Source organism: Pontibacter mucosus (genome assembly GCF_003054055.1).
Lineage (GTDB): Bacteria > Bacteroidota > Bacteroidia > Cytophagales > Hymenobacteraceae > Pontibacter > Pontibacter mucosus.
In genome coordinates this window covers 57,672-171,255 of sequence record NZ_QBKI01000009.1, presented here as the reverse complement: position 1 = coordinate 171,255, position 113,584 = coordinate 57,672, and the positions used below count along the sequence as shown (strand labels likewise).

Genomic DNA, 113,584 nt, shown 5'->3' with positions numbered 1-113,584 from the left:
GATGGCGTGCGCCTCGTCGTCTACGATATAACAGGTTATCATATGGTATTGATTTGAAGGTGAACCGTGTAGTTGCGCTCGTCCTCGTGTATGCCCAGGCAGTGCCCGTCAGGGCCGTAGGTGTTCAGGAGCCTGGTCCGGGCGTTTTCAAGGCCCAGGCGGTGGCCGCTCCGGACATAGGAGGTCCTTTTCTTATTGCGGGTGCAGAAGGAGAGGGTGCCTGCCTCCTGGCGCAGGGTAATGCGGGCCGGGTGGTCCGGGTCTGTCAGGTCCCCGTGGCGGAACATGTTCTCCACGAGGGTGAGCAGGAGCAAGGGGGGCAGGCGGAGTCCCTGCAGCTGGCCTTCTGCCTGCAGGTGCAGGTGGAGGGGATGCTGAAAGCGGAGCTGGTTCAGGGCGATGTACTGCCGGATGTGGTCCAGCTCCCGGGTGAGCTCCGTTTTGCCGTCCTCGTGAACGGTGGCCAGCGCGTGGCGCATGACCTGGGAGAGGAGCAGGATGCCCTCCGAAGCCTTGGGGGAGACGTCCATGACCTGGTTGTAGAGAAAGTTCAGGGTATTGAAGAGAAAGTGGGGGTTGATCTGCGCCTGGAGGTAGGCGTTCTGGGATTTGACCAGATCCTTTTCCAGCTCGGCTTTCTCTTTCTGGATCCGGTACCGCTCCACCTGCAGCCGGCTGATGGTTTTGGTGTTCTCAATCGTGCGCCGCACGAGCCAGTAGGGGGTGCTCAGCATAAAGAAATAAATGCCGCGCCAGAGGTAGCTGAGGATAAACTTCTGCTGGAAAAGCAGGGGCTTGGGCACAGGCCGGAATAGGTTATAGAAGAGCTCCAGTCCGTATTGCAGGATGATGTAAAGCCCCAGTTCCAGGGGCAGGAGCAAAAGCAGGAGCCAGGGGCTGCCCCGCTTGGCGAAGCAGTAGGGGAGTACCACATGCGCATTGACATAGAAGAGGAGAATGTTGAGCAGGTAGAAGCCCAGGTACTCCCACCAATAGACCCGCTGCAGGGTGGAGGTGAAGAAAATGATGGAGACTTCGTAAGCGATAAAGATTGCCCAGGCGAGACCATGTGTCCCTACCCGGCGGAGAGGGATGTGTGCCATCGTTAAGTTTGTTGTCGTGGTAAGGGTGTTGTTCGCTTTCTTTTCTCAATATAGTACTTTTTTTATCTATATAAAACAAGCGTTCATCTAATTTATTTCAGGATAGGTGCAAAAGGATATAGGTTTGCTCCTAAAAAAGCGGCATGAAGAAGAGAAACGAAAAGCTGAAACTGGTAAGCAAGCGCCTGTTCTCCTTCAGAAAAGAAGGCTGGCAGGGAGGGGATCCCTCCTCCACGGATCCCACGACCACCACGGTGACCATCACCACCTCAACCATCATCATGTCGGAGCGGGGCATGAACAGAGCCTCCGTTCCTAAAGGCAGCAGGCACGGCTATGCAGGTAAAGCGATTGGTGGAGTCCCTGGCCGGAGATTCCGTTCCTGAGGAGCTCAAAGAAAAGGGGCTGCTGGAAAAGCTGGAAGCCAGCCTGGCGGGGATGGTGGCTGAGAGCCGCTATGCCCGCCAGCAGCTCCTGCTCAGCGCCGGGCAGGTTCCCGAGTACCTGTACTATGTGGACCGGGGTATGGTGCGCGGCTACTATTACGATGACTCTTCCGGCCGCGCCATTACCCTGTTTTTATGGCGGGAGGATTCCTGGGCCGTGCCCGTCACCTCCTTCTTTCTGCGGCAGCCCTCAGATGTATACCTGGAAGTAAATCCGGAGAGCGCGCTGCTGTCCCTTTCCTACCGGCAGGTCACGGAGCTGGTGAGGCAGGTGCCGGGCGTAGAGCCCCTGCTCCGGGGGCTGCTTTTGCACTACTGCGCCTTTCACCAGAAAAGAACAAAGGATTTGCTCACGCGCTCCGCCTGGGAGCGCTACCAGGACCTGCAGCAGACCCATCCCCGGATCGGGCAGCACGCCTCCCGGGAGGTGATCGCCTCTTACCTGGGCGTGACACCGCAGTCGCTCAGCCGGCTGATCCGGGAAAACAGGCGTGCTTAGCTTTTCACTCCTTGAACCTATGTTCCGTCTTTTCGGAACATACCTTTCCGCTCTTCCTAACATAAGGTAACAGGTGATGCGCAGCCAGTCGGCTACCTTTACAGCATACGCTTAAGGGGTAGCCATGTGGGGGAGAACTCCCTGTCGTGTCATCCCTGATTTCCTTCAAGCAGGTTTCAAGAAAGGAAGCGCCATGAAGAAAACAACGGCACATCTGATGGGAGTAAGGCTGGCCCTGATCACGCTGTGGGTCTATGCGGCCGTGAGCAAATGGCAGGAGCCGGAGGTCTTCGCCGCGCAGCTCCTGCTCCAGCCCTTGCCCGAATGGCTGACGGTTCATCTGGTGTGGGCGCTGCCCGGTATAGAGCTGGTGGCGGCAACTTGCCTGGTGGTCCGGCGCTATCTGCTGGCGGGGCTCTGGCTTTCGCTGGGTCTCCTGCTGCTCTTTACCGGTTATGTGGGCCTGGCCGTGTTTGGCTTTTGGGAAGCGTTGCCCTGCGCCTGCGGCGGGGTGCTGAGCGAGCTGAGCTGGCGGGAGCACCTGGTATTTAACCTGCTGTTCACTGTCCTGGCGGTATATGGTTTATTTCTGTTTGTGAAGATAAAGCGAGGGGGCGGGTTCGGGAGAGCGCCTTCTTCAGGTGGGGCGGCCTACCCAAGTGACCGCAGATAAGTATTTGTTAAACCTTTTTCATTTTTCAAGCATGAAAAGACTTAAAGTAAATTTCCTCGCACTGGCCGCTGTATTGGTGGCCGCCGGCACCATGGCCTTCAGCGCGCCTGCCGCGCTCGACTCCGGCTGGTACCTGGTGGAAGGCGACGCCATCGGCAGCCCTGCAGCAGGGCCAAGTGGTGATTGCAAAACCACTAATACGATAGAGTTGTGCATGGTGCAGCTGCAGCTGAATGCCAACGAGCCGATCCCGGAGACGGTGTCTGAGGCAGAGGCCAACGGGCAGGTGATCAGAAAGGCACACCGGCAGTTCTAATACGATGCTCGGCGAGTAGGGACAGGTACCGGGGGGAATAACCCCTTCGGTACCTGTCTTTTTTATGGACAGGTGGGAGAAAGGGGAAAAGGCGCCCCGGCAAAACCTGGACGCCTTTCATTTAACCAAAACTCACCTTAAACACTTAGTTGGTACAGGCGGTGGGGAAGGGAGAGGAGCATGGCGCTCCCCTCCCCGAGCAACACAAACAGGAAACACACAGGGTATGGTAGAAAGGAAATCCCAGATGAAAGCCCATGAGTTCAGGGTGCTTCCCTTTTTGTAGTTGAGGGTGTATTCAGGCCGCAGCGCAGCCAGGCCTCATAGACCCGTTCATCCGGGGTGTACCCGATCGGCTGGTTGAGCAGCTGCCGGTCCGGACTCAGGAGCACGTAGAGGGGCTGGGTCACCTGCCCGAAGTTGAGGGCCTGGAAAGCAGACCATTTCTCGCCCACCGTGCGCACCTCCCGCAAGGTGCCCCCCAGATCGGTATAAGTGAAGCGCTCAATGAGGGGCAAGGACTGGCGGTCGTCCACGTAGAGTGATACCAGGATCACCTCCTCCCGGAGCAGCCTGGATACGGCCGGCGCTGTCCAAACCTGCTCTTCCATTTTACGGCAGTTCACGCAGGCATGACCGGTGAAGTCCAGCAGGAGGGGCTTTTGCTCCTCTCTGGCCAGTCGCATGGCCGTCTCCAGGTCGTTCACCACCTTAGGTTGAACAGGGTTCTCAGCGTTAATTTGGGATTCTGCCCGGCTATAGAGGCTGTAGCCCCAGGGCGGAGGGAAGCCGCTCACCAGGCGCAGGCTGCCCTGGGGTGAGTTGGCCAGTCCCGAAGCCAGGTAAAGCCCAAAAATTAAGGTCAGCAGCCCCGCCACCTGCCGTCCCCGGCCGATGGCCTGGCCGCGTGGCTCATCGGGAAATCGCAGGATGCCGAGCAGGTACAGCCCCAGCCCCACGGCCAGCAGGAGCCAGAGGCCGATGAAGACCTCCCGTTTGAGCAGCCCCCACTGGGCCACCAAGTCCGCGTTGCTCAGGAATTTGAGCGCCAGGGCCAGCTCGACGAAAGCCAGCGCCCGCTTCATGGTGCGCAGCCAGCCCCCGCTGCGGGGGAGGTGCTGAAGCCAGTGCGGGAAGAAGGCCAGCAGGGCAAAGGGCAGGGCCAGGGCCAGCCCAAAGCCTCCCATGCCCGCTGTGAGTTGCCAGGCCCCGCCGGCTGCTGTGAGGGAGCCAACGAGCAGCGTGCCCAGGATAGGGCCGGTGCAGGAAAAGGACACGAGCACCAGGGTGAGGGCCAGAAAGAAGATGCCTCCCACGCTGCCCAGACCTGCTTGGGCATCTGCCCTGTTGGTCAGCCTTCCCGGTAAAGTCAGTTCGAACACACCGAAAAAAGAAAGGGCAAAGCCTACAAAAACGGCAAAAAAGAGCAGGTTGACCCAGACATTGGTCGAGAGGCTGTTGAGCAATCCGGGGTTTACGCTGTCGAGCAGGTGGAACGGCAGGCTGCAGGCCAGGTAGATGCCAAGGATGCCCAGACCGAACAGGCCTCCGTGGCGCAGGGCCTGGCGCCTGCTGCCTGCCCCCTTGCTGAAGTAGGTAACCGTCAGCGGCACCATGGGAAATACGCAGGGCGTGAGCAGGGCCAGCAGCCCTCCCAGGAAGCCCAGCAGGAAAACAGTGGGGAGGGAACCGTCATGGGCGGCTTCCGTTCCGCAGGCGGCGGCACGAGCCAGATCCAAGGATGCCAGCTTCAAGCTGCCGGAGAGGTTGGCGCTAAGCTCCTCTCCCCCGGGCAGGGAGACACGCAACTCTTCCCGCAGAGGAAGGAATGCCTCCCGGCTGGCGGCAAAGCCGGTGAGGGTGAGCGTAAGGGAGGCCGGTACAGGGCCCTGGACGCAGAGGCGCTGCTCCAGGGCGATGGTGTCCCGGTAGACCGGCACCCATTTGTTATCAAAGTGCGCCTCCTGTTGACGGGTAGGCGTGAGCAGGGGTACCGGGTCCTCCAGCGTCAGAAAGGGATCATCCGCTTCCAAACGCAGGCCATCCAGCCCCAGTTCCGGGTCCGCTGCCGCATATACGTGCCAGCCCGGTTGGAGGCTTCCCTGCAGAGTTAAGGTGTAAGTGTTGTCCGCCTCCAGCCTGGCCGAGATCTGCCAGCGCACCGGGCTTTGGGCAGAGGCGGTGACCAGGCTGAGGCAGCAAAGCAGCGTCAGCGCTATCAACCGGCGCAGGAGCGGGAACCGTGGTGTCGCCATCCAACTTCTCATCTTTCCAACGGTATAGTGAACGCGACGGTCTGCGGCGGGAGGCAGCGCGTGTCGTCACAGGCCATGAACTCCACGATGCCTGACAGGGCGGTGGTGACGTTGCTGCGCAGACGCACCTGCTGCTCAAAGGTGACCGTGTGGCGGTAGTAATACACTTCCACGCCAAAAGTACTGTCCTGCTTCCGGTGGCGCGTGCCTATCTCCCTGATGCTGCCCTGCGGCAAGATCAGGGGATTGGGGTGAAAGGCAATGGTCGTGGGGAGTGGCCCACCTTCCGGGGTATCCTGCGAGTAGATGGACCAGGGGCGCTCCATGGTTGCGGTCAGCAGCACCTTATAGGTTTGAGGCGACACCTGCTCGGCCTGGAAGGTCCACGTGACGGGCGGCAGGTCCTGTGCCTGGCCGCCCCACGGAAGGAGCAGCCAGCACAGGAGGAAGAAACTACATTTTATAGAAGACATAATCGTTGGGTTAAGATTAACGGGGATTCTGGGGCAGACCGCTGGCCTGTACAACGTTGTCGGGGATGGGCCACACGTAGCGCGGGTCGTTGGGCGGCAGCTCGTAGCGCCTGCCCTCGATTACGCGTACCAGGGTTTTGGCAAAGCGCGGATCTTTGTTGAGGCGGCGCAGGTCCTGCCAGCGCACTCCCCGGAAGAGCAGCTCCTTCCGGCGCTCCTCCAGGATGCGTCCGAGCACGTCCGGGGTATTGTCGGTGGTAAGAGGGGCAAAGGAGCCTGCCACATAGCGGCGCTCCAGCAACCGGTTGAGGGTGTGCAGGGCCTCTTCGGGCTGATCCAGCCGGGCCAGGCACTCGGCTTTGGTCAGGTACAGCTCCCCGGTGGTGAGGGCCGTGGATAAATGGGCGGCTCCCTCAAAGGACCCTTTGAAGGTGAGCTTGTCCCCTTCGTAATAAAAGAAGGCCTTGCGGCGCAGATCCAGCGTGTCGTAGGTCCGGTACAGCAGGGAGTCTACCTGTACCCGCCCGGCATAGAGGATTTCCAGGGCGAACTGACTGCTGTAAAAGACGATTTCCGGGTTTCCCTCTCCATCGGGGGGGAAGGGAAAGGGGGCGCTGGTGTCCAGTGCGTTGTAATCGATTAAATCACCGGAAAGCTGCAGGGCACCCTCCGTGGCGTCCAGGGCCTGCGCAAAGTCCCCTAATTGCAGGTAGGCGCGGGCCAGCACCTGGCGGGCAGCTGCCTTGCCGGGGCGGTGCGGCACGATGGGGTGGTCGGGCAGGAGGGCTTCGGCGGCTTGGAGATCCTCGAGTATCTGGCGGTAGGTTTCTGCGACGGACTGGCGCGTTGGCACAGCCTCCACGTCAGGCGAGAGGCGGAGCGGAATACCCGGGTCCTGCGCTGCGGTGGCCGCATCGTAGGGCTTGGCAAAGAGCTGCGCGAGCTGGAAGAAGGCCCAGCCGCGGTGGAAGAGGGCCATCCCCCTGGCCTGGTTCCAGGCCTCCTGCTGCGCGGGAGGCGGCTGAAGTTTGCTGAGTCCCTCCAGCGCGGTGTTGGCGTAGAGGATGCGCCGGTAGGCGTAATCCCAGTCGTTCACCGGACGGCCTTCGTAAACCTCCCGGGCCCAGAGGTAACCGTTCTTCTCCTCCGGCCGGGGCAGCAGCTGCCAGGTAGCCGAGGAGACATAATAGTCATCGGAGCCGAATTCCGCGAGGGCATGGGAGGTGCCTGTGTACATGACGGCCCCATGGTCCAGCAGGGCCTGCAGGTCTTCCAGGGTGGAGGGCACCACCAGGGTCTTGTCAGGTTTGAGTTCGAGGAACTCCTTTTCGCAGGAAGGCAGCACCGCCAGCGATAGGAGGCAGAGGGCCCAGACATATAAGTAGATAGGTTTCATAGAACAAAAGTTTAAAAGGTTAACTGCAGGCCGGCAGACAGGCTGCGTGACGGCGGATAGGTGGTGTTTATATAATCCGGGTCCAGGCCATAGCCATTGACCCGCCAGAGAATGCCCAGGTCCCGGGCGTAGAGAAAGAGTTTGAGCTGTTGGAAGGGCAGGGCCTTGTCCTGTCGCCCGGCGAAGGTGTAGGCCAGGTTCACGTCCTGCAGCCGCACATGGTCTCCCTTCTCCACCAGCGCCTCGCTGTAGGTATGGTAGCTCTCCCGGCTATAGTTGAGGGAGGCTGGCAGTGACGGTACCTGGGTGCGGTCCTCATCCCCGGGCTGCTGCCAGCGGTCGCGGTAGTCAATGTGTGCCACTCCACTGTTGAACAGAAGGCTGTAGTCGATGCTGCTGCGGCGGAAGAAGTAGCCTGCCTTCCAGGTGAGGTTGGCGCTGAGTGAAAAGCCTTTCCAGGTGAAGGTATTGCGCAAGCCTCCGAACCACCGGGGCACGGCGCTGCCGTGGTAGACAAGGTCCTCCGGTGTCAGGCTTTGCTGATAAGCGCTGTAGTTGGTGCCCAGCTGCCCTTCCACTGGCACGAGCGGGTCTCCCGAGGCGGGAGAGAGCCCATGCCAGGGGTAGCTGTACACGGTTTCTATGGGCCTGCCCACGACAGGGGGCGGGCTGGCAAAGAAATAGGTGTTGGTGCTGACGGCAGGGCGCTGCCTTTCCTCATAGCCGGTGACCTGGCTCCGCACCTGGCTTAGCAGCATGTGCGTCTGCCATCCGAGGGCGCCGGTGAGGTTGTCAGACCGTAGCGCCAGGTCCCAGCCGGTGGTGCGCACGTCGGCATAGTTGACACGGTTTCGCACAAAACCGTCTTGTCCGGAGATGATGCCGGAGGTGGGGTCGATGAACCTGTCGCCCAGTAGGTCTGAGCCCTGCTTGCGGTAATATTCCAGGCTGCCGGACAGGCGGTCACGGAAGAAGCCGAAGTCCAGCCCGGCATTGAGCGTGGCGGTCTTCTCCCATCGGAGCTGGGGGTTGCCCGCGCTGCGCAGGATGGCAAAGGGCAGGCGGCTCAGGAGATCTGCCGAGACATAGCTCACGGTAGGAAAGGCAGTGACGCCCTTTTCGGTATTACCGGCCAGTCCGTAAGTGGCGCGCAGCTTCAGCAGGGAGAGCCAGTCCAGGTGCAGGAAGCTTTCCTCGCTCACCAGCCAGCTCAGGCCGGCGGACCACAGTGGCACGCCCTTTTGGTTGGTCTTTACCCCATAGAGGTTGGAGGCATCCCAGCGGCTGCTGGCCGACAAGGTATAGCGGCCACGTAAGACATAGGAGGCATTGGCGTAGTAAGAGACATAGCGGTCGGTGTATTCGGTGCGCCTGGCATCCGGAGAGGGGATACGGGCCGAAGAGGTGGGGCGGGTCCTGTAAAAAGAGAGGTAATCCAAGGCCGTCTGCCCCTGTGCCACCTCAGGGTTATAGCCGTAAAGAATGGCGTGAGGGTTGCTGAACTGGCGGTTCTGCCGCACTTCGGCGCCACCAAGCGCACTCAGGTATCCCTGCTTGCCCAAGGCATGGGCATAGTCCAGCTGCAGGCGTCCGGAGTGCGTTGCCTGGCTGTTGCCCCACTCCGATAGAATGCCTCCCACGGGAATGATGCGGGTACCATCCGCCTGGGTGTAGCGGTTGATAAGATTACGGGCATAATAGGTATCCACGCTGTTGAGGTCCGTGGTGCGGTTACCCAGCTGCTTGTATTGGTAGAGGGCGCGCGCTTTCAGGCTGGGCAGCAGCTCATAAGCCAGACTGCCGTTCAGACGCGTTTCGGTAGCCGTGCTGGTTTTGTCGCGCAACCGGAGCTCGTCCAGGGGGCGGAACTGCCAGTCCAGCAGACCCATTTCTGCTGCCTGGGAGGTATAGGCGTTGCGATAGTCCCGCACGATGGGCAGGGCGTTGCCCTGCGCGTCGGCCAGCTGCGCATAAGGGTAGATGTTGGTCCAGCCGGCCGTGCTCAGCCCACTGATGCCCAGCCCGTTCTCTTCTGCCTCACGCCCGGTGTAGGTAAGTCCCGCGCTGAGCTCCAGGTTGGGCAGGGGACGCAGGGTGTTCTGGCTAGTGAGGGTCACGCGGCGGTCCTCGTTGCCGATGAGGCTGGAAAGTCCCCGGTCATAGCCGGCGGAGAGGTAATAGCGGTAGGTGTTCCCGCCTCCGTTGAGGTTCAGGGCATACTGCTGGTGCAGGCCCGGCCGGTAGAGGTGCTGGAGGGCCTCGTCGCGCACATCCACCTGGCGCATGGCGTTGATGCGGGCGCCTGCCTCCTCGGCCGACAGCAGGCCTTCCCGCTCCTGAATCCAGGTCTCCACAGCCGGGGAAAGCGTTCTGCGGTCGTTCTCCGGGTAAAAGCCCTTCTCAAAGAGCAGGCGCTCGATGTCGAGGAAGTCATTGGCCGGCAGGAAGCTGCGGCTGTAGTGCAGGTCCGGTTTGTCGGTTCGCTGCACACTCGTTTGGAAGGATACCTGGGTTTTTTGCCCGTAGCCCCCGCGCCGGGTGGTGATGACAATTACTCCGTTCCCGGCACGAGCACCCCAGATGGAAGCGGCCGCCGCGTCTTTGAGGACGGTCACGCTCTCCACGTCGTTGGGGTTGATATTGGCGATGTCCCCTTCGTAAGGGAAGTTGTCCACTATGATCAGCGGCGCTTTGTTGGCGTAGAGGGTGCTCAGGCCCCTTATCCGCAGCGCGGGTTTGCTGTCGGTGCGCTCGCCGTACATGCCGCGGCGGTCAAATGCCAGGCTGTTGGTGACACCCTCGAGGCGGCTGACCAGGTCTGGGCTGGTACTGCGGTTCAACAGCTCGCGGTCCACCTGGGTAAAGGAGCCTGTAGCCCGCTCCTGCGGGATGTCCTGGTAGCCGGTGGAGACGACGGTGACCTCTTTCAGGCCGGTGCTGCGCTCGATGAGTGTGAGCTGCAGGGGAGCGGCAGGAAGGGAGGCCAGCGGAAGCTGTCGGGACTCAAAACCCAGCAGGGTGACCAGCAGCGTATCGGGTAGGCTGGCGACGGGCAGCGAGAAGCTGCCGGCGGCGTCGGTGGTGGTGCCGGCACGGCCGCTTTTGAGCAGGACGGCGACCCCTTCGAGCGGGGTGGCATCCCTGCCTGCACGCACCGTGCCTTCCAGGCGCTGCTGCGCATACAGGCAGGCAGGGGCCAGGAGGAGGATAAGCAATGATAAACTTCGTTTCATCAGGTTTTAAGGTTTATAGATGTAGAAATAGTTTTCCTTTGGTCAGGAGGCATCGGGCCCACCCAAGTGAGGGCAGGGCTACCTGGAGGCGGGCTGTTGCTTTAGCTCAGAAATGACCAGCATGTCGAGTTTGCGGCGGGCCGGGCGCAGGTCCAGGCCGTAGGCTTGCAGGGCTGCCCGTAGCTGTTCCAGGTTGCTCAGGGGCCTGGGCAGGCGGATGTCGATGTTGCCCGTGTAACCGGTCTCGTCCACGATGGGCAGGGGCTGCCGCATGTATTCGTACTGCAGGCGGCTCAGCAAATGAGCAAAGGGGCTGTTCTGCAGGGCAAACGTCTCGTCGTCAGAAACTCGTTGCCGGGGAGTGCCCTTCGTGGCCAGCAGGTCTTTCCGGGAGGTGCGCACCAGCACCAGGCAGTCCACCTTGCGGCGCTGCAGGGAGCCATGAATCCCCAGGTACTGTCCGAAGAGGCGGTTCAGGTCCTCGCGCATGATACCGTTGAGCACTTCCCGTGGCTGTTCCTGCGGGAGGATGAGGCTGTAGCAGTATTGGTTCTCCTCCATCCAGCGCAGGAAAGGAGCATCGGTGGCATAGTCTCCGGTCAGTGTCTCGAAATTTTCCCCTGTCAGGCGCTGGCGAAGGGAGTCGGAAACTTCGAGCAGCAGGCGGTTTTCCTGGTCATGGAAGCGAAAGACATCGCTGTAGGCCACTAAGTAGAGTGCCGGGAGTGGCAGGTTGTAAGCCAGGATGCGGTCCTTCCGGCGAGCGTCACCGCCGATATCGGCGGGCAGGCGGGTGGAGAGGACCGATTGGTAGAGCAGCTGCTCGCCTGCCCCGCCGTTGCCGTTGATGAAGATCGGCTTGTCCTTTTCCAGTTGGACTTCCTGTTTGGCCTTGAACTGAAAGCTCTTGCCGGAGAGGGCCGTGCGGATGTTGGCGGCGGTGGCGTACTCGCCTCCTGTGATGGCCAGCACCCGTCCATCCCGGATCCACACCTGGTGGGGGATGGCCTGGTGTGGAAAGAGGCGGCGCAGCACGGTGTCGGAGGTGATGGTGGGCAGGCGCCAGCCACGCTTCTGCCAGAAGGGGGCGACTTTGCTCAAAGGCTCGTCCGTGACAGGCAAGACGACCAGGGCCTCCCCGAACTGCTGCTGCAGAGAGTCAAGTTTGTGGAGGGATTGGATGCAGGGGGCGCACCAGGTAGCCCAGAAGTCGAGCAGTAGGAGCTTGCCCTGGTAATCGGAGAGCTTTGCCTCTGTATAGGGGGCCTGGTAGATATTGGTCAGGTGCACCTCCGGCACCGGGTCTCCGGTGGTCAGTCCGGCAGGGGGTGGGGAAGCCTGGGCTATGGCTTTGCCCGGATCGAGAAACAGTTGCGCGAGCCATAGCAGGGAAATGCCCAGCAGGGCCATGGCAGGCCTGGGTATAGAAATGATTAGCATAGTATATAATTAATTAGGTTGCGGTATAGGGGTGATGCGGCAGGCGGGGCTACCAGTCTTCTTCCGGCGGTGCGACCAACAGCATCCAGTTTGGGCTCAGGTACTGACTCAGCTCCTCCAGCGCCAGGGCCAGGGAGGGCGGCGTGTCAGGCTCTTCTGTCAGCCGGTACAGGGCGGAGAGTACAGTTTTCAGCTGCTCGTAGAAGGCAATCAGTTTGGTGGTACGGACGGTGGTCAGGCCGTCATAGTTTGCCTTCAGGGCCAGGATAAACCAGCGCCGTATCTCCAGCTGCACCGCCTCCTCTGGATAGCGGGAGCAGAAGGATTGTATGATTTCGGCGGGTGCTGGCGAGCAAGAGTTTTCATTTGCGTTTGTCATAGGTGTTTTTTGGTTTAGTCGGGCAATAGGGTTCCTCTCAGCCCTTGGGAAAGAGCTGCAGGAGGTAAGGGAATCAAAGTGACATCCGTCCTAATTTTACCGTATGTCTGGTGTTAGGGCGGCAGCGGGAGAAGTGGTTCAGTTACTCCGGGGGTGATATGAGGAGGACCCAGGACTGGCAATCAAAAGGAGTGCAGCCTACGGGAAGTAGGGGTACCGAAAGGGAGAACGGCGGTTTTTGAGAGGGTAGGTAAGGTACCGAACGTAGAGCCTGAAGAGTAATTTGAGCGTTTTCATAGGAATAAAGGGGTTTGGTGGCGCGGATATGAATAATGAAACAGCAACAGGATGGCAGGTTTCTGACAATGCGCTTTACACCTGCCGGAGAGAGCCAGCTCAGGGGATTGGCTCCAAGGTGGAACAGGCTCATGGGCAGCCATGAGGCAGGGAAGTGCAGAAAAGAAAGTAAGGTGCCTTTGTTCATACTGTTTAAGACCTGCCTTCTGAGGAGGCTTCTTTCATTTGTAGCTGTTGATGCCCCGGCTGTCCTCTCAGCCAGGGACGGAAGTACAGGGATAAATATTCAGAAAGTATTATGCCTGAAAACTGTATATTAGCATCGGGTACAGCCTGATACTAGCACGAAGATGCGGAGTTAAGGACTTGTATGAAATGTGGTACGCTTGTATTAAACAACTGAGAGCGAGTGAAATACAAGTAGAATTAAATTGGATAATTCAAATATTAATCGTATATTGTTCTTATGGAAACAGCAGCCAGAAGACGACCGATTCACCTGGGCGACCACGTGAGAAGAATGCGGACCGCTTTGGGAGTGAAGCAATCCGCACTAGCCAGCGAACTGGGCACTACCCAGCAGAACATTTCCCGCATCGAGCAGGAAGAGGAGGTGGATGAAGTGACACTGGAGCGGATTGGTAAAGCGCTTGGCGTTTCCGCTGAGGCAATCAAGAATTTTGATGAGGAGGCAGCTTTTAATATAGTTTCAAACACGTTTACTAGCCAGGATAGCTCTACAATAAATGCCATAAATATTCAGCCGACTTTCAATCCTGTTGATAAGGTAGTTGAGCTTTATGAACGTCTTTTACAAGTTGAGCGAGAGAAGGTGGAGTTGTTGGAGCGGATGCTAAAGGAGCAGAAGTAACGTATATAATAAATATGTTTAATTCTTGTGTAAGAGCCACTGAACGTAATTCAGTGGCTTTTTTTACAATATACCTCCTCATAACCTGAGCAGGTATCTTTATAGGATTGTCTGATCCACCTGATACCATTTTCTATCAGCTGTACTCCTCTTTCCAGATAAAGCACGATTACGCAAAATAAATATAAATGCGTTTGATAATGAGAGTCTTATTATAGTTTGTCAGTATTTTATAACAATTTTTAATCTAAAAAAATCATATTCGTATTTGCATATATTAATGATAGTTAATATTATTGTTTTAAGGTTTATGCGTCGCATGACCTAGATTAGTTATAATTAGAGTTGATGGTATGGGAAAGGCTTTTGTATGTCCTGCTTGTAGATCTAAAATAGCAATCAAGCATGCTTTTTTGTTAAATAACAATTCCTCAGTGCGTTGTAAATCTTGTGGGAGAGCGTTAACTCCTAAGAAGATGAGCACAATATACTTTGCTGTAGGCTTTATTGGAACAGTAGCGGCTGCCCAGTTTTCATTGTTTAATGATAGAAACCTGGTCAAAGCACTTTTGATTGGTTTAGCTGTTGGTGTTGTACTATATCTTGCATCAGTTATTTATGTATATAATAAAGTTGAATTTGAGTAATTGAATTTAGTTATATTTTTTCACCCTTAATTTTTTCTAATATGAAAACAAAATTATTTACTGCGTTTGCTCTAGTAGCATCATGCTTCAGCTTTTCTATGTTAACAAACAACAGCTCTACCGTTCAAAGCGGTAAAGCCTGGGTTGCCATTACGTACGCGATGGCTGAAAGCGGTGCTTCCAATGAAGCTACTGCTGCTATAGGCGTATTTGGAGTAGCTCACGCCGCTATGGAAGGAGCCATATGGGGCACTGTAGCTGGTCCTGCCGGAGTAGCAGCAGGTGTAGTTGCTGGTCTGTAAAAACTCAAAGAGACTGCTATCCTTTTGAAAGCAGTCTCTTATATTCATATGGCGCTGTTGAAGAAAGCATTCCTATGCTCCTTTATCATTTGGTTGATAGGTTTCATACTAGGAGTGCATTATAAAATTGACTTTACCTCTCTTAACAACTACGGTGAAGGAGTTTCACTCTTTACCCAGAAGGAACCCCTTAGTCTTAGCTTAGATATCCTGCGAAATAACCTATATGTACTAATATTTAACCTTACCGGCGTAGTCGTATTAGGTATAAGCACCGCAATTAACTTAGTATTTAATGGTTTCTTTTTAGGGCAAATGATTAGTGCTGGAATTTCTAATCTCAGTCTAGGAAAAACCATTCTTATTGTGTTGCCTCACTCGCTTGAGCTATTAGGACTGTGGTTAGGCGGCTGTGTAGGTTTTGCCGGGGCTAAGATGTTAATACAATACTTTGTCACCAAAGATGCCATAAGAGAGGATAATCTGTTTCTGCTAGGAAAAGTGTTTATGGTAGCTGTGCTTCTAACTGTTCTTGCAGCATTTACTGAAGTGTATGTAAGTATGAGAATTATATGAATGAAAACAATGTGATTACCATATCCAGAAGAATCAATCAAGATTCTGTATTAACCTTAATAGTTCTGGCGTCAATAGGTATCGTCATAGGTATTTCGAAGTATTCCTTAAATACAGTATTCTTTGGGTCGAAGATTGATTCAACCTTTCTGCAGCTATTTGCTAGTTTCGATGGTATTATTGGCTTTTTCATCCCATTCCTGATCGCGGCTTTCTTTTGTATAAATGGTTATCTGTGTTTGATCTTTGTAGAGGGGAAAGGTTCAATACAACCTTTGTTTAGCAAATTTTGGATTGGTTTTCTTCCCTTACTTTTAACATCCTTTATTACAGCCTGGGCGCTACTAGATTTGACTTACTATGATATAGAAGAAATCATGCGCTTACAGGAGAAGGGAAGTTTTGAAGTATTGAGCTTGTTAACGCTTAACGACCTGAAATATCTAAACTATTTAGCAATATTACTGCTATATGGTTATGTAGCTTTCACCTTTAGATATAATTATAAGTTGTCTATCTTAAAAAGTGTTGCTTGCACATTGATCCCAACATTATTGATGTACATTTTCTCATTCTTGTTTTAAAGTATACAGTCATATTTTAGGAAGGCCGCGTGACTACTAGTAGCGCGGCCTTTTTTTGCGTTAAACGTTCAACTCGAATGCCTATATCCAAGCCTATGTGGTGGGTGGGGCTTCATGTTCAAGAGCTTATGGGTACCCTGGCCAGGTAAATGCTTTGAGGGGAGACTGTCGGAAACGGAATTCAATAAACAAAAGATAAGGGTAGAGCTACATGCTGATTTCTATGCCGGTATATAGGCGTATCATACCCTAAAAGCAACTGGATTTCTAGACTCTAGAGACCTGGAAGAGGCTCTGAATGCAGCCAGTGCCATCGGCGATGATCGGTTTCAAAAGCAAGCTACCGGTAGAGAAGTGCTAGATTCCTTCACCCATAGCACCTCTGCGCAACTGGTCCGCTGGTATATAAAAGGCTTCGAATCAGGCGATGTGTCGCAGGGCAATACCTTTAACGCCAGTGAGCTGTAGAGAAAGAGCGTTATACAATGGCAAAATAAAACGCCTCTCCATTTCCTGAGAGTTTTTTACATATGTTCCTTCTGCCAGTGCGAGCATGTTTTCAATAATATATCAAAACTCAAGAAGGGCCATCTCTACCATTGGCGGGTACGGACGCCGCTTAACCTGTCAGTCCATTAAGAAACAAAGCTAATAGTGAGGCTTTAGCCGGAAGACTACGTGCAATTGTATACTTTTGCACAAAATTCCACGCCTAGGACACATGACAAAGCCGCGCCTTGCCCTGCTGATTGGTATTATCTGCATTTCCATTTTCCCGGTGCTGGTAAAGCTCAACCTGACGCCGGGGCTTATCTCGGCCTTTTACCGGATGGCTATTGCGGCCGTGCTGCTTTTGCCCTTTGTGCTGCTGACCGGGCGACTCCGCATGCCGCCTGCCCCGGTATTGCTGCTGGCCCTGCTGTCAGGCGTTTTTTTCGCTTCGGATGTGGCCGTCTGGAACATTGCCATCCAGCAGTCCACGGCTACGCAGGCCACGCTGCTCACCAACCTGGCACCGGTGTGGGTGGGTGTGGGTTCCTTCCTGTTTCTGGAGTGCAAGCCCTCGCGCAACTTCTGGATCGGGACGGTGATTGCCCTGCTGGGAATGGTGGTGCTGGTGGGGTTTGAGTTTTTCCTGGAGCTGCGCTTCGATATGGCCTTCATGCTTGGCGTACTGTCGGGAGTGTTCTACGCGGTATATATCCTGCTGAGCAAGCATGTGCTGGAACGCATGCCGGTCCTTTCGTTCATGACGGACAACTTACTTTCCTCCACAGTTTTCTTGGGCGTAGTGTCCTACCTGCTCGATGAGCCTTTCAGTGGCTTTTCGGTTATGGGCTGGCTGGTGCTGCTGGTGCAGGGGGTAGTCTGCCAGCTGGTGGCCTGGCTGCTCTTGAGCTACGCCACGCAGCACATGCGCGCCACCCGGGTCTCGCTGAGCCTGCTGAGCCAGGCACTGCTGGCCTCTTTCCTGGCCTGGCTGTTGCTGGACGAGCAGATCACGCTGCGGATGATAGTCGGCGGGGTGATACTCTTGCTGGGCATTGGGGTCACCTTTTATGCCAGGGACATTTCGCTGCGGCAAATCCTGGGCAGGAGCAGACAGGTATAGCTGGATGGCACAGCCTTTGCCCTGGCTGGCCTGTGCTGCATTAGAAGCTCGAAACAAATTTATATACTATGAAGAAATACCTTTTCCTTGCCTCGTTTTTTACCCTGGCCCTGAGCGGGTGCAACACGGGCAAGCATGCGAACAATGGGGCTGCTGACGGCGCCGCCCAAACCGGGCAAACCTCGCACACGGCCCAACAGGAGAATACAATTACCGAGAAGCGCTGGAAGCTGGTGGAGCTGGGAGGGCAGCCCGTTACCCTGGCTGAAAACCAGCAAACCGAGGCCCACTTCGTGCTCCACACAGCGGGCAGCAAGGTAAGCGGAAACGGGGGCTGCAACGTCATCAACGGCACTTACACCCTCTCCGAAGGAAACCGCATCCGCTTCTCCAAGATGGCCACAACCATGATGTACTGCCCGGGGGTGGAGCAGGAGGGGGAGTTTCTGGAGGTGTTTGAGCTGGCCGACAACTACACTCTGCACGGCGACACACTGACGCTGAATGTGGGCCGCCGTGCCCCGCTGGCTGTGTTCCATGCCGTGTATCTGCGTTAATAGCCCTTGCCATACCATTCCCCTGAACAGGTAATAACATCTTGTGCCTGGAGGGGCATGGTGTGGCAGCTGGGAATTGCTTGATACACAGGTTAGCTAGTGACATATTCTGCGCCGAAGCGAGGTGCAAATGCTCAACCTGTAGTGCCTGGCTAAGGAGCGCTGTACCTGCGCTATGCCGGTGTTCAAATGCCGATACTTTTTTGTAATACTGTAGGAGGGGGAGTAGGGGATCTGTACAAACAGTTTCGGAGCCACCTGCTATGGCCTTTAGTCACGGCACCAGATATTATTAGTATTCTCAATAAAGCCATACCGTATCCCTGCAAGCTTAACCTCCTTCTCCAGGTATCGCCGGAACTTTTCAGCGCAGGCCGCTCTTTTTCAGCCTGGTAAAATAAACAAAATTGCTGTCGCGGTCTGAAACCATGTGCTAATACTATCTTTAGTTACATAAATTTGGATATAGCAAGATGAAATACCCGGAATCTTGATGTTTTTCGTTTGTGCATAGCACAAAACCATAGCTTAGCGTACCTAGAAGCCTGATAACAAAAGAGGCGCTAAGCCAAATTACCATAGCGCCACTTCTAGTTGCTTCTGTTCTTATATAAACAGTTTTCTCTGCTCAAACCAAATAAAGTCCCTGTTCAGGTCGAGGTGTGGAACCAACAGGAGCAATTGTTGGAGTATTTCTTGTCCTCTAAGAGACCTGCCTGAGAGCGCTGGCCTTTAATAGGTCAGCCTGGCTTACGCGGCGTTTGGGATCGGCTCCGTACCGGTTGGTGCCATGGTCTCCGTCACCAAATAGCATCCAGAGCCCATAAAAGGGGATAAGCTGAAAGAAGCCTGAGTTACCGCGGTCATGGCATCGCTTGGCGCCGGCAGCAAGGCTGATCCAGCTCAAGAGAAGCATGGGAACAAAAAGGATAATAAGCATACCGGTCGCTACCGACTCACCTGCGAAAAGTGAAGCACTAAAAATCAAAAAGAGGACGCCCCCCACAAACGAGACAAGGACTTGGGTGACGGCATACTCGGTCCTGCGGATTCTGCCGCTGAAAGAGAAGATGTTTGACATAGGCGTTTGTTTTTATAGGTGAAGATGTGGAGGTATAAGGTAAATAATATATAGCAATTATACTAAACATTGATTATATAATTTGAAAGCTGGTTTTACAAGGCATGTTCAAGGGTGGATAAGAAAAAGGGCAGATAGGGGAGGGGCTGCATAGGATAGGAGGCTATTAGCCTGGAGCTGCCTCTACGCCTTTTAAATCAAGTCTTGAAAGAAGGGAGATAAACTCTTTTAAACAGCAAAGGCTCCCTGTGGAGGAGCCTTTGCTGTTATTTTCTGAAAAGAAGGTTTAAGAATTAAACGACTTTTCAACTTTTAGCCATTCTCTTTAACGGACCAGAGCATTATAGGGTTACAAAAATTTTCAAAAGCTCTAAGTTTTATGCCGAGAAGGGAATAGTTAGTTCTTTTCTTGCTTCATAGGTTGCCCCTGGTCTGATGGCGCTCGTTTTACTCTATCAGGCAGTACAGATGAACATGCTTGTCTGATGGTTAGTATGTGACTTGGGGCAGGCTTGCCAATTTGTTAGCGGGTATTTCAGTCAATCCCTTCGAAAATGTATTCAGAACGTAGAATATTTTAGAGCAGGAGCTGCTCAGCGATGAGGTTCGGTTCCTATTGTTTATAAAGTGCCTATCCAAACTCTAACTATTTGAAAATACCATGCAACCTTCCAAGTTTCAAATTAAATTCTGGGATGCGGTAAAAGCCGCACTGGAGTACAAAGCCATTACGAATAAGCAGGCGCGGGAATTACGCAGAAACTTCTGGCTTCACAACATCGAGTAAGCAGGCGCGGGAATTACGCAGAAACTTCTGGCTTCACAACATCGAGCAGCATCAGAACCTTTATGTTAAGCTGATGGAGGATACTATTTCGAAGATGAAGTTGGTACACTTGAAACAAAGATTGAGGGACAGGCAGTCTCTTATGATGGCAACCGCTTTGGGAGTGTCCGCCCTAGCCGGTGAGATGGGGACCACGCAGGGGACAACTCCCGCACAAGGCAGGAAGAGGAAGTGGATAAAATTACGTTGGAGTGGATTGCTAAAGTATTAGATGTCACGGCAGATGCAATTTAAATCATACCTAAAGTTAGGAAGTGAGCCACCCGATAGCCCGTTCTTCATCTGTGAAAAATTGGAATACAAATTTGTCTGATAGGCCTTGGGTTATGATATTTACTCTATCCTGGAAGTGCATCGAATCAAGCATTAGTAAACTTTGAGGAGCTTCGATGCGGGCATATCTGGTAATAGAGGACTCGATTAGCGCCGGTAGAACATTATCGGATATCCACCCGGCATCGTGTAAGGTAGTATAGTACATGGCCCTTGCGTTTCCAAGCCAGTATCTGGGCTTGAACTGCATTACTATACCTAGCAGGGTCAGGTACTTTTCATGGAGATCTTCTCCTTCCAGGTGCCGTTTCCACAGTACAGACAGAAGCGACCGCTTCTCATACAACTCAACGCGGTAATCTTGGTCTTCAACTACAAGGGTACATCTATCATCATGCATTTCGGCGGGTTTTAGACTGCACAAATAGTTTACTATTAATGTACCGAAACTCTCTCACAAATCAAAGGAGCCCTTCCCGAAGGGCCGTCTTTCCAGTTTGTTCAGTTCCTGTAATTTGTCCCTGATGTCCCCGGTGTTGTTATGCCCTTCGAACCGGTTCGGCCAGCTCAGCACCTCCTCCTGTCTCTTCTTTCACTCTTCCTGCAGCAACTGCTCCGCAATCCTGGTCAAAGACCGGTTCTCGTTACTGCTGCCCGCAAGGGCAGGAGGTAAAGCTGTTGCAGTCATGTCGCCGTTGGCAATGCATGCGTCCCCCTTCCCCATTTTCGCTGAGGCCTTTCTCCAGCCTGTTAAGAACCTGCGAAGCAGTGAGGCAGCAACCCCACAAGGATAGCCAGGAAGCCACGATGAATTGCTAGCCCCCCTTCATAGTCCTGCTATTTGTAAGCCAGTATAGGGCCTCTTCTTTCGTTAGAAAGGTTTTAATTGTATAGTGCATGTCCTCTTTTGTTTCGAGTTCATAGAGAAACCGTTGCAAAACCTCTTCTAAGGCAGCATCAGGACATTGGAGACGGGCCAGGTGCTGTGTCTCTGTCTTTTTGAGCGCGGTTGCTAGTTGTTTATTCAACACAATGTATCCCTCCGTGTTACCGCTTACCTCGGTGCACTCTAGGAGAACATGCTGTATATGGTAAATCCTAATGGCATCTGACAGTTCGGCGACGCAGTGAAGCAACTCTTGTTGGGAGAAATGACTTAGGTTAGGAACGCTGACCTGGATAATGTCGGTCGCTGGATTATACTCGGTCGTGAATAAGAGGTCATTGTTGAGTATCATGGCGTTGCTGAAAAAAAATGACGGTCTAGGTTATCATCATGAAATTCTAAAGGGTGAAACCGGTGAGTTCATGGTCTCAAAAGGGCAGTGCAGGGGCGAAGGCATACACTAATGTAAGCATTAAAATTTTTTTTAGGAATTATTGACTGATTTATTTGAAGATTGGTAGCTGTATCCTACTTCAATTACCACCTCTGTTTATTTTTACCTAGTAGCTACTTGAGAGGTAGGAAGTAAAACAGGGGGAACTTGCCGTCTTGCGAATAGCTTTCTTATGTGCCAAGGATGGCATTCAAGGGATCCTGCGGTTTTGAAGGAGCTTGTGTAGTGAAAAAGCCACGGTGGTTACACCCCCTTTAGTTTATTATAGAAGCTCTCAGTAATCGGTATCACCTGCCCCCGAGCCAAATCCCTCTCTTCCCAATATGGTTAATTTTCTCGATGGCTACCATATAAGGGCTTTGCGTCCGGACAAACGTAGAAGGAGGGGGTAAATCTTCCAGGCTGGCAAAGCTCATAAGGGTCATGGTCTTTTCTTAAGCCGTTTGTGTCCGTAAGTAATCTCTGATGGTAAAGCCAGTAACTTCTTATCCGATGCCGTCACTACTGATTACCCTCAATTACCCTTTAGCTGTAACTATGCAGAAGCCCATTCGCGTATAATGAGAGAGATTGCCTGCCGTAGCGCGCTGTAGATGGTGTCATACCTCACCGCTCGGGCGGGCAGTGAAAACAGGGAGTGGCTATTCCTTTTAGGGTGCTGAGTATAGCCCTCCCTGTTTTACGCCTCCCTTTCCGATTGCGTGGCCAACGGCAGGTTAAATTCATTATATTATGACGGTGAAAAGACATCCACGGAAATTGGCAGTGCTAAAAGCCACGGCGGGCAGCAGCAGCATTTACCTGCACCGGGAGGCAGGTGCGGCTGCCGTAAACAGCGGCTGCATGCGGGGCAACGACAGCTATGGCAAAAACGGGAGTGCATCCGTAGGCCTCATCCCGTATCCACAAGAGAAGCCAGTGAGGGAACAGTCTTATAGTGACTTCATTAACTTTAACTACGGACCACAGTCGCAGCGGCACTACGGCCATACGGAGGAACGCTGATGCAGCCGTTCACCTCCGTGCTTTTCATACTTGCAGGCATGATTTACTTTGCTTGCTAAAGGTTCAAAGTTGTTCTCATAGACTTATGCTTAGGGTTGACCCTTGTGCAGCGCCAGTAACATTTACTGGCGCTGTATGCTATAAAGGCCTGTGCTTTCCACTTCTCGGTGCTACAAATTTGAGCCAGCATATAACACTCATGCGTACACGTATTTTGGCAAAATGAACATATGATGTGTTATGGAAGATAAAGTTGAACTAACAACAATGGTCCAGGTACTGACACGGCTACGGAAAGAGGGGTATACCCTCGATTTCAGGGTAGCAGAGGAAGGCGTGCTGCGCACCATAGATGGCAAGCAGCAGTTTAGGCCCGAGCAGGTGCAAATCGTTAATTTCTACCGCTTTGAAGGCGAAAGCTACCCTGGCGACATGGCCATACTTTATGTGCTGGAGACAGACACCGGAGCCAAAGGCACCATCTCGGACGCTTATGGTACGTATGCTGACGAAACTGTGGAAGCCTTTATGAGGCAGGTGAGAGACCTAGGCAAGGACCTTAATAAACATAGCCGTTAAGACGGCAGCTCAATTAGTTAATGTACCCAACAGGTATAAAGTCCACATGTTCGTGTAAAAAAGCGAGTTGCAAATGGCTAAACGTAACGTATCAGAAAACCATAAAACCAAGAGCGAGGCCCCGGTGCCGAAAGGGCGCTTACTGGCAATAGGAGGAAAAGAGAGCAAGGGGGGAAGAGAGGAGCTAAAGCCGGAGCAGGCAACCAATGTCGATTTTGAGAGCGAGGAAATTCTCAAATACTTCGTAGACGCCTTAAAGGGCAGCAGCCCTACCATAGCGGTGCTGCCAACGGCCTCCAACTTGCCAGAGGAATTAGGGAAAGAGTATACCAGGCTTTTCAAGGAGCTGGGGGTAGACAACGTGGAGGTGCTCGATATCCGTACCCGCGAGGACGCGCGCGACCCCAAAAATTGCGAAGTCATAGAGAAGGCGGCCGGTATCTATTTTACCGGCGGCGACCAGCTGCGGCTGACCTCCATCCTGGGGGGCACCAGGCTGCTGCAACTCATGAAAGAGCGCTATACTTACGAGGAAATCATCATAGCTGGCACCAGCGCGGGCGCTACGGCCCTGTCCACCCCCATGATCTACGAGGCCGATACTCACGGGGGCTTTCTGAAGGGCGATGTCCGCGTCACCACCGGGCTGGAGTTCCTCAAGAACGTGGCTATTGACACGCATTTCATTGAACGCGGGCGCCTGGTGCGCATGGCCCAGTGCATTGTCACCAACCCCGGCTGTATCGGCCTGGGGCTGGAGGAGGATACGGCGGTCTGCGTTTCGGAGGGGCGCGAGCTGCAGGTGTTGGGCAGCGGCCTGGTCACCATCATAGACGGCATGGGTATGTCCGAGACAAACATCTACGACATCGGGACCGGAGAGCCCTTCTCAGCGCGTAACCTGTGCGTGCACCTGCTCAGCCCGGGTGAGAAGTATGTACTGCCCATCTGGGAGGAGCTGCACGTGTAGTCTCTCCCTCTCCGGCAATGGAACAGGGTTTGATGCGGAAAGAGCGGGATCGGATGTGTTCAGGTTCTACAAAAATTTCCACAGGGAAATCGGGGGCTGGGGAATTGAGCTTTTCCTTGTAAAGACCTACCTGGAGGAGATGGGTGGCCGTGTTACTGTTGAGAGCCAGGAAAACGTCGGTACCAGGTTTAGGTAATACTTACCATAACGAACGCTTATGGGAGCATTCCTGATAGAGGATGACTACGTAAGCATTGCCTCACCGTAAAGTTTTAATGGCTGGAGCATTCCCCACTGACATCCATTCCTTTGAGTCAGCCGAGGATGCCTTGCGCCTGGTAGAGCAGGATATCCCAGGGAACGTGCCTGACGTTACCTTTCTGGACCTGAACATGCCCCTGATGAGCGGGTGGTAATTCCTCGATTCCCCCCATGTATGAAGGACAACTCAAAGGAAGGTGTCGCATCTATGTTCTTACCTCATCGCTTGACCTGTCTGAGATAGAGCATTCCAAAGCCTACGGGTTGGTTTACGGTTTCATTCACAAACCAATGGATAGCAAAGATGTGCAGGTAATTGCTGCTGAGATTGATGAGCGGGAGTAGTCAAGGGTACCTTCCTAGCATCTTATTTATGGTGTAAACATTATAAATTCTCAGAAGGAAACTCCCGCAAAACATTTATAACTTTCGGATGCAGCCCCTGCGTTCCATATAAACTTTAAAGTCAAGCTTACCTGTAGCTACTGCTGTGGAAAGTAAACAATGATGGTGGATGGTAGTCCGATGTACTTCCTCATCAGCGTCAAAGCTTCACCAGCAAGGAAAAAGCGATGAAGTGCTTGAAAAAATAATGCGCTGGTGCTGTTGCCTTGTTCTATTCCTTGGGAAGCTCTATGTGGAATGTGGTCTCAACCTCCTCCTCACTTTCAAACCATATTTTGCCGTTGTGCCACTCCACGATGGTCTTGATGATGGACATGCCCAGTCCTGTGGAAGGCTCACCTTTTAGCCCCTCACGCCTTGCTGGTGAGAACCTGTCAAATAGATTTTCATGAAAACGTCTGGGGATACCGATGCCGTTGTCCTGCACCGTAATCAGCACGGACGCCTCTTTTTCACTGATGTCAACCCGTATCTTCCCGTTATCATGGGTAAACTTGATGGCGTTGGAGATGAGGTTATTGATGACTTGCTGGAATTTGTTGTGATCAATGTACATGTACAGCTTATCGGTGGAATAAGAGAACTCAAACTTCTTTTTAACGAGGGCTTCCCCCTCCCTGTACTGCTCCATCACCTCCCTTACCTTCTCCACCAGATTGACACGCCTCTTGACAACGCCCGTGTTGGAGGCAGAGAGGAACTCCTGATGCACAAAGTCCCGAATCAGGCGGATGCTCTTTCCGCTGCTCTCGCTAATCATCCTTATCACCTCGTCGACCTCTTTGTTCCCATACCCCTTCGTGACGTCGGACAATAGATTAGACAAGCCCTGTATGTTAGTGATGGGTCCTGACAGGTCATGGGAGAGTATTTCCAGGATGGAATTCTTCTTGGAAGCGAATTTTTGCAGGTTGGCGAAGTTTTCCTTCTCCACTGTGATATCCTCCACGATGCCAGCTACCATCTGCCTGCCCTGCCTGTCTCGAGCAAGCTTTGCGTTCAGCAACATCCAGGCGACAGAACTGCCGGGGAGCAGGACACGGAACTCAATGTCATGCTTTATGATGCCACCCAGCAGTTCATCGTACTCCTTCATGAGATATTCCTTGTCGTCAGGGTGTAATGTCTCTAGTATCATTGCAGGGTTGGCGATGATGCTTTCCACTGTCCTCTTCCAGAGAGAGGGGAAGGCAGGGTTCAGGTGGGTAAAAGAGGCTGACTCTAAGTCGTAGGTGAAGAGAACTTTCCTCGTTTGCCACATCAACTCACAATAAATCTCGCAGTTATCTGATTCGCCCATGTTTACTTGTACCACTGTTTAGGACTAGTTAAGACGTAAGCGACACAGCCTTGTTGCAAAGTGCCGCGTAATTTCCAGTTGAAAACACTGTAAGCACAAGAGCCTCAGGGTGCAGGCAGGCTATACGTTCAAACACAGTTCCTCCGGCAGCAAAATCAGTCATTATCGCCAGTTGCCTGTAATGACGTGCAATAGATTGTACAATCTGTAACATGTCACCTCCACAGATTTATGATTTCTTTGAAGAGGATATTGCATGGTTGATGACCAATGAAATCTGTTTCAAAACCATGCTTTCGCTTAGGGGAGTCTAAGGTAATGCTATTTCTGCGCCTGGTCTTAGAACCTTATACCTGTTTTGCCGATACCTATGAGTATCTAAACCAAAAACAGATAAAACTATGGCAGCTGAGCACATTACACAGGCACTGTGGAGCGCAACCACTGGATTTAAAACTTACCCGCAGCTACCGGGCGATCTTGAAGTTGATGTGGCGATTGTGGGAGGGGGTATAACAGGGATTACAACGGCATATGCCCTAGCGAGGGCCGGGAAAAGAGTGGCCGTGTTAGAGGCCCTGAAGGTGGGCGCCGGAACGACAGGCTCCTCAACCGGCAACCTATATGCTCCCATAGACGAGCGCCTGTACTCAGTGGAGTCAAAGCACGATGAACAGGCGCTGCAGGCTGTGGTCGCCTCACGAAGCGCTGCCATTGACTTCATAGAGCAGCGTGTGCAGGAACATAACATAGATTGCGAGTTCAACCGCGTGCCATGGTACCTGTTCTCAGAGCCGGGCAACGACCTGATGGATCAGGTGGAACGCGAATACAAAGCAGCCCGGAAGGCGGGTTTACCAGTAAGCGATCAGGCCCCTAGAGGTTTTCCTTTTCAGGTAGAAGCCATTGCCAATATGGCAAACCAGGCTCAGTTTAACCCGCTTAAGTATATTCAGGGCCTTGCGGCTGCCATTGAAGGAGAGAGCTGCCGCATATTTGAAGGTACGAAGGTAACGGACGTGGAAGACGGGGAGCCTTGTGTGGTACATACGGAGCAAGGCAGGGTGACGGCAACCTACGTAGTGATGGCCACACATTCGCCGAAGGGCATTTATGCCGTGCATACAGCCATGGAGCCAAACAGAGAGTATGCCATGGCCGTGCGCCTAAAGGGCGCTCTACCGGCTGGTGGGGTATACTGGCACGTGCAACAGATGCAGCATTATTCCATCAGGCCATACAGTAACTCCCAGGGGAACTTTCTGCTCGTACTGGGGGAGGGACATAAAGTAGGACATAAGGAGCACAACGAAGAAGCCTTTCTGAAGCTGGAAAAGTACCTGACAGAGCGCTTTGACGTCGATCACATTGTATACAATTGGGCAGCTCAGAACTATAAGCCTGCAGACGCCTTGCCCTACATTGGCACGAGCCCAATGCAGAGCTACACCTATATAGCCACCGGCTTTGCGGCTGATGGCTTAACCTGGGGTACGGTAGCCGCTATGATCATTCGCGATGCCATCACAGGGAATGAAAATCCATGGGCTGAATACTTTGACCCGAAGCGTTTTACGCCTGTTGCCTCTGCCCCAAAATTCGCGATGGAGAATATAGATGTGGCTTTTCAGCTGGCCAAAGATTACCTTTTCTATGGGCAGGTAGATGAGCTGAAGGATATTAAAGCCGGCGAAGGCAAAACCCTTGAAGTCGATGGAGAAAAAGTTGCCGCCTACCGGGACGAAGCAGGAAAGCTACACGTGGTATCTTCTGTTTGCACGCACATGGGTTGTATTTTGCACTTCAACAGCGCCGAAAAGAGCTGGGACTGCCCTTGCCACGGCAGCCGTTTCTCCGTAGAAGGTGCCGTGTTAGAAGGACCGGCCTATCAAGACTTAGCTAAGCCTGGCATGCCTGAGGATACAGGAAAAGAGTAAACAGTGGAAGGATGAACGTTAGCGGGAATAGTGCTTATAGTAGGGGGAAAAATATGTGCAGTCTAGTTAGCGTGTTTAGTAGGGTAGTAGCATTCCCGCTTTCACCATCAGGTGCAGCAATTTTTAAGAGGGAAAGCGATAGGGAAATCGCCTTTTCCCTTCATAGGGAAGTATGGAAAGGCAGTGCTGAAGTAAAAAACAATTGCATAAGCATTAGCGAAGCATTTTCAGTTTGTTCCCCTCGGACAGCAGTTTGTTTACTTCTACCAAGTAGTCATTTAGCCTTTCTCTGTCTACAGCATTCGAAATGGTTTTATCCGCGTCACTAATCACAGCAAAGGCATGCTTGCGAATTGTTTTTTCCTTTTCGGCATCAGGCTGCTGACATAGTAAGCTGTGAATGCACTTAAGAAGACGGAGGTTTAGCTGAAAGTCTTCTTTGCCATAGGTTCTGATTGGGCTCAGGTAACGGTGCATGAGCTCATCAAGGCTCACCGTAAAGTCTATCACCTGTACCTGATTGTTTTCATCCAACAGACAGTTTTTATCTTCTGTTTTAAGGCGGCGTATGAACAATAGCGTAAGGAAGTCTATTGCTTTCATGGCTGTACCAGGGTCATTGATTCCGGGGCTCAGAGCCTTGACTGCAATTTCAGAGATCTGTTTAACACCTTGCTCAAAGTCTTCCATCACTACTTCTTCTTGTTTCAGGGTAAAGCACCTTTGTAACTTTTCTTCCAGATCTTCACGCTGCACGATGTCTTTGGTCGACCTGAGAAGGGGGAGGCCCTCTACAACAAAAGAACCTTCCTCCACCAGTATTTTCAGCTGCATCTTGTTTTCCTTTGCCAGGCTTTGCAGCGCTGTCAGGTTAATATTCTCCAGATAGCCGCTCGTGGTATTCTTTAAAGCAAATGAGAACTCATCATCATTAGACTTTGAAGGTGCAAGAGACTTCGCAGGCATCTTATTTTCCTGGTTTAAAGCAGAGATGGACTTATGGTACAGGCTGTTGAGGATGTTGTCGACCTGGATAGCTCTTGAAATTGAGTGGATGAAATACACGAAGAGTGCCAGGCAAATTAAACCGAAAGCAAGCGCCAGCAGGATGGCAATAACCGGCACTTTAGAGGTGTTTGCTACAGGTTGGTAATTGAGTAGCACTAATAAAGTGTATATGATTGTGCCAATATAAAAGCCAAGCACAACCTGGTGCGACCTGGCAGTGGTGAGGCCTGGTATAACCCTTGGAGTTAAATTATTGGAGGCCTGGCTTAACACGATCATGACCATAGAGAAGCTAAAGACCGTTAGGGAAATAGTGCCCGTTGCCAACGTGCTAAGTATTACCTGGGCTTTTTGGCTATTCCTTACAAGCTCAAACGGCAGCCTTTTTTCCAGTGCCATACTAAGAGGTGTCGACTCAAAATAATGAACCCCGAATGCCAGAAGAAAGAAGCCTGTCGAAATTATTGATGGGAGAAAGGCAATGCTGTTAACTACTGTTGTATGCTTTCTGTAGGAAGAGGTAGTTAGTTTAGTCATATACCCTCTGGGTTCTTTTTATGTGTTCAATCTTCGTAAGACGGCTCTAGCAACAGTGTAGTTGCATGAACTAGTACAGGGTTCAGCCCCGGCTGCACTCACACCCGAGTGCAGGGATAAATGCATGGAAGATCTCTTTTGATTCATAAATGCCTTTGTTCTTTTGCTTTCAAGGTGTTATCTCTACCCATACTTGCTGTAGGGATGCCCCGTAGATTCAAGCATTCATTTATCATATCACAGGGCTCCTAGCCAGGAAGGGAAACTCCCCGGAAGCTACCATGGACAGCTTCCAGGGAGGTATAAATGCCAAAGTAGCTCCAGCAGTGGTGGTGCCTTGTATGTTAATTCTACTTTGCAGGATATATCGCTACACCCTTTTTCCCAGTGCTTGTCTTCCAGCCGCGGTGCATGCGCTCGCTGTTGAACACCAGCGCTATGTTCCCCTGCTGGTCAACACCGATCACCCCTACATCACCTTCACTGGGAGCTGTGCGCTCCAGCACAACCGTTTCACAAGCTTTCTGAAGGGAAAGGCCTTTATACTCCATCAACGCGGATATATCGTAGGCGATAATGTTCTTTATCAGAAGCTCGCCGTCTCCTGTGCCCGAGATAGCGCAGGTGTCGTTTTTGGCGTAGCAGCCTACCCCAATGATGCAGCTGTCACCGATCCTGCCCATCTTCTTGTTCTCAGTGCCGCCCGTGGAGGTTGCCGCGGCAAGGTTCCCTTCCCGGTCGAGGGCAACTGCCCCTACTGTGCCGTGCATGCGGGCATTGAGCTGGTCCATTCCGATGTGATCGCTGCTGGTAAACTCCTCCTCCCGCTTTTTAGAAAAAAGATCGAACTGATGCTCGGTGATAAAGTAAGAAGAGGGCTCCAGCCTTATGTCGATTTTCTTTGCGTACTCGAGTGCTCCCATGTCGCCCAGGAAGCGGTACTTGGTGTTTATCATGACGGCCTTCGCCAGGGAGATAGGGTTGCGGATGTTCCGCACCAACGTGACGGCTCCTGACGCCTGGTCGTTGCCCCGCATGATTGCCGCATCCATCTCCACCTCTCCGTTGGCATTGAGGGCGGCGCCTCTCCCGGCATTGAACAGCGGGTTGTTCTCCAGGGAGATCACGGCTGCCTCCACGGCGTCAACTGCTGAGCCTCCGTTCTCCAGTACCTTGTAGCCTTCATCCACTGCCTGCCGGATGCCTTCTTCGTAGCCCTTCTTGTTTGTATGAATATGGTCTGAGTCAGGGCCGGCGCCGCCGTGTACTACAATTGCAAGTGGTTTCTTCTTAGCCATAGCTGTATCGTTACTTTTTGTCTTTAGCCTGTCCGGCAGCAACAGGCCTTTTTTATTTCTATAATGCTTATCCTAAATGCTTTGACTATTGCCTTCTTGAGGTTTTGCCATACCTCAGCCTCGCCGTTTAGTTAGGATTTCTGTTCACCGACTTGTATCTCGGATCAAGCATAACCCCTACACTCATAGCAGGAGTAAAGATACGCTGGAGCAGTACAGCGCAAGCCCAGCCCTGGAAGCCACGTGCCGTGCCAGCTGCAAAGCTTCCTTGGTGCGGGTCAATGGACTTGCCTTTCACAGGTACCAAATTCCATTCTTTCAAGATGGTGACTTGCTTATGAATACCCCCCTTTTTGGTAATGTTACTAGTGTTGAGGACTCCTGTTTCCTCTCCGGCTTTTAAGTATGGGAGTTGAACAATTTGCATTATTTTACCCGTTACGACTGCTGAATTAAGTAGTTGGTATTTCCGAACTAAATCAGGTAGTTCTCCCGGCTCAGTGCATACTTATACCAAAGGCTTCCTCTGTTTTAAGTAAATGGAGGTTCAAGCTAAAGTAGTTTTAATAGGAGCGGAGAAGTATCATGCAACGCTTCCTTTACTGGATTCTATAGCACTATCACCAGCACAAAGGCGTCAACCATCAATTAAATTTTGCCAGTACTTCAATAATCTGCCACACTTGACCGACAGTGAAAACATTATGGTGTACTTGCAGCTGAAGCCTATTTCCCTTGAAAGAGCCTCGGGTTTGCTTAGCTAGGAGGAAAAGCCGTTGTGGAGGCAGTGTTGCTATGTGAAGTTCACTGGCCGTACCTGGTCATCCTGAACCGCGTGTTTTTCATGTACAGGTATGTGGGACCAGACATTAAAGTATCCGCCGTAGTGTCTTATAGGACTTAGTAGCTGTTAATGCTTGCCTCCAGTGATTTAGGGCTGCATGCTCCCCTGAATTTGCAACCACCCAGCCGCAACAAAGTATACCTCCCTTACTTTGAATGCACGTATGACAAACCTAACCCAACTGCATATTGGAACATCCGGCTGGAGCTACCGCTGGCAGGAAGTGCTGTACCCCCCGGAGCTCAAACCGGCCGAATACCTCAGCCACTATGCCACCCGCTTCAACGCAACCGAAATCAACAGCAGCTTTTACCATTTCACGATGGCCAAGACCATTGAGAAGTGGCTTTCGCAGACGCCGGCGCACTTTAAGTTCGCCCCCAAGCTGCACCAGGAAATCACCCACAAAAAAAAGTTTAAGGATATTGAAGAGCCGCTGCAGAAATTCATGTCGCGCTACCTGCTGATGGGGGAGCGGCTGGGGCCTGTACTGGTGCAGATTGCTGCCAGTTTCCGCTTCGACAGGCTGGTGGCAACCGACTTCTTCCAGACGTTGCGCAGGCTTTATCCCGAGCAGGTTTTTGCCCTGGAGGCGCGGCATGTCTCCTGGTTTACGGAGGAGGCCCTGGATTTGCTCCGGCAGTACGACATCACCACCGTCATTGCCAGTGCCGGCAGGCGCTTCCCGGGTACGGAGGCAACCACTACCAACACGGCTTACCTGCGCCTGCACGGCGATGAGAAGATGTACTCCTCGGCTTACGCGGATGAGAAACTGGAGCGCTATGCCTACATGGTGAAAGACTGGCTGGAAGATGGAAAACAAGTATGGGTTTTCTTTAACAACACCATACAGGGCCATGCCGTGACAGATGCGGATAAGCTACGTAAGCTGGTGGAAGAGCTGTAGAACAGAAATGCGATGTTTACCCTGCTGCGTTGCGATGCTATAAAGGTCTGGAGATGACAGTTTGAATCAGCTTTGTGAAATCTTTGAATATGAAGTCCTTTGCTTTATTTGGTGCCGCCAAAGCAGGCGCTGGAACAGAAGGAAATACTGCATTTCTCGGTATTTGTCTGGAGTAGAGACCAGATGGCGACAGCTTACGTGCAGGTGGGCTTATGAAAACCAAAGCCTGCCTGCTACAGGTACCAAACACTCTCAAGCTGATGTCTTTTATTGGCAAGTAATGCTCGCTAGTTGTGTCCGGTAAGTATAGGGGCACTGTACCCTGGTGTGTTGTACCTTCGTAAAAAAGAAAACTTACATTGAAGTTTACCATGTGCGGACGCTACAGTATCATCACTAAAAAGAAGGAGTCGAAGGGCTCCGTACGGGCTGCCAAGTTACTGGAGAAGGCCCAGGCCGACAACCGCTTCAACGCGGCGCCCTCTCAGCTCTTGCCCGTTATCACCAACCAGGACCCCGAGCACGTGCAGTTCTTCTCCTGGGGGCTGGTGCCGCACTGGGCAAAGGAGAAAGCGTACAAGCACAAGTCTATCAACGCCAGGGCCGAGACGATCACCGAAAAACCCACCTTCCGTCAACTGGTTAACCAGAAGCGTTGCCTGGTGCCGGCCGACAGCTTCTACGAGTGGCGCACCACGCCCACCGGTAAGCAGCCTTACCGTATCCTCCTAAAAGATGAGGGAATCTTTTGCTTTGCCGGCCTCTGGGACGAGTGGGCGGACCCGGACACGGGTGAGGTCTTTGACACCTTCACCATCATCACCACGGAGGCCAATGAGCTGATGCGCCCCCTCCACGACCGCATGCCGGTGCTCCTGCACCCGGAAGAGGAGGCGGAGTGGCTCTCCGGCGAGCAGGCCAACGAGCACCTGCTCTCTCTATTGAAGCCTTACCCGAGCGAGGAGATGAAAGCTTACCCGGTGTCCACACTAGTTAATTCCCCTGCCAATGACTCGCCTGAGGTCCTAGAGCCTATGGCCGAGCAAGGTGATCTATTTAGCTAATCCATATAGTATTACTAAATATTTTAGCATTATATATAACCGTTCCGTAAATTGGTGCCGTAAAAGAAGGCACTATGACAGACGCGAGCATTATTCCACTGCACCCTATCCCATGGCCCCAGGCGCTGTGCCTGGACCTGGGGAGCCCCCTCAACCTCCCGCTGGTGGGGGCCACCGTGCGGGCGGGCTTCCCCAGCCCGGCCGACGACTACATCGCCGGGCGCATCGACCTGAACGCCTACGTCTCCTCCAACCCCACCTCGACCTTCCTGGTGAAGGTGGAGGGCGACAGCATGATAGGGGCCCACATCACCCCCGGGGACCTGGCCGTGGTCGACAAGTCCCGCAAGGCCCGGAGCGGGGACATCGTGCTGGCCTATGTGAACGGCGAGTTCACCATCAAGCGCTACGAGCTGAAGAAGGACGGGGCCTGGCTGCTGCCGGAGAACACGAGCTATGCGCCCATCCATGTGACCGAGGCAGAGGCGGGGCGCATCTGGGGGGTGGTGGTTGGAACGGTCAGGACCTTCGCATGACCTCGCTCTTCGCCCTGGTGGACTGCAACAACTTCTATGCCTCCTGCGAGCGCGTCTTCAATCCTTCTCTGGAGGGCAAGCCGGTGGTGGTGCTCTCCAACAACGACGGCTGCGTGATCGCCCGCTCCGGCGAGGCCAAGGCGCTGGGCATCGGGATGGGCACGCCTTACTTCGAACTGCGAGACCTGATCAAGAGGGAAGGGGTAGCGGTGTTCAGCAGCAACTACGAGCTTTACGGCGACATGTCGGCCCGCGTGGTGGAGACCCTCTCGCAGTTCAGCCCCCATGTGGAGGTATACTCCATCGACGAGAGCTTCCTGGACCTGGGTGATTTCTACAAAGTAGACCTGCAGGCTTACGCCCGGGAAATCCGCCAGACCGTGCGGCAGTGGCTGGGCATGCCGGTGGCCGTGGGGGTGGCCCCCACCAAGACGCTGGCCAAGGTGGCCAACCGGATCGCCAAGAAATCCCCCAAGGCAGACGGCGTGCTGGTGCTCACCGACGAGCGACACATCGAGGCGGCGCTGCGCAGGACCGGGGCGGGGGACGTGTGGGGCATCGGGCACCGCTACGCCCGAAAGCTGGCCGGCTACGGCGTGCACACCGCCTGGGACCTACGGAACGTCACGGACGCCTTTGCCAAGAAGCACCTGACGGTAGTGGGACTCCGCACCGTCAGGGAGCTGCGCGGGGAGCCGTGCATCGACCTGGAGCTGGTGCCGCCCGCCAAGCAGAACATCTGCACCTCGCGCTCCTTCGGGGAGGCGGTCACGGAGCTGGATGAGGTGGCCGAGGCCCTGGCGACCCACGTGGTGCGCTGCGCCACCAAGCTGCGCAAACAGGGCAGCAAGGCAACGGCGATGACCGTATTCCTGATGACCAGCCGCTTTGCCGGTGAGGGGGAATGCTACTCCAACAGCCGCACCCTTACCTTCGATGCGCCAACCGACTCGGAGCCCGAGCTTATCGGAAAAGCACTCAAGGCACTGCGGCAGATCTTCCGCCCCGGCTTCCGCTACCGCAAGACAGGCGTGCTGCTGCTGGACCTAGTACCGGCCAACAGCATGCAGCTGAGCCTGCTGGACACGGTGGACCGGGAGAAGCACGCCCTTTTAATGCACACCCTCGACACTTTACGGGAGCGCTACGGCCACTACGCCGTCAAGTACGCGGCCCAGGGCACGGGCGAGGGCAGCTGGCAGCTACGGCAGGAGAACCTCTCGCCCTGCTACACCACCCGTCTGGAGGGCCTGATCCGGGCCAGGTGAAGAAAAGGAAGGTGGCTGCATGCGGAAATGAAGCTGTACACGTTAACTTGCTGCATCCGTAGCAGGACAATCTGTACCCGAAGCCGGGTACCTTCACAATAACATGACCAAACCAAACAGATGACCAAACATTTCTACCGCTACCTTTTGCTGCTCTTCATCGTCCTTGTGGGCTGCAAGGGCTCGGAGATAGCGCCACGCCAGCCGCTGACCCTGGAGCAGCAGCAGCTGCTGCTGGGGAATCCGAGCGGGGCCACAGCGGACGCCGGCACGCCCGACAATTACCTGATCACCAGGCCGCAGTACGCCCTCTCCTACAGCAGGGACCGGGGCACGCCCAACTGGGTGAGCTGGCATGTGAGCCAGGACTGGCTTGGGGCCTCCGACCGCCAGAACGACTTCCGCGCGGATGCGGCCCTGCCGGAGGGCTGGTACCGCGTCACAGCCTCCAGCTACCGAGGCAGCGGCTTTGACCGTGGGCACAACGCTCCATCGGCTGACAGGACCCGCACGGCCGAGGACAACTCGGCCACCTTTCTGATGACCAACATGATTCCCCAGGCCCCCAGCAGCAACCAGGGGCCATGGGCTGACCTGGAGGACTATACCCGCAGGCTGGTCTCAGAGGGCATGGAGGTGTACGTGGTGATGGGCAGCTACGGCAAGGGCGGGACCGGCTCGGCCGGAACTGCCGGCACCATTGACAATGGCCGCGTCACGGTGCCTGCCCGTATCTGGAAGGTACTCGTCGTATTGCCTGCGGGAGAGGGCGACCTGGAGCGTATCAGCACCACGACGCGCGTTATTGCCGTGGACACGCCCAACAGCGAGGCGGTGCAGCCGGACTGGGGCGCCTACCGCACCACCGTCGATGCCATCGAGCAGGCCACCGGCTATGACCTGCTGTCGGCCCTGCCGGAACGGACACAGCAGGTACTCGAGAGCCGAGTGGACACAGGCCCTACACGATAAACAATTTATAGTCCCATAAACCATGAGCCATAACGAGAACACAGATGCCGCATTGAAGGAGCTTCGCCGTCTTTCGGAGGGGCTGCTGTACGTGAGCGAGACGGACGCCCCGCTGGAGGCCGTGCATTTTCCCGCCTCCTTCGGCGCTGCCCCCACGGCAAGGGAAGTCGCGGCCTGGGCAGGGAAGGAGGGTACGGTAGAGAACATGGAGCTGGGAACCTTCTTCCGCCCGATGATTACCAATACGGAGACAACGGAAGACCGGGAGACAGCCGCCCGCTTCCAGTCGCTGCAGGCCTACCTGGAGCAGCACCTGGACGAAGTGAAGGTGTACCGAATCGGGCGCCGCCGCATCACAGCACTCGTCTTGGGCAGAGCTGATACCGGGGATTGGATAGGGGTGAAGACGGAGGTGGTGGAGACGTAGCAGCACTGCTGCTACCCGTTCAAGTTTGCGGAGGCGGCGCAGCACGGCATGCTGCCTTGTGTGCCCAACTCTTACATCCAGTAGCGCAGCTGGCTTTTCCTGCTCTGTTCCTCATTGGCGTCACAATCTTCTCTGAAGGGGTAAATTACCAATCCAAAAAGCCGCTCTGCAGGATGTGGAGCGGCTTTTCATGCAGTAGGGTAAAAGGAAATACGATCGAACCAAAACTACCAGGATTCAAGGGCAAGTGCTACGTTACATGCGAGCAGATTAATTCTATCACATCAGTTTGCTACGCTACAGAATTATCTGTGCACGTTTCTAAAACTACGTGCACAGATAGCTACCTGCTTAACCTAATTACTTCAAAAGATAAATTCCCTTGCGGTTCAGGCCAGCGAGAAGCTTTCCTTCCGGTGTAGTGGAGACGACGTAGATGCCCTCGCTCTGCGGCAGCCCCCCTGAGACCAGCTCCCAACTCTTGCCGCCGTTGGCTGTGCGATAAACCTGCCCGTCCCCTGTTCCCGCGTACAGGTAGCCACTTTCATCAACATACAGAGATTTTAAAATGGTGCTGGGCACGTGGCCGGCAAACTTCTACATTAACTACCTGATTGCCGTCGCCCTTGCGCAGCAGGGAAGGGACCAGGCGGCACAGCCTTACCTTGCAAAAGCCATTGCCGGAGACCCGGCGCAGGAGCAGTATTATCTGAGGGAGCAAGAGGCGATAAAGCAGCAGAAATCCACAGCTTCAGCAGTGCCTGTGAGCGCTTCTGAGGCCGAGGCCAGAACCGATGCTCCTGCTCTCCCGTTGCGCCTACGATTAAACGGGTTTAACAAATGGGAAGTCTTTATGCAGGTAAGCGTTCTGGTCGTGCTCCAGGGCCCCTTCCGGAAGCCATTGCCACCAGTCCCCCAGATCTCTTTGAATGATGTTTTTGTAAAAGGAGGGTAGTACTGTTGTCTCCCCCTCAAAGTATTTCCTGAACGCCACGTCTTCCACCAGATTCTGGCGCACCTGCCGGTAAAATCGCAGGCGTCCGTACCCCTCCGAAGAAACAGCCCGCATCAGGTTCATCCATTTGGCAGAAGGATTAGGTGTGGCCATGAAGCGTCGGTAAATTGCTTTCTCGGAGAAGGTGTAGGCTGTCAGGTCTATCACCTTGTCATAGAACTCCACCCACCCGTAGTTGCGGGGCTTCACGTTCATGGCCAGGTGGTTGTTAAGAAAATGAAAGGGGAAGGGCAAGACCCTGCCCGCCCGCTGGTACTCCAGGTTGAGGGGGGCCGCCTGCCCAAAGGCGCTTAGCAGGGAGTAGCCGGGAAATGCCGCAGGAGACAAGTCCACAAAGCGCTTGGTGAGCTCGAAGGGCTCGGTCCCCTCATCGCTGTCCAGCCCCAGCACAAAGTTGGTCTGCACGTAGGGTACGTAGCGGAACATCATGTTCACATGCTCCGAGATACGGGCCACCTTCTCTTCCCCCACCTTGCGGGAAGTTCTGGACTTGTTCCCCAACTCGTACCAGGACTCAATGCCAGGAAGCAGGGCATCAAACCCGTTGCGCTGCAGCACCCTCAGGTGTTCCTCGGTGAGGATGGACAGGCTGCTTTCGGCAAAAAAGCGGAAGCTCCCCGGGGGGGCTGCGGAGGCAATGGCCTCCATGTTGGCATCAAAGCGCACGCCGAAGTTTGGGTCATGCCAGCCGACGGTAGGTTTGCGGAACCTTGTGAGAAGAAACTGGAGATCCTCCCTTACCACGTCAAAGTTCATGGGTTGATAGTCTACTGTGGCATCTATGCAGAAAGAACAAGTATAGGGGCAGCCGACGCTCCCGATCATGGGCACCACCTGAAGAAAGGGTGCCTTTCTTAAAGTAGGTTCGATAAACTTCCACCGCTCCTTCACCCCTGGCAGGTGCGCGGGCTGCCGCGCTGCGGAAAGGCACCTGCCTTCGGGCCGCTGCGGGCTGCAGTCCTGGAGCACTTCCACGATGGTGGATTTGTGGGTGAAGCCCAGCACGTAATCAAAGTACTTCACCGCATCATCCGGGTAACAGCGGGCGTGGGGGCCACCCAGGACCGTCACCGCGCCCAGGCTGCGGAAGTAATGGCTGAGGGCGTAGGCCAGCAAAGCCGCCTGGGTAAAGGAGCAGATAAAGACCATGTCAACCCCTTTGGGCAGCTCCTTCCGCAGGTTTTCCCGGCCGGTGTAACAGACCAGCACCACCTCATGGCCTTCCTGCTCACACCAGGTGGCTACCACCTGCGGCATGATGCTCGCCAGGTTTGCATGCATGACCCTGGCCCACAGGGTATCGGTAGGACCTTTACTCACCAGGTCAACTACCCCAATTCTTAATCTTGCCATATATCAGGATATAGGTTGCAGGCCAAGCGCATACGCACCCTTCACTAGCATTTGTACTTTACATATATTTAGATCTTAGTTACTTAATTTGGAAGCAAATGGTTATCACTACTGTGATAGCAAGCGGCGGCACCCCTTAGAAAGGAGTGCCGCCGCATTTGTTCAGACAGCCTTGCTCCACAGCACACCGCTCTGAGCGGTAAACAAGGTTCCCGCGCTATAATTTTGCTAGCCGGGCTCCTTCTCTTATTCCCTCATCCGAGATGGTATAGGTATAGGGAGAGACCCCAGCTAGAATATGAATGTGCCCGCTTTGGACCAGTTCATCTACCAAGAGTTGCAGGTGGTTGCCGCCGGGCGATGCCCCGAGGTTCTCTTCCTTAGCAAAATCTCCAATGGTGAGTGTCTCATGCTTGATCAAGGCGTTCAAGACGATGGTCCGGTTCAATGTAGCCATGTTGGTTGGGTTTAAGCTTGTGCTTGAATTCTTCTTAGTTGATGCGTTTTTGAGGTGAGCTTGCGTTGTGGACAGGTCCGATGTTGAGCCGCATAACCTCCCGCTCAAACCAGTTTCACTATTGGCTTGGCATAAGGAAGTATAGGAGCGGGCTAATGGCACTTTGAGTTACATGCACTTAGCTCTGCTGTAGCCTACCCAACTACCAGAATCTCATTTTACACGAGCTCACGCTCAAAGTATACAAGTTCTTTTTCTTGAGGATGTTCCAGGTTGGTGCAGTAGTAGATGCGCTTCACGTAGCGCCTGACCTTCAGTTTCAGGCCGGGGTTTACTTTGGCGTACACGATAGATCCCTCCGGATATTTATTTTCCATGGCAGTGTAAGTAAGTTATGGTTAGGGGATTAATTGCTGTCTGACTTCGCAGAAGCCTTGGCAGCTTTTTTGGCTTGCTTGTCAGCGTCGGTACGGTTCCGCTGTGCTCTTGCCTCCATTTTGGCGGCGCGCTTAGCGTGCTTGGCCGCATAGGCAGCCTCCTTTTCAATTCGTTTGGCCTCCTTGGCATCCGCCTTAGCTTCCCTTGCATCAGCCTTTGTGTCCTTTCTCAGGTCGGAGGCGTCTTCCATACGCTGCTTGTCAGCTTCTGCTACCCGCCGCTCGGTTTTCTTTTCCTGCCTGTCTTGCGAGGTCTGGGCGAAAGTATAGGTGGAGGCCAAAGCCAGCAGTCCGGTGAGCAGGGTAATGAGTAGGGTCTTGTTTTTCATGGTAGCAGGAAAAGGTATGTTCTGTTATCCTGCTTAGGTATACGGCTGGGCATGCGAACCAACTGAAAATACCTGATAATAAAGCACTTATATTCTTCAAAGGCGCACCAGACCCTCTCATGGCACATTTATGGGGATTGCTTTATTCTTCTAAAGAATGAGATGGGCAGCAAGCCAATTGAAAATAAAACAAAGTCACTGATTATTAAACCATTATCACTCATACGCTTGTTATACAGCCATACCCCTCACCCGGCCGATGGCCAGAACCGACCAGCCACTTGGCTGTCCCGCTTTTATTCGTCCCGCTGTTAAAACTTTAACCATGAGAAAAGACAATGATACCTACCGGGACTATGACGACTGCCTCACCCAACTTTTGGGCAGAAAATCCAGCAATACCGAATTAACCAACTTTGTAGGGAACCAGGACCTGCTGCTGATAAACAGACGATCACCTGAGAACGATGCCTACCGTATCAGTTTCGTAAACGGCACCGAGGTGCAGCTATTGACAGACGGCATGCTCCTGGGCGGGTCGATACAACTGCACAGCCAGGAAGGGGGCCACAGGTTCTATACTGTTATGTTGAGGAACAGGGCACCGTGGAGGAACACTACCTGATGCTGGACGCCTCCGTGAAGTTCGCTTTGATGGGTGGGGTAAGAACCACGCTGGTGCAGTGCGTGCGGCTTATCACCATCGAAGACCTGGTACTGCAGTACAACCCCGTGATGTATAACCTTACTTAACTTATCAAAAATGACACAGGACCAGTTTTACTATTGCCTAGGAAGGATACTGGAGCTTAGGGAGAAGATTAAGGAGACATATGATGTTCGCAGGAGGGCCCAAGCCATAGAGTCTGCCCAGGCGGAAGAGCAGGTGGACTTTGACTCGCTCAGCCGCTTTGCCGATAACAAGGAGCAGGCAGACAAAAACACGGCCGCCTCGCAGGCGCTGCTGAAAGAGCTGGCTGCCCAGGAGGCGAAAATCAGGGCCTTTGTGCCTTTGCCGCTCTACGGCACCAGGATTGAGGCAGCACTCCCGGACCAGCCCCCGCTCTACGTGCTGGTGGAGACTGACCAGATAGCTATCGAAAAAGGCTCTTAGGTGGCATTATTTAGCCAAGTGTGTTTATAAAGTTTGAGAGCTGGCTGGTGTAGCCTACCTTGGTAAGGCACAGCATTTCCCCTCACTTTACCTGTTTCGAATGTTGCTTCTAGTCCATTTTTGAGCCTCCAGTTGCAGCTCTGAACCTGTTTTCTTTCTCCCTGCTTTAATCCACTCCTCCAGCTCAGACTTATAAAAGTAGAGGCGGTTCCCTCTTTTATTGACAGGAATTTCACTGGTGCTTACTTTCAGGTAAACCGTTCCTACTGAAAGTTTGAGAAAGGCTGCTGCCTGCGCAACGGTGAGCATTTCCTCCTCTTTTGCCGGCTCCTGCCTTTCCAGGAGAAGTCGCTCAATACGGTTTATCTTTTCGTGCAGTTCGCTCACTGCCTGAGGAAGTTTTTCGAACGTTAAATTTTCCATGTCTATTTTCTTTGTTGTAGCGAGTAAAACAGTGTAAGAAAGAGTTTTAGTCAAGTAATCTATCTGTCTGATAAGCATAGGCCTATACCTGATTGCCGGCCTTTAGTGTGATCCGGTTGGCGGCCTCCCGCTTTGAGCTGTCAATCACCCTGGCATAGATCTGCGTGGTTTTTAATTCGCGGTGTCCCAGTAGTTTGGATACGGTGTAAATATCCGTACCATGGGATAACTGCAGCGTGGCGAAGGTATGCCTGAAGCAGTGGAAAGTGATGTGTTTTGTGATACCGGCTGCTTTGACCCAATCCCGTAACAGGCTGTTAGTGGAGGCAGAATACTCCAGATCCTTGAAAACAATGCTGTTCGGTTCGCCACGCTCCTGTAATACCAGGACCGCTTCTTCAGAGATGGGCAATACTTCCACCCCTTGTGTTTTCTGCTGGCGGAACTGAATGTAATACCCTTCTGCCTGACTGTGCTGTATCTGGCTCCAGGTGAGTTGCTGGATGTCGGAAAAGCGCAGGCCGGTCAGTGCCGAGAAGATGGCAGCGCGTTTAAGAACGGGCAGGTCGCAGTCTGTGGCGTAGAGGGCCTGTAGTTCTTCCAATGTCAGAAACTCCCGCTTTGTCTCGGAGGGTTTAATGGATTGAATTTTTGCGCTTAGGTCATGCCGCAGCAAATCCTCTTTGTAGGCCTGCCGCAGCGTCGCCTTGAAGTTGCTATAGTAGGAGAGCGCTGTGTTCCGTGCGATGCGTTGGTTTTCGCTTTTGCTGCGCTTTTTTCTTGCCCGCAGTAGAAAGCCCCTATAGTCATTGCACAACGCTACGGTTAGCTCTGATAACTTCACCCCCTCTGAAAAGAACTGTTGCAGAAAATGGAGGGAGCTCTGCCAGTTGCTGAAATTAGTTCCAAGGCGTTTGTTTGCCTGCTCCTTGTAATAATTTATAAGGGTCGTGTTTTGCCTGGCTTTGGATAGAAATCCGTATTGTTGAGCCTGTACCTCAAGTTGACGTTGTGCCCGGATATGCTCTGCCAGCAGCAGTGTCTCTTTGTTGTGCTGCTTTTCCAGCTGCTCTTTGGGAGAATCAAAGATATACAGGCTGAGGAACTCCCTTCGGGTGAGCTTGCCTGTGTCCGGGTTAGGGACAGGAGGGTAATAGTCCAGGTAGAGGGTATGGCGACCCCTGGAGATAGGTTTGCGGCGTAGACTTACCTTTGTCATGGTTGCAGTTTTTTGATTTCATTCCAGTGTTTAGGATCCCAGTAGCTTTCTGATTGCCTCTTTAGGGACATAGGCATAAATGCCGTGCTTATACTTGGGTATATTATTTCGTTTGATGGCTTCATACAGGGCCTTTTCAGAGATGCCGTATAGGTGCAGTACCTGCGAGAGCGTGTAATAATCGGCCGGGTTGAAAGGCTCCGGAAGCGTAGGCGCTGCAGGCGCAGGTGTGGTGGGAGGGAGCTGAAACAGCTTGTCTATATCGGTGCGCTTGATGATGGTCTTGCGGGCAGAAAGCTGTACGGCAGGCAGGATATTGCCCTTGATCAGGTTGTAGACGGTTTGCCTGCTGCAGTTGATGAGCAGGGCAGTGTCCCGGATGGTGAGAAACTCTTTTGCCTTCAGGTCTTCCACTGGCTTTAGCTTCACCTGGCGGGTAGCCTCGTTGCTGGCCGCTATTTTAGCTGCCCGCTTTCTGGCCTTGTAGCCACGCTTGGCGCAGGTGTCCCCACAGTATTGCGTCACGGTGGTTTTGGCGGTAAACTCCTGCCCGCACTGCTGGCAAATACGTTGTATTCTGATGTTAGAGCTCATGTCCAATAAGAGCTTTTAGTGTTAATTAAGTACTGTTAGTGTTAAATAAGTCAAATAATCTCCCCTATTTTCAGTACTGAGGTACAAATACTGATTTTCAGGTACAAACGAGGTACAACTACGATATGAATATAGGAGTAATGATTTGGAATGTCAAATAGGGTAGGATGTTAAAAAGCCTGACTATCAAGGATAATCAGGCTTTTCGCTTAATATTGTTTTGTGTTATTTTAAGTACCTACTTGCCGATGCAGAACTTCGTGAAGATGTTATCTAACAAGTCGTCCGTTGTGATCTCACCTGTTATCTGGCCTAAGCTATACAGTGCCCGGCGGATGTCTGCTGCTACCAGGTCGCCACTTATGCCCAGGCCCAGGCCGTTGAGCACATCGTCTAGCGCGGCGTAGGTTTTGTTCAGGCTGTCTACGTGGCGCAGGTTCGTTACGATGGTTTGGCTTTGGGTGTCCAGTTTGCCCAGGTTTACTTTATCCACCAGCGCCTGTTTCAGGTCCTCCAGGTGGGCGCCCTCAGCGGCAGAAATCTGCACCAGGCCTTCTATACTTGCGAAAGCCGTCAGCTTTTCAGGCGAGGCCTGGTCTATTTTATTGGCAACAGCTACCAGGGGAAGGTTGTTGGGGTTGAGCCTTTCCAGCTCAGCCTGCACTTCGGCCGGAGTTTCTTCAGTTACATCAAACAGGTAAATGATGAGCGAGGATTGGCTGAGCTTCTGCATCGTACGCTCTACACCTATAGCCTCTACTTTATCCGTGGTTTCGCGCAGGCCGGCCGTATCGATGAAGCGGAAGGTAATGCCTGCTATACTTATTTCATCTTCGATAAAATCGCGTGTGGTGCCCGGCACATCCGACACAATGGCTTTTTCCTCGTTCAGCAGCTTGTTCAGCAGCGTGGATTTTCCGGCATTCGGCTTTCCGACAATCACGGTAGGCACGCCGTTTTTGATCACATTGCCCAGCTCGAACGACTTCAGCAGTTCCCGGATTATACTTTGGATGTTACCTATAAGTGAGCGCAGCTGATCCCGGTCGGCAAACTCCACGTCTTCTTCGCCAAAGTCCAGCTCCAGTTCTATCATGGAGGCGAAATGCACCAGTTCAGCGCGCAGGCGCTTAATCTCCTGCGAAAAGCCGCCGCGCATCTGCTTCATGGCCACATCATGCGAAAGGGCAGAATCGGAGGCGATGAGATCAGCAACGGCCTCTGCCTGTGCCAGGTCAAATTGGCCGTTGAGGAAGGCACGCTTGGTAAACTCCCCGGCATTGGCCAGGCGAGCTCCCTGCTTTAGCAGCAACTGCATGATTTGCTGCACAATGTAATCGGAGCCATGGCAGGAGATTTCCACCACGTTCTCCTTGGTATAGGAATGCGGGGCAACAAACAGCGATACCAGTACCTCGTCCAGCACTTTTTCGTTGTCTCGGATGGTGCCAAAGTGGATGGTATGGCTGGCCTGTTTGGTGAGGTTCTTGCCTTTGAAAACGGAATTGGTAATGGCAATGGCTTCGGGGCCGGACAGGCGGATAACGGCAATGGCGCCGGTGCCGGAGGCAGTAGCCACGGCTACAATGGTGTCGGTGTTGTTGAGATGGATCAAGGTACGTATTCGTTAAGCGCTGCGCAAATTTACGCTTTTTAACCGGGATTAGCAGGGGTGAGGTTCCCGTGTACGTGAATAGCTGTTGCTGGAATATACTTTGTGTTGGTATAAGTACTAGAGTCTATACTTCTGGGGTACTTGAAATCTTGCTTTCTATACTTGGTTTATACTTTCAAGCACGTCTGATTTATACTTTACAGAAGCCAGAAATCATACTTCTATACTTACATCAGACTCAAAAGCTTTCGCTTAAACCAAATGGCATTTATACTTCAGCCTATACTTTTATACTTGTGTAACGTGGCGGGACGCCACTATATAGCACACACTCGCCGGAGGCGAGCGAGTGCAGAGAAAGCGAGAGCATGATACCCGGAATCATACTTTTTACATTCAGACTTTCCCAAACCTTTCTCCTCGCTCCTGAAATCCCCTATTCCTAGAAATCCTAGTTCTTTTTCTCGTACTCCTGAAAGTTCATCGCTTGGTGGTGGTTCTCGCCAAAGTAGCTGAGGATTTTGGAGAACGTTTTGGCGTCGAGGTAGCCGGGCACGGGAGCCAGCATGTTCATCTTCTCGTCCAGGTATACGGTGGTGGGGAAACTCATCTGCCCCTGCAGCAGCGCCACCGCCAGCTCATGCGATCGGTACTCGTCTTTATACTTGAACGTTTGCCCTCTCAGTGTGATGGGGTCTTTGCCTTCAGCGTTTAGTTTCACGGCATAAAAGTGCTTGTTCACCAGTTCCACCACCTTCGGATCGGTAAAGGTTTCCTTGTCCATCTTTTTACACCAGCCGCACCAGTCGGTGTAAACATCTATCACAATTTTACGCGGCTCCTTTTCCATGCGTGCGGCAGCCTGTTCTATCGTTAGCCACTGAATTTTGTTTGCCTTTTCTGGGGATGGATGAAAGGCAGTAAACTGCGCGGGAACGGCAGTTTCAGCAGTCGGTGTGTTGCCCGTGCAGCCGCCGAAAAGCGACAGGGCAAGTATAGAAAGTATAGCGACGTTGTATTTCATACTTTATGATAGTGTATCGGTGAGTTAACAGGAGCGGCAAAGTATAAATTCCTGCTTAATGCTGCACCGGCTGTAGTTGCTTCTTTCTGATAAGTATACCCCGGCTAGGGGAGAACAGGAAGGCCAGCATAAATTCAATGCCCGTAACCGTGGCAATGGCCCCGGCAATGGATCCATCTATCCAAACAGCCAGGTAATAGCCTGCTACGGAGGCAAGTATACCAGCCAATACCGAGAGCAGTAGCATGGTCTTGAAATTATCCGTCAGAAGGTAAGCGGTGGCAGCGGGCGCCACCAGAAAAGCCACCACCAGTATCGCCCCCACCGACTCAAAAGAGGCCACGGTGGTAATGGAAACGGCCGTCATGAGGGAGTAGTACCATACCGAAGTGGAGATGCCGATGGCTGCCGCATAAGCCGGGTCGAAGGTGGTGAGGAAGAGTTCTTTATATCCCAGCACGATGTAAAGTATAATCAGCAGGGTAACCACGGCAAGCGTCCAGACGGTGCGGGGACCCAGGCTCAGGCCTTCCTCCGTGATCCAGAGATCCAGCGGCACGTATGCTATCTCGCCATATAACACGCAGTCCTGGTCCAGGTCTACCTGCCCGGCATACACCGAAATAAGGATGATGCCAATCGCAAAGAGCCAGGTGAAGGTAACACCAATGGAGGCATCGGCCTGCACACGGGCGTAGCGGTGAAAGAACTCGATCAAAAAAGTGGTTAAAACGCCTAGCAAACCTGCGCCAATCAGCATCGGCACAGAATCCCTTGACCCAGTTAGCAAAAAGGCAATCACGATGCCCGGCAGCACAGCGTGCGAAATCGCGTCGCCCACCATGGCCATGCGGCGCAGGATAAGGTAGCAACCCAGCAGGCTACAGCAGGTAGCTACCAACGATCCGGTAAGTATGATCCAAAAGGCGTTCACGGGTATTTGTTGTTATTTTCTTGATGAGAATAATGACTCTTTAACTCCTAAACTCTCTAACTCTTTTCACGGTATCCTGGCGCTGTGAGGGTCAAGCACGGGGTAGCCCAGTTCTTCCATCAGGCGTTGCTCCAGCTCTGGGGTGATAATGTGCTCAATGGTTTCGGCATCCTCGTGCACATGGTCGGAGGCAAGCTGCAGGTACTGGGTAAGGTATAGCTCCCAGAGGCGGTGCAGCCTTACCACACGCTCCCCGCGCCGTTGCCCCTGCAGGGTGAGCTGCCAGCCTGCAGGCGTTTTCTCAATATAGCCCTGCTTTCTGAGCTTGCTTAGGCCGGCACTGACCTGTTTTTTAGGAATCGCCCTTTTCTCTAAAATCTGTTGCAGCGAGTAGGACGTCTGAAAGTCCTGCTTCTCTTCGCCCAGATGGTAGAGGAGCTTCAGCAGGTTTTCTTCCAGTATAAGGGTTTTGTTGCGGCGCTGACGCAGCAACCGCGAAACCCACCCTTTGCCGGGTGCAAAGGCAAAAGAAAGTATAGCAATCATTGAGACTATCAGCACAATCCAGGGGCCGGTGGGCATGGCGGGTGCTGTATACGATACATAGGCTCCGGATACTCCTGAGAAAGCGCCTATCAGCGCGGCCAGCACCAACATCAGGCTCAGTTTGTCGGTCCAGAAGCGGGCAGCCGCAGCCGGTGTAATGAGCATGGCCGCCATTAGCACCACGCCAACCGCCTGTATGCCTACCACCACCGCAAAAACAGTAAGAGTCGTGAGCAAGAGCTCGAGACCCCGCACCGGGTAGCCGATGGTTTTGGCATAAGCCTTGTCGAAGCAGAGCATGGCCAGTTCCTTGTAGAAAAGAATCGTGGTAACCAGCAGCAGTACCGCCACCATACTAAAAGCAATCAAATCCTCACCTACCAGGGAGGCCGCTTTCCCGAACAGGAACTTATCCAGCCCGCTCTGCGCGGCATTACCCGAATGCTGTATGGCCGTGAGTAAAAGTATACCGATACCGAAAAAAACTGAGAGCACCAGGGCGATAGCGGTGTCCTCTTTGATGCGGGAGCGAGAGGTGATAAAATCTATCGTGATAAGCGACAGCCAGCCGGTGACGAAAGCGCCCAGCAAAAGTATAAACGGGTTCTTGGTGCCCGAAAGCATAAACGCCAGACAAACGCCGGGCAATACCGCATGGGCCACCGCATCGCCCACCAGCGCCCGCTTTCGCAGCAGCGTAAAGCAGCCCACCACCGCCGAACTGGTAGCCAGCAGCACAGAGCCCACCGTTACAAAGCGTATGTTGGCGTCAGCGAAAGAAAAGAACTCAATAAACTCGTTCATGCTGCTCTCTGGTTTTTATTTCTTGCAGGATGATTAAATGGCTAAGTTGTTAGGCGGTTGATTGATTTTGACATCATACTTTCTAACTTTCTAACTTTTTAACTTTTTAACTCCTAAACTCTCTAACTCCTAAACTCCCCAACTCTCTCAGCTTTCTCTCGCCGGAAACTCCTGTTTGCGCAGCAGTTCGCCTACTTTGGTGAGCACGGTCAGCTTGCCGCCGTAGGTTTGCTCCAGCAGATGCTGCGTCAGCACTTGTTCTGCAGGACCAGAGGCTACCAGGCGCATGTTCAGCAGCACGACCCAGTCAAAGTACTCGGTGGCCGACTGCAGGTCGTGGTGCACAACGATAACGGTTTTGCCTTGCTCGCGCATGGTGCGCAGCAGCTCAATAATGGCTGTCTCTGTAGCGATGTCTACCCCGGCGAAGGGCTCGTCCATAAAGTAGATGTCTGCGTTCTGAGCCAGGGCGCGGGCCAGGAACACACGCTGCTGCTGCCCCCCCGAAAGCTGCGATATCTGGCGGTTGGCAAAGCCCTGCATCCCCACTTTTTGCAGCGCTTCCATGGCGGCGTCTTTGTCGGCCTGGCGCGGCCGCTTAAACAGCCCCAGTTTGCCATAGCTGCCCATCAGCACCACATCAAACACCGAGGCCGGAAAATCCCAGTCCACCGATTCGCGCTGCGGCACATAGCTGATGCGGTTGCGCACCTCGGCAATCGGTTTGTCGAATATCCGCACATAGCCGCTGCCAGCCGGCAGCAGATCCATCATGGCCTTTATCAGGGTTGATTTTCCGGCACCGTTCGGCCCGATTACGCCTACCAGCGATCCGGCAGGCAAGGTCAGGTCGATGCCCCACAGCACGGGCTTGCGGTCATAGCTGACCGTCAGGTCGTGCACTTCAACTACCGGGTTCTCTACTTGTATAATCATAAAGTTTATACTTTTACCTTAGGGCTGATACAATGGTGGTGACGTTGTGCCGCACCATGCCTGTGTAGGTCCCCTCCGGGGTTCCGTCCTCTCCCAAAGCATCGGAGTATAGAGTGCCGCCAATTTCTACCTCGTGGCCTCGTTCGCGGCATCCTACCACTACTGCCTCAATGGCTTTCGGAGACACAGACGACTCCACAAACACAGCCTTTATTTTATTCTCCACGATATACTTTACCAGTGAGGATACATCCTGCAAGCCAAACTCCGACACCGTGGAAATGCCCTGCAAACCGCGCACTTTTATACTATAGGCATCACCAAAATAGCCAAAGGCATCGTGTGCGGTGATAAGGATGCGCTGCTGCTCGGGTATCGTCTGGATTTGCTGCGCCACCCACTGGTTGAGCTCGTCCAACTCCTGCAGGTATGCCTGGGTGTTCTGTTTGTATACTTCGGCATTGGCCGGGTCTTTTTCCTGCATCTGCTGGCTCACGTGTTTGACCACTTCCTGCCAAAGCTGCACATCAAACCACACGTGCGGGTCGTTGCTGTTGGCATACTGCGCCGAGGCCCTGAGTTTGTCCTTCGGTATACTTGCCGTGGCTACAACCACTGTTTTCTGGCGGCTGAGTTTCTCCAGCACCTCGCCCATCTTGCCTTCCAGGTATAAGCCATTGTAGACGATCATGTCCGCGTCCATCATTTTCTGCAGGTCGCCTTGCGTGGCTTTGTAGAGGTGGGGGTCTACGCCGCTGCCCATCACCGATTCCACCTCGGCCGCATCGCCGGCAATGTTAACTACAGCATCTTTGAGGATGCTGGTGGTGGTGAGCACTTTCATGCGCTGGCCTTCGGCCATCGTGCCTCTGTTGTCGGTTTGGGTACAGGCGCTGGCCAGCAGGGTGAAGAAAAGTATAGCCAGGGAGTATAAGGGTTTCATAGTTTCTGTGGTGCCTGATTAAGCGGAAATAAAGATGTTTCGGGATACTTCGCTGGAGATGAGCAGGCTCTTGCTGTCCTCCAGGTTTATCTCCAGGGAGTTGTCGTAGGGTATCCTGTCGATTACTTTTATACTGGTGCCGAGCGCGATGCCCATCTTGTCAAGGTACTGCAGGAAAAGCGGCTGCGAGTCGTTTACGCCTACTACCACACCGGCATCGTTCACGCCCATTTCGGCAAGTAACCGCTGCTTTTTCTGCTTCATCTCGCCGGTCTCGGACGGGATGGGGTCGCCGTGCGGGTCGAATTTGGGGAAGCCCAGGAACTCGTCGAGGCGGTTGGTGAGCAGGGTAGAGGAGATGTGCTCCAGTTCCTCGGCCACCTCGTGCACCTCATCCCAGTTAAACCTGAGCTTCTCCACCAGAAACGTCTCCCACAGCCGGTGTTTGCGAATGATTTGCAGTGCCACGCGCTCGCCCTGCGGGGTAAGCGACACGCCTTTATACTTTTTATAGTTGACGATATCCTTGGCGCTCAGCTTGCGGAGCATATCGGTCACCGAGGCCGCCTTGGTCTCGAGTACCTCGGCAATGGCGTTGGTGTTAACTTCCTGCGTGCTGTTGGCCGAGAGCTTGTAAATGGCCTTTATGTAGTTTTCTTCCGTGTAACTATGGGACATAGTATGCAATGAGTGAATGAGCGAATGAGTGGATGAGTGAATGTGCAATCTTTTAATTCACTCATCCACCCATTCAAAATTTATACTTACCAGCGAATCAGGGCGGAGCCCCAGGTAAATCCGCTGCCAAAAGCTGCCAGGCATACCAGGTCTCCTTCTTTGATGCGGCCTTCCTGGTAGGCTTCACTCAGCGCGATGGGCACCGAGGCAGCCGTTGTGTTGCCATACTTCTGGATGTTGCTCATCACCTTTTCAGCCGGTAAGCCCATCTTTTGCTGGATATAGGACGTGATGCGCAAGTTGGCCTGGTGCGGCACCAGCAAGTCAATATCCTCCGGTTTGTAGCCGTTCTTATTCAGGGCCTCCTCAATCACCTCCGGGAAACGGGTAACGGCGTGCTTAAATACCATGTTGCCGTTCATGTGCGGGAAAATCGAGCCTGAGTCAATCATCTCGTGCGTGAGGCGCTCCTTCTTGTTGCTGCCCGGGTCCAGCACGGCCAGTTCCTCGGCAAACTCCCCGTCGGCGTGCAGGTGCGTGGATAGGATGCCCCTGTCATTGCTCTCGGATGGCACCAGTACCACCGCGCCGGCACCATCACCAAAAATCACCGATACGCCACGGCCGCGCGTGGAGAAATCAAGGCCCGAAGAGTGAATCTCAGAGCCTACCACCAGTACGTTGTTATACATGCCCGTTTTGATGAACTGGTCGCCCACCGACAAGGCATAAATAAAGCCCGAGCATTGGTTGCGCACATCCAGGGCCGGGATTTCCTTCAGGCCCAGCTCGCGCTGCAGCAGCACGCCCGAGCCAGGGAATACGTAGTCCGGACTGAGCGTGGCGAAAACAATCATGTCAATATCCCCGGGTTGGAGACCGGCCATTTCCAGGGCTTTGCGTGCAGCGGCAGCTCCCATGTTGGCGGTGGTATCCTTGCCCTCCTGGAAGTAGCGGCGCTCTAAAATGCCGGTGCGCTCGCGTATCCATTCGTCCGAAGTGTCCATCAGCTTTTCCAGGTCCTTGTTTGTTACCACATTTTCTGGTACGTAGTGGCCAACGCCTGCAATTCTTGAGTTACGCATGATGAGGTTCTGTTTAGTTACAAATATACTGCTATTTTCGGAATTTAGATTCGTCTAAAAATAAAATTTATACTTTTGATTCCTGAATTAAGGTCTTCTTAACTATCTGCAGCAGCTTTGCTTCCTCTTCCTCCCAAAAGATATGTGGCGGAATTCCAGAAGTATAAAAACGTTGCTGTCGTATACGTGTCAATAGCTGCTCCGGACTTACCTGCTTAAAATCGATGGACAAGCCTGCCGTAGCCGCTTTCGTTATACTTTGCCACAGTGGATTTTGCTGCACCAGCACCGGCAGGGCATAGGCCATGTACTCGTATAGCTTGGTGGGGATGCAGCGCTCGGTGCTGGGGTGCGGCCGGTAGGGCAGCAGTCCCAGGTTGCTCTCTTTTATACGTTGCAGTATCTGCTGATGCGGCACAAGTTTGTCGCCCCCAACCAGCTTGATGTAGGCCTTGCCTTTTATCCGCTCCTGTAGCTGCTCCAAGGTATGGCGGCGCGCGCTGTAGCCAATGATAGTAAGGGTGGTAGAAGGATCTAACTGATGCAGTCGCTCGGCCATACTGACCGCCTCGAAAACGCCATATACTTCGGCAATGGTGCCAGAGTAGAGCAGGCGCAGTGGCTGATGTGCCAGGTGCACCGGGGTAGCCGGCAAAGTATAATTGGGCGCCGGTTTATACTTGTTGCCGATGACCGTATACTTGCCCGCTTCTAAAAACTCAAGCTCGTGCGCATAACTTTCTTCGGCCAGTAGGAAGTGTTCTATACTTTCAGCTGCTTTCTTTTCGGCCCGTGCCACGCCAAAGGCCAGCAGCTGACGTAGCAGGAGAGGATAGTTTTGCTGGGTGGTCAGGTTCAATGTATAATTTTCCTGCACATCGTAAATGAGCTTTGCGCCATACTGCTGGCAGTAGCGCTGACTGGTCAGCAGCAGCTCGTGGGTGCAGGCGATAATCAGGTGCGGCTTTAGCCGATGTAGCAGCTGCGCATACTTTTGCTGTGCCCGAAACCGGTTTATACTTAGTCGCTTAAACTGAAAGATGGGGTGAAAGTATACATTAGCAGGAGCGTCAGCAGGAACGGGTGCTTGGAAACCAACTATGTGAATTTTAGTTTCTGATAGCTTGCTTAGCGACAGGCCCAGTTTTTCGTACATGCGCGTGTCGTTAACTGGCTTTAGCAGCGAGGCTAGAAGGATTCTGGTTTCAGACATCCATCAAAAATACTTACTTTTACGCAATATTGGGTAACAAGCATATTTTGAAATGGAGCTAAGACAAATTATAGAGCAGGCATGGGACAACCGTGAACTGCTGAAAGAATCTGCCACAGTAGAGGCAATCCGCTCGGTTATTGAGGACCTGGACAAAGGCGTGCTGCGTGTGGCCGAACCGTCAGGGCAGGAGTGGACCGTGAACGAATGGGTGAAGAAGGCAGTGCTGCTATACTTCCCTATCCAGCAAATGAAAACGATAGAGGTTGGACCTTTTGAGTTTCATGATAAAATTGCGCTGAAGCGTAATTACGAGCAGCTGGGCGTGCGTGTGGTGCCTCATGCCGTGGCGCGTTACGGTGCGTTTCTGGCCAGCGGCGTGATCATGATGCCGTCGTACGTGAACATTGGCGCTTACGTAGACTCCGGCACCATGGTTGATACCTGGGCGACTGTTGGAAGCTGCGCGCAAGTGGGTAAAAACGTGCACCTGAGCGGTGGCGTGGGCCTTGGCGGCGTGCTGGAGCCCGTGCAGGCTGCCCCTGTTATTGTGGAGGATGGCGCCTTTATCGGGTCGAGAAGTATACTGGTAGAGGGCTGCCGCATTGGCAAGGAAGCGGTGATAGGCGCTGGCGTTACCATCACAGGCAGTTCCAAGATTATCGACGTGACGGGCTCAGAGCCGAAGGAGTATAAAGGCTACGTGCCGCCGCGTTCGGTGGTGATTCCTGGTTCGTATACCAAGAAGTTCCCGGCCGGTGAGTTCCAGGTGCCGTGTGCCCTCATCATCGGGCAGCGCAAGGAAAGCACCGACCTGAAAACCTCGCTCAACGATGTGCTGCGCGATCACGCTGTAGCGGTGTAGGTTTTATACTTACCAAATATAAAAGCCTCTCTCTTGCTGATGCTGGCAGGAGAGAGGCTTTCTGTATTTGGGGCAGGGCAGCTACTTATTCAGTATCACCTTAAACACCCTCGATTTTTCCTCCGTCTGTAGCTTCACCATGTATAAGCCCGACGCGAAGCGCTCTCCAAGGATCTCAATCCGGTTCATTTCACCGGCTCTTGCATCACCGGACAGGGAGGTTATCTTTTCGCCGGAGCTGCTGTAAATAGTGAGATGATACCTGCCGTCTCCCTGCGTGGCAAAATAGAGGGAAGTTGTATCGTTGAAGGGGTTGGGGTACAGCGCCCAGTCACAGCATTGCTCGTCCGGCAGTTCGTCAAAGGCTATCACTCCCGCCGTCTGTGAGCCGTTGGAAGCCAGGATGACTACACCCTGGTCAAATGTGTCTTTTGCACTGGTCGCATCGGTGTAAGGACCTTTGAAGAGTAGCGTTTCCGGAGTAAAGGATATATCGCTGGCTGGCGATTCCTTGTACACGATATCGTTGTTGTTTGCCATGGAGGTGTTGTAAACAACCCTGACTTTTCTGGCTTTCTCATTTAAAATCACAATAGGCCTGTCTCCGCTTGAAGATACCGGGTACAGGTCGTCCCAACTACCGGAGGGGCGCCTAATCAGCAGGGCCAACCTTGGGTGCCCCGCCGTGTTAAAGCTTGTTTTGATGGCGGCATACAAGGTACCATCGCTGGCAGAGACCAGGTTCAGGGTATTGCCTACCATGCCGCCTCCTACTTCCAGGGCGGACTGTGAGGAGGGAACTTCGTCCTCTGACCAGGAAGCGGGGTCGGCATCATCCGTGTGTACCTTGAGCCCATAGCGTTTTTTGGTTACGTCCGTCCACATGACCCCAATTTTGCCTGGTAGCGCCACAATAGAGCAGATGTCGTCGTTGGTTAAACCCTCTGCAAGCCGTACCGGCTCGCTCCAGGTAGTATAAGGCGCGTCGCTCCAGCGCACATCAACACTGGACGCTGCATCAGAGGCAAGCCACATCCTGCCTTTGCTATCCACCTCTATGGTTGCTGTAAAGGCGTCTTTCCCAATGTTGATGTCTACCTTTTCCGGCCGCTTTGACCAGAACTTATAGGATCCTGAGGCATACTCCAGCGAAACCATGCTGATGATGTCCCGCCCCCTGAAGAGCAGCACGTGCACCTGGTTGTCGACTACTTTGCAATCAGCTTTGAAAAGTGTGTCTGAGATTTTAAGCTGTCTGACCCAGGTATCCCCGTTTAGTTTCCAGACGTGCGTGCCTGAGGCATCGGGCAATACGGCCCAATAAGCGCCAGCGTAGGACCATACTTTGGATTGAGGCGTCTCGCCTGTGTCTTTGGTAGCGGGCAAGGGCTTAAGCTCGTTCACTTGCAGGAATCCTGTGGACTCCTGCGCTGCGGCGAAGATGTAGGATACCAGTAAAAGGCTTATAACTGTAAAAATTCTGATCATAAGAGTAGGGTTTTTTTCTGCTAAACTTTCAAACCTTTTTAATTGCCGGTTATACTTCGATGTGCCAAAGTATAAGCTATGCCTCTTAGCTTCGAGCGTTGCACGATTAGTAATATGGGAATGTGTAATTAGGAATTATAATGATATTATATGGTTTAGATGAAAAAAAGTTTTACTAAACAAAGGAATATTTGTGTTTGAGCCTAGGTTGCGACTATAACCTTGTTTTTGCTATATAGGGACGCATTTCCAGGTATAAATCTGAACACAGACAGAGCATCCTGATATGAATAAATGGTAGCTGTGCCGCTGGTGCCATCAATTGTTACCTGTGAAAAATACTTATAAAAGCCTGCTACTGTTTAACCTTCTCTCAAGGTCAAGTACTTTCCTGAAGTTTTGCTTCATGGAAGTATAGTTTCTCAGGGCATAGAGTTTATAAACGAAGGAGAGGAGCTTCAGCCTTAGGTATGTGGTCTCCTTTTTCCGGAAGGCCGAGGCCGTTCTGGTAAGCAAGAGCATTACCAGGCCTTTAAAATAGAAGATGAATACTTTCAGGAGGTTGACGTTGAAGTATAGCGCGTCTTTGCAGTTCTGGTTAACCCTTAGCCGGTAGGGGATCAGTACCGCGAGGCTTTCGGCGCCTTCCTTCATGAGCCGGTCGTAATAGGCTGCCGAGATACGTTGCTGCGGAACGAAGTGCTTGAACCGGAGCCTTTCGTCGTACCAGATTTCATACCCCGCCAGGGCTGCGGCATAGCATAACTCATAGTCGCCGCCTGCGCTGAGCTTTTTCCCTCTTCTATCAGACAAGAGCGGATGGAAACCAGCTTGCCTTAATTTCGCAAACACTGCTTTGCGCATGGTACAGCCAGCGCCGTAAACGGCATTATACTGCGTTTTACCGGAGGTTATGGCCTGGGGGCCACTGGCCAGACCGGTGAGGTAGTGCATCCAAGCCGGTGGCTCCTGCTCAAACACCAGCTCCCCGAAACCACCCAGGACGCCAATGCCAGGGTTGTCCTTCATCAGCTCAAAGGCAAGGTCCACATACCCCGGCGACAACCAGTTGTCATCATCACAGAACAAGACAAACTCGTAGGCTGCCTCCTGTAAGGCTAGCTCCCGGGCATAAGTCAGGCCTTTCTGAGGCTGGTGCAGCACCTTAAGCGGGGCAGGGCAGCTGAGCTTGCGCCATGTTGTGGCTGCAAGCTCAGCTGAACCGTCGGAGGAGGCATTGTCCACCACCAGAACTTCCCAGGCCACGCCCGGTTTTACCTGCTGACAGGCGATGTACCGCAACGTCTCCGGAAGCCGCGGAGCCCCGTTATAGGTGCAAATTATAATGGTGATACCTGTGTCCAAACTTTAAGGGCTATAAAAGTAGAGTCAGGGTAAGTATGTTTGCACAAAGTATGCTCCGTCTGCAGTTACATCAAGTTCACCTACTTTTTCAGGATGACCTTTTTTGTACTGGAGCCCGAAGGCGTGAGAAGCTTAATAAAATAGAGTCCGCTCGAACGGTTGGTCAGCTCCACTTCCATGGTAACCTCTTCGTGGCGGATGCCCTGTCCATGCTTAATTGCCTCCACCAAAGAACCATTCGCGTCATAAATGGCTATGGTGTATGAGCCACTTTCAGGCATTGTAAAGTTCAACTTAGCCTTGTCCTGCATTGGGTTTGGGTAAACTGACAGCCTGTAGCCGTTTTGCTCCGTAACTGCCTGTTCCGGTGAAGAAGTGACCACCGAGGCTACATCAGTGGCCAGGACAGAGTATGCCTGCTTGCCGGTGGAGGAAAATATCACTATCTCAGAAGTATAGTTTTCTTTGCTGCTGGTGGCATAGTCGCTGCTTTCCTTTATAAGCGAGAGCTCGGACCCAAATTTAATGCTGGAAGTGGAGGACTCCTTGTAGTGTATACCGCCGGCGCTTGGAGCAGCATAAATAACCTTAACTTTGCCTATTGTTTCATTTAGAATCACAATAGGGCGGTTGCCGGCTTTTGATACTTCGTAGAGATCATCCCAGGTACCCGATGGCCGTCTGACTAACAAGGAGATTAGCGGCAGTCCGGTTCTATACCCTGTTTTAACCGCACAGTAAAGGGTGCCATCAGAGGCTACTGCCATGTTTAGGTGGTCGTCCGCCATGCCATCGCCGCTTTCTATAGCCGACTGAGAGGCCGGAACCTCATCAGCTGACCATTCGGTAGGTGCAGCTCCATCAGCATGGGTCCTGAAGCCAAACCGCTTGGTGTTTTGGTTAGACCAGAGCAACCCGGTCTTCTTTAATGCAGGTAGGTAAACCACAGCGCAGATGTCGTCATCTGTAAGGCCGTTGGTTACTGCTATCGGCGTACTCCAAGTGCTGTAAGGAGCGTCACTCCACCTCACGTTCGCATTCCTGTCGCCGTTGGAGGCAAGCCACATCCTGCCTGTTCCGTCAATGTCGAGGGTCACTGTCTTAACGCCTGCATCCAGGGGAATGGATACGGCTGTGTTTCGCTGCGACCACATGGTATAATTACCAGCGGCTGGGGCATACTCTACGGAAACCAGCAAAGAGGGCAGTGCTGCGCCTCTGAACAAGACGATATGCACCGTGTTTCCGGATACTTTACAGTCCGCTCTTGTGAAAGCGCTCTCCGAGATGGTCAGTGCTTTTGTCCAGGTTGTTCCGTCGAGTCTCCAGATATGTGTGCCCTCGCCGGTGGTAGGTAGCACGGCCCACCACTTGCCGTCATACTTCCATACTTTAGATTGAGGCTGATCGCCCAGGCTTGTGTGTATGGGGAATGAGCTTAATGGGGTAATGGAAAGAAAGCCCTCCTTGCCTGCGTCCGGCTCGGGTTGTATCTGGTATGTTTCTGCGGTGGTAAAGCCAGTTACAATGGCGTTTCCGGCTCCGTCTGCAATGCCCGTCCCGTTGTCCTTCAGGTCCAGCCTGATCGTGCCTGTTCCCCCTATGGGGCCAACTGTCACATCGTATGCAGTGCCGTCCGAGCTGGCCGCAGTAGCTCCGGAAACGCTCGCCGTTAAGGTGCCCGACACAATGGTTGCCGTGAAGTCTGAGGCATCCACCCCGCTAACTTTTTCTGAGAAGAGAACGCGGTAGGTAACCGAGGTGGCACTGGTAGTGCTGTTTACCGGTATATGGCGCTTTATACTTGATACTGTTGGTGGCGTATTGTCTGGCTGTGTCTCTGCTTCTGCCGCGATGGTGAATGTAATGGTTAGGGGGGAGCCTGCTTCACCTGTTCCTTTGCTTCCGGTGTAAGGGGTTGCCTTCAACGTATAAGTGCCTGTGGCCGGTGGGTTCCAGCTGCCGTAGTAGTAATTGCCTTTTCCGTCGTCGCCGTGCAAGGCATAGGGGGCGCCATTATCGGTATAAATTTGTGTCTGTGCCCCGCTCAACTCAAACTTCACGCTGCCAACGGTTGAAGGAGAGGTGTTTGCCCTGATATTTAGCTTGCTCGAGGGCAAGGACGCCAGGCCTAGTACGGTTCCTTCGGTAAGGGCTTGTATATCCTGCTCGTTGGAGGAATTTATCAGCGTGAAGCTAGTTACCTGCTGCAGGCCCGAAGAGGGGGTAAAGTTAGCCCTGATAGACTTATTGGCATCCATGGTAACTGTTAACGGAACTGCTGTTCCGGTTGCGTCACCGCTCCAGCCAGAGAACACAAATCCCTGTGTCGGCACTGCTGTTAAGGTAACGGTGCTCCCGCTATTATAGGAGGCAAGGTCGGGGCTCTTGGTAACTGTTCCGCTTCCACTCACAGCTATAGCCAGTGTATATTGCTGCACTGCTTGCGTGTTTCCTATTAACTCCAGGTCGAAGGCCAAGTCTGAGGATGATGCTTTTGACTGATGCACCTCTACGGCTAGTACGTTAGTGCCTGCCTGGAAGTAGGAGGCTGGTATAGCGAAAGCCTTTGCCTCTTTCCCGTCATCAGCAGCGCCCGCCAAGGCCAGTGTTTGATAGGTGATGTCTCCGGTCGGCATGTTATCCCTGTATACTTCCTGGCCATTCAGGTAAACCACCACGCCGTCGTCTCTTTTCACTCTGGCTGTAAATGAGGTATATGCTGACAAGTCTGCTAGGGTAAAGCCCTTTCTGAAGTAGGTGGTGATGTATTTAGGAGATGATTTTGGGCCATAACTCACTACCGTGGCCGCGTCGGTTATTCCGTATCCAAACTTGCCGTTTCCGCTTTTCCAGCTACTGTCATCAAAAGCAGCTGCCCGCCATGTCTGTCCCTGGTTGGAGCCATTGTCAAGGTACTTCCAGCTCGAGTTAAAGGTGAAAACCGGGCTTTGGTTGTCCTGAGCGCCGGCTTGTGCATAAACTGCTAAAAGGAAAGAAAGAAGAAGGAGATGCGTAAAGTTCTTCATAGAGAGCTGCTTTTGATTTAACAAGTGGACACAGATACAACTTAAGAACAGGCAGCCAGCCGATATATGAAGTATAGCCAGGCTGCCTGTTTCAGATGCTTATACGAGCTAATTATAAATAATATGCTTATTAACCTAGAAATATTAGAACACAGGTTTGTGCTATAGCTATACAGCTTTCGGCGCCGGATTAAGAGCTCTTCTTATACTTACCGTTCAGCCCTTCATTCTCCTGGTAGCAACTCCGTCAACAGCTTTGGTCCTTCCTTAGCAGCACAACACATTCATAGGTGCCAAGGCCATGCATACGACCGTAGCTTACCTGTTGCAGTTGATTCCTTTCTGGAGCCTGCTACACCTTAGATACTATTTTCGTGCTGTAATTGACTGATAAAGAGTGTTTTATTGAGTGTTTGTACTTATCCTTGTCTCTGTTACTGACACAGGCCAGGAGAAAAATGCTGTATTCAAGAATAGCTGATTTATTGTCTACTGCAACAGGTGATACAGCGGGTGTATTGCATTTATCAAAAATCACATAAAGCTATATTAATCAACATAATGGAATATCATGCCCGGAATCGTAATAATAGATGTTATAAAGTATTTAAGCATTGATATAACTTATTTGATTCCACAGGGTGTAGAAATTATAACGTAAAAAAGAAGTTGTGGTTATTTAAAATGTTTTTTAGGCTAAAATTGGTAAACGGTTTTTAAATCTGAAACCAGCCCGTTTATCTTTGTCGAAGTCAAGTGAAGGAAAATGTCCAAAAACATGTGCTCCTGCTGTTTAACTTGATAATGGGTATGATGTTGAATTTTAGTGAGTTGAATTGCCTATGAAAAGACCTTTAGATTTTTAAATATTAGTTTTATTTAATATTAAATCTGTAACCAAACTTTAAAAACACGTCGCTATAGAGGCTAATAGAAATTAGGATAAATACAATAGCGTTTCTATAGCATCAGACAAAATTTCACCTTTTAGCCAACATACTTTTAGCCAAAAAATATGAATTCAAGATTCAAGTACATCCTTATGCCCCTACTTGTGGGCACAATCACAATGTCATGCGAGAAAGAAGAACTGGAGGACATGACACCAACCGCTGAACTTGGCACAGAAGCCACTGATTTAGCAACCTCTGCAAACCTGATTTTCAACGAGACTTTCGAAAGCGGAAACGGCTTTAGTGGTATTAAGCACCAGGCCAGCACAAACTATGGCTTTAGCGTGGTTTCTAACCCGGCCTTTGAAGGTTCCAAAGCTGGTCGTTTCGAGCTGAGAGACACCGATGCTGAGGCTAGCGGCGGAACAAGAACCGAATTCCTTTTCCCTGAAGATACCAGAGCCAAAGAGGGTTGGTACTCGTTTGCCGGTTATTTCCCATCTTCTGATTACGCTGACGAAAAGAGCAGAGACATCATCACGCAGTGGCACCAGGGTGGTGGATCAGGTTCACCACATACGGTACTGGTAGTTGAGAACGGCGAATTTATCATGCACGTGGGCGAGGCCCGCCTGCCACTTGGTAAAATGACGAAGAACGTGTGGCACAAGTTTGTGATCCACATGGTACACTCAGGAGGATCTGACGGTCTGATTGAAGTATGGTTGAACGACAAGAAGGTGGCGTCCAGATCAGGTGCTACGATTAAGTCAGGATATGAGCTTCCTCGCTGGAAAGTGGGTATCTATAAGTGGGACTGGAACGGAAGCGAGACTACGAACACGAAGAAGAGAGTGTGGTACATCGACAACGTAAAGCTGGGCAACAGCAAGGCCTCTCTTAGCGAAATGTCTTCTGGCTCTGGTTCAGGATCAGGTTCCGTTACTGAGCCAGCTCCAAGCCCTTCAGAGCCAACTTCTCCTGACGCTGGTACTTCTGCTCCATCTTCCAGTGCCGACATTTCAGGTTTCACCCTGATCGACTCTCACTATGAGAAAGGTGTGCTGCCTATCACAAACGGTGCACAAATCAGCCTTAGCCAACTGGAGTATACCAAGCTGAATGTTCAGGCCAACACTTCTTCTTCTGTGGAGAGCGTGAAGTTTGAGCTGAGCGGCGCCCAGAGCAAGACCTTTACTGATTCTGCGGCTCCGTTTGCCCTGCACGGCGACGACGGAAAAGGCAACTTCTACTACGGCAACTGGAACCCACCTGCAGCCGGCACTTATACCCTGAAGGCCACTCCTTATAAGAACGGCCAGGCCGGAACTCCGGTGTCTGTTACCTTTACAATTGTAAACTCTGGTGAGCACGTACTCCCTGAAAACGGCGGTTCTACTTCCGGAAGCAACGAGACGGCTCTTCCATCAACGAGCTCCGATATTACTGGCTTCACCCTGATCGACTCTCATACTGAGAAGGGTGTACAGACAATCGCTGACGGATCTGTGATTAAGCTTAGCTCACTGGCCTACACCAAGCTGAACATCCAGGCCAACACCTCTTCTTCTGTAGAGAACGTGAAGTTTGAGCTGAGCGGCGCCCAGAGCAAGACCTACACTGACAAGGGTGCTCCGTTTGCCCTGCACGGCGACGACGGCAATGGCAATTTCTACTACGGCAACTGGAACCCACCGGCAGCCGGCACTTATACCCTGAAGGCCACTCCTTATACAAATGGCCAGGCCGGAACACCAGTAACTATCAAATTCACTATCCAGAAGTAGGGAGTATAAAGACAGGCATGTTAGCTTAATGCAGTTTATCTACTGCTTCTAAGTATACATGATAAAGCAAAAGGGCACAGGTATTTCCTGTGCCCTTTTCTTGTTTCTATCTATACCTGCTTGATAGTCTAACAGAATGATAAATAGCGCGTAGTATTAATAATATATAAACTTGACACCTGCCAATCAATCCTATGGTCGCTAAGCTGCAGCTCATCCTTTACTCCTTTAGTATATATGGTGCACTAGGTCTTTTCATGGCACTAGCGGATTATGGCACGCCAGAGCTTCTTGTGGAGGAAACGTTTGAGGGGGAGTCATACTTCCAGGGAGCCAAGCTACAGGCTGCCACCGCCTATGGATTTAAGGTGGTAAATTCCCCTGTTTTTGAGGGAAATAAGTCCGGGCGTTTTGAGTTAAGGAACACGGATCCCGAAGCTAGCGGGGGGACCAGGGCTGAGTTCCTTTTTCCGGAGGAGACAAAGGTGCGGGAAGGCTGGTATTCCTTTACTGCTTACTTTCCCTCCGGCAAGTATAAAAGAGACTCAAGCTATGATCACATAAGCCAGTGGCACCAGGGAAAAGGCTCGGGGAGCCCGGCCCTGCTTCTGGTAACGGAGAACGATCAGTTTAAGATGCTGATAGGTGGCGACGGGCGGAAGCACCAGCGCTATGTGCTGGGAGAACTTGAAAAGGACAGGTGGCACACCATTACCATACATGTTATTCATTCTTCCGGAGAAAATGGCCTGGTAGAAGTCTGGCTGAATGAGCATGAAGTACTCCGGTACGAGGGGCCAACCATGTATGCGAAGTTCGGGTATCCGCGCTGGAAGGTCGGCATATACAAAGACGACTGGAACGAAGGCCGCACGACAGATACGGAAGAGAGGGTTTACTTCATCGATAACGTGCGACTGGCCACCAAAAGCCGACACTCTTGGGACCTAAACTAACTTCCCCTTTCTGTTGGAGTAGGTAGCTTTTCTGTTACGTTTTATTAAGCATAAATTAATATTAGAATTGATTAACATTTTGCCATGATATGCAGAACCTTTCAAAGTCAGCAGTAGTATATGGTATAAATAAAAGATAATATTTGACTAAAGACTCAAGTATAACCTCCTTATAATTTGTAACGACGCAATTTACATCTCGAGCTGGCATCCAATCAGTTTTAGAGGCAGGAACTACTATATCTAATGCTTTACCAATGAAGTTGACGTTAAGGAACATATCGGGGTGGCTGTTGGCATGTATCCTGATCCGGTTGGGCTATGTGAGAAGAGCATTGAACCGGACTTTAAAGGGGGAGCAGATGCTGTCTGTATACTTCCACAACCCCACCAGGAAAGAGTTTGAAACAAGCGTCCGGTGGCTGCAAAAGCAGGGGCTCAACTTGCTGAGTTTAGCTGACCTAGAGCGTATGGTTCTGAAACAATCGCCCTTTCCAAAAGGAGGGGCTATCATTACAGTAGATGATGGCTGGCAAGCAAACGAGAAAAATATAGTAGAAACGGCGGAAGCATATAAGGTGCCGGTAGGCATCTTTGTCTCTACGCAACCTGTGCAGGATGGAGCCTACTGGTGGTCTTACCTGGCTGCGGCAAGAAAGGCAGGGCTCTCCCCACCTGCCGTACAGGTACTGAAAGATCTTCCCAATGAGGAGCGCTTGCTTAAAATAGAGGAGTATAAAAAAACGATTCACCTCCCCAGAGAGGCAATGACCATTGAGCAGGTCCAGAGACTGTCCAGGTCGGAGTATATAACAATAGGTGGACACACGCACTCACACCCTATCCTTACGAACTGCGAGGACGATCAAGTATACTTTGAGCTACGGCATTCTAAAAGGACTTTGGAGAGCTGGACGGGGAAACTTATCTCCTACTTCACTTACCCGAACGGAAATTACAGCGAGCGCGAAGTGCAGGTTTTGGAGGGGCTGGACTATAGTATGGCCTTTACCTGTGAGCCTAAGCCCATAAGGGTGTTGGATACACAGCACAGGTTCTTACTTCCCCGGCTTGGTTTTTTAGAGGGTGCCTCGTTTGCGGAGAATATATGCAGGATGACGGGGGTATGGCAGGCCGTAATGCGGCGTGCGAGGGTTCCTTTCCGCAGGAAAAGAAGAATACCCACAGGTATCGGCACAACGTCTGTGGCTACTAAAAATGTAGCCTTTCAGTAATACTGCTAGCGGTGCCTGATAGGCTCCTGGGGATTGACTGCTGCTGGTAGCTAGTAGTAGTTGATGATGGGTTCGCCCTTAATTAATAGATTGTTAGTTGGTTTTGAGGTAAGGTATGAAGAAGTTCTCCTCTGTTATTGCGCCCAGATTTGCCATATGGCCCACACTCCCCCCAAGTATACATCTCAAAGAAGATAACGCCTGGCTCCCTTTTCCATTGAACCAGGAGAACTGCAGGATTTTCTCCCGCGCGCGACAGGCCATCTGGAGCGCGTGCAAGGCGCTGGATCTGGGTTCCGGAGATACCGTGCTGGTGCCGGCCTATCACCATGGTTCCGAAGTAGAAGCGCTTGTACAGGCGGGGTTAACTGTGAAGTACTACGAGATTAATGATGCCTTAGAACCTGATGAGGTAACCTTGCTGCCGCTCCTGGATGAAAACGTAAAGGCTTTGTACCTGATCCATTACCTCGGCTTTCCGCAGGACGGGGCTTTTTGGCGCAAATGGTGTGATGATAGAAATCTGCTACTAATTGAAGACGCGGCACAGGCCTTTCTGACCACAAAGGATGATACGCCGGTAGGTGCTTTTGGGCACATGGCTGTATTTTGTCTGTACAAGACTTACGGCATACCAGATGGGGGAGCGGTGGTGTCCATTAAGCCACCACAGCCGCCGCAGTTACGTGCCGAGTCCGGGTACTGGCGCATGGTAAAAAGACATTTGAACTGGATTGCTACCAGGAGAGGGGAGGTCGGTTTTTTTCATGCCCTTGTAAAGCCAGCCATCGCCTGGTGGAAACGAACGAACGACAGGCCGCATGCAGAGTTCGACATGGGCAACCCGGATACGCCGCCATCGGTTATGAGCAGCAAGTTGTTGCCTAAACTTCTTTGCCAGGAAACAGCCCGGAAGCGCAGAAACAACTATGAGTTCTTGCTTGAACACCTGGCTGGGATGGTGCCAAGGCAGTTTGCGTACCTGCCGGAAGGAGCTTGCCCCTTTGCCTTTCCGCTGGAAGTACAGGATGCACAGCAGTTCCTGGCAAGGCTGCGGCGCCGGGGTATTCTGGGCTTGCTCTTCTGGATCAACCCGCATCCTTCTTTGCCTGTAGAAGATTTTCCTCGCAGCCGATTTCTACGTGAACGCGTATTGGCACTGCCAGTCCATCAGGAGCTAACCGAACGTGACATGCTAAGAATTGTGCGGGCTGTGCGCGAATGCAGCGCATCCCTGCCGACCCAGTTTGCTGCCGTAGTTTAAAGCAGCTGTATCCTTTTATACTTTGCTCTGATACGCAGGCTAGCTTAAGTTCTACACTATGAAAACTTTAATTAAACATGAGGAAGACAATGAACCTTATAAGGGTATAATAGGGAAAGCCCCCCTGAAAACAGAGCTGCATGTTGGTAAGCAGGTGTTCAATGCACTCCTGGATCCTGCACTCAAGGCAGAGTGGGATCTACTGTATGAGGCATGCACGTGGTGCACGGTATTTCAGAGTCGTGTTTTTGTGGAGACCTGGTATAAGGTATTCAGGGAAGAGTACCTGCCCATACTTGTAACAGCCACCCATGAAGGCCACCTGGTCGGGGTGCTGGCTATGGCCTTGCCAAGATACTGTGTGGATGAGCACGAAAGCCTTCTCAAACCTGGCAAAATTGTAGGTGCGGGCCAATATGACGCAGAGTATCAATGCTGGCTTTCAGGTGCGGCATACGGAGAAGACTTCATAAAGGCGGCCCTTGCAAGTATAATCCACAAGTTCCGGGGCTGTGACATCCATTTTAGATACCTGCCGCCGGCGCTTCCTCTAAACTGGGCAGAGGCAGACCCTTATTGGCGGAACAAGGTCGTGCTGCAGGCGGTTCGAAGGCCTTTGATGGCGATGGGCTCTCCAGAGTTCCCAAAGCTGTTTAAGAAGCCCGAGTTCAAGAATAAAGTGAATCGCCTGAGGCGCCTCGGGAACCTCAGCTTTGAAGTCGTTACGGATAAGAGCTACTTCGAAGAGATTCTGCCAGAACTCGTTATCCAGTATGATTTCAGGCAGGGGGCGATGTTCAATAAGAACCAGTTTTCAGATAACCCGCTTAAGACTGAGTTTTTATTAGCCATTTTCGAGAAGAAGCTCCTGCACGTATCCGTGCTTAAAGTAAATGAGGAGGTGATGGCGGCGATTGTTGCTGTGGCCGGCAAAGGATGGGTGCACCTGGGTGGGATAAACACGCATGCGCCTTACCAGGCAAACTACTACTCGCCGGGCTTTGTGCATTTCATTATGTTGGGCAAGCTGCTGGCCGAGAGCGGCGTTGAGGTATTTGACCTTACGCCCGGAGGAGATGCCTACAAAGAGCGCTTAGCCACAGACCATGATCAGGTATATGAAATGGTAATACCGGGGAGTACCGTTAGCGGCGCCAAAAGGCGGATTAGAAAGCATTTATACAACAGGTTGGTGCAGGCCGGTAAAAGGCCCATGAGCGTTGAGCTGGCTATCAGGAAAAAAGCCTATCTGTTTAAGGCACGCCTGAAATCGGTTATAAATCCGCACACTGCTTTCTCCACGCTGTTCCGTTTGCGAGCATCGCATAGCCCGGATGAGAAACCATCGGTTGGGATACCCGCGGAACTGCGTTATGCTGACGGAAGTATACATGTTCAGGAAAACGATTTAAAGCACTTGCTGGCCTACAGGCCAACGAAGCATGATCTGACGCGATGGGAGTTCCTGGAGGCGGCCATGCGGAGTTTAGAGACAGGAAAGTGCTGCTATACCTGGTGCGAGGACGGGCAACTGCAGGCATGCGCCTGGCTTGGCAGTTCAGAAACAGTGCCCTTAAAGCCGGCTCTTCCCAAAGGGTCGGCAGTGCTGGAGCTTACGTACTATTGCAAAGCGGTAAAAAGAATGCTGCCTGCTTTTCTCACTGAAGCTGCACGTCTTGTCCGGCAGCAGAGAGGCACCCCGGTATATTTTGTGGATAATGGCCATGGCACGATATATCTTGATAATGTTTCAAACTAGTCTGGCAAAACTGATAGGGTAAGTACCGTATTATATAACTCTAACTAAAGCATCATCACAAACAGCACTAAATGCACAAGTCTATGTTCCGGTTCACAACCTTGGGTGTTAAAACAAAGCGTATAAGCTCTGGTGGAAGGGCTAAGTTGGAAGTGCTGGTAGGGGAGGAGGTATGCGACCTGCTGCAGGAGGATGATTTCAGGCAGGAATGGGAAACCTTATATGAGGCTTGCCCATGGGGTACGGCCTTTCAGAGCTATACCTATGTTACTACCTGGTATGAAGTATACAAAGACACCTACAAGCCCATACTTATTGTTAGCTATAACCGGGAGGGAAGGCTTGATGGGGTTCTTGCCTTGGCAGTGGATGGGCAACGACTGATTGTGGGTGCAGGCGCTGAACAGGCAGAGTATCAGGTATGGATCGCGCGGCCTGAAGTGGAGGAGGACTTCGTGCGCAGTGCCATGCAGGAGTTAACGGAGCAGTTCCCTGGCAGTAATATCCGGTTAAAGTACGTGCCAGATGGAGCTAGCCTGAACTGGACTAACCGAAATTCCTATTGGATAAGGCATTGCCTGGTGCGAACCGTGAAGCAACCGCTAATGGTCATAGACGAGGAAAAGCTAAATGCAGAGCTTCGGAAAAAGAACAGAAGGGAAAAGATGAACCGTCTGAAAAGGCTTGGGCATCTTAATTTCGAGCGGGTAAATACTGCCGGGCGTTTCAGGGAGGTTATTGACGAGTTGACGCTGCAGTACGACTTTCGGAAGGGTGCCATGTTCAACAGGACACTTTTCCGCACAGACAGCCTGCGTAAGCAATTCCTGACCCTCCTGTTTGAGAGAGGCCTGCTGCATACGACCTTGTTAACTGTTGATGAAAAGGTGATAGCCTCCAATGCCGGGGTTACCGGAAAGGGATGGGTGCACTTACAAGGCCTGAATACCCACTGTCCCACCTTTGCAAAACACTCCCCCGGTATACTCCACTTCCTGCTTTTAGGCCAGCTGCTGGCAAAGGAAGGGATATCTGTTTTTGATCTGACGCCCGGAGCTGATCCCTATAAAAACATACTTGCCACAGATTACGGAACAGCGCACCAACTTGACATTGTCGGAGGCTACGCCAAAGTTGTCAGGGGGCTTACCATGGCCATGAGGCGGCAGCTTATGCAGGGCGCAATGGTGATGGGGGTCAAGCACGAAACCCTCAGAAAACTCAAGAAGAAGTTTATGCAACTACAAGGCAGGGCTGGCATAGGAAAACTGAACCCCGTCGTAGATAAAGGAACCAGCCAGGCCCAGCTCATACTTGTCTCAGAACCCGGCATGCCGCAAGACGCAAGTATAGCGATACAATACTGTAGCCTGAAAGACCTACTGGACTATGTGCCCGATGCCGGGCAAACACGATGGGAGTTTCTGGAGTCTTCCATGAGGCGCCTGGAGGCAGGGGAGCGCTGCTATACCTGGAGCGAGAAGGGCATGCTGCGCGCTTGCGGGTGGGTTGGTATACCTCAGGCAACCTTGGAAGTATCATACCAGGAACAAGTTGCTGATGGTTCTATCCTTGAACTCACCTACTACCATACTTCGGCAAAAGAAAAGCTTCCTGCCTTTTTACGCGCCGTTGCCGGGCAATTACAGCAGGATAATCCGAAGCCTGTCTATGCCTTAGTCAGTGGAAAGGATTCTGCTATACTTTCTGTTCAATTAACTTCAGTAAAATCTCATTGTAAGTTGTAACATTTTTTAGCTTCCTATATTAGTGGAGAAACTTTTATTCATCATTATAACATGGGCTGTATTAGTGTTTGATGAGACTCCAGGTTACGACAAGAAATAATTTTATAAATATTTTATTCAATTTCTGGAGAGCGGTCACCAGCTTGTTATTTCATAATAAAGTATTGTTTGCACTTTGGCTACCACGAACTGTCTATCTACCCTGAAAAACTATTGGTTAACCAAAATTGAATAAAATTGGGATAAATCAGGAAATGGATTGACCTGTTTCTTTAAAGTATTTTTAGTGAAATTTATAAATATCTAATATTATCCTTCTCTATTATTGCAACGTACAAGGAGTGTGAGTAAGATTAATTGTTTTATTTTAATTTGATTTAGGAATATGTAATATTTTATTTATACAAAGTCGGATATACAGGACATATATTTGTGTTGGGATTATTCAGCTCAATTAGTACCTAAATGGCTAGAAGCTGATGGTAGCCGCTTGTTCTAAAGTAAAGCCGATCCTACCTTATATTACTCCACTGAACTTATGATTAATCAGATTAGAAGGGCAGGACGTATTATGCTTCACCCTCCTCTATAAGCCCAGATAACTGATTATAGCGCTGGTTTCAACGTCCTTTAAAAGCGTGCGACGAGTATAGGAAAAATTTAAAGGTTTGTAATTAAGTGCAATACTATGATAAGAGCTAGACACAACTCTTCGGCAGCTTCCTGGGAAAAAGACATACTAACTTTTGTACTTACCATTCTGATACTTTTTAGTGTAGCAGAATTAGTAACTTTCGTAGAAACACACTGGCTCATTATCATTAATGTGTTCCTGCTGTGGGTGCTGATAGGCTATACAAGAACTAAGTCATCTATCGGGCTGTCAGAATCCCGCCACATCCCCAGGCTCACTAACTTTATCAAGTCATACCTGGTATTGCTGTGCCTTACAAGCATGCTTTATTACCTGCACCCCGAGTTTCTGACCAGGATTTTTTCCGACAAGAAAGTTTTTGCGGCCTTTGCCCTCGGCTTTCCGATTTTGGGTATCCCGTTAAACTTTATCGTGGGGGGGATAATCAATCAGATTAAATCAAGCACTACATCGGGTAGCCATACTTTAATTGCTGGCGTCGGGAGCTTGGCAAAGCACGTGGAAGAAGAGGTGTGCGGCCACAGTGTGAAGGGATTTATCAAACTGAAGGAGGAAGAGGAGTGCCTGGTAAGCCAGGACAAGGTGCTCGGAGGCGTGGAGGGTATACATGCTTACCTGCAGAACAACACCGTAGATGAAATTGTGATAGCGATTCCTGTTAAGCCCTCCAAAAAGGTGCGCCAGATACTGTCGGTGGCAGACCATTACGGGGTACGCGTCAAGTATGTACCGGATTACCAGAATTTATTCGGCAACCATTACCGCACCAAACGCTATGGGCACCTGGAGGCCGTGCACGTGCGGCAGCTGCCCTTGGATAATACGTATGCCTCCTTTGCTAAAAGCATGTTTGATATCGTCTTCTCCACGTTTGCCCTGCTGGGACTGCTGCCGTTGTTTCTGTTACTCGCGATTCTGATAAAGCTGGATTCTCCAGGGCCTATTTTTTACTGCCCGGCCAGGATTGGCAAAGGAGGGAAACCGTTCAGGGTCTTTAAGTTCAGGACAATGACCGTGTGCGATGATGTGTTTGCAGGCGTGATGTCCACACAGAAAAACGACCCCCGCATAACCAGGCTTGGCCAGATCATGAGAAAGTATAGCCTGGATGAACTGCCACAGTTCCTGAACGTGCTGCTAGGGGAAATGAGCGTGGTTGGTCCGAGACCGCACCGCAGCTTCCTGAACCGGCAGCTACAGGAAACGGAGGATAAGTACATGATCCGGCACTACTATAAACCCGGTATAACAGGGTGGGCGCAGGTTAACGGATGGCGAGGACCAACCGATACAAAAGAGCAGAAAAGCCAGCGTACGCTGCATGATATCTGGTATATGGAGAACTGGTCCTTTGCTCTTGATTTAAAGATAGTGTTCATGACCATATTCGGCACCAAGACGCATCACAGTGCTTTTTAGCTGAACCCACAAGAGTATTTACCTCGGAGTTTAATGGAGCGCTAAATTTTATACTTTTAAGAAGTATAAAATTTAGCGCTCTGCCTTAAGTATAAACCACCTGCACGGGTTAGAAGCTTTTGTGCTTCAGAAGCCACCATAAATAAAAAAGCTCAAGACCACATCTTGAGCTTTTTTGTTCTATATCAACGTAAAAGGCCTGAGGTTTTAAGTCGGTAGTTCTGGCCTTTTATACTTGTTCTAAGTACCCATTTTTAGTTCAGGCATACAGTTCTACCAGCTTCTGAACAATTCTCTCTGATGCCTTGCCATCCCAAAGCGGGGGGACACCGCCCTTCTTCCATTCGCCTTTCAGAAGCTTCTCCAGGTAAGGTTTCAGGCAGGAGGGGTTTGTTCCGATTAGCTCATTTGTGCCGATGGTGACTGTCTCAGGCCGTTCTGTGTTGTCTCGGAGCGTGAGGCAGGGCACGCCCATCACCGTGGTTTCCTCGGTTATGCCACCCGAATCGGTGATAACGCCTTTGGAGTGCTTTACCAGGTAGTTGAATTGCAGGTAAGATAAGGGCTCCACGAAGTGCAGGCGCTCATCTGTAATGCTTAATTCCTCCAGGTACCGGGCTGTGCGCGGGTGTACCGGGAAAATTATCGGGTATGTATCGGTGCCCTCTATAATGGCGTTCATCATCGAACGAAGCTTGCTTTGCTCATCCACGTTGGCGGGCCGGTGCAGGGTCAGGGTAAAGTATGACTGGGCCTCCAGCCTGGCCCCCTTAACCAAAATCTCCGGATCTTTCAGTCTCCCGATATTGGAGAGCAGGGTGTCTATCATCGTGTTGCCCACAAAGTGTATCCTGTCCGGCCCGACACCGCTTTTAAGCAGGTTCTCGTTGGCAGTTTGCGATGTCGTAAAGAAATGGTCACTGATACTGTCTGTTACAATACGGTTGATTTCCTCGGGCATGGTCATGTCGCCTGACCGTATGCCTCCCTCCACGTGCGCTACATCTACCCCAAGTTTTTTGGCTGTGATGGAGCAGGCCATGGTGGAGGTAACATCTCCCACCACTATCACCACGTCCGGCTTATTTTGCTGGATCTCCTTCTCGAAGCGTACCATAATCGCGGCGGTTTGCTCGGCCTGTGTGCCGCCGCCGGCCTCCAGGTTCACCTCGGGAGCAGGTATGTTCAGCTCTTCAAAAAAGCTCTCCGACATCTGCTTGTCGTAGTGCTGGCCTGTATGCACCAATCGGTAGGTAAGGTTTGTTCCGGTTTGCTGTACCTGCTCTATGGCCTTTATGATCGGGGCGATTTTCATGAAATTAGGCCTTGCGCCGGCTACTATCGTAATTTTCATGGTTATAAGGAAAAGTGTGAAGAGTGCTGATATATTTCTGAAAGAAAGTATAGACAGTGCTTGCCTTAGAGGGCTCTTTTTCCCCGGCTATAGAACATTTCCCGCATCAGGGCATACAGGAAGTAGGAGTTACACACCGCGTACCTTTTGGCAAGCCTGGTGGGGTCCTGCAGTGTTCTGACCAACCACCTGAGGCCTAATTTTTTGGTGAGCGGATCCAGTTTCACATCACCCACAAAATACTCATAGCTTCCTCCCACACCCATAATCACCTTAGCGTTGAGCCTGCTATGGTACTTGATGATAAACTCCTCTTTTCTGGGGGATCCGAAGGCCACGAAGAGGAAGTCGGGTTCAAAGTCAGCAATCCTGCTTACCACCTCTCCCTCCTGCGCCACGTCATAATAGCCATCCTGAAATGCCACCTTATCTTTCAGTTGCGGATAGTCCTGCTCAATTTTAGCGTTCACCCGGTCTAGCAGCTCCCGCGGAGAGCCGAGGAAGAAGATCTTATAGCCGCAGCGGGCCGATTCCTTAATTAGCTCAACCATCAGCTCAGCGCCGGAAATGGCCGAGATCCTGTTGCCGTGCACCAGGTACTCGGCCAGGGCAATGGACTGGCCATCTGGAATAATGTGGGTGCCCGACTGAAATAAAGACGCCAAATATTTGCTCCTGGAGCCCTGGTACAGCTTTAAGGTGTTCAAGGAGATAACCGTACTTGTCTGCCCAAGCGCTATGTTGTACTTTAGTTCTTGTATTAAGGTCGCCCTATCCTGAAGGTAGAGGTTGTACCCGAACAGCTTTTTCATATAGTAATTCTTATAGTATGACCTGATACTTGTGGAGAGGCATCCATCAGGAGATAGACAACCTGGATTTGTGAAAGGCCTGAGATGCATGCCTATACTGTCCCAGCGCCAGTGCATCCGGAAGTATAAGTATGGATATGGTAAATGCTGAAGCAATCCGAGCGTTAGGTATGAACCGGCTTGTATAGTACGCTCTGGTAAATGCCTAAAATTTTTTCAGCGATATGTTGGTTACTGTATTCTGCGATAACCGGCTCCCTGTTCTGGATTCGCGGATAGGTACTGCTGAGGGAGTGAAGGCACTCCACGTAGTCCTCTACGCGTTTTGGAAGGATGAAGCAATGATCCACGTGCCTGCAAATGACCCTCACATCGCCCACATCGTTCGAGATAACGGGCAGGCCATTGACGATAGCCTCCTTTACCACCTGCGGGCTTCCTTCCGTTTTGCTGCACATCAGTAGTGCATCTGCCGCCTGCATCAGTTGGGTAACCTGATCCCGGCTGTAGCCTTTTAACTCTATAAATTTTACCGATTTAGTGGTTGAGGCCCTAAAGGCTTCCACCACCTTAAAGGCAAACTCAGGATCTTTTACACTTATACTAAACCTGGAGGCAAAAAGTATAACAAAATCATTTTCGCCCCAGCCGTTGGAAGCGCGTGTTTCACTTCGGTGTATTAACGCTACGTCTGTGTTGATGCCACAAGGTATAACAGCACGTTTGTGCTTAAAGTAACGGAGCATTTTAACGGAGACAAGAATATTGAAGTCTGCCAGCCTGGATGCCAGCAGGGACAGCCACCGCTCTGATGCTTTGTTAATGTCGCTGCCGTGGTAGGTGATGATGACCTTGAAGCGATTGCCAAGTATAACTTTGTTCAGAACAGCGGTAAGCCCTGACAGGCCGTAATGTGCATGAATGAGATCAACAGGGGTGCGCTTGAGGAGCTTATATAAGCGATAGGTTGCTCTGATGTAGCCTATCAAACCACTGCTTCTCACCAGGTAGTGCTGGATGCGGATACCGGCGCTGCTCTCCAGTGCCGCTGCCTGTTCTTCTACAAAAGGGTGGGGCTTACCCGTTTTAGAGCGGCTAACGAAAAGTATATTCATACTTTGGCGGATTAGACGATGGTGTTAGACTCTAGTTTTGGGGTGACGTTTTGGTAACTGGGCGCTCCCCCCAGTACCTCGCTGTAGATGCGCTCGAATGACTCTCCCATCTTGCTGATGGAAAAGTTATCGACTATAATTTCCCTGCTTCTGGCGCCCAGTTTTTTCCGCTTAGCCGGGTTGTCGATAAGGTCCATGATGATTTGGGCAATGTCTGTATGCGGCAGGTCTTTTACTAAGTAGCCGTTTTCATTGTGGCGTACAAGCTCTTTGTTTCCGCCTGTGTCATTGGCAATGACAGGTTTTGAGAGCGCCATGTACTCGATGATGGAGTTTGAAATTCCCTCCCCGTTCGGCGAGAATAATACGCCGATATCACTCGCGTTCACGAGCGCCTCCACATCGTCTATCCTTCCTGGCAGTTTGATAAGCGGCTTGTTTTTGATCATTTCCTGGTACCTGCTAAAGTTCAGGTCATCATGGCTCTGTCCGACTCCAATAAAGGTTATGTCATCGCGCTGCCGGGTAATGTGATCGGCGATCCGGTAAAAGAGGCCGTAGTCTTTGTTAGGGGAGAAGGAGGCGCTCATCACGACCGTGTAAGGAGTAGTGATGTTATACTTTTGTTTTACCAGCAGGGCATCCGGCAGGTTTTCAAAGCGACTCATACTTACGCCGTTATAGATAACCTGGCTTTTATGAAGCGGGGGCCTGAATGACTCTATGCCTGCAGCAGAGTTGGAAAGTATAAAATCGGAAAAACAGAAGTTGAGCTTATCCACCAAACCCTCCCAGGACCAAAGGTTAAAGTATGGCGGGGCAGAGGTTATCTGGTTGTTGATGATTGGTATACGTTGCCATAGGGCTGCAGGCAGGGAGTAGAGCGTTTGCATGCGCCCCCAGGTATGAATAACGTGGGGTTTAAACTGCTGGCATTCTTTAAGGAAACTGGAAAAGACAGTATACCTGGGTTGGCCAATGACTTTGTAGGGGATGCCCAGGTGATGAAACTCCGGATAAAAGATGTCCTCTTTCGTCATGATGAGCAACATCTCATACTTATCCTGCCGTTTGAGGTAGGTTAACAATTCCAAAAGCCGTCTCTCCTTGCCGCCAGTCTGAAGGTTACCGATGAAGAATAAAACTCTGATTCTATTTTTAATAAAAGGAAATTCCATACTAAAGTATACCGGTGAAGCATTATGAGAAATAGGGACTAAGGTTAGAAGGGGAGTGCGCAGCTGATTTTATACTTCAGGGCACAGCCACCTTTTTACTCTCTTCCAGAAAGTATAGGAGCTTATTCGCGAGTGCCTCATGATCATGGTGCTCTACTACATAGCCTAATGCGTTGGCCGACATCCGGGTGTACATATCTGCGGAGACGGTGCGGTACTGGTGTACCAGGTCATCCAGATCCTTGTACACGATGCCCAGGTTGTTTTCTGAGATAAAGCCATCCGGATTCACCCTGTCGCTGCTAATGATGGGTGTGCCCACGCTCATGGCCTCCAGGAACGTGTTGCTGAAGCCCTCATAGTGCGACGTGTTTAGCAGGTACTTTGCCTTGGCCAGAAAGGGAGGGATGTCGTTTCTGCTCAGAAACCCGACAAACTCAACATTGGGCAGCTGTTTCAGCTTGGCTACGTATGCTTTCGTGTCCGCGTCATTTCCGTAAAGCTCTTTGCCTGCCACCTTGAAATGTTCGTGTTTGAGCGCATTCGCAACCTCATACAGCAGCTTCAGGTTTTTCTGGTACTGAAACAACCCCACCCAGGCGATGTGGCTTCTGCTCTGGGTAGCATCCGTGGTAGGAATATGGCTCAGGTAAATGGGGTTAGGGATTTTAAGCGCCTGCTTCTGCGGATACTTTTTTTTGATCTGGCTCAACTGGTACTCATTCTGACACAGAACACAGTAAGCCATCTTTATACCCTTTTCGAGAAAGAAACGCTTAAACCAAGAGTGCTGCCGGTTGATCCGCTCGTCCAGCAGGTTGTCATTGGAGATTCGGAGTAGGTATTTTATGTTAAGTAGATGGCAGACAGAACCCATCAAAAACGAGGCCCAGCCGGGCACGCTTTGATAGAGGTAGTCGGGCTTCACCTGCTTTACCTGGCTATAGAGATAGGGCAGGCGGTAATAGACCCACCGCAGCCACCTGACGCCTTTGTTGTTGTCATACAGTGGGATGATATTGTAGTCTCTGCACTCTTCTTTAAGTATAGCGTTTTTGTCGGCACCAGTAAGTATAAAAACATCCTGCCCCACTTTAGTCAACCCCCTAATCCAGCTAAACGTCTGCACAGCCGCACCCCCCGAAGGCTTTTCTTGTTGCTGTAGAATATTAATTAACTGATCATCATAGAATAGAAATCTGGCCATATGGTATTATCAATAAGCTATTTTCCGCTTTCATCGCAGCAGCCATCCTTTAGCGGGTAATGATTTATACTTTCTTGCAGCTTTGCTCAGGCCAGCTGCATCACAACTCTGTGCACCAGCGACTTGCTGGCCTTGGCAAAATCGGATTTACCGCTTTTGTAGGCCGGAATCAGCTGGCGGAGTAGCGGAATAAGGAAGTATGGGAGCCTGTTGAGGACGTACAGTTGCCGCCACTGCCGCTTGTACATAGTCGTGTATTTTGTCTTCTTCTCTATTTCGAGGCTCTTCCGTTGAGGAGAACCATAGGCATAGCGGATACCCGCCGTTAGTGCCTTGAGGGCCACAAACTCGTTTTTATAGTAATTCCCAGGCTCATACAAATCCAGCCAGGATTCGTGGCAGGAGTCCGGCTTCCCCATGCGCTGGTGATAGGTGCTGTTTCTGTTGTCGTAGACAACCAGCACTTTAGGCGTAAAGGCGATTTTATACTTTGTGGCTATTTGCGCAAAGGTATAATCGTCCTCGCCTCCCACCATCCCAACCGGGAATCCCTTTAGGGCTTCCATAACCGATCGATGGACCACCACCGCTGAGGTGCGCATGATATGGTTCCGGGTCCTTTCTTCAAAGAAATTCCCGATCACTCCTTCCGCGAGCCCATCGCATTTAATGGAGGTCCTGTTTTGGGTGATGGTTCTGTAGGCACACGTAAAAGCGGCGCATTCTTTATACTTTCTGATCAGCTTTGTCATCTCCTTCAGATAACCAGGATCCCAGAGGTCGTCCGCATCCAGGAAGGCCAGGTAACTGCGGCTCGCTTTTTTTATCGCATTGTTTCTGGCTGCAGACACTCCGAGGTTCGGTTGGGAGAAAAGCCGGATCCTGGCGTCTTTAAAAGACGCAGCGATCTGGAGGCTGCTGTCTGTAGACCCGTCATTCATGATGATCACCTCAAAGTCACGGAACGTCTGGTTTAGAACAGAGGTTAGTGTGTCTGCTACCGTTACCTCTTTATTAAAGAGCGGGATTATAACGCTAAACAAGGGCTTAAATTTGCGGGTGTAGATTTACATAACGTATGGCATCTTTCAAACTTTAGCGACTCGGTACCGGGTCTTCAACCCTTTTTTGTTTTAAAACTAGGGTGCTGGTCTCAGGCTGTTTAAAAGGCTGTTTATATAGAATATATTCTCTTTGATAGGCTTTTCGCCATCAATCCTGGCAACAAAAACATTGTAATTCTGGGCTTGCTCCACCAGGATCTGTAGCAGGTTCTGCCACCTGCCTATGTCCACCAGTATTTCTCCGTCATCCTTTCCCAGATGGGAGGCTATCACCTTTTTCCTTGATTTGAGGCGACTGAAAATCGTGTTCCTGTTTTCGGTATCAATAAAAAGTATGGCATGCGGCAGCGGCAACAGCGCCAGGTACGTAGATACCAGTTTCGACACATACTCCTCGTCATCGTGTATGAAAAACGACTTCTGTAAAAGCCCTTCATTGATGAGGCAAGGCTTGGGACAGTTGCTCTCCAGTACTGCCTGGTATCGGCAGAAGTCGCGGAAAAGCAGGTATGCCGCCCTGAAGCGCTTGTCTATATCATGGTAGTTATATACTCTGTTGTCGGACAGGAGATTCCAGAAGAAGTCCGCCAGTTCTGGATGGTTGGCTACAAACCGTAGACCATAGTCCGTTGGTATACTTCGGCCCGCCTTTCTTCTGAAGAGCTTTCTCCCATAATGCAGGAGGTACTCGTTGAAATCTGAAATCGAGGGCTGCTCAGGCTCCAAAAGTGCCTCCGGGAAAATCCAATTACAGCCAGGCTCCCATATATCACATAAGGACTGATAGATAGATGTTTTGCCGATACCGGGCGGGCCTATGATTTCGATTATTTTTGGGGGCATCTTGCTTTAGGTGGTGCTCACTGTATAACATCGCCAGTACTGCTGAGTCTGGATTATCTTTTATTATAACTATATAAAGTTATACGATTTTTTTTGGGGCTGAGTTACCCTGTTTTATACTTATATAGCGGGTTTTTAGCAATTCAGGTGGGGTTAGAGCCTTTGCCATATATGCCGCTTTAGCTGGAGCAGCACCTCCTCGTAGGGTGCATTCGCATCAATGTCGATAACGGTAGCCGGTGTGTTGGCCGAGAAGCTGATGCTCGTTATACTCTCACACTTCCTCCGGATATCCTCGTAATGATGCTCCGGCTTTCGCTGGTGCGCAGTTTCCGGTGACACGATTAGCCGGAAGATGATATCGGCGCCTGTTTGCAAGGCCTGGTCAAAGTACTTCATTTCCAGTCGGGCCAACATACTATGCGGGTTGCCCTGCAGCCTTGGTCCGTCATTAAATCCAAATACTTCCTGCTGCGGATACCGGTCGCAGATAGCAATGCTTCCCCCGTCGCTAAGCTCCCTGGCCTGTTTCAGCATACTTGCTTTTTGCCTGATAATCAGGATGTGATACAAATCCCCGAGAAGCTTTCTTGTAACTCTTGCCAATAGGTTTCTTGAGGCGAGCAGGTCTGTATAGGAAAAGAGCCGTGTCTGGTAGCTTTTGATAAAGGGTAGCTTGCCCATGTAAAAGTAATGGGTGTCTATTTTATAGGTAAGCCAAGACGTTATATCCTGGCTCAGCGTGCTTTTGCCGGAACCGTCGCTGCCCACTAAAGCAATCACGCGGCCCCCGGTTTCGACACGCTTTTTTAACCTGACTGGCTTTATGAGGGGTTTGTAATGTTTTAACGTCTTGAGGAAATACTCGTAGTACAGGGCCCTCGGAGAGCGACGGGAAGCAGCGCTTTTTATACTTGCCGGCAGCTGCCTGTAGATAAAATCAGAGAGCGCGATTATATCCCCTAATCTCTCCTTTGCTAGTATGTGGCTGATTCTGTCTGCCAGATCAACAGGGGCTCGAAGTCGCAATTCCGCGCAGCATGCGGCAAACCTTTCCGCATCGGTTTTGCTTAAAAGTACCAGCAGCTCCTGCTTTTTTTCCAGGTGCACGTCATGGAGTATATTCTCCGGGTTTTGGCCTTTTATCTGAAGGCGGACCAGAAGTATAAGAGCCTCCATGGCGGTTTCGGGGATGGGCCAGCCGGTTGCCTCATCGGTCGTGAGGTGTTTGAAGAACTGCTCCGTCCAGGGTAAAGGCACGTAGTCGCCATAGGAGGTGGGGATGATCAGGGCGTAATGGGTGTGCAGGTGCAGAAGCGCCCCGGTTTCCTCATCAAACCCAAGCCAGTCCTCTACCTGCGGATACTTGTTCCAGGGCGCGCTTTCGGCCTTCTTGAAGTTCAGCTCCGCCATTGTTGCTTCAAAGTCCTCCCGGTCTTCCGGCCTTAGCAAAAGCTCAATATCCGTTTTACCCTCCAGCGACTCAAGCAGGTGTACATTGCCTTTCCAGTGAGCAAACTTGATTTTCTTTTGCTGCAGGCGCTCTAATAGATAAGTAGATAACTGTAAGCCCTGTGTAAGGTGTGCAGCCAGCATAAGTGTTCAGGCTTTGGGGTTAAGCAAAATTATGTTAGTAAACGTGGGTAGTTAACGCATTGCTGATGGCGGGCAAGTCCTCCTGTTCTTCCTCCACTTCCTCCTCGTCCGTCTCCTTATCGTTCTTACACAGGGGCAACAACAGCACCAGGTAGAGCATCATCATAGAGCCTATCTCGGTGTAGCGTCCCGTTAGCGTGTAAGCAGCGAATGAAATGGCAGAGAACAGGATGATGAGCAGATCCGTGCGTGTCTCTGCCGCTCTCCAGGCGCTCCGGAAGGCGGTGAAGACCATTAAGAGGTAGAGGCAGAGCCCGATTAACCCGCTGGAGTGGGTAATGCTGGTCAAGTCCCCGTGAAGGCTTCTGTCGTCGAGGGCTCCTCTGCCATAGTTTCCCCAACTGTTAAAGGGTTCGTAGCCAATCAGCGGACTGTAGTCGTAATAAACGAACATGTCCTTGTACAGGAGCTCGTACTCCAGAAACCGCGATTCTTCTTCTAATGCCCGCTCGTCCAGTTTCCTTAACTCGTACCGCTCCTTGAAGCTATCGGCCAGGTTGGTGGCCGAGTATAAAACTGTTCCGATGGTAAAAATAAGGACGCCCGCCAGCACAAACATCTTTGCCTTCTCCCTTGTCAGCAGCGTTAAGTACGCGATGCCAACACCTAGAAAGCTCATGCCGATAACCGAGCGCCGCAGGCTAAGCAGCAGGAAGGAAACCGCGGTTACCAGGACCACTAAGTTGAGGAAACTTCTATGGTGGATGGAGCTGAGCGCAACCACAAAGATGCAGAAGGTCAGGATGTTAAAGCCGGCTGCATAAACGTTGCCATACAGGATGCCGGTCGTGATGCCGTACATCTCCGTTGGCGAGAAACCTTTAAGGGTGGAGACGACCACGTTGGCGATGAAAAGTATAAGTATGATCAGAGCCGTGTTCTTGAGCTCATAAAAGATGACCTCTCTCGGGTATTTCTGGTAGATGGTACTGATAAGCGGCACAAGCGTGAAAAGCCAGAGCACGGAGAATACGTAGGGGCGTATGAACTCCAGGTTCGTTGACCGGGGCAGCAACACCAGAAAGTATAAAAACAGGAGAAACGCCGGTACATTCTGCTTAAAGTAATAGGGGTTCCTGAAAACAAAGGAGAACACCAGGGCAGTCATGGAGAAGTAGAACGTGATGGCAGGTAAAACTGGGTCAATGACACTGCGTGTAAAGAAAACCACAGGCAGGTAAAGTATGGCCAGGTCTTTCTTCTTCAGAAACAGATAGACGATGAAAGCATAACTTAAAAGTTCTAGCAGCAGGAAAAAAGGAGCCATGGTTTTGCTTGTTAAGTTATTTCTAAATTCTCTTCACCCAATTAGCGGGCGAGTGCAGGTGCTTCAATATCAGTGGCAAAGCGATCGGCCATGATTTCACGTAGCCTTTTGTAGCATACTTCACCGGATAAGTTCTCATGCACATAGGCCAGGGCATTCCCACTCATCTCGCTTATTTTCTCATCGTCTGAGATAATTTCAGCGATGCCGTTTGCAAGTGCATCCAGGGAGGCTGCTTTTACAATGTAGCCGTTCCAGCCGTCTTTGATATGCACCTTGGAGCCACAGGAGTCTGTGCAGATAACCGGAAGGCCGTAAGCCAGGGCCTCCAGCACGGAGATGCTGTAGGGTTCATTTATGGAGGGCAGGACAAACACGTGGTGGCTGGTATAAAGCGCACTCATTTCATGGTAGGGCACATTAGCCTTCAGGCTTACCAGATCCCCTATGCCAAGTTGTTCTATCTTATCTTCCAGTATTTTATACTTTCGCTGTTGCTCTGCATTCATGCATTCTCCCACCATGGTCAAGCGAAAATTAAACCTGGACCTCAGTTGGTGTACAGCCTCTAAAAGCAGCAGGTGCATTTTCCTGCTCTGATGGTATTTACCCACCATCAGTAAGGCGGGCACCGGAATGGGAGCTTGTTTATGCACCTCTTCTACAGGCGGCAGCGGAATGGGCAGCGGGAAGTAATACATATACTTTAACGTTCTGGAGCTACTTCGTGGGCTTTCTACTATGGGCGTAATCCAGGCAGCTTTAAAAAACTGAATGGTGAGTTGTTGCTTAAAATGGGTAAATAGGGTCCGCTTTCGGTAGAGATCCTCCTGTGTATAGAAAATAGTTTTGACACCGAGAAAATAGGCACAGAAGGCAGCTATAATTGAAAATAGGGTATAGGGGTCCCGGATGATAACAAGTTCAGGCCTGAGTCTCTTAAAGCCTGACCAGTATTCGAGAATATTCGGGAAGTAGAAATAGTAAGGCCTTCTGATAATTCTCTTGGTCAATACTTTCTCTATCGCGACGGATACTCTGCTTTGCCGGAAATTAGTCGGGGTTAGCAGACTATAATCTTCAGTTGGGCCCAGGTAGCTGACATGAAAGTATACCTGGTGGTGGTTATCCTGAAGTGTTTTTACTAACTCGTACTGGTTGGTGTGGAAGCGTGGGGCAACAAATAAGATTTTCATAAGACACTATTCAGACTTCAGGAACTTTATGGCTGATACAAGCCCCACAAGTTCGTTTCTTTCCTGTTGCTGCATTCCAACCCAAAAGAAAATGCAAAACGGAACCATGAAAGCAAAAGGTGCCAGGGCGACCATTTGCAGCAGGCCTAAAGGCTTTAAGAACGTTGACAGGTAGCTTGCCCCTGCCAGCAGAACCAACGCAACAACCAGTGGGCGCAGGTTTGAAAAGTTTCCTGCCTCAGAGGCATAGCGCAGCTTTTGGTAAAGTATTCTCTGTTGGCCGGCATAAAGTATAAACTTGCCCGCTATCATACTTATGCATAAGCCAATTATGCCAAATCTATCAGCCATAAAGTAACCAGCCAGTATAAAAGCCACACCGGCTACCAGCGTAAGCAGCACCTTTTGTTTTAGGTCCAGCGTGGCACTGATGATGTAGGAGTCGTGCTTGATGAAGGTATCCTGCATGATCATCATCATAATCAGCAGGTTGGCCATGGTGCCCGCATACAAGCCTTCTCCCACCCAGATGTTGAGGAAGGACTGGTTCAGCAGAATGATGGCAACACCGGAGGCCGTCGTCAGCAGGAAGGTGATATTGTTGATGTTGGCCGTGACCTTTCTGACTTTATCAAACTCCTCCAGCCCCAGCAGCTTGCCCACCCCGGGTATAATGCCCATCACCACGCGGTTGATCAAGCCTTGCAAGGCAACGGGCAGGAACTGTGTGAGCGTGTAGTATGTCACCACCACCGGGCCGGCTACAATGCCCAGCAGGATTTTGTCGCTGTTTCCGAGCAACAGGTTGGCACCAGTATCAGCCAGGTACCAGCCACTAACCTTACTGAAACCTTTTATTTTTGCATAGCTGGTGCGACCAAACCCAAACCAGCCGATGTTATTTCTGACAACCACATAGTATGATATGCCGAGTACCAGCGTGAGCAGCACCTGCACTGCCGACAAACCTATCAACCCATAGCCCAGCGTAAGCACCAGCACCTTTAATCCGCCGCCTACAACCACTATGGCGGCCCGGAGCCCCATCCGCTTGAAGGACAAATTCATGCCCCTCAACACAGACTCATACAGATCGAAAAGCTTGGTGATGACCAGCGAGAGGATAAGCAGCGAACAGGTAATCCGGATAAGGGTATAGTAGGCCTCCTCTGCTTTGGTTATCACCGGGGCGTACCACGACAAGACGGCACCCACGATGAGCACCAGCGGGACGATAAACAGGGTGATGATGAAGGCGCTTGTTACATCACTGCGCAGCTCTTCTTCGTCTGCAACATCCTTCTTCTTAGCAACTGTCCACTTCAGCACCTGTGTGGCCCTGGTATCGGCTATTTTCGCGTAGCCTGTCATTTGGCCAAGCATCTGCCAGATGCCATACATGGAGCTGCCCAGGGTGCCCACAATGAAAGGGCTGACTATAAAACCGGTTAGCTGGGTAGCTCCAAAGTCCAGTATGCTGGTGAGGGAATTAAGGTATGCCCGCTGCTTAAGATTTTCTTTCTTCTTAAGCGTGGGAGAGGGTAGAACTTCTCTTTCCAATGCAAGAAACGTAATAGGTACATGTAAGACCGCACGCCTTTTAGGCTAGGGAAGTGCGGTATGGTTTGATTCCAGGTCCAAACCCGAACTCACCCGCTGACTGTGGCAGGTTCTGGTTGCACGGCATAATATTGTTTGTACCAGTCTGTAAATTTCCTTAGCCCCGCCTGAAGACTCGTAACAGGCTTGTAGTTAAAGTGCTGCATCAGCTCGTCGATGTTAGCCCAGGTGGCGGTCACATCACCTGCCTGCATCTCCTTCATTTCCAGGATAGCCTCTTTCCCAACACAAGCCTCTATCTCACGGATGAACTGCATCAGCTCCACAGGCTTGTTGTTTCCTATGTTATAGATGCAGTAAGGTGCGGTGGAGTGGGAGGGGTCCGGTCTTTTGGGGTTCCAGTTCTTCTCTGGTTCAGCTGGTTTATACATCACATTCACGATGCCTTGCACAATATCATCGATGTAAGTGAAGTCGCGTTTCATTTTGCCCTTGTTGAAGACCTGTATCGGCTTGCCGTTGCAGATAGCCTCGGTAAAGAGAAAGTATGCCATATCGGGGCGCCCCCAGGGGCCATACACGGTAAAGAACCTCAGCCCGGATGTCGGGATTCTGTAGAGGTGGCTGTACGTATGGGCCATCAGCTCGTTTGCTTTTTTACTGGCCGCATATAAGGATACCGGGTGGTCGACACAGTGCTTCACTGAGAAAGGCATGGTTCCGTTCAGCCCGTACACGCTCGACGAGCTGGCGTACACCAGGTGTTTTACCTGGCAGTACCGGCTCGCCTCCAGCACGTTCAGAAAACTGATGAGGTTGGACTGGGCATAGGCATCGGGGTTGGTGATGGAATAGCGAACGCCTGCCTGGGCGGCAAGGTGCACAATCACCTCAAACCTTTCCCGCTCGCATAAGGCCAGCAGGTTGTCCTTATCCTCCAGGTTCATCCTGATAAACCTGTAGTTGGGGAATTTAACGCTGGTTACTTCCTTGTTCCAGGCTACAAGTTCTTCTGCAATACCGCTTTCCTGTAGCCTGGCATACTTTAAGCTGGGATCATAGTAACTGTTGATGTTGTCAATGCCCATCACTTCTTCTCCCCGGCGGAGCAGGCTCTCAGCCAAATGAAAACCAACAAAGCCTGCTGTACCTGTAACAAGAATTTTCATACCCAGAATAAATTAAATGGAAATTATACTTTACCAGCGTCAGGCCTGGATGCTGCTCACCTTGGTGACTTCGGATTTTTCAACCTCGGCAAACATGATGTAGTGGAGAGAGGGCAGGGCTACCTTCACTGTATTGTTCTTCACGGCCACTACAGTTCCCTCTTTATCAGAAAGCAAACCTGAGGTCATCTTAACCTTATCGTTTACCCGGAACTGTGCTTTCTCCAGCTGCACATTCTCGTACTCGGCTAAAAATTGCCTGATGATCTCGATCTCCTCATCCCTGATGATGGCCGGCTTCCCGAGCCAGTATACCAGGTTTATCACCCCTTCCGCCTTTTTGGCATCGGCGATCTGCTTTTCGGTGATCCGCACAAAAACATAGGAGGTAAAAAGCGGGGCATGAATGATTTTCTTTCTGTCGCTCCACTGCCTCACCACCCTGTTAATTGGACAATAGGACTGAATGCCATGCTGTGTTAAGGTTTGCGCGACCTTTTTCTCCCAGCGTGGTTTTGTATAGACGGCGTACCAGTTTTGAGTCATCTTCTGAGGGTTTTTAAGTAGCGGGAAATCATTTGGTATATGGCTTCGCCCACCTCAGTCACATTAGGTAACCGGGAACGAAGATTTTGGGATAGGAAAGCACCTTATCGGAAGGACCAACAGCTGCTCTTAAATTGCATTATGTGAGGGTGGGCCTGTAAGCCTGTGGCTTGTTAATGTTAAGAGTTTACAGCAAGGCCTCTTGGTTTATAGCTTTTGTTACCATACTTACTCTCGTAGCCATAGCCATAACCATAGCCATACTGTCCTTTCACAAAGCCCCTTGGCTTCACACCGTTAAACACGATGGCCACGTTGTTTAACTGCTTCAGCTTGTTGTCCTGGGTAAAACGCTGCACCAGGCTCTTGGGGGTGTAGGCGTGTCTTATAATCAGTAAGGTAATATCACAGAACTCGGAGAGCAGGTAAGCGTCCGAAACCAGGTCTAGCGGAGGAGTGTCGATGATCACGTAGTCAAATGACTCTTCCAGGATCTTGAACAGCTCTTCTATTTTACCGTTGAGCAGCAACTCGGTATGGTCTCCGATGTTGATGCCTGCAGGAAGTATACTTAAGTTCTGGTAAGGCGACGGCTTTATAATTTCTCCTGGCTGGGCCTTATCCATCAGGTACTCAATTATACCTGGCTCATTCGCCTTCTCGAACAGGACGGAAGTGTTAGGGTTTCTCAGGTCAAAATCTACCAGGACTACCTTCTTAGAAGAGGAGGCAAGGCTGATGGCCAGGTTGCTGCTGACAAAGCTTTTGCCTTCCCCCGGTATACTCGATGTGACCATGATTTTCTTCCTGGTGAAGGTCCTGCCATATAAGCCCATGGTTACCCGCATCTGCCGGAACTGCTCTACCTGGGCAACATCGTCCGGACCTAGCAGCGTTTTCCTGCCTTTATACTTTGCCGCAGATAGCTCTGCCACGATGGGAGCGTTCGTGCAGTTCTCTATTTCGGATCTGAACAACACCTTGCTGTTGAGCAACTCCTTACCGGTCACCAGGGCTATGCCTGCCCCCAGCGCTAATATCACCGAGGTTAAGTAGATATACAGGGGTCTTGGGCTTACAGGGCCTCTCGAGGCCTCTGCACGGTCCACCACCTTCACATCCTCAGCAGACGGCGCGTAAGAAAGCACCGTTTCCTCGCGTTTCTGAAGCAGGAAGCTGTAAGCATTGTTCTTGATGGCCTGTTGCCTGCTTATCTCCAGCAATTCGCGCTCTTTCTGGGGTATACCTTGCAGCACATGGCTGTACTGGGAAGATGTAGAGGCGACTTTGTCGCGGCTTGCCAGCAGGTTGCTGCGCTGGTTCCTGATATTCTCCAGTACCCCGGGCCTCATGTTGTCTATCTCCTCCCGTAGTGAGGCAAGAAGGGGGTTGTTCTCAGCGGTTGTTTTTTTAAGCTGCTGATATTGTATTTCTGCATTATATAGCTTCTGTAGCAACTGTGAAAGCACCGGGTCGCTTACACCCAGGGTAGACGGAACAATACCGATATTCTGCTCCTTCGACAGCACATACTTTTCTACATTGTCCAAAACGGCTAGCTGCAGGTTAATTTCATTCATCCTGCGGTCGTTAAAGTCCACGCTCTGCAAGTATAGCTTCCCCTGCTCGTTCAGGTTAACCGCTCCGTTAGAAGATCTATACTTTACAATTTGCTCCTCCAGCACCTTCAGTTCCTTCTCGATTAATTGGATGCGATCCTCCACAAAGGCCAGCGTCTGCGAAACCAGGGCATTCCTGTCTACCTGTGCGGCTTGCAGGTAGGCGTCAATCAAGGCGTTCAGGATATCTTCACCTCTTTCAGGTACATTGTCCTCGATATACAGGTTCACGACACTCGAAGCCTTGCCGGGAGACTCTACATAAATCCTGCTGATAAGCTGCTTGGCAACTGCTTTGGGGTTGTTGATGGAGAAGAACAGCGGGTTCTGGGCGCTGCCATTCTGTAAGAGGTTCTTTTCAAACAGCATCTCGCCGTAAGGAGTAACAACCCATGTACTAAGCGGGTATTCCTTGCCGTCTATTTTTACTTTTTGGGTAGCCTGATCAAAAGTGAAGTATACCGCAGGGTACTCTGCGGCAGTCTCCGGCGACTTGAGTGAAATGGTAATGGGTGAGGTAGTGTATGCGGGGATGGACTTGAACCTGTCCTCCTCATAGATAGGGGCATACAGCTTGAGCTTATGCACTACCTGAGACATCAGCGCGCTGGAGCGTAACACATTCAGTTCGTTCTCGACTGTCTTGTTGGTGTTGAATGCATCTATGGACTCCATTATTTTAGAGGCATTCATACCCTTCTCCTCATCCTTAATCAGCAGCGAAGCACTTACGGCATAAGATGGGATAGTATAATATTTTATATAGGCCCAGGCGCCAGCCATTCCCAGCACCAGCAAAACGAGGAACAACGGCCAGAATGGTAAGAACTTGTAAAGCAGTGCTACTGCCAGGTTATCTTCTGAGTTTGTTTTGTTTTTGTCCATACCCACTTTAATTATCTTGCTAAACGATCGATGCTGACAACAACTAGCGTAAGGGAGCTGAGAACGAGGGGCAGCCACTGCCGGGCTGCCCCGGACGCCGCTATTTTATTCTTGTTCGGCTCCACATATATAATGTCATTGGACTTGAGGTGGTAATATGGCGAGGTGAACAGGTCATCCGACGTCAGGTCTAATCTGATAAGCTTCTTCTTGCCTTCCTCCTCTCTAATCAAGAGCACATTATGGCGGTTTGCATAAATTGTCAGGTCTCCTGCAAGGCCAACTGCCTCCAGCAGGGTAATTTTCTCATTCGGAACCGTGAGCACCGAGGGGCGCGCCACCTCTCCCAGTATCGAAACTTTATAGTTCAGATACCTGATGTCGACGCTTGGCTCCAGGAGCAATCTGCGGCTAGCCAATTCTTTCTCAATATTTTCCTTCAGGGCTTTTTTGGTCAGGCCCTGGGCTTTGATATTACCAATTAGCGGAAACTGAATATGCCCGCTCTGGTCTACCAGGTAGCCGGTGGCTGGTGCCACGGTACTGGAGGCGGTGGCACCCCTGAAGTCGGTTGAGCTGTTGACGTTGAATATTTGCGATGCCTCCGGGTTGAGGCTGGTGACCGATATGCTCAACAGGTCGTTGTTCTGAATGACGGGCTCCAGGTTCTCGGTGGAGGCGTTGAACTCTGCTTCGCTAATGTTACTAAAGTAAATAGCATTTTTCGTGTTGGTGCAGGATGCAAGCTGGCTTATAAGTATGGCTGCTAAAATGTAGGCAAATGCATTTCTAAGTTTCATTGCAAGAATGTTAGGGTGTATTGAAATGGTTAGCTAGTATAGGGCAATCGGTTCCTCATTTATTGTATCGATATTGGTATTGTCAAAGCTCTTTTTCGATTATTACAATACGTTCAGCAGTATAACAAGTTGTTATATACTTTTTCTAATTATAGTATTGTTCTAATCGAAATTGCATCAAAAATTCCTCAAGTGGCTTTGGGGTTTTTATAGGCCCTTTCCCGGGGTTGGTACTATTTGTGACGTAACTACTTTATTCTTAATGTAGTAATTGCACTTTCTGCGTCAGAAAGGGAGGGGCAGGACCAGGAGAAATATAACAGGGGATGCCTAAAAAAATCGGAGCATAGTTGCCAATGCTCATCCGGATTGCATAAACGGCTATTTGCTTGAGCTTTTTATAGCACGGGGATCGGCTGAAATTCCTGTCTAAGGCAAATATGAAGGGGATAGGATCACAACAGCCGCTACGGAGTCGCAGCGGCTGTTGTGATGGTGGAAGAAGTATAACTTTATTTTCGGGAGTGGATGGCGACGCGGTTGCCTTCTGAGTCCAGCAGCAGGCACATGTAACCTATATCTTCGGTGATGAGGGTTTTCTGCTGCAGCACCTTGCCGCCGGCTGTTTCGACCTTGTGCAGCTCGTTGGCCAGGTCGCCGGAAGGAGAGGAGAAGTATACCACCGGGCCCTGCGGAGAGGGTTTGTAGAGCTGCTCGTTTTTCACCAGCGACCCGGAGGCTCCGGGGCCATTCTCCACCCAGGGGAACCAAGCCATTTCCTCGTCGCCAAACTGCTGGCTCTCCAGCGCATAGCCAAACACGGCATTGTAAAACTTGATAGCACGCGGCATGTCGGTTACCGGTATCTCAAACCAGCCTACCACATTGTTCTGTTCCTGACTCATATTATATAAGTATAGGTTAGCGTTTCTTAAACCTGTCGGCCACTACCAGCTCTTTGGTGCCGTGCGTCCAGCTATAGAAGCCCTGGCCGGATTTTACTCCCTTATGCCCGGCCTGCACCATGTTTACCAGCAGCGGGCAAGGCGCATACTTGGGGTTGCCAAAGCCGTCGTGCAGCACCTGGAGTATAGACAGGCAAACGTCCAGCCCGATAAAGTCAGCCAGTTGCAGCGGGCCCATCGGGTGCGCCATGCCCAGCTTCATGATGGTGTCGATCTCTTCCACGCCGGCCACGCCTTCGTACAGGCTGTAAATAGCCTCGTTGATCATAGGCATCAGGATGCGGTTGGCCACAAAGCCAGGATAGTCGTTGGCCTCGGCCGGCACTTTACCCAGCTGCTTGGATAGCGCCACAATCTGGCTTGTCACCTCGTCGGAAGTGGAGTAGCCGCGTATCACTTCCACCAGCTTCATAACCGGAACCGGGTTCATGAAGTGCATGCCGATCACCTTGTCCGGGCGGTTGGTAACAGAGGCGATTTTAGTGATAGAGATTGAAGAGGTATTGGAGGCAAGGATTGCTTCAGGCTTCGTGAAGCTGTCCAGGTCGCGGAAGATCTTTAGTTTCAGGTCTGCATTCTCGGTGGCAGCCTCCACCACCAGGTCCACGTCTTTCACGCCTTCCTGCATAGACGTATAGGTGCTGATGTTGGAAAGCGTCTGTTCTTTCTGCTCCTCGGTCAGGTTGCCTTTGGCGATGATCCGGTCCAGGTTTTTGGAGATGGTGCCGATGGCCTTTCCGAGGGCATCCTCCGATATATCAATTAAGGAAACTATAAAACCATGCTGCGCGAACACGTGGGCGATTCCGTTGCCCATCGTGCCCGAACCGATTACGGCTACTTTCTTCATAGGTATAAAGTATAGTTAGTCAGTTTTTAATCCATACAAAGCTAACAAGTTTATACTTATCCCACGTTTTTTGAGGCGTGTTTCTTCGAATACTCATATACGCTAAATGGCTTTGCTTTACCCGGGTTATCCCTGTTAAACAAAATGTCTAAAGAAGCCGACAGCTAGAAGTGCTCCCCAGGAGAGCAGCCTCTTGGAGCTATAAAAGGTTGTAAGCCTACGTTTTATAAAGTATAACAATTAAAAGTATATAGATAAAACTACCTATTGGAATAGAAAATTATTGTATAATATAAATCCTTTGCACCAAAGCACCGTAAAAGCTAAAAATTAAAAACACAATACCTAGGAGCCCGGCGGGTGCTGGTTTGCAACTGCGGCTCTGAGGCTGAACAAAAGAGATACAACTATGGGAAATTTACTTTATATCATCGCCGTAGTGCTGGTGATTTTCTGGCTTATCGGATTCCTGGGCTTCCCTGATGCCGTAGGCGGAATCATACACGTGTTGCTGGTATTGGCTGTAATTGCGGTGCTGCTGCGCCTGATACGCAGTGCCTAACCAACAGCGTGTATTTACGTTAAAAAGATAAAATAACAACTCGAACACTATTTAACCGACAAAACTATGGGAAATTTACTTTATGTTATAGCTGTAGTGCTCGTGATCATCTGGCTGATTGGTTTCCTGGGATTCCCTGACGCTGTGGGTGGTCTGATACACATCCTGCTTGTAATCGCCATTATCGTGGTGCTGCTTCGCCTGATACGGGGATGATGTAGTACTCTTTAAAACAGAAGGGCTGCCGTGAACACGGCAGCCCTTTTTGCTTTTATACTTATACTTTATACTTAGCGGCTGGTAAACGGAAAATTGAATCCTGCGCGTATCACCGGGTTATTATAAGGGTTTATCGGATCACCGTTTCCGTTGTAGAGCACCAGCAAATCGAAAGAGCCCTTGCTGGAGATGCGCTGCCTGTACCCCAGGCCTACCATCGGTATGCTTAATGCCGTGCGGTCGGTTCGCCGTCTGCCATACACATCGTAGAAGGGAACTGCTATACTTAGCGTTTCCACCTCCCCGTGGGCCAGCACTGTGCCGCTTCCTACATCGAACATCTCCAGTTGCAGGATGCCGCGCCCCCCGTAGTGGTGCATGTTAAAGCCTCCTCCGCTCTGGTAATGGTATACCCCCCCCACGCCTGCAAAGAACCGTGGCGTGATGGCGTAGCTGATGGTGGGCAGCAGGGAGATATTCGTATAGGTTCCAAACTGAAGGCCAAAGCTACCGCCAAAGTATAACTTGTCGATAAACCGCAGTTGCTCTTCTGGCTCTTCCGCCACCTGCTCCCTGGTAACCGTAGGCTCAGGCTGCGGCCGCTCTACCACACGGGGCTGCGGCAGGGGCTGCTCCACGGGGGCCGGAGGGCCGGTCGGGAGCTCCGGTTTACGATAGGTGGTGTCCGGCACCTGGGCAAGCGCCTCGGTGCCAAGCAGCAACCCGAACAAAAACAGAGGAGTACAGAGGCGCGATGGCTTCAGCATAGGTTCTTTCAGTATTTAGATGAAACTATATACTTATACTACGGCTGTGGCATACATCTTCTTGCGCAGTTCCTTTATCGCCTCATCCGACAGGTACTCCTCATAGGTCATGCGCTTATCGATAATGCCGTTTGGTGTAAGCTCAATAATGCGGTTAGCAATGGTGTCCACAAACTGCAGGTCATGCGACGAGAACAGGATGGTGCCGTCAAAATCGCGCAGGGCGTTGTTCAGCGCCTGGATAGACTCCAGGTCCAGGTGGTTGGTCGGCTCGTCAAACACCAGCACGTTTCCGGACTGCAGCATCATTCTGGAGAACATACAGCGTACCTTCTCACCACCCGACAGCACGTTCGCCTTCTTCAGCGACTCCTCCCCGGAGAACAGCATGCGGCCCAGGAAGCCGCGGATAAAGCTTTCGTCTTTCTCCACCGAGAACTGGCGCAGCCAATCCACCAGGTTCAGGTTGGTGTCGAAAAACTCCTGGTTGTCTTTCGGGAAGAAAGAGGCGGTAATGGTCGTGCCCCACTTAAACTCGCCGCTATCGGCTTTCTCTTCGTCAAATAGAATTTTAAAGAAGGTAGAGGCGGCAATATCATTACGGCCAATCACGGCAATCTTGTCGCCTTTGTCCACCATAAAGCTGATGTCGGTGAAGATAGGCTGGCCATCAATAGCCTTGCTCAGGTGCTCCACGTTCAGGATCTGGTTACCGGCCTCGCGCTCCGGTTTAAAGGCGATGTAGGGGTATTTACGGGACGAAGGCTGAATGTCTTCCACGGTGAGTTTCTCCAGCAACTTGGCTCGGGAGGTAGCCTGCTTCGATTTGGAGGCGTTGGCGCTGAAACGGCGGATAAACTCCTCCAGTTCCTTGCGCTTGTCCTCGGTTTTCTTGTTGGCATCCGCGCGCTGCTTCAGCGCCAGCTGGCTCGACTGGTACCAGAAGCTGTAGTTGCCCGCAAACATCTTGATTTTACCAAAGTCAATATCAGCCACGTGCGTACACACGGCATCCAGGAAGTGGCGGTCGTGCGATACCACAATCACGGTGTTCTGGAAGTTATCCAGGAAGTTCTCCAGCCACATAATCGACTCGGCGTCCAGGTGGTTGGTTGGCTCATCGAGCAGCAGGATATCCGGGTTGCCGAACAGGGCTTGCGCCAACAGCACACGCACCTTTTCGCTACCGCTCAGGTCCTTCATCAGGTTGTGGTGCAGGTTTTCTGTAATGCCCAGACCGCTCAGCAGTTCTGCTGCCTCATACTCTGCGTTCCAACCCTCCAGGTCAGCAAATTCGCCCTCCAGCTCGGCAGCGCGAATGCCATCTTCCTCGTTAAAGTCAGGCTTGGCATAGATAGCATCCTTCTCCTCCATGATGCTCCAAAGGCGCTTGTGGCCCATGATGACGGTCTGCAGGGCAGGGTATTCGTCGTAGGCGAAGTGGTCCTGCCGTAGCACCGCCAGGCGGGCATTGGCCGGAATCTCCACCGTGCCGGTGTTCGGGTCTATGTCGCCGGCTAATATCTTCAGGAAAGTTGACTTACCCGCACCGTTGGCCCCGATAAGGCCGTAGCAGTTGCCGGGCGTGAACTTAATGGATACATCCTCAAATAATGTGCGCTTGCCGTAAGACAGGCTGACATTGCTGGTACTAATCATAATAAAGTGTAAGTATGATGTTTGACTTGCCTGCAAAGCTACGAAATAAAAATGTGCTTTTATGGGCCCTTTTATGCCATAGCAGCGTAGACAGTGTAAGTTTAAAAAGCGGTGCAGGTAGCTTATAGCCAGTGGCTTCCGGCTTCTCTGGTTAAAAAATCATGCCCGGAGCACAACGCTCGGGTGCAATCTTTAGTATATAATTTCAATAATATTGATGAGCATGGCCCCGCTGGTTTGATAACATGCCTAAGGGAGTCTTAGTTCTAACCAAGACAGCGCTGGAACTGTTCATTTAAACAATTTGATCATTAACAACAAATAAGATAAGACATGGCTTCTACTAATAAAGTTTCTTTCCAGAATATTGGAATAAAGTATGGCTTGCTGGTAGGGGTGGCGCACATCGTGTTCTTCCTGATAATGCGAATCATCGGGCTTACACGCATTGTGGAGCTTTCTTACCTGAGCGGTATCTTTCTCATCATAGGCATTGTCGTGGCGATATCCAAGTTCAAACGCATTAACCGCGGCTTTATCCGGTACTTCGACGGGCTGGGTATTGGCGTTGTCACGGCCTTTGTATCGTCGCTGATTCTGGCCATTTTCCTGGTGCTCTACGTTACTGTGTTCGACAGTTCGTACCTGGAGATGATGCAGGCAAGCGCCCTGTTCCCGGCAGGATTGTCGGTGCTGGCCATGTTCTGGATAACCATCGCGCACGGTACCTGGCCAGGCTTTATCATTGGCTTTATTGCCATGCAATGGTTTAAAAGCCCGGAGCATACCATGCCAAATCAGGTTTAGCAGAACTACTGTATTACCTTACGTATAGCGATTAAACCCTAGAACCTTACCTTACTATGGAGAAGATTGGCCTGAAGTATGGCCTGCTTACCGCGGTGGCACTCTTTGCCTATTTCTTTCTGATGAAGCTGATCGGGCTGGTGCATATTGTTGAACTGCGCTTTCTGAACGGACTCATTCTGGCAGTAGGCGTGGTGTTGGCCATCAGAGGCTATAAGAAGATGGTGTCGGGGAACATCTCCTACTTTAAGGGGCTGGCCACCGGCATTATAACATCTGTCGTAGCTTCGGTGGTGTTCTCCGCCTTTATGGTCGTTTACATAAAAACGGCCGGGCAGGACCTGGTGGAGGTGCTCTCTGCCGAGAGGTATTTCGGGGAGCGCATAGACTCTACGCCCGGTGTCGTGATCTTTTCGGTGCTGCTGCTGGAGGGCGTTATCTCGGGGCTCATGATCTCGTTTATTGCCATGCAGTGGTTTAAGCAGCGACAGTACAAGGTGCCTGGGGCGCCATAAGCAGCTTTATTATATGTTATTTATAAATGCCGGAGCGCCAGCTATACTTTTAGCTGGCGCTCCGGCATTTGTTGGTGGTTATTCCTGCTTTACCAAGTTGTCAGGCCGCTGTATAAATTGTACCACTACTTCATGCAAGTCTCCTTCCTTGTCCTGTAGCTTAAAGATAACCATCGGGTTATCAGTATGGTGTATAGATTCTGTATTGATTACTTTCTCGCCTTCGTCCAATTTCTTCTCCAGCTGCTGTGTCAGATCCTTTATCGCCCTGGCGAAGTTGACCTCCAGTTTGCTGGGATTGTAAAACCTGGTTCTCATATCAAATAAGTATAATTAATCCCTGTAAAATAATTAAAATATAGTAGCACCTGTTTAAAAAAGTACTATAAATTAAAGTGCTTATATTAGATATACACGAGGCAGGCAGTAGGGTTACAAAAAGCAGAATGTATTTAGTAAAGTGGTTTAGTATAGGCTAAGACAAGTAATATTTTGTCTTGAATGTGATAAATGTTAAAAAAAATAAATAAAAAGTATAATATTTAGATTTTTTACTAACTTGCGTGAGAATTGTACGTTTAAGACAGCTAAAAAGAACTTTAACTACTAACGCGTATCAAAACCAAATGAAAAAATCTTTACTTATACTTGTGATGGTGCTGATGGGAACGGCCGGCTATGCCCAGCGTCTAGGCTCTGCTGATGACGGACTGGACTTAGTGGTGCTGTCGATGGAGCTGGACGGACCTGCCATGGCGAGTATGGAAATGAAGCAGGAATTAGACTTGACAGACGAGCAGTACCTGATGGTGGACAAGCTTAACAAGAGCCGCTACCAGCAACTGCAGCAGGTGGAGGCTAGCTTCTCGCATGACGCGCTCTCACGGGCCAGGGAGTTCAGAAGCGTGCAGCGCCAGAACGACGAGAGCTTGAGAAGCGTGCTGACGGCACAACAGCTGCTGAAATACCAGAAACTGGAGGGCAGGCTGGACGCCCACCTGATTACAGAGCATGAGGAATAAGTATAAAGCGAAGGCCGGGTAATTACTCGGCCTTCGTTGTTTCTGCTACTACAGGTCTGTAGTAAGTTACTTCGGATACTTTACCCACCGAGTTGAGGCGCACCTGCAGGCGGTTCGCCTCCGACATTTGCGTACGGCGCTGATCGCTTTGCTGGCATTGGTCACCGGGCTCTATGTAATAGAAATAAATGCGCTGGCTGCGCTCCATCAACTCTTCGCTGTCTGGCTTGCCCAGTAGGTTGCGTACCACATACTCTTTCTTGCCGTAAAGCTCCTTTCTTATCAGCTCGAAGTCATCCACCAGCTCGGCGCGCTTGTTATCGCAGCCGTTGCGGTCGCTTTTCCAGCTATCACTGTCAAAGTCTTTCAGGGTATCGGGCACAGAGCAGGCCCCTAAAAGCAGCAGGCCCAGCAGGTGTGTGGCTATAATACGTTTCGACATGGCATTGCGTGTTGGTATAAAGTTGCAGCAAGTTCTGCTGCGAAGCAAAGGTAGCCTGAAAAACATCGTTTTGCACCTTTTGTTTCATACCACGCCCTGGCGCTGCTTTTTTTCCGGTTATAGCCTGCGCTATTGCACAATTCAGAAATATCCTGTAATTTAACTATAGTTTTCTCTGTATAGTTTGGGGGTGCCCGGAACAATTTGTGCAATGGGGCATGTTGTTTTACCGAACTCTAAAAACAGTAAGCTTAATCTAATACTATGATAAGAGTGTTTCTGACTGCAATCACCCTGGGACTTCTTTCTTTCAACTCGCCTGCCTCTGCGCCGGAGCCGGCCGCAGCCAACCCCGCAGCCTTGGAGGCCAGGGCAGATGCGCTGTTAGCCCACGGCGGAGCCGAAGGAGCTGCTGCCGCAGCCATGGAAGTAGCCTTCGATAACCATGTAAAGGAGCTGTACGATGCAGCGGGCCTGGCGCAAAAAGGCCTTTCCTATGATGTTTTTGAGAAGGCCGTGGTGGGATTTCAGAACTTCAAGCGGCTACAGATGGTCGCTCCCGAGAAATCCATACTTTCTGTGGTGGACTTCACTAAATCAAGCACCCAAAAGCGCCTCTGGATAATCGACCTGAACAACAAGAAGGTTCTGTTTAACACGCTGGTGGCCCATGGGCGCAACACGGGTCAGAATACCGCCACGCAGTTCTCCAACGAGTATGGCTCCAACAAGAGCAGCCTGGGTTTCTATATCACAGACGCCACCTATTACGGCAAGCACGGCCTTTCGCTGCGCCTGCAGGGCATGGACGAGGGCTTTAACCATAAAGCCATGGAACGGGCCATTGTGGTGCATGGTGCTGACTACGCCACAGAGGCCTTTGTAAAGCAGAATGGCCGGTTGGGCCGCAGCCTCGGTTGCCCCGCCGTTCCAACAGAAGTGTCCAAGCAGGTGATTGAGACTATCAAGGACCAGTCCGTGCTGTACATCCATGGCAAGGATGCTACATATACTTCGCGCTTCCTCGACAACAGCAAGGCTATTGAATACTTTGCAGCACAGTCTTTAACAGACATGCTGAACAGCTAATAGAAAGTTTAAACCCCATCAATATAGAAGCCCCCTGTCAGATTTCCTGGCAGGGGGCTTTTTTGTGCTTATCGGTTGCTGTGCTATGCTTCGTCTTTTGTGGTTTTGATCAGGTTGATCCCGGCAAAAAAGAAGATCAAGCCCACCACAAAGGGTACAGCGGAAGTATACTTGCCAACCGCAGCACCGTCGCCACCCATCAGGAAAGCATAGGCTCCCCAGATGATACCCACTATACCTAATATGGTCAGGATGGTGCCAAAAGTACGTTTCTGGTTCATGGTTCTATACGTTAGTTTAACTTGGCCTGCCGCTTTCTACCGCAGGCAGACTTTTCTACGAGTATGGTTGCATAAAGTATACAAAGCGCCTAATATTTACGCGCCTGCCTCGCTCTCAAACCCATAAAAACGTATACTTATATGAGTTATAAAACGGCTTCAGCAACAGGTCGGAAGGCAGCAACCAGTACCCATGCCGGCACGTTCACACAATACATTTGCCGTATCAGGCAATAGGACAAAAAAGTATACCATGAAAGGAATCATAAAATTTATAGTAGCCCTGCTGATTGCGGCGGTATCGTTGGTGACATACTGGTGCAGCTCGGAGGAAAATGAGTTTACAGGCGAGGAGCAGCGCGTGGACATGACCGTGGAGCAGGAGATCGCCCTTGGTTTGCAGGCTGCACCCCAGATGGCCGAGCAGTACGGCGGGCTGCACCCGGACCAACAGGCGGTACAGGAGGTGAAAGCCATTGGGCAGCGCCTTGTGCAGAATACCCGCGTGCGGGAGACACCCTATGAGTTTGACTTCCACCTGCTGGCCGATGAGCAGACCGTGAACGCCTTTGCCTTACCGGGTGGGCAGATCTTTATCACAGCGGGGCTGCTGCGGCGGTTAGAGTCGGAAGGGCAACTGGCTGGGGTGCTGGGGCACGAGATAGGGCACGTGGTGGCGCGGCACTCGGCGCAGCAACTGGCCAAAGCAAAACTGACCCAGGGACTGACAGGCGCAGCAGCCATTGCCATGTATGACCCGGACAACCCCTCCAGCAGGTCGGGCGCGGTGGTGGCTGCCATGGTAGGCCAACTGATGAACATGCGGTATGGCCGGGATGATGAGCTTGAGTCGGATGCGCTGGCGGTGCAGCTAACGGGCGCAGCCGGCTACGACCCCAATTCCATGAAACGGGTGATGGAGATTTTGGAGGAGGCGAGTGGCGGCGCAGGCGGAGGGCCTGAGTTCATGCAGACGCACCCGAACCCCGGCAACCGGATTGCCCGGATAGAGGAGGCCATCCGGCAGGAGTACCCGAACGGGGTGCCGGAAAACCTTATCAAGTAAGGCCTAATTACTTTCCTTAATGAACAAGCCTTTTCAGAGGCAAAATGTATAGCAGCAAACTATATGAGAAAGGACGAACAGAAGCTCCATAACCTGCTTTTCGTGCTGAACCCTATCGCCGGAGACATCGAGAAGGACGACCTGAAAGAGGATATCCAGGCTATTTGCCAGGAGCATGGGATAACGTACGACATCTTTACCACCACCGGGGAGAAGGACGCCGAAAACCTGAAAAAGCAGCTCGGGGAAAACAAGTATGACGGGGTATTTGCGGTTGGCGGCGATGGCACCGTCAGCCTCGTGGGAGCCCTGCTGATTGGTACCGGCACCCCGCTCGGCATCATCCCGCTTGGCTCCGGCAATGGGCTCTCTAAAGACCTGGATATACCCCAGGATACGGAGGAGGCGCTCGAGCTTATTCATTCGCACGTGGTGCGCAACATCGATACCATCACCCTCAACGGCATGCCTTCCATCCACCTGAGCGATTTGGGCTTTAATGCCCTGGTAGTGGAGCGGTTTTGCGAAGGCGACACCCGTGGCCCCGGTTCCTATGTATGGATTGCCTTGCAGGAATACCTCGGTTATGAGCCCAAAGCATATAAAATAGAGACCGACAACGGCAATTTTGAGGGCAAGGCTTTTATGGTAACGGTGGCCAACGCCAATGCCTGGGGCTCCAACGCCAGCATTAACCCGGATGGGGTACTAAACGATGGCCGGTTTGAAATCTGCCTGATAGAGCCTTTCCCGAGGGCTGCCAGTCTGGGCATACTTTATAAGCTGTATACCGACAGCATCGACAGCAGCGTGTATACCAAAATTATTCAGTGCAGGCGCGCCACCATCTACAACCCGGATCGGGAGGTGATGCACATAGACGGCGAGCCGGTGGAAGCCGCAGAAAAAATAGAGGTGGAGATGCACGCCAAAAGCCTTAAGGTGATACTTCCCGTTCCCGATACAGGCCAGTAGGCCGGCATGAAGGCAGGAAGTAAAGTATAAATCCACTCATTTTATACTTTGAATGATGGGTGCTGCAAGAATGGATGTTACCTGGAAGTATGCCGGACTGGAATCCCTGCTATCATTAAAATCTCCTTCATCACTTCATCACTGGTCATACTTGCTTTCGGAACACTACCAGACCAGCTTCCGATGTGTCTGAGGTGATGCGGCACTCCATCCATACCTGCCCGTTGCTGTAGTAGTTGATCACAAAAAAGCCCAGCGCCTCAACCGCGAAGGTGGCCCGGCCCCCTTTTTTCACGAAGGCCAGCTTGCTGCCCGAGCCGCTCACGATGTAGTGGTTTCCCTGCACCTCGAAATGCTGCAGGTTGTGGTCGTGCCCACCCACGTAAATCAGGTTGTCGAACTTATGGAAGATTCGGAGCAGGCGCTTGCGCATCTTTTTATACTTGCGGTGCGACATATCCTCGTAGGCGCCAAACATCTTCCGGTAAAAGGGGTACACGGAGCCAAAAATGGGAAGCGGAATGAGGAAGCGCTTGTGCAGGGCCGTGAGCGGAAACAGGTGCTGTTTAATGGTGAACTTGCCTCCGTGCAGGGCGTTGCTGTACAAGGGGTGATGCCCCACGATGAGCACCCGCTGGTGGGTATTGCGTTTGAGCAGCTTGTTCAGGCTCAGGAAAAACTCCTCGATATCGGAATAGGGGCAGCCATACTTGCTGCCAAGCGGCTTAAACCCGCGCTGCACAAACCACTGCGTGTTAATCACTACCAAGAGTAACCCCTCGGCCAGTTGCAGGCAGGAGGGACCCGGGCAGCCATTCGGGGGGAGGTAACTGTTAGGCTGTTGCAGGTGCTCCAGCACGTACCTTTCCTGCCGCAGCAGCTGCTCATGGCCACCCTCACGGCCTTTCAGCCAATCGTGGTTGCCGCCCAGAAAAATACCCTGTCCCGGATAGCTTTTTATACTTTGGAGCAGCGTATTGAGTCGCGCCTCGGCGGTGTCGCGGTGGCGGTTGCCGACCTCCGGCAAGCCAATGGGGTAGATGTTGTCGCCCAGAAAGACCATCGTTCCCTTGTCGCCGGCTTGCTGCTGCCAATGCTGCACCATGCGCATTACCGGGTCACTACCGTCGGTCGCAACAGCGCCAATATCGCCCAGCAGCGCCACGGAGTGCAGCAGTTCCGTGTCCGGAGGCGGGGCATGCCGCTGCCAGCCCACGTCCGACAGCCGGTAAAAAGGCTTGCGCCTGTACGCCCGTTCCTGCCAGTAGCTGAAGGCCATGAACGAGAGCGCCAGTACCGGAACTATAATTAGAAAGTATACCAGCATAAAGTATAAACAGCGCAGGTAATCTAAAAATTTGGAGGCGTCAGGTTTTTAAAGTGCCCGTTCAGCCGCACGCGCTCCTTCAGCTTTTCGGTTTCGAGCAACAGGGGCATGATGTGCTGCAGGTGAAGCAGAATCAGCTCCTGTCGGTCTGCCTCGCTGGCCAGCTGCAGCAACGCGTACTCCTGCTCCAGGTTAAAGCCCAGCTGGTGCCCGATGTCGTAACTGGTGAAGTCCTCCGGCAGCTCCAGGTATAAATTCCCCAGCCCCAGGGTTTCATACAGCTGCTCCAGCAGTTCCCGTATTTTCAGCTTGGTGACAATTTCCTCGTCGGTGCTGTTTTGCAGCATCTCCACCTCGCCACCGGCATACAGCCTGCCCGGGGCCATTTTGTCAAAGTTAAGAATCTTGAAGATATGAAGCCCCCTGGTGCGGATGTCCATTTCCCCGTTGTCATACTTTTTCTCGATGTTCAGAATCTCCACCTCCGTGCCGTACACGCCCACGCCGCCCTGTATATAGGTAGGGATGCCGAAGGTCTTTTCATTCTCCACGCAGTCCAGCACGAGTTGCTTGTAACGGGGCTCAAATATATGCAGGTTGAGTTTTTCGTTCGGGAAAACAACAATGTTGAGCGGAAACATCGGCAGGTACTTCGTGTCGGACATAGGTTGTGATTTTATACTTGATGGCTCGGAATTCGATGGATATCTGATTTTAGCCTACGCGCCAGGCCCGGCTTGCGTTGGCGGGAGTAGGAAAATATGGCAAACTCCTTACCTTTGCGGTCATTAAGATTTGCACCTGAATGGCAAAAAACAGACTGGGGCTTAGGCAGCTGAAGCTGCTGTTCGTGAAACTGATACTCAGCCTTTTCCTGATAAGCGTGGCATGGGTGCTGGTGTACCGCTGGGTAGCGCCGCCGGCCACCCTGCACATGCTCAAGCGCCGCGCCGAGGCGGGAGCGGCCGGTAAAGAAGATCCAAGTATAAAGTATAAATTCGTATCCCTGGAGGAAATGTCGCCGCAGTTGCCGCTGGCCGTGGTCGCCTCTGAGGATCAAAAGTTCCTGGAGCACAACGGGTTCGACTTTGATGCCATTTCGGATGCCTTCAAGCGAAACCAGAAGGGGGGAAGGGTGCGCGGCGGCAGTACCATCAGCCAGCAGGTAGCCAAGAATGTTTTTCTATGGCATGGCCGCAGCTACCTGCGTAAGGCGGTGGAGGCATACTTTACCGTGTTAATTGAGGTGCTGTGGGGCAAGCAACGCATCCTGGAAGTATACCTGAACATTGCCGAGATGGGAGATGGCGTTTTTGGGGTAGAGGCGGCCTCGCAGGCATACTTTAAAAAGCCGGCCAGCGAGGTGGGCCGCTGGGAGGCCTCTCTTCTGGCAGCCGTATTGCCTAACCCGGTGAAGTACTCCGCCAGAAAGCCTTCTGGTTATGTTTTGTCCCGCCGTGTCTGGATTGCCCGTGCGATGGGCCGCCTGGGGGGCACTACCTATATCCTGGACATTTTACCCGCAAAAGATGAGAAATAAGCTTTACACCCTGCTGGCTTTTGGCATGCTAAGTATAAGCGCCTGCCAACCAAGCCAGAAAAGCGAGGCTACTGCAGAACAAAACGCCGATTCCACAGCAGCGGTGCGCCAGGTGCTGGAGGAGCAGGCTGCCTGTTGGAGCGCCGGCGACCTGGAGTGCTACATGCAAGGCTACTGGAAATCCGATTCACTGCTGTTTATCGGCTCGCGGGGGCTCACCTACGGCTGGCAACCCACCCTGGACAACTACAAACGCGGCTACCCCGATGTCTCGGCCATGGGCAAGCTCGCCTTCGACCTGAAGGAGTTTCGCCAGCTATCGCCGGAAACGATGTTGGTGGTAGGAAAATGGCACCTGCAGCGTGATGCGGAAAAGGGTGATTTGGAGGGGCATTTCTCTGTTATCTTCCGGAAATTCCCTGAGGGCTGGCGAATTATTGCCGATCATTCGAGCTGAGGTGTTGTGGGTTTTTAATGGGCGGACGATGGGTGTATACTTGTGGCCGGTTGTAGCTACTGTCGTCGCGCCTATAAGTCACCTTGCTGAACTGCCGGTTACCACGGACATGGAGGCGTTTTGTATTAACCGGGTCCAACCACCCCTGGCCCTTCCTTAGCTAAGGCGGGGAGCCTGTAATTACTTTCTCCAAAGTATAATCTTCGTTGCCAGCGTCCTTGCGCGGACAGGTCTCGACCTGTCCCTACAACGTATAAACCCACCCCTTGCCCCTCCCGAGAGGGGAATTATCGGTTAACGATTAACACCCCTATTGAACTTTGCTCGCAAGTTTCGAACTCCCGTTCTCACTTGTCCTCAAGGGGACAGTCTATACTTGTTGCATAGCAAGGGCCGTGGCTATCGAATGGTTCCCAGCCTTTGGGTTGAGCGCCTCGAGAGGTTCCGGTGACGAGCGCAAGCGAGGCAGCCCGAGGCACGAGGGCAGGAAGCGAAAGCAGCGCGATGCCCGAGGACGAGCCCTCTCGGGCTTGAGAGCAGAAAGAATGAAATGAAACTGTAGGCAAGTGGGGCTGGAGGAGGAACGGCAGCTAGTAAGGATAGCTTGGTTCAGGTTGCGGGAAGTGGCGGCTAGGAAAGTATAAACTGGCAAGTATAAACCAGCAAGTATAAAAGTATAGCCAAGGTGTAAAGTATGGCTTTTCAAGCCAGTTGGGTTGCAAACCCAACACCAAGGGTAGGCACGAGTTGCAAACTCGCGCCAGCGATGGCGGATTGCGAAGAAAGTATAAGCCGGCAAGTATGGAAGTATAAGTTACGCGGACTTGCAAGAACGCAGCAGAAGTAGTTCCGGACAAGGATGTCCGGAACAGCGTGCTAAACTCGCGCCAGTGGGCGAGGCAGCGGCTATGGAAGTTTAATCTGAAGTATAAAATCGCCTGTGACCAGCAACACTCATCCCTGTTAATAAACAACCCTTACCACCTCCACGAGCTCCTCATTTCTTCCCAGCTTCAGAGTGGCTGTTTCACCAGCCTTGGTACCTATCACAGCTTTGGCAATCGGAGCTACGAACGCTATTTTGCCTGCTGCCACATCGGCCTCGTCCACCCCTACAATCGTGAAGGTGCGCACCATGCCCGGCTTTGGCCCTTTGATGGTTTTAAGCGTTACGGTCGCGCCAAACCTGACCTCCCCCTCGGTCTGATTGGCCGGATCTATCACACGGGCGCTTGCCAGGCGCTCGTTCAGGGCACTGATTTGGGCATTCAGAATGGTTAACTGGCGGGTGCGGTTTGCCTCGTCTTCACGGTTGCTCTCGGCTTTAGTGCGGGCAGCCTCTAGTTCAGACAGCTCTGCCCGTAGCAGCTCCAGTCCGGCCGGGGTTACGTAGTTGGGCACGCCGGGAGGCAGCGCAGCGCGTGGTGGCACAATAGGCGGTTCTCCGGCGTCATCTTCCTTTACAAATGCTCTGCTCATAATTCGTCTGTTGCTTGGCTTGCCAGTTTATACTTTACTTCAGCTTACCCCTTCTGCAGCAGGTGGCTCAGGTCGGCTGTGCGGAACCAGCGGTAGCCGTAAGCCTCCAGGGTGATGCAGTGCCTGCCCTTTTCATCGGCATGGCTCTCTACATTCTTCATCAGATCTATCAGGCGGTGTTCTTTGTGCTCCTTCTGGTCCAGTATTACCTCATGCGCCTTTTCATCAAAGTTATGGAAAATAAGCAAAGAGCTATCCTGCCAGGTGTAGTGCATGCCAAGGATATACTTATTGCCCGTTTCCAGTAGCTTCCAATCGCCCCAGCCTATTTCGGTGCATTCGTGGCGCAGCCGGATCATGGTTGTCATCCAGTTCAGCAGGGAGTCAGGAGTGCGGCGCTGTGTCTCTACATTAACATGATGGTAGGCGTAAGGGCCTTCATCAATGACAGGATGCACCAGTTTGTCGGCCTCCGAAAAGCCCGCCTGCTTGTCACCTGACCATTGCATGGGGGTGCGCACGGCGTCGCGTTCCTTCAGCTCCAGGTTGTCTCCCATCCCAATCTCATCGCCGTAGCGGATAACGGGGGTGCCCGGCAGGGAGAACATCAGGCTGTAGGCCAGCTCGGTCTGCTGCCGGTTGCCGAGCATGGGGGAGAGGCGCCGGCGAATGCCCCGGTGGTAGAGCTGCATATGTTCCTCCGGGCCAAACCTGTCAAACACTTTCTGGCGCTGCTCCTCGGTCAGGCGGCCCAGGTCCAGCTCGTCGTGGTTGCGCAGGAAGTGCGCCCATTGCGAGGTGGGGAAGGTGATGCGGGTGGCCTCCAGCGCTTCCTTCAGCGGTTCAATATCGGCGGTGGCCAGGGCATAGAACATGTACTGGTTCACGTAAAAATTAAACATGAGTTGAATGCCGCTGCCCTCATAGCCGAAGTATTCCTTGCTCTCTTTGGGCAGCACATTGGCCTCACCCAGCAGCACGGCATCGCCCTTGCGCCATTGCAGGAAACGGCGCAGGTCGCGCAGGTAGTCAAAGTTATACTTGGGGTTCTGCTTGCCACCTTGGTGCGACTCGAGCATAAACGGCACGGCATCCACCCGGAACCCGGCCACGCCCAGCTCCAGCCAGAAACCCACGATGCGGTTTATCTCGGCGCGCACCTCCGGGTTGTCCATGTTCAGGTCCGGCTGAAATTTGTAGAAGCGGTGGTGGTAGTAGGCCTTCGCTTTGTTGTCATAAGTCCAGGTGGATTTCTGCACGCCCGGGAATACCATGCCCTCGTCCCAGTCTGCCGGCTTTTCCTCAGACCACACGTACCAATCGCGGTGCTTGGCATCCTTGCTGCTGCGCGCATCCTGAAACCAGGGGTGCTCGATGGAAGTATGGTTGGCCACTAAATCGATAATTACCTTCATGCCGCGCTTGTTGGCCTGGTGCATGAACTCCACAAAGTTGCCCGAGGAGCCGTGTCGCGGATCCACTCCGTAGTAATCCTTGATATCGTAGCCGTTGTCCTGGTTGGGGGTGGGTTGAAAGGGAGCCAGCCAGAGCGTATCCACGCCCAGGGCATGCAGGTAGTCCAGGCGGCGGGTCAGCCCCTGAAAGTCGCCTACGCCGTCGCCGTTGTAGTCCATAAACGTTTCCAGGTCGAGGCTGTAGATGATGGCATTCTTATACCAGAGTTCTTGGGTTATGATAGGGTGCATAGGCAAATAGTATGTGGTAAAGTATATGGTGCCTTGTACGGCAGCAGGCATGCTTTTAGTTAGGCTTATACTTCCCGGAAGTACAAATAGCGCCCGGCCCCAGGTATATTTTCCGGGAGCCGGGCGCTATTGTGGAGATAATTTATACTTCCTATTCCGGATCGTTTTCCTCGTCCAGTTCTGCCTCTTTCTCTACCTCCTGTACCTCCTCGGTCAATATATAACCTTTTTCTGCGGCGTGTGCGGCAGCGGCAGCGGTGTCTTTTACCAGCACCATTTCCACCTCACCTCCGGCCTTCAACTCGTCGGCAATTTTGGTTACGGCCTGGGTGCGCTTGGCAATGTTCACGTCGCGGATATAGATGGCCATGATGCGGCCCGGGTGGTTCTTCACCACCTCGTGGTAAATAGGCGCGTCCTGCTGCCCGCTGTCGCCGATAAGTATAAAATCCAGGTGCGGGTAGGTGATCAGGATGTTCTCTATCTCCTTATACTTGTGGCTCATGTGGTCGGAGTGCCCCAGCTTGGTTTCATCTATCCCGAAGTCGCGGAGCAGGAGCGGGCCCTGCGGTATCTCGTTCAGCTCCAGGAAGTGGTAGAGCAGATCGTAGTTGTTCCAGGGGCTGCTGCTCACGTAGAAGAAAGGGTTGTTGCGCTTGCCGTTACGGCCCAACTGCAGTGTTTTATAGAACTGCGACACCCCGTGGAAAGGGATGCGGGAGTGGGCGTTGTTCAGGAGCACGCTGCGGCCGGTCTGCAGCAGGCTGGTGGCGCCGGTGCGCACAATCGTGTCGTCTATGTCGGAGATGATGCCATACTCTGCATCCGGCGGCGGCACCAGCACATAAGCCGTCTCAGTGATGCCAGGTTCGAATCTATGCACCGGCGCTTCAATCAACTCCACGTCTATCGGGTGCCAGATGTCCTGCAGGTGCAGCGGTGTCTCGGGTTTCAGGTTCAGCACAAAGTAGCCTTCCACATCGGTGGTTATCTCGTGCAGCTGGTTCTGCAGGCACAGTTGCACCCGCGCATTGGGTATCTCATCGCTCTCAAAACGCCGGTACATGTTCAGCAGGTTTTCCCAGGTGGTATCGGTTTCCTCTGATTGCCGGATGCCCTTGTCCACCAGCACGCGGCCCTTCACGTAAAGTCGATCGGGCGTGCCGTAGCTGCGGTAGGTAACAATCTGCAGGGGCCGGTTCAGTTTAAGCTTGTTCTTTAGCTGAAAGGTAAGCAGGTCCAGTTTCTCCTCTCCCTTCAGTATCGTTTCCGTGATGCGTTTCTTTATCTTTTTCATAGTATAGCGCTGGTCGGGTTTATACTTTTTCTGCTATAACGTAGTTGCAGGTGATGGGGCTACATCAGACCTGCTGAAACACAAAAGCCCGCCGAAAGGGCAGGCTTCTGGTAGGTTATAGGTTTCCGGCTTAAAGGCCAAGGGCGCTTTTCAGACCGGCCAGGTCGCTGTCGGGGGCAGAGGAAGTGCTGCAACCTTTATCCCGGGCTGTTTTCTGGATATTCTCGATACGGTTGTCCGGGCTCGGGTGCGTGCTCAGGAACTCCGGCGTGCCGCCCTGCTGCGACTCCTGCTCCATCTTGATAAAGAAGCCGGCCGCGCCGTCGCAGGCGTAGTGCCGGGAGCCGCCCAGGTAAGCCACCGAGGTAACGTCCGCCTCGTTCTCGGCATCACGGCTAAACTTGAGGCCCGCCAGGGAGCCACTCAGCTGCGCCGCAATCTGCTTCAGCGTGCTGGCGTTGTTGCCCAGCGCCACCGACAGCAACAGCGAAATGCCGTACTGGCGCTGCAGCTGCTTCACGCTGTGGCGCTTGTCGGCGTGGGCAATCTCGTGGGCCAGCACACCGGCCAGGTGGTCTTCATCATTCAGGTATTTGATAAGCCCCGTGAAAACGTAGATCTGTCCGCCGGGGGCAGCAAAGGCATTGAGTGTGGCGTCATCCTTGATAATCTTCACCGTCCAGGGGAACTGCTCTTTATACTTTACCTCGCCTGAGGTGAGGATGCGGTTCACGATGCGGTCGAGGTGCTGGTAAGCTTTCTGCGTGTTGGCGTTGGAGCTGTTGCGCTCCAGCAGCTTGCCTTGCGCGCGGTACGTAGAGTCTACCTCGTGGGCCACTTGCTGCCCCAGGCTGATGTCGTTCTCAATCGAAAAGATAACCCCATCGTTGCTTTCGCAGCTGCTGAGGGTGAGCATGCCGGCGAGCGCCAGGCATGTAAACGATGCGTAAAGTAACTTCTTCATGTATGCTTTTAAGTGTACTGTAATTACCTGGTGCAACGCCCTGCACGGGCAACCAAGTATAAACGGTGGCAAATATATGGCCAAAAAGCTTGTGGAGGGCAGGTATTTTATACTTGGGCGGATTAGGTATTACATCAGGAGTATAGGATGGGGCAAAAAAAGCCCCTGTTTTTAGCAGGGGCTCTCTTTAGTGTAGTATGTGGTTTATTTTACGGACGAGCTGGCAATCGGGTTGCCGTCTGTGTCCAGTTCCACGATTTCGTAGTTCAGGGCCTGCAGTTTCGGAAGCACCGACTTCTTGTCGCCCACCACCACGATGTGCATGTTGTTCACGGGCAGGTGCGTGGCCGCCAGCGCGTCAATTTCCTGCTTGGTGATGCTGTTCAGGATGTCGGTCTGCTTCTTCACGTAGTCCTTGTTCAGGTCATACTCCAGGATACGGCCCAGGAAGCCGGCCTTCTGGAACGGCGTTTCGTACTGGCGCGCGTCCGCCTGTCCGATGGAGTTTTTCATGAATTGCAGTTCCTCAGCCGTGATGCCGTTCTTGTGGAAACCGGTGATCTCTTTCATGAATTCGGTTACCGACTCGGCCGTGGCATCGGCGCGCACGCCCGCAGAAGCTGTAAAAGGACCCGCATACTTGCTGCCGCTGAAGCCGGAACGGGCACCGTACGTATAGCCTTTGTCCTCGCGCAGGTTCAGGTTGATGCGGCTGTTGAAGGCTCCGCCCAGGTTGTAGTTCATCAGGCCCAGCTTGTAGTAGTCGCCGGTGGCATCGAATGGCAGCGCCATGTACCCGATGCGGATCTCAGACTGTGCCGCGTCCGGCTTGTCAACCAGGTAAATGCGCGTCTTCTCGATAGCCGGTGCTTTCACGTCGGCAGGGATCTGCACGTTCTTCTTCTTCCACTTTTTCAGGAAGTTCAGCTTGCCGGTCAGTTCCTTTTCTGTGATATCACCCACTACTACCAGCTGCGCTACAGAAGGAGAGTAGTAGTCATTGTAGAACTTCTTAACATCCTCCAGCGTGATGTTAGAAACGGTTTCCACCGTGCCGGATGTAGGGATGGCCATCACATTGCCCTCGCCATACAGGAGCTTGCCGTACACGTTGTTGGCAATGGCTGTTGGCTGGGTGGCCTGGTTGGCGATACCTTCTAAGCGCTGCTTTTTCAGGCGCTCAAAATCATCGGGCGCAAACTTAGGCCTGAACAGGCGCTCCTCCAGTAGCACCAGCGTTTTATCCAGGTTCTTCTTCAGCGCCTGCACCGTTACGTAGGTTTCGTTGCTGCCCGCGCTGATGCGGATAGAGCTACCCAGCTTATCGAGCTCGTTGCTGAACTCTTCGGAAGTATAGTTCTGGGTATCCTCGTTCAGCATTTCTGCCGTCAGAGAGGCCAAACCGGCTTTGGACGGATCGTTGGCGGACAGGCGGTGACCGCCTTTCAGGGAAAGCTGCAGTGTAACGGTCGGAATTTCGTTGGTGTAGGTACCGATCATCTTCAGGCCGTTCTTAAACTTGCCCGTGTAATATTCCGGCACCGCCACCACCGGGTTCTCTCCGGAGCCCGGGCGCTTGCTGCGGTCGAAGGTGTCAACCGCTTTGGTATACTTCAGGCCGCTGTACTCGTCTGGTCCTTGGGTATAGCCGTCCTGGGTTACGGTGTAGTTATCGGCTTTGGCTATCAGCTCGGCCTTGCCTTTCGGCACTACGCTCAGGATAACGGACGGCTTGCCTTTGATGTACTGGTTGTACACGCGCTGCACATCCTCCTTGGTGATGGATTGGATGCGCTTGATCTCCTCCTGCAGGTAATTCGGGTTGTTGCGGAAGGTTTCGTAGTAAGCCAGCTGCGATACTTTGCCGCTCACGCTGGCCATGCGGTTCACCAGGCCCGACTCGGCCTGGGCCTTGAAGCGCTGCAGGTCCTCGTCGGTTACGCCGCGCTTTTCAAATTCTGCGATGGAAGCACGCAGCAGCTGCTCGGTCTGCTCCAGGGAAGTGTTCGGGTAAGCCATTACGGTAAAGGTAAACTCACCGGCCAGCTCCGAACTGGAGTTGAATGCCGAAGCCTGAATGGCTTTCTGCTCTTTTACAAAATTCTTGTAAAGGATCGAAGACTTGCCCTGCCCCAATATCTCGGCCAGCACGTCCAGCGCCGGCTCATCTTTGTGGCCAGACTCCGGTGCAGGGAACGTCATGCGCAGCATCGGGAAGCGGATGTTGTCCTCGTAGCTCACGTAGCGGTCTTTGTCCAGCTTGGCTACCTGCGGTTTCATGTCTTCCACGGCAGGCCCTGCCGGAATAGAGCCGAAGTATTTCTCCACCAGTTTCACTACCTCCTCCGGTTTCACGTCGCCGCCCACGGTAAGGGTAGCGTTATTCGGACCGTACCAGCGCAGGAAGAAGTTCTTCAGGTCGTTTACGTTCACGCGGTTCAGGTCATCGATGTAGCCGATAACAGACCAGGAGTAGGGGTGACCGTAAGGGTAGAGCGTCTTGCCCACCATTTCGCCGGAAAGGCCGTAGGGCTGGTTGTCCACGCGCTGGCCGCGCTCGTTTTTCACGGTTTCGCGCTGCACCTCAAATTTCTCCTGTGTTACGGCATCCAGCAGGAAGCCCATGCGGTCTGCCTCCAGCCACAGGGCCGTCTCCAGTTGGTTGTTTGGCAGCGTCTGGAAATAATTGGTGCGGTCGCGGTTGGTCGTGCCGTTCAGCGTACCTCCTGATTCAGAAACTATCTTGAAGTGTTCCTCGTCGGCCACGTTGTCGGAGCCCTGGAACATCATGTGCTCAAAAAAATGCGCGAAGCCCGATTTGCCGATCTCTTCACGGGCTGAACCCACGTGATAGGTCACATCCACGTGCACTACCGGGTCGGAATGGTCCTCGTGGACAATTAGCGTCAGGCCGTTGGGAAGTTTATACTTAGAGTATGGAATTGCCAGCTCATCGCCCTTACGGGTTACTTTCTCAACGAGCTTTGTTTGAGCCTCCGCTATGCCCACCACACTGGTGGTAAGCAGAATGCTCAGCACGGTCTTGTTCATCATGTGCTATAGTGTTTGAGTTTGGTATAGTAAACAATATAGCGAACAGCAGATGAATTCTGAAAATATTATATACGAATGGCTATTTTGTCTCGCTTAACACCTGCTTGGAGAACATGATGGAAACGGTGAGGGTAAGCAGGGAGATCACGAGCATGGCCGTTGTTAAGAGGAAAGCCATACCGGCTGTTTCGGTTGAATCAGATCCCTGTGACTCCTGCACCATCCCCAGCAACCGGGTAAAGTACGTGGCGGCGCGCCAGCCCAGCAGCAGTGTCAGCAAGCCGGCCTCGGCGGTACCCAGCATAAAACCCCAGCGCTTGCCCCTGTTCAGGAAGTGGCCGGCAGTCAGCCCGATCAGGCCACCCGCCACTCCGGTTATCAGGGCCGTGTTTGCCTGTTCACCGGCCAGGTCCACAGCCACCACGCCGCAGCCCAGTAAGAAGAATCCAAAGAAGGCGTACAGGTACGATATGTTCTTGTGCATGGTGCGCTCCAGGTATAGGTGTCGGGTGTAAAGATACGGGAGATTGGGAAAGTATAAAAGTTATCGGGGGTTCGTTAGTTTAT

At 51.9% G+C, this 113,584-nt stretch carries 111 protein-coding genes and 1 pseudogene (1 of these 112 running past the window's edge); 48 read left to right on the top strand and 64 right to left on the bottom strand.

Features of this window, described 5'->3' with window-relative positions; all coding sequences use genetic code 11:
* Together C8N40_RS17300 and C8N40_RS17295 are read right to left on the bottom strand one after the other, a co-directional pair.
* On the bottom strand, positions 1-42 hold the 5' end (the start) of the coding sequence (locus C8N40_RS17300; RefSeq protein ID WP_108213066.1) for a LytR/AlgR family response regulator transcription factor. 684 nt of this gene lie to the left of the window's left edge; 42 of the gene's 726 nt are visible here — the first part of the coding sequence; its start codon is at positions 40-42; its stop codon lies off the left edge, out of view.
* Complete coding sequence (locus tag C8N40_RS17295) at positions 39-1,103, bottom strand: sensor histidine kinase (protein ID WP_108213065.1); 1,065 nt, start codon at positions 1,101-1,103, stop codon at positions 39-41. Before C8N40_RS17295 ends, C8N40_RS17300 begins: the two co-directional genes overlap by 4 nt.
* A gap of 143 nt (positions 1,104-1,246) precedes the next feature.
* Between C8N40_RS17295 and C8N40_RS22470 the strand changes: the two genes are divergently transcribed.
* The 4 genes from C8N40_RS22470 to C8N40_RS17280 all read left to right on the top strand — a co-directional run bounded on the left by C8N40_RS22470 (position 1,247) and on the right by C8N40_RS17280 (position 3,037).
* The gene (locus C8N40_RS22470; protein ID WP_146173590.1) at positions 1,247-1,489 is read left to right on the top strand and encodes a hypothetical protein; all 243 of its coding nucleotides are present in this window, start codon (positions 1,247-1,249) and stop codon (positions 1,487-1,489) included.
* Complete coding sequence (locus C8N40_RS17290; RefSeq protein WP_108213064.1) at positions 1,440-2,048, top strand: Crp/Fnr family transcriptional regulator; 609 nt, start codon at positions 1,440-1,442, stop codon at positions 2,046-2,048. The genes C8N40_RS22470 and C8N40_RS17290 overlap by 50 nt, the downstream gene beginning before the upstream one ends.
* A 193-nt stretch (positions 2,049-2,241) precedes the next feature.
* Positions 2,242-2,721, top strand: a complete 480-nt coding sequence (locus C8N40_RS17285; RefSeq protein WP_108213063.1) for a MauE/DoxX family redox-associated membrane protein — start codon at positions 2,242-2,244, stop codon at positions 2,719-2,721.
* 31 nt (positions 2,722-2,752) lie between these two features.
* Positions 2,753-3,037 carry a hypothetical protein gene (locus C8N40_RS17280; RefSeq protein WP_108213062.1) on the top strand — a complete coding sequence of 95 codons (285 nt, stop codon included), beginning with the start codon at positions 2,753-2,755 and terminating at the stop codon, positions 3,035-3,037.
* 263 nt (positions 3,038-3,300) lie between these two features.
* Here the strand turns inward: C8N40_RS17280 and C8N40_RS17275 are convergent, their stop codons facing one another.
* The 6 genes from C8N40_RS17275 to C8N40_RS17250 all read right to left on the bottom strand — a co-directional run bounded on the left by C8N40_RS17275 (position 3,301) and on the right by C8N40_RS17250 (position 12,213).
* Positions 3,301-5,304, bottom strand: coding sequence for a protein-disulfide reductase DsbD family protein (locus C8N40_RS17275; RefSeq protein ID WP_146173589.1), 2,004 nt, complete (start codon positions 5,302-5,304; stop codon positions 3,301-3,303).
* A complete protein-coding gene (locus tag C8N40_RS17270; RefSeq protein ID WP_108213060.1) occupies positions 5,301-5,765 on the bottom strand; it encodes a protein-disulfide reductase DsbD domain-containing protein in 465 nt (154 codons plus the stop codon). Before C8N40_RS17270 ends, C8N40_RS17275 begins: the two co-directional genes overlap by 4 nt.
* A gap of 16 nt (positions 5,766-5,781) precedes the next feature.
* Positions 5,782-7,161, bottom strand: a complete 1,380-nt coding sequence (locus tag C8N40_RS17265) for a RagB/SusD family nutrient uptake outer membrane protein (RefSeq protein ID WP_108213059.1) — start codon at positions 7,159-7,161, stop codon at positions 5,782-5,784.
* 11 nt (positions 7,162-7,172) lie between these two features.
* The gene (locus tag C8N40_RS17260) at positions 7,173-10,394 is read right to left on the bottom strand and encodes a SusC/RagA family TonB-linked outer membrane protein (protein WP_108213058.1); all 3,222 of its coding nucleotides are present in this window, start codon (positions 10,392-10,394) and stop codon (positions 7,173-7,175) included.
* A 78-nt stretch (positions 10,395-10,472) separates the two neighbouring features.
* Positions 10,473-11,834, bottom strand: a complete 1,362-nt coding sequence (locus C8N40_RS17255; protein WP_108213057.1) for a redoxin domain-containing protein — start codon at positions 11,832-11,834, stop codon at positions 10,473-10,475.
* A 49-nt stretch (positions 11,835-11,883) separates the two neighbouring features.
* Entirely contained in the window at positions 11,884-12,213 is a 330-nt protein-coding gene (locus C8N40_RS17250) for a hypothetical protein (RefSeq protein WP_108213056.1), read from the bottom strand.
* Between the two features lie 332 nt (positions 12,214-12,545).
* Between C8N40_RS17250 and C8N40_RS17245 the strand changes: the two genes are divergently transcribed.
* The 10 genes and pseudogenes from C8N40_RS17245 (at position 12,546) to C8N40_RS17205 (ending at position 17,659) form a co-directional block, all read left to right on the top strand.
* Entirely contained in the window at positions 12,546-12,830 is a 285-nt protein-coding gene (locus tag C8N40_RS17245) for a hypothetical protein (protein WP_108213055.1), read from the top strand.
* 146 nt (positions 12,831-12,976) lie between these two features.
* Positions 12,977-13,381, top strand: a complete 405-nt coding sequence (locus tag C8N40_RS17240; RefSeq protein ID WP_108213054.1) for a helix-turn-helix domain-containing protein — start codon at positions 12,977-12,979, stop codon at positions 13,379-13,381.
* Positions 13,382-13,734: 353 nt separating this feature from the next.
* A pseudogene (locus C8N40_RS23480) lies at positions 13,735-13,827 on the top strand (MJ0042-type zinc finger domain-containing protein); the annotation flags it as partial.
* A gap of 30 nt (positions 13,828-13,857) precedes the next feature.
* The gene (locus C8N40_RS23155; protein WP_245905165.1) at positions 13,858-14,028 is read left to right on the top strand and encodes a hypothetical protein; all 171 of its coding nucleotides are present in this window, start codon (positions 13,858-13,860) and stop codon (positions 14,026-14,028) included.
* Between the two features lie 41 nt (positions 14,029-14,069).
* Complete coding sequence (locus C8N40_RS17230; protein ID WP_108213052.1) at positions 14,070-14,330, top strand: hypothetical protein; 261 nt, start codon at positions 14,070-14,072, stop codon at positions 14,328-14,330.
* A gap of 24 nt (positions 14,331-14,354) precedes the next feature.
* A complete protein-coding gene (locus tag C8N40_RS17225) occupies positions 14,355-14,906 on the top strand; it encodes a stage II sporulation protein M (protein WP_146173588.1) in 552 nt (183 codons plus the stop codon).
* Positions 14,903-15,490 (top strand): hypothetical protein, encoded by a 588-nt coding sequence (locus C8N40_RS17220; protein WP_108213050.1) that lies wholly within the window; start codon positions 14,903-14,905, stop codon positions 15,488-15,490. Before C8N40_RS17225 ends, C8N40_RS17220 begins: the two co-directional genes overlap by 4 nt.
* A 282-nt stretch (positions 15,491-15,772) precedes the next feature.
* Positions 15,773-15,958: a neutral zinc metallopeptidase gene (locus C8N40_RS23475; RefSeq protein WP_108213049.1), complete on the top strand. Its 186-nt coding sequence runs from the start codon at positions 15,773-15,775 to the stop codon at positions 15,956-15,958.
* A 253-nt stretch (positions 15,959-16,211) separates the two neighbouring features.
* A complete protein-coding gene (locus C8N40_RS17210) occupies positions 16,212-17,102 on the top strand; it encodes a DMT family transporter (protein ID WP_108213048.1) in 891 nt (296 codons plus the stop codon).
* 68 nt (positions 17,103-17,170) lie between these two features.
* Positions 17,171-17,659 carry an META domain-containing protein gene (locus tag C8N40_RS17205; protein ID WP_108213047.1) on the top strand — a complete coding sequence of 163 codons (489 nt, stop codon included), beginning with the start codon at positions 17,171-17,173 and terminating at the stop codon, positions 17,657-17,659.
* A gap of 703 nt (positions 17,660-18,362) precedes the next feature.
* On the opposite strand, the gene C8N40_RS17200 is transcribed toward C8N40_RS17205, so the two are convergent.
* Positions 18,363-18,740, bottom strand: coding sequence for a DUF805 domain-containing protein (locus C8N40_RS17200; protein WP_108213046.1), 378 nt, complete (start codon positions 18,738-18,740; stop codon positions 18,363-18,365).
* A 661-nt stretch (positions 18,741-19,401) separates the two neighbouring features.
* On the opposite strand from C8N40_RS17200, the gene C8N40_RS23335 reads away from it, so the two are divergent.
* Positions 19,402-19,527, top strand: coding sequence for a hypothetical protein (locus C8N40_RS23335; protein ID WP_281259536.1), 126 nt, complete (start codon positions 19,402-19,404; stop codon positions 19,525-19,527).
* Between the two features lie 307 nt (positions 19,528-19,834).
* On the opposite strand, the gene C8N40_RS17190 is transcribed toward C8N40_RS23335, so the two are convergent.
* Complete coding sequence (locus C8N40_RS17190; RefSeq protein ID WP_108213044.1) at positions 19,835-20,260, bottom strand: hypothetical protein; 426 nt, start codon at positions 20,258-20,260, stop codon at positions 19,835-19,837.
* A 1,672-nt stretch (positions 20,261-21,932) separates the two neighbouring features.
* On the opposite strand from C8N40_RS17190, the gene C8N40_RS17180 reads away from it, so the two are divergent.
* The 5 genes from C8N40_RS17180 to C8N40_RS17160 all read left to right on the top strand — a co-directional run bounded on the left by C8N40_RS17180 (position 21,933) and on the right by C8N40_RS17160 (position 24,170).
* Positions 21,933-22,205, top strand: coding sequence for a hypothetical protein (locus C8N40_RS17180; RefSeq protein ID WP_146173587.1), 273 nt, complete (start codon positions 21,933-21,935; stop codon positions 22,203-22,205).
* 240 nt (positions 22,206-22,445) lie between these two features.
* Complete coding sequence (locus C8N40_RS17175) at positions 22,446-22,784, top strand: hypothetical protein (RefSeq protein WP_108213041.1); 339 nt, start codon at positions 22,446-22,448, stop codon at positions 22,782-22,784.
* Between the two features lie 73 nt (positions 22,785-22,857).
* Positions 22,858-23,754 (top strand): cyanophycinase, encoded by an 897-nt coding sequence (locus C8N40_RS17170; protein WP_108213040.1) that lies wholly within the window; start codon positions 22,858-22,860, stop codon positions 23,752-23,754.
* Positions 23,720-23,950, top strand: coding sequence for a sensor histidine kinase (locus tag C8N40_RS23470; RefSeq protein WP_108213039.1), 231 nt, complete (start codon positions 23,720-23,722; stop codon positions 23,948-23,950). Before C8N40_RS17170 ends, C8N40_RS23470 begins: the two co-directional genes overlap by 35 nt.
* A gap of 79 nt (positions 23,951-24,029) precedes the next feature.
* The gene (locus C8N40_RS17160) at positions 24,030-24,170 is read left to right on the top strand and encodes a response regulator (protein ID WP_108213038.1); all 141 of its coding nucleotides are present in this window, start codon (positions 24,030-24,032) and stop codon (positions 24,168-24,170) included.
* Positions 24,171-24,631: 461 nt separating this feature from the next.
* Here the strand turns inward: C8N40_RS17160 and C8N40_RS17155 are convergent, their stop codons facing one another.
* Complete coding sequence (locus C8N40_RS17155) at positions 24,632-25,720, bottom strand: PAS domain-containing sensor histidine kinase (protein ID WP_108213037.1); 1,089 nt, start codon at positions 25,718-25,720, stop codon at positions 24,632-24,634.
* Positions 25,721-26,121: 401 nt separating this feature from the next.
* Here C8N40_RS17155 and C8N40_RS17150 point away from each other — a divergent pair, with 401 nt between their 5' ends.
* Positions 26,122-27,657 carry an FAD-dependent oxidoreductase gene (locus C8N40_RS17150; protein WP_108213036.1) on the top strand — a complete coding sequence of 512 codons (1,536 nt, stop codon included), beginning with the start codon at positions 26,122-26,124 and terminating at the stop codon, positions 27,655-27,657.
* A 213-nt stretch (positions 27,658-27,870) separates the two neighbouring features.
* Here C8N40_RS17150 and C8N40_RS17145 read toward each other — a convergent pair whose 3' ends face one another.
* The 3 genes from C8N40_RS17145 to C8N40_RS17135 all read right to left on the bottom strand — a co-directional run bounded on the left by C8N40_RS17145 (position 27,871) and on the right by C8N40_RS17135 (position 30,927).
* Entirely contained in the window at positions 27,871-29,202 is a 1,332-nt protein-coding gene (locus C8N40_RS17145) for a DUF2254 domain-containing protein (RefSeq protein ID WP_108213035.1), read from the bottom strand.
* Between the two features lie 350 nt (positions 29,203-29,552).
* Positions 29,553-30,500: an isoaspartyl peptidase/L-asparaginase family protein gene (locus C8N40_RS17140; protein ID WP_108213113.1), complete on the bottom strand. Its 948-nt coding sequence runs from the start codon at positions 30,498-30,500 to the stop codon at positions 29,553-29,555.
* Positions 30,501-30,627: 127 nt separating this feature from the next.
* Positions 30,628-30,927 (bottom strand): hypothetical protein, encoded by a 300-nt coding sequence (locus C8N40_RS17135; protein WP_108213034.1) that lies wholly within the window; start codon positions 30,925-30,927, stop codon positions 30,628-30,630.
* Positions 30,928-31,507: 580 nt separating this feature from the next.
* On the opposite strand from C8N40_RS17135, the gene C8N40_RS17125 reads away from it, so the two are divergent.
* The 6 genes from C8N40_RS17125 (at position 31,508) to C8N40_RS17100 (ending at position 36,521) form a co-directional block, all read left to right on the top strand.
* Positions 31,508-32,254, top strand: a complete 747-nt coding sequence (locus C8N40_RS17125) for a DUF72 domain-containing protein (RefSeq protein WP_108213032.1) — start codon at positions 31,508-31,510, stop codon at positions 32,252-32,254.
* Positions 32,255-32,625: 371 nt separating this feature from the next.
* Positions 32,626-33,318, top strand: coding sequence for an SOS response-associated peptidase (locus tag C8N40_RS17120; RefSeq protein WP_108213031.1), 693 nt, complete (start codon positions 32,626-32,628; stop codon positions 33,316-33,318).
* Between the two features lie 74 nt (positions 33,319-33,392).
* Complete coding sequence (locus C8N40_RS17115) at positions 33,393-33,854, top strand: LexA family protein (RefSeq protein ID WP_108213030.1); 462 nt, start codon at positions 33,393-33,395, stop codon at positions 33,852-33,854.
* A complete protein-coding gene (locus C8N40_RS17110) occupies positions 33,851-35,122 on the top strand; it encodes a Y-family DNA polymerase (protein ID WP_108213029.1) in 1,272 nt (423 codons plus the stop codon). Before C8N40_RS17115 ends, C8N40_RS17110 begins: the two co-directional genes overlap by 4 nt.
* A gap of 120 nt (positions 35,123-35,242) precedes the next feature.
* Positions 35,243-36,094, top strand: a complete 852-nt coding sequence (locus tag C8N40_RS17105; protein WP_108213028.1) for a DNA/RNA non-specific endonuclease — start codon at positions 35,243-35,245, stop codon at positions 36,092-36,094.
* 22 nt (positions 36,095-36,116) lie between these two features.
* Positions 36,117-36,521: a nuclease A inhibitor family protein gene (locus C8N40_RS17100; RefSeq protein ID WP_108213027.1), complete on the top strand. Its 405-nt coding sequence runs from the start codon at positions 36,117-36,119 to the stop codon at positions 36,519-36,521.
* 360 nt (positions 36,522-36,881) lie between these two features.
* Here the strand turns inward: C8N40_RS17100 and C8N40_RS17095 are convergent, their stop codons facing one another.
* The 5 genes from C8N40_RS17095 to C8N40_RS17080 form a co-directional block, all read right to left on the bottom strand.
* A complete protein-coding gene (locus tag C8N40_RS17095) occupies positions 36,882-37,103 on the bottom strand; it encodes a WD40/YVTN/BNR-like repeat-containing protein (RefSeq protein ID WP_108213026.1) in 222 nt (73 codons plus the stop codon).
* A 241-nt stretch (positions 37,104-37,344) separates the two neighbouring features.
* A complete protein-coding gene (locus C8N40_RS17090; RefSeq protein ID WP_108213025.1) occupies positions 37,345-38,889 on the bottom strand; it encodes a B12-binding domain-containing radical SAM protein in 1,545 nt (514 codons plus the stop codon).
* A gap of 217 nt (positions 38,890-39,106) precedes the next feature.
* On the bottom strand, positions 39,107-39,346 hold the full coding sequence (locus C8N40_RS17085) for a hypothetical protein (RefSeq protein WP_108213024.1): 240 nt from the start codon (positions 39,344-39,346) through the stop codon (positions 39,107-39,109).
* A gap of 218 nt (positions 39,347-39,564) precedes the next feature.
* On the bottom strand, positions 39,565-39,723 hold the full coding sequence (locus C8N40_RS22760; protein ID WP_170114139.1) for a hypothetical protein: 159 nt from the start codon (positions 39,721-39,723) through the stop codon (positions 39,565-39,567).
* A 29-nt stretch (positions 39,724-39,752) separates the two neighbouring features.
* Positions 39,753-40,112, bottom strand: coding sequence for a hypothetical protein (locus tag C8N40_RS17080; protein ID WP_108213023.1), 360 nt, complete (start codon positions 40,110-40,112; stop codon positions 39,753-39,755).
* Between the two features lie 325 nt (positions 40,113-40,437).
* Between C8N40_RS17080 and C8N40_RS17075 the strand changes: the two genes are divergently transcribed.
* Genes C8N40_RS17075 through C8N40_RS17070 form a run of 3 tightly spaced genes read left to right on the top strand, consistent with a single transcriptional unit; the run spans position 40,438 to position 41,226 of the window.
* The gene (locus C8N40_RS17075; protein ID WP_108213022.1) at positions 40,438-40,737 is read left to right on the top strand and encodes a hypothetical protein; all 300 of its coding nucleotides are present in this window, start codon (positions 40,438-40,440) and stop codon (positions 40,735-40,737) included.
* Positions 40,719-40,865, top strand: coding sequence for a hypothetical protein (locus C8N40_RS22755; RefSeq protein WP_170114138.1), 147 nt, complete (start codon positions 40,719-40,721; stop codon positions 40,863-40,865). Before C8N40_RS17075 ends, C8N40_RS22755 begins: the two co-directional genes overlap by 19 nt.
* A gap of 10 nt (positions 40,866-40,875) precedes the next feature.
* Positions 40,876-41,226 carry a hypothetical protein gene (locus tag C8N40_RS17070; RefSeq protein ID WP_108213021.1) on the top strand — a complete coding sequence of 117 codons (351 nt, stop codon included), beginning with the start codon at positions 40,876-40,878 and terminating at the stop codon, positions 41,224-41,226.
* 87 nt (positions 41,227-41,313) lie between these two features.
* Here the strand turns inward: C8N40_RS17070 and C8N40_RS17065 are convergent, their stop codons facing one another.
* The 12 genes from C8N40_RS17065 to C8N40_RS17010 form a co-directional block, all read right to left on the bottom strand.
* Positions 41,314-41,727 carry a helix-turn-helix domain-containing protein gene (locus tag C8N40_RS17065; RefSeq protein ID WP_245905164.1) on the bottom strand — a complete coding sequence of 138 codons (414 nt, stop codon included), beginning with the start codon at positions 41,725-41,727 and terminating at the stop codon, positions 41,314-41,316.
* Between the two features lie 4 nt (positions 41,728-41,731).
* Complete coding sequence (locus tag C8N40_RS17060) at positions 41,732-42,868, bottom strand: site-specific integrase (protein WP_108213020.1); 1,137 nt, start codon at positions 42,866-42,868, stop codon at positions 41,732-41,734.
* 30 nt (positions 42,869-42,898) lie between these two features.
* Complete coding sequence (locus C8N40_RS17055; protein WP_108213019.1) at positions 42,899-43,462, bottom strand: helix-turn-helix domain-containing protein; 564 nt, start codon at positions 43,460-43,462, stop codon at positions 42,899-42,901.
* A gap of 238 nt (positions 43,463-43,700) precedes the next feature.
* On the bottom strand, positions 43,701-45,086 hold the full coding sequence (gene mnmE, locus C8N40_RS17050; RefSeq protein WP_425440666.1) for a tRNA uridine-5-carboxymethylaminomethyl(34) synthesis GTPase MnmE: 1,386 nt from the start codon (positions 45,084-45,086) through the stop codon (positions 43,701-43,703).
* A 442-nt stretch (positions 45,087-45,528) separates the two neighbouring features.
* On the bottom strand, positions 45,529-46,101 hold the full coding sequence (locus C8N40_RS17045; protein ID WP_108213017.1) for a thioredoxin family protein: 573 nt from the start codon (positions 46,099-46,101) through the stop codon (positions 45,529-45,531).
* Between the two features lie 55 nt (positions 46,102-46,156).
* Entirely contained in the window at positions 46,157-47,035 is an 879-nt protein-coding gene (locus C8N40_RS17040) for a metal ABC transporter permease (RefSeq protein WP_108213016.1), read from the bottom strand.
* Between the two features lie 66 nt (positions 47,036-47,101).
* Positions 47,102-48,385, bottom strand: coding sequence for a metal ABC transporter permease (locus C8N40_RS17035; protein ID WP_108213015.1), 1,284 nt, complete (start codon positions 48,383-48,385; stop codon positions 47,102-47,104).
* 147 nt (positions 48,386-48,532) lie between these two features.
* Complete coding sequence (locus C8N40_RS17030) at positions 48,533-49,321, bottom strand: metal ABC transporter ATP-binding protein (RefSeq protein WP_108213014.1); 789 nt, start codon at positions 49,319-49,321, stop codon at positions 48,533-48,535.
* 13 nt (positions 49,322-49,334) lie between these two features.
* On the bottom strand, positions 49,335-50,264 hold the full coding sequence (locus C8N40_RS17025) for a metal ABC transporter solute-binding protein, Zn/Mn family (protein ID WP_108213013.1): 930 nt from the start codon (positions 50,262-50,264) through the stop codon (positions 49,335-49,337).
* Between the two features lie 18 nt (positions 50,265-50,282).
* A complete protein-coding gene (locus tag C8N40_RS17020) occupies positions 50,283-50,942 on the bottom strand; it encodes a metal-dependent transcriptional regulator (RefSeq protein WP_108213012.1) in 660 nt (219 codons plus the stop codon).
* Between the two features lie 86 nt (positions 50,943-51,028).
* The gene (locus C8N40_RS17015) at positions 51,029-52,027 is read right to left on the bottom strand and encodes a 3-oxoacyl-ACP synthase III family protein (RefSeq protein ID WP_108213011.1); all 999 of its coding nucleotides are present in this window, start codon (positions 52,025-52,027) and stop codon (positions 51,029-51,031) included.
* Positions 52,028-52,094: 67 nt separating this feature from the next.
* Positions 52,095-53,240, bottom strand: coding sequence for a glycosyltransferase (locus C8N40_RS17010; RefSeq protein WP_108213010.1), 1,146 nt, complete (start codon positions 53,238-53,240; stop codon positions 52,095-52,097).
* A gap of 52 nt (positions 53,241-53,292) precedes the next feature.
* Here C8N40_RS17010 and C8N40_RS17005 point away from each other — a divergent pair, with 52 nt between their 5' ends.
* Positions 53,293-54,105, top strand: coding sequence for a 2,3,4,5-tetrahydropyridine-2,6-dicarboxylate N-succinyltransferase (locus C8N40_RS17005; protein WP_092098775.1), 813 nt, complete (start codon positions 53,293-53,295; stop codon positions 54,103-54,105).
* An 81-nt stretch (positions 54,106-54,186) separates the two neighbouring features.
* Here C8N40_RS17005 and C8N40_RS17000 read toward each other — a convergent pair whose 3' ends face one another.
* The 3 genes from C8N40_RS17000 to C8N40_RS16990 all read right to left on the bottom strand — a co-directional run bounded on the left by C8N40_RS17000 (position 54,187) and on the right by C8N40_RS16990 (position 59,987).
* On the bottom strand, positions 54,187-55,593 hold the full coding sequence (locus C8N40_RS17000; protein ID WP_108213009.1) for a T9SS type A sorting domain-containing protein: 1,407 nt from the start codon (positions 55,591-55,593) through the stop codon (positions 54,187-54,189).
* Between the two features lie 342 nt (positions 55,594-55,935).
* Complete coding sequence (locus C8N40_RS16995) at positions 55,936-56,958, bottom strand: glycosyltransferase (protein WP_108213008.1); 1,023 nt, start codon at positions 56,956-56,958, stop codon at positions 55,936-55,938.
* 80 nt (positions 56,959-57,038) lie between these two features.
* Positions 57,039-59,987, bottom strand: coding sequence for an InlB B-repeat-containing protein (locus tag C8N40_RS16990; RefSeq protein ID WP_108213007.1), 2,949 nt, complete (start codon positions 59,985-59,987; stop codon positions 57,039-57,041).
* A 1,015-nt stretch (positions 59,988-61,002) separates the two neighbouring features.
* Between C8N40_RS16990 and C8N40_RS16985 the strand changes: the two genes are divergently transcribed.
* From C8N40_RS16985 to C8N40_RS16955, 7 genes are all read left to right on the top strand, one after another.
* On the top strand, positions 61,003-62,667 hold the full coding sequence (locus tag C8N40_RS16985) for a polysaccharide lyase family 20 protein (RefSeq protein ID WP_108213006.1): 1,665 nt from the start codon (positions 61,003-61,005) through the stop codon (positions 62,665-62,667).
* 257 nt (positions 62,668-62,924) lie between these two features.
* Positions 62,925-63,623 (top strand): polysaccharide lyase family 20 protein, encoded by a 699-nt coding sequence (locus tag C8N40_RS16980; RefSeq protein ID WP_170114137.1) that lies wholly within the window; start codon positions 62,925-62,927, stop codon positions 63,621-63,623.
* A gap of 257 nt (positions 63,624-63,880) precedes the next feature.
* Positions 63,881-64,858, top strand: a complete 978-nt coding sequence (locus tag C8N40_RS16975; RefSeq protein WP_108213004.1) for a polysaccharide deacetylase family protein — start codon at positions 63,881-63,883, stop codon at positions 64,856-64,858.
* Positions 64,859-65,075: 217 nt separating this feature from the next.
* Positions 65,076-66,122 carry a DegT/DnrJ/EryC1/StrS family aminotransferase gene (locus tag C8N40_RS16970; protein WP_211318132.1) on the top strand — a complete coding sequence of 349 codons (1,047 nt, stop codon included), beginning with the start codon at positions 65,076-65,078 and terminating at the stop codon, positions 66,120-66,122.
* 58 nt (positions 66,123-66,180) lie between these two features.
* Positions 66,181-67,881 (top strand): GNAT family N-acetyltransferase, encoded by a 1,701-nt coding sequence (locus tag C8N40_RS16965; protein WP_108213002.1) that lies wholly within the window; start codon positions 66,181-66,183, stop codon positions 67,879-67,881.
* Between the two features lie 71 nt (positions 67,882-67,952).
* The gene (locus tag C8N40_RS16960) at positions 67,953-69,629 is read left to right on the top strand and encodes a GNAT family N-acetyltransferase (RefSeq protein WP_108213001.1); all 1,677 of its coding nucleotides are present in this window, start codon (positions 67,953-67,955) and stop codon (positions 69,627-69,629) included.
* Between the two features lie 688 nt (positions 69,630-70,317).
* Positions 70,318-71,703, top strand: a complete 1,386-nt coding sequence (locus C8N40_RS16955) for an exopolysaccharide biosynthesis polyprenyl glycosylphosphotransferase (RefSeq protein ID WP_108213000.1) — start codon at positions 70,318-70,320, stop codon at positions 71,701-71,703.
* Between the two features lie 259 nt (positions 71,704-71,962).
* Here the strand turns inward: C8N40_RS16955 and wecB are convergent, their stop codons facing one another.
* The 17 genes from wecB to C8N40_RS16870 form a co-directional block, all read right to left on the bottom strand.
* Entirely contained in the window at positions 71,963-73,057 is a 1,095-nt protein-coding gene (wecB, locus tag C8N40_RS16950) for a non-hydrolyzing UDP-N-acetylglucosamine 2-epimerase (RefSeq protein ID WP_108212999.1), read from the bottom strand.
* Between the two features lie 65 nt (positions 73,058-73,122).
* Positions 73,123-73,869 carry a WecB/TagA/CpsF family glycosyltransferase gene (locus tag C8N40_RS16945; RefSeq protein ID WP_170114136.1) on the bottom strand — a complete coding sequence of 249 codons (747 nt, stop codon included), beginning with the start codon at positions 73,867-73,869 and terminating at the stop codon, positions 73,123-73,125.
* A 164-nt stretch (positions 73,870-74,033) separates the two neighbouring features.
* The gene (locus tag C8N40_RS16940; protein WP_108212997.1) at positions 74,034-74,984 is read right to left on the bottom strand and encodes a glycosyltransferase; all 951 of its coding nucleotides are present in this window, start codon (positions 74,982-74,984) and stop codon (positions 74,034-74,036) included.
* 11 nt (positions 74,985-74,995) lie between these two features.
* Complete coding sequence (locus C8N40_RS16935; RefSeq protein ID WP_245905163.1) at positions 74,996-76,162, bottom strand: glycosyltransferase family 4 protein; 1,167 nt, start codon at positions 76,160-76,162, stop codon at positions 74,996-74,998.
* A gap of 76 nt (positions 76,163-76,238) precedes the next feature.
* A complete protein-coding gene (locus C8N40_RS16930) occupies positions 76,239-77,369 on the bottom strand; it encodes a glycosyltransferase family 4 protein (protein ID WP_108212996.1) in 1,131 nt (376 codons plus the stop codon).
* An 86-nt stretch (positions 77,370-77,455) separates the two neighbouring features.
* Entirely contained in the window at positions 77,456-78,412 is a 957-nt protein-coding gene (locus tag C8N40_RS16925) for a glycosyltransferase family 2 protein (RefSeq protein WP_170114135.1), read from the bottom strand.
* A gap of 96 nt (positions 78,413-78,508) precedes the next feature.
* Positions 78,509-79,276, bottom strand: coding sequence for a hypothetical protein (locus C8N40_RS16920; protein ID WP_108212994.1), 768 nt, complete (start codon positions 79,274-79,276; stop codon positions 78,509-78,511).
* A 153-nt stretch (positions 79,277-79,429) separates the two neighbouring features.
* Positions 79,430-80,872 carry a nucleoside/nucleotide kinase family protein gene (locus C8N40_RS16915; protein WP_108212993.1) on the bottom strand — a complete coding sequence of 481 codons (1,443 nt, stop codon included), beginning with the start codon at positions 80,870-80,872 and terminating at the stop codon, positions 79,430-79,432.
* Between the two features lie 34 nt (positions 80,873-80,906).
* A complete protein-coding gene (locus tag C8N40_RS16910) occupies positions 80,907-82,199 on the bottom strand; it encodes a hypothetical protein (protein ID WP_108212992.1) in 1,293 nt (430 codons plus the stop codon).
* A 41-nt stretch (positions 82,200-82,240) separates the two neighbouring features.
* A complete protein-coding gene (locus C8N40_RS22750) occupies positions 82,241-82,900 on the bottom strand; it encodes a glycosyltransferase family 4 protein (RefSeq protein WP_170114134.1) in 660 nt (219 codons plus the stop codon).
* Between the two features lie 501 nt (positions 82,901-83,401).
* Positions 83,402-84,955 (bottom strand): lipopolysaccharide biosynthesis protein, encoded by a 1,554-nt coding sequence (locus C8N40_RS16900; RefSeq protein ID WP_170114133.1) that lies wholly within the window; start codon positions 84,953-84,955, stop codon positions 83,402-83,404.
* Positions 84,956-85,044: 89 nt separating this feature from the next.
* Complete coding sequence (locus C8N40_RS16895) at positions 85,045-86,124, bottom strand: NAD-dependent epimerase (protein ID WP_108212989.1); 1,080 nt, start codon at positions 86,122-86,124, stop codon at positions 85,045-85,047.
* Positions 86,125-86,163: 39 nt separating this feature from the next.
* Positions 86,164-86,670, bottom strand: a complete 507-nt coding sequence (locus C8N40_RS16890) for a UpxY family transcription antiterminator (RefSeq protein WP_108212988.1) — start codon at positions 86,668-86,670, stop codon at positions 86,164-86,166.
* A gap of 179 nt (positions 86,671-86,849) precedes the next feature.
* Positions 86,850-89,174, bottom strand: a complete 2,325-nt coding sequence (locus C8N40_RS16885) for a GumC family protein (protein ID WP_108212987.1) — start codon at positions 89,172-89,174, stop codon at positions 86,850-86,852.
* A gap of 11 nt (positions 89,175-89,185) precedes the next feature.
* Positions 89,186-89,974, bottom strand: a complete 789-nt coding sequence (locus tag C8N40_RS16880; RefSeq protein ID WP_108212986.1) for a polysaccharide biosynthesis/export family protein — start codon at positions 89,972-89,974, stop codon at positions 89,186-89,188.
* 512 nt (positions 89,975-90,486) lie between these two features.
* On the bottom strand, positions 90,487-90,879 hold the full coding sequence (locus tag C8N40_RS16875) for a VOC family protein (protein WP_108212985.1): 393 nt from the start codon (positions 90,877-90,879) through the stop codon (positions 90,487-90,489).
* A 16-nt stretch (positions 90,880-90,895) separates the two neighbouring features.
* A complete protein-coding gene (locus C8N40_RS16870; protein ID WP_108212984.1) occupies positions 90,896-91,789 on the bottom strand; it encodes a 3-hydroxybutyryl-CoA dehydrogenase in 894 nt (297 codons plus the stop codon).
* A 409-nt stretch (positions 91,790-92,198) separates the two neighbouring features.
* Here C8N40_RS16870 and C8N40_RS16865 point away from each other — a divergent pair, with 409 nt between their 5' ends.
* The gene (locus C8N40_RS16865) at positions 92,199-92,351 is read left to right on the top strand and encodes a lmo0937 family membrane protein (RefSeq protein ID WP_108212983.1); all 153 of its coding nucleotides are present in this window, start codon (positions 92,199-92,201) and stop codon (positions 92,349-92,351) included.
* Between the two features lie 66 nt (positions 92,352-92,417).
* Positions 92,418-92,567 (top strand): lmo0937 family membrane protein, encoded by a 150-nt coding sequence (locus tag C8N40_RS16860; protein WP_108212982.1) that lies wholly within the window; start codon positions 92,418-92,420, stop codon positions 92,565-92,567.
* 74 nt (positions 92,568-92,641) lie between these two features.
* On the opposite strand, the gene C8N40_RS16855 is transcribed toward C8N40_RS16860, so the two are convergent.
* Complete coding sequence (locus C8N40_RS16855) at positions 92,642-93,337, bottom strand: hypothetical protein (protein WP_108212981.1); 696 nt, start codon at positions 93,335-93,337, stop codon at positions 92,642-92,644.
* Positions 93,338-93,370: 33 nt separating this feature from the next.
* Positions 93,371-94,996 carry an ABC-F family ATP-binding cassette domain-containing protein gene (locus C8N40_RS16850; RefSeq protein WP_108212980.1) on the bottom strand — a complete coding sequence of 542 codons (1,626 nt, stop codon included), beginning with the start codon at positions 94,994-94,996 and terminating at the stop codon, positions 93,371-93,373.
* A gap of 333 nt (positions 94,997-95,329) precedes the next feature.
* On the opposite strand from C8N40_RS16850, the gene C8N40_RS16845 reads away from it, so the two are divergent.
* Both C8N40_RS16845 and C8N40_RS16840 read left to right on the top strand, forming a co-directional pair.
* Entirely contained in the window at positions 95,330-95,803 is a 474-nt protein-coding gene (locus C8N40_RS16845; RefSeq protein WP_108212979.1) for a DUF4199 domain-containing protein, read from the top strand.
* A 56-nt stretch (positions 95,804-95,859) separates the two neighbouring features.
* Positions 95,860-96,318, top strand: coding sequence for a DUF4199 domain-containing protein (locus tag C8N40_RS16840; RefSeq protein ID WP_108212978.1), 459 nt, complete (start codon positions 95,860-95,862; stop codon positions 96,316-96,318).
* Between the two features lie 78 nt (positions 96,319-96,396).
* Here C8N40_RS16840 and C8N40_RS16835 read toward each other — a convergent pair whose 3' ends face one another.
* The gene (locus C8N40_RS16835) at positions 96,397-96,636 is read right to left on the bottom strand and encodes a hypothetical protein (protein WP_108212977.1); all 240 of its coding nucleotides are present in this window, start codon (positions 96,634-96,636) and stop codon (positions 96,397-96,399) included.
* Positions 96,637-96,944: 308 nt separating this feature from the next.
* On the opposite strand from C8N40_RS16835, the gene C8N40_RS16830 reads away from it, so the two are divergent.
* Positions 96,945-97,340: a hypothetical protein gene (locus C8N40_RS16830; RefSeq protein WP_108212976.1), complete on the top strand. Its 396-nt coding sequence runs from the start codon at positions 96,945-96,947 to the stop codon at positions 97,338-97,340.
* Positions 97,341-97,362: 22 nt separating this feature from the next.
* Here C8N40_RS16830 and C8N40_RS16825 read toward each other — a convergent pair whose 3' ends face one another.
* Positions 97,363-97,782, bottom strand: coding sequence for a hypothetical protein (locus tag C8N40_RS16825; protein ID WP_108212975.1), 420 nt, complete (start codon positions 97,780-97,782; stop codon positions 97,363-97,365).
* A 264-nt stretch (positions 97,783-98,046) separates the two neighbouring features.
* Between C8N40_RS16825 and C8N40_RS16820 the strand changes: the two genes are divergently transcribed.
* Positions 98,047-98,871, top strand: a complete 825-nt coding sequence (locus C8N40_RS16820) for a murein L,D-transpeptidase catalytic domain family protein (RefSeq protein WP_108212974.1) — start codon at positions 98,047-98,049, stop codon at positions 98,869-98,871.
* A gap of 83 nt (positions 98,872-98,954) precedes the next feature.
* On the opposite strand, the gene C8N40_RS16815 is transcribed toward C8N40_RS16820, so the two are convergent.
* Positions 98,955-99,152 (bottom strand): hypothetical protein, encoded by a 198-nt coding sequence (locus C8N40_RS16815; RefSeq protein WP_108212973.1) that lies wholly within the window; start codon positions 99,150-99,152, stop codon positions 98,955-98,957.
* 253 nt (positions 99,153-99,405) lie between these two features.
* Between C8N40_RS16815 and C8N40_RS16810 the strand changes: the two genes are divergently transcribed.
* The gene (locus C8N40_RS16810; protein WP_108212972.1) at positions 99,406-100,218 is read left to right on the top strand and encodes a M48 family metalloprotease; all 813 of its coding nucleotides are present in this window, start codon (positions 99,406-99,408) and stop codon (positions 100,216-100,218) included.
* A 63-nt stretch (positions 100,219-100,281) separates the two neighbouring features.
* Positions 100,282-101,193, top strand: coding sequence for a diacylglycerol/lipid kinase family protein (locus tag C8N40_RS16805; RefSeq protein ID WP_108212971.1), 912 nt, complete (start codon positions 100,282-100,284; stop codon positions 101,191-101,193).
* Between the two features lie 145 nt (positions 101,194-101,338).
* Here the strand turns inward: C8N40_RS16805 and C8N40_RS16800 are convergent, their stop codons facing one another.
* Both C8N40_RS16800 and C8N40_RS16795 read right to left on the bottom strand, forming a co-directional pair.
* A complete protein-coding gene (locus tag C8N40_RS16800; RefSeq protein ID WP_108212970.1) occupies positions 101,339-102,520 on the bottom strand; it encodes a metallophosphoesterase in 1,182 nt (393 codons plus the stop codon).
* 23 nt (positions 102,521-102,543) lie between these two features.
* Positions 102,544-103,185, bottom strand: a complete 642-nt coding sequence (locus C8N40_RS16795; RefSeq protein WP_108212969.1) for an LON peptidase substrate-binding domain-containing protein — start codon at positions 103,183-103,185, stop codon at positions 102,544-102,546.
* 140 nt (positions 103,186-103,325) lie between these two features.
* Here C8N40_RS16795 and mtgA point away from each other — a divergent pair, with 140 nt between their 5' ends.
* Together mtgA and C8N40_RS16785 are read left to right on the top strand one after the other, a co-directional pair.
* Entirely contained in the window at positions 103,326-104,060 is a 735-nt protein-coding gene (mtgA, locus tag C8N40_RS16790; RefSeq protein ID WP_108212968.1) for a monofunctional biosynthetic peptidoglycan transglycosylase, read from the top strand.
* Complete coding sequence (locus tag C8N40_RS16785; RefSeq protein ID WP_245905162.1) at positions 104,050-104,517, top strand: YybH family protein; 468 nt, start codon at positions 104,050-104,052, stop codon at positions 104,515-104,517. Before mtgA ends, C8N40_RS16785 begins: the two co-directional genes overlap by 11 nt.
* Before the next feature lie 963 nt (positions 104,518-105,480).
* On the opposite strand, the gene C8N40_RS16780 is transcribed toward C8N40_RS16785, so the two are convergent.
* The 6 genes from C8N40_RS16780 to C8N40_RS16755 all read right to left on the bottom strand — a co-directional run bounded on the left by C8N40_RS16780 (position 105,481) and on the right by C8N40_RS16755 (position 113,501).
* Positions 105,481-105,996, bottom strand: coding sequence for a GreA/GreB family elongation factor (locus C8N40_RS16780; protein ID WP_108212967.1), 516 nt, complete (start codon positions 105,994-105,996; stop codon positions 105,481-105,483).
* 44 nt (positions 105,997-106,040) lie between these two features.
* Entirely contained in the window at positions 106,041-107,702 is a 1,662-nt protein-coding gene (locus C8N40_RS16775; protein ID WP_245905161.1) for an alpha-amylase family protein, read from the bottom strand.
* A gap of 151 nt (positions 107,703-107,853) precedes the next feature.
* A complete protein-coding gene (locus C8N40_RS16770; protein ID WP_108212966.1) occupies positions 107,854-108,999 on the bottom strand; it encodes an App1 family protein phosphatidate phosphatase in 1,146 nt (381 codons plus the stop codon).
* A 130-nt stretch (positions 109,000-109,129) separates the two neighbouring features.
* Positions 109,130-109,963 (bottom strand): M48 family metalloprotease, encoded by an 834-nt coding sequence (locus C8N40_RS16765; RefSeq protein WP_108213108.1) that lies wholly within the window; start codon positions 109,961-109,963, stop codon positions 109,130-109,132.
* Between the two features lie 204 nt (positions 109,964-110,167).
* Positions 110,168-113,017: a M16 family metallopeptidase gene (locus C8N40_RS16760; protein ID WP_108212965.1), complete on the bottom strand. Its 2,850-nt coding sequence runs from the start codon at positions 113,015-113,017 to the stop codon at positions 110,168-110,170.
* A gap of 79 nt (positions 113,018-113,096) precedes the next feature.
* The gene (locus C8N40_RS16755) at positions 113,097-113,501 is read right to left on the bottom strand and encodes a hypothetical protein (protein WP_108212964.1); all 405 of its coding nucleotides are present in this window, start codon (positions 113,499-113,501) and stop codon (positions 113,097-113,099) included.
* Positions 113,502-113,584 lie beyond the last annotated feature (83 nt).

Coding starts and splice junctions, on each gene's coding strand:
- C8N40_RS17110 (WP_108213029.1), top strand. CDS start 33,851: ATGACCTCGCTCTTCGCCCTGGTGGACTGCAACAACTTCTATGCCTCC.
- C8N40_RS16845 (WP_108212979.1), top strand. CDS start 95,330: ATGGCTTCTACTAATAAAGTTTCTTTCCAGAATATTGGAATAAAGTAT.
- C8N40_RS17070 (WP_108213021.1), top strand. CDS start 40,876: ATGACACAGGACCAGTTTTACTATTGCCTAGGAAGGATACTGGAGCTT.
- C8N40_RS23335 (WP_281259536.1), top strand. CDS start 19,402: ATGCAACCTTCCAAGTTTCAAATTAAATTCTGGGATGCGGTAAAAGCC.
- C8N40_RS16945 (WP_170114136.1), bottom strand. CDS start 73,869: ATGAAAAAGCTGTTCGGGTACAACCTCTACCTTCAGGATAGGGCGACC.
- C8N40_RS16870 (WP_108212984.1), bottom strand. CDS start 91,789: ATGAAGAAAGTAGCCGTAATCGGTTCGGGCACGATGGGCAACGGAATC.
- C8N40_RS16830 (WP_108212976.1), top strand. CDS start 96,945: ATGAAAAAATCTTTACTTATACTTGTGATGGTGCTGATGGGAACGGCC.
- C8N40_RS17000 (WP_108213009.1), bottom strand. CDS start 55,593: ATGATCAGAATTTTTACAGTTATAAGCCTTTTACTGGTATCCTACATC.
- C8N40_RS17060 (WP_108213020.1), bottom strand. CDS start 42,868: ATGACAAAGGTAAGTCTACGCCGCAAACCTATCTCCAGGGGTCGCCAT.
- C8N40_RS17260 (WP_108213058.1), bottom strand. CDS start 10,394: ATGAAACGAAGTTTATCATTGCTTATCCTCCTCCTGGCCCCTGCCTGC.
- C8N40_RS16955 (WP_108213000.1), top strand. CDS start 70,318: ATGATAAGAGCTAGACACAACTCTTCGGCAGCTTCCTGGGAAAAAGAC.
- C8N40_RS17220 (WP_108213050.1), top strand. CDS start 14,903: ATGAATGAAAACAATGTGATTACCATATCCAGAAGAATCAATCAAGAT.
- C8N40_RS16935 (WP_245905163.1), bottom strand. CDS start 76,162: ATGGAATTTCCTTTTATTAAAAATAGAATCAGAGTTTTATTCTTCATC.
- C8N40_RS17280 (WP_108213062.1), top strand. CDS start 2,753: ATGAAAAGACTTAAAGTAAATTTCCTCGCACTGGCCGCTGTATTGGTG.
- C8N40_RS17055 (WP_108213019.1), bottom strand. CDS start 43,462: ATGAGCTCTAACATCAGAATACAACGTATTTGCCAGCAGTGCGGGCAG.
- C8N40_RS16850 (WP_108212980.1), bottom strand. CDS start 94,996: ATGATTAGTACCAGCAATGTCAGCCTGTCTTACGGCAAGCGCACATTA.
- C8N40_RS17075 (WP_108213022.1), top strand. CDS start 40,438: ATGAGAAAAGACAATGATACCTACCGGGACTATGACGACTGCCTCACC.
- C8N40_RS16835 (WP_108212977.1), bottom strand. CDS start 96,636: ATGAGAACCAGGTTTTACAATCCCAGCAAACTGGAGGTCAACTTCGCC.
- wecB (WP_108212999.1), bottom strand. CDS start 73,057: ATGAAAATTACGATAGTAGCCGGCGCAAGGCCTAATTTCATGAAAATC.
- C8N40_RS17045 (WP_108213017.1), bottom strand. CDS start 46,101: ATGAAATACAACGTCGCTATACTTTCTATACTTGCCCTGTCGCTTTTC.
- C8N40_RS22750 (WP_170114134.1), bottom strand. CDS start 82,900: ATGTATTACTTCCCGCTGCCCATTCCGCTGCCGCCTGTAGAAGAGGTG.
- C8N40_RS17115 (WP_108213030.1), top strand. CDS start 33,393: ATGACAGACGCGAGCATTATTCCACTGCACCCTATCCCATGGCCCCAG.
- C8N40_RS17030 (WP_108213014.1), bottom strand. CDS start 49,321: ATGATTATACAAGTAGAGAACCCGGTAGTTGAAGTGCACGACCTGACG.
- C8N40_RS17240 (WP_108213054.1), top strand. CDS start 12,977: ATGGAAACAGCAGCCAGAAGACGACCGATTCACCTGGGCGACCACGTG.
- C8N40_RS16760 (WP_108212965.1), bottom strand. CDS start 113,017: ATGATGAACAAGACCGTGCTGAGCATTCTGCTTACCACCAGTGTGGTG.
- C8N40_RS17200 (WP_108213046.1), bottom strand. CDS start 18,740: ATGTCAAACATCTTCTCTTTCAGCGGCAGAATCCGCAGGACCGAGTAT.
- C8N40_RS17125 (WP_108213032.1), top strand. CDS start 31,508: ATGACAAACCTAACCCAACTGCATATTGGAACATCCGGCTGGAGCTAC.
- C8N40_RS17025 (WP_108213013.1), bottom strand. CDS start 50,264: ATGAAACCCTTATACTCCCTGGCTATACTTTTCTTCACCCTGCTGGCC.
- C8N40_RS23470 (WP_108213039.1), top strand. CDS start 23,720: ATGTACTGCCCATCTGGGAGGAGCTGCACGTGTAGTCTCTCCCTCTCC.
- C8N40_RS17295 (WP_108213065.1), bottom strand. CDS start 1,103: ATGGCACACATCCCTCTCCGCCGGGTAGGGACACATGGTCTCGCCTGG.
- C8N40_RS17015 (WP_108213011.1), bottom strand. CDS start 52,027: ATGCGTAACTCAAGAATTGCAGGCGTTGGCCACTACGTACCAGAAAAT.
- C8N40_RS16965 (WP_108213002.1), top strand. CDS start 66,181: ATGAAAACTTTAATTAAACATGAGGAAGACAATGAACCTTATAAGGGT.
- C8N40_RS17135 (WP_108213034.1), bottom strand. CDS start 30,927: ATGCAAATTGTTCAACTCCCATACTTAAAAGCCGGAGAGGAAACAGGA.
- C8N40_RS23155 (WP_245905165.1), top strand. CDS start 13,858: ATGAGCACAATATACTTTGCTGTAGGCTTTATTGGAACAGTAGCGGCT.
- C8N40_RS16985 (WP_108213006.1), top strand. CDS start 61,003: ATGAATTCAAGATTCAAGTACATCCTTATGCCCCTACTTGTGGGCACA.
- C8N40_RS17020 (WP_108213012.1), bottom strand. CDS start 50,942: ATGTCCCATAGTTACACGGAAGAAAACTACATAAAGGCCATTTACAAG.
- C8N40_RS16805 (WP_108212971.1), top strand. CDS start 100,282: ATGAGAAAGGACGAACAGAAGCTCCATAACCTGCTTTTCGTGCTGAAC.
- C8N40_RS17065 (WP_245905164.1), bottom strand. CDS start 41,727: ATGCTTATCAGACAGATAGATTACTTGACTAAAACTCTTTCTTACACT.
- mtgA (WP_108212968.1), top strand. CDS start 103,326: ATGGCAAAAAACAGACTGGGGCTTAGGCAGCTGAAGCTGCTGTTCGTG.
- C8N40_RS17145 (WP_108213035.1), bottom strand. CDS start 29,202: ATGACTAAACTAACTACCTCTTCCTACAGAAAGCATACAACAGTAGTT.
- C8N40_RS16775 (WP_245905161.1), bottom strand. CDS start 107,702: ATGCACCCTATCATAACCCAAGAACTCTGGTATAAGAATGCCATCATC.
- C8N40_RS16890 (WP_108212988.1), bottom strand. CDS start 86,670: ATGACTCAAAACTGGTACGCCGTCTATACAAAACCACGCTGGGAGAAA.
- C8N40_RS16930 (WP_108212996.1), bottom strand. CDS start 77,369: ATGGCCAGATTTCTATTCTATGATGATCAGTTAATTAATATTCTACAG.
- C8N40_RS17285 (WP_108213063.1), top strand. CDS start 2,242: ATGAAGAAAACAACGGCACATCTGATGGGAGTAAGGCTGGCCCTGATC.
- C8N40_RS17210 (WP_108213048.1), top strand. CDS start 16,212: ATGACAAAGCCGCGCCTTGCCCTGCTGATTGGTATTATCTGCATTTCC.
- C8N40_RS16980 (WP_170114137.1), top strand. CDS start 62,925: ATGGCACTAGCGGATTATGGCACGCCAGAGCTTCTTGTGGAGGAAACG.
- C8N40_RS17175 (WP_108213041.1), top strand. CDS start 22,446: ATGGAAGATAAAGTTGAACTAACAACAATGGTCCAGGTACTGACACGG.
- C8N40_RS16820 (WP_108212974.1), top strand. CDS start 98,047: ATGATAAGAGTGTTTCTGACTGCAATCACCCTGGGACTTCTTTCTTTC.
- C8N40_RS17275 (WP_146173589.1), bottom strand. CDS start 5,304: ATGAGAAGTTGGATGGCGACACCACGGTTCCCGCTCCTGCGCCGGTTG.
- C8N40_RS17150 (WP_108213036.1), top strand. CDS start 26,122: ATGGCAGCTGAGCACATTACACAGGCACTGTGGAGCGCAACCACTGGA.
- C8N40_RS16960 (WP_108213001.1), top strand. CDS start 67,953: ATGCACAAGTCTATGTTCCGGTTCACAACCTTGGGTGTTAAAACAAAG.
- C8N40_RS16885 (WP_108212987.1), bottom strand. CDS start 89,174: ATGGACAAAAACAAAACAAACTCAGAAGATAACCTGGCAGTAGCACTG.
- C8N40_RS17250 (WP_108213056.1), bottom strand. CDS start 12,213: ATGACAAACGCAAATGAAAACTCTTGCTCGCCAGCACCCGCCGAAATC.
- C8N40_RS17010 (WP_108213010.1), bottom strand. CDS start 53,240: ATGTCTGAAACCAGAATCCTTCTAGCCTCGCTGCTAAAGCCAGTTAAC.
- C8N40_RS17105 (WP_108213028.1), top strand. CDS start 35,243: ATGACCAAACATTTCTACCGCTACCTTTTGCTGCTCTTCATCGTCCTT.
- C8N40_RS17230 (WP_108213052.1), top strand. CDS start 14,070: ATGAAAACAAAATTATTTACTGCGTTTGCTCTAGTAGCATCATGCTTC.
- C8N40_RS17140 (WP_108213113.1), bottom strand. CDS start 30,500: ATGGCTAAGAAGAAACCACTTGCAATTGTAGTACACGGCGGCGCCGGC.
- C8N40_RS17100 (WP_108213027.1), top strand. CDS start 36,117: ATGAGCCATAACGAGAACACAGATGCCGCATTGAAGGAGCTTCGCCGT.
- C8N40_RS16825 (WP_108212975.1), bottom strand. CDS start 97,782: ATGTCGAAACGTATTATAGCCACACACCTGCTGGGCCTGCTGCTTTTA.
- C8N40_RS16860 (WP_108212982.1), top strand. CDS start 92,418: ATGGGAAATTTACTTTATGTTATAGCTGTAGTGCTCGTGATCATCTGG.
- C8N40_RS17170 (WP_108213040.1), top strand. CDS start 22,858: ATGGCTAAACGTAACGTATCAGAAAACCATAAAACCAAGAGCGAGGCC.
- C8N40_RS16920 (WP_108212994.1), bottom strand. CDS start 79,276: ATGCCCCCAAAAATAATCGAAATCATAGGCCCGCCCGGTATCGGCAAA.
- C8N40_RS16785 (WP_245905162.1), top strand. CDS start 104,050: ATGAGAAATAAGCTTTACACCCTGCTGGCTTTTGGCATGCTAAGTATA.
- C8N40_RS16855 (WP_108212981.1), bottom strand. CDS start 93,337: ATGCTGAAGCCATCGCGCCTCTGTACTCCTCTGTTTTTGTTCGGGTTG.
- C8N40_RS17255 (WP_108213057.1), bottom strand. CDS start 11,834: ATGCTAATCATTTCTATACCCAGGCCTGCCATGGCCCTGCTGGGCATT.
- C8N40_RS16880 (WP_108212986.1), bottom strand. CDS start 89,974: ATGAAACTTAGAAATGCATTTGCCTACATTTTAGCAGCCATACTTATA.
- C8N40_RS16795 (WP_108212969.1), bottom strand. CDS start 103,185: ATGTCCGACACGAAGTACCTGCCGATGTTTCCGCTCAACATTGTTGTT.
- C8N40_RS17205 (WP_108213047.1), top strand. CDS start 17,171: ATGAAGAAATACCTTTTCCTTGCCTCGTTTTTTACCCTGGCCCTGAGC.
- C8N40_RS16800 (WP_108212970.1), bottom strand. CDS start 102,520: ATGCTGGTATACTTTCTAATTATAGTTCCGGTACTGGCGCTCTCGTTC.
- C8N40_RS17270 (WP_108213060.1), bottom strand. CDS start 5,765: ATGTCTTCTATAAAATGTAGTTTCTTCCTCCTGTGCTGGCTGCTCCTT.
- C8N40_RS16755 (WP_108212964.1), bottom strand. CDS start 113,501: ATGCACAAGAACATATCGTACCTGTACGCCTTCTTTGGATTCTTCTTA.
- C8N40_RS17120 (WP_108213031.1), top strand. CDS start 32,626: ATGTGCGGACGCTACAGTATCATCACTAAAAAGAAGGAGTCGAAGGGC.
- C8N40_RS17160 (WP_108213038.1), top strand. CDS start 24,030: ATGGCTGGAGCATTCCCCACTGACATCCATTCCTTTGAGTCAGCCGAG.
- C8N40_RS16780 (WP_108212967.1), bottom strand. CDS start 105,996: ATGAGCAGAGCATTTGTAAAGGAAGATGACGCCGGAGAACCGCCTATT.
- C8N40_RS16915 (WP_108212993.1), bottom strand. CDS start 80,872: ATGCTGGCTGCACACCTTACACAGGGCTTACAGTTATCTACTTATCTA.
- C8N40_RS16765 (WP_108213108.1), bottom strand. CDS start 109,963: ATGAAGAAGTTACTTTACGCATCGTTTACATGCCTGGCGCTCGCCGGC.
- C8N40_RS16895 (WP_108212989.1), bottom strand. CDS start 86,124: ATGAAAATTCTTGTTACAGGTACAGCAGGCTTTGTTGGTTTTCATTTG.
- C8N40_RS16875 (WP_108212985.1), bottom strand. CDS start 90,879: ATGAGTCAGGAACAGAACAATGTGGTAGGCTGGTTTGAGATACCGGTA.
- C8N40_RS17035 (WP_108213015.1), bottom strand. CDS start 48,385: ATGAACGAGTTTATTGAGTTCTTTTCTTTCGCTGACGCCAACATACGC.
- C8N40_RS17265 (WP_108213059.1), bottom strand. CDS start 7,161: ATGAAACCTATCTACTTATATGTCTGGGCCCTCTGCCTCCTATCGCTG.
- C8N40_RS16840 (WP_108212978.1), top strand. CDS start 95,860: ATGGAGAAGATTGGCCTGAAGTATGGCCTGCTTACCGCGGTGGCACTC.
- C8N40_RS17005 (WP_092098775.1), top strand. CDS start 53,293: ATGGAGCTAAGACAAATTATAGAGCAGGCATGGGACAACCGTGAACTG.
- C8N40_RS17090 (WP_108213025.1), bottom strand. CDS start 38,889: ATGGCAAGATTAAGAATTGGGGTAGTTGACCTGGTGAGTAAAGGTCCT.
- C8N40_RS17190 (WP_108213044.1), bottom strand. CDS start 20,260: ATGCATGATGATAGATGTACCCTTGTAGTTGAAGACCAAGATTACCGC.
- C8N40_RS17085 (WP_108213024.1), bottom strand. CDS start 39,346: ATGGCTACATTGAACCGGACCATCGTCTTGAACGCCTTGATCAAGCAT.
- C8N40_RS16990 (WP_108213007.1), bottom strand. CDS start 59,987: ATGAAGAACTTTACGCATCTCCTTCTTCTTTCTTTCCTTTTAGCAGTT.
- C8N40_RS22760 (WP_170114139.1), bottom strand. CDS start 39,723: ATGGAAAATAAATATCCGGAGGGATCTATCGTGTACGCCAAAGTAAAC.
- C8N40_RS17290 (WP_108213064.1), top strand. CDS start 1,440: ATGCAGGTAAAGCGATTGGTGGAGTCCCTGGCCGGAGATTCCGTTCCT.
- C8N40_RS22470 (WP_146173590.1), top strand. CDS start 1,247: ATGAAGAAGAGAAACGAAAAGCTGAAACTGGTAAGCAAGCGCCTGTTC.
- C8N40_RS16865 (WP_108212983.1), top strand. CDS start 92,199: ATGGGAAATTTACTTTATATCATCGCCGTAGTGCTGGTGATTTTCTGG.
- C8N40_RS16975 (WP_108213004.1), top strand. CDS start 63,881: ATGAAGTTGACGTTAAGGAACATATCGGGGTGGCTGTTGGCATGTATC.
- C8N40_RS17245 (WP_108213055.1), top strand. CDS start 12,546: ATGAAACAGCAACAGGATGGCAGGTTTCTGACAATGCGCTTTACACCT.
- C8N40_RS16815 (WP_108212973.1), bottom strand. CDS start 99,152: ATGAACCAGAAACGTACTTTTGGCACCATCCTGACCATATTAGGTATA.
- C8N40_RS17180 (WP_146173587.1), top strand. CDS start 21,933: ATGACGGTGAAAAGACATCCACGGAAATTGGCAGTGCTAAAAGCCACG.
- C8N40_RS16810 (WP_108212972.1), top strand. CDS start 99,406: ATGAAAGGAATCATAAAATTTATAGTAGCCCTGCTGATTGCGGCGGTA.
- C8N40_RS17080 (WP_108213023.1), bottom strand. CDS start 40,112: ATGAAAAACAAGACCCTACTCATTACCCTGCTCACCGGACTGCTGGCT.
- C8N40_RS16910 (WP_108212992.1), bottom strand. CDS start 82,199: ATGGCTCCTTTTTTCCTGCTGCTAGAACTTTTAAGTTATGCTTTCATC.
- C8N40_RS16770 (WP_108212966.1), bottom strand. CDS start 108,999: ATGAAAAAGATAAAGAAACGCATCACGGAAACGATACTGAAGGGAGAG.
- C8N40_RS17155 (WP_108213037.1), bottom strand. CDS start 25,720: ATGGGCGAATCAGATAACTGCGAGATTTATTGTGAGTTGATGTGGCAA.
- C8N40_RS16940 (WP_108212997.1), bottom strand. CDS start 74,984: ATGAATATACTTTTCGTTAGCCGCTCTAAAACGGGTAAGCCCCACCCT.